This is a genomic window from Bradyrhizobium sp. CCBAU 21365 (assembly GCF_015291305.1).
Classification (GTDB): Bacteria; Pseudomonadota; Alphaproteobacteria; order Rhizobiales; family Xanthobacteraceae; genus Bradyrhizobium; species Bradyrhizobium elkanii.
This window is the reverse complement of the sequence record NZ_CP030036.1, coordinates 566,495-681,837: the sequence shown is the minus strand read 5'-3', so window position 1 is coordinate 681,837 and position 115,343 is coordinate 566,495. Positions and strand designations below refer to the sequence as shown.

The following is a 115,343-nucleotide window of genomic DNA, read 5'->3' as shown; positions in this document are numbered from 1 at the left end:
ATCGGCGACCGTCCGTGGAGCGTGACGCTGCCGCTCGCGAATGCCGCCGAGGGCAAGGGCCTGTCGAAACTGTGGGCGCGCCGCAAGATCGCCGATGCCGAGGTGGCGCGCACCACGCGACAAGAGAGTCCCGAGGACGCCGACAAGACCATCCTCGCGCTGGCGCTGGAGCATCAGCTCGTGACGCGGCTGACCAGCCTTGTCGCGGTCGACAAGACGCCGAGCCGTCCCGAAGGCGAGCCGCTGAAGTTGAGCGAACTCCCGCTCAACCTGCCCGCCGGCTGGGATTTTGCGAAGCTGTTCGGCGAGCGCCCGAGTCTGCCGGCCGTCCCGGGCGAGCGGCGCGCCGACGGTGGCGACGGCAAGGTGCAGCTCGCTGCGCTGAAGCGGTCACCGGTCGCCACGCAAGCTCCCGGCACGATCCAGCTGCCGAAGACCGCGACCGATGCGGAGCTGAAGATGATCGCGGGCGTGATCCTGCTCACGGTCAGCCTTCTTCTCCTGGTGTTCAACCGGCGTCAGACGTCGCCCCAATGACGTCGGATGAAAGGAGGAGGCGCCCCCCAACCTCCTCCTTCAAGAACGCGCGCGGCCTTCCACCCGTCCCCCAAGGGCCGCGCGCGCAGCTTCTCCCGCCCGAGGAAGGCATCGCGCGAATTTCCAACCCTCACCCTGAGGAGCACGCGAAGCGGGCGTCTCGAAGGGCGAGGCCACCGGACCGGCCTCATCCTTCGAGACGCGCTGCGCGCTGCTCGGGATGAGGGTCAGACAGTCGCTTCTCGCAATGGCCAGAGCAGAACAAAATGCCCCGCTTCATTCCACCCATCGCGTTCGCCCTCATCGGCCTGATCCTGTTCGGCCAGGGCGCCTATATCCACGCCAAGGCGCTGCTCGCGCAGGTGCTGCTGGAGCGCGCCTTCGCACAAAGCATCGCGACCGGCCAGCCGGTGAAGCCGTGGAGCTGGGCCGATACCTGGCCGGTGGCGCGGATCGAGGTGAAGCGCCTGCACGCGTCCGCGGTCGCGCTTGCCGGCAGCAGCGGCCAGGCGCTGGCGTTCGGCCCCGGCCATGTCGAACAGACCGTCGATGCCGGCGAGCGGGGCGTGGCGGTCTATTCCGCACACCGTGACACGCATTTTCGCTTTCTCAGGGATGTCACAATCGGTGACGAGATCGACGTCACACGAAGCGACGGCAAGATGTTTCGCTATCGGGCCGATCGCAGCTCGGTGGTCCGCTTCGATCAATCGGGGGTAGATCCGATTACTGACCGACATGAACTTGTGCTATCGACCTGCTGGCCGTTCGATGCGCTGACATCGGGGCCCGAGCGTTATCTGTTGCACGCGACCTTGATCGAAACGGATACGCGCCCGCGCGAATCGGGTTCCTGATACGCAATCAATTTTGCGCCTGCCGGGATATTGCGCGCGGTGGCCAGACCTGCGCCGGCATGAGTTGCTACCCCCTTTCCCTCGCCATAAAAACAATGAAAAATCGCGCGCCTCACGGTGATCCGCCGTGGCCACAGGAAACAACGACAACAAGGATAAGGGCAGGCTCCATGGAAGCTTTCGCAAGCACCGCGTCTCATGTGTCCCACAAATGGGCGCCGCCCGCGGACGCCAGCGATATCGTCAAGAGCATCCACGCGATGCTGCATCCGCGCAACATCGTGCTGGTCGGCGCCACCGACAAGCCCGGCAATTACGCCGAACGGATCTGGAACAATCTGGTCAAATACGGCTACGCCGGCGGCCTCTATCCGATCAACGCCAAGCGCGAAGCGATCTGGGGCGTCACCTGCTACAAGGACTTCGCCAGCCTTCCCGAAAAACCCGACCATGTGCTGGTTCTGGTGCCGGCCCGGTTTGCGGTACAGGTGATCCGCGATGCGGCCGCGGCCGGCGCGCGCTCGGCGACCATCGTCACCTCCGGCTTCAGCGAATTGCAGGATGAAGAGAGCCAGCGGCTCGCGGTCGAGCTGAAGCAGGCGATCAAGGAGACCGGGCTTGCGGTCACGGGCCCGAACTGCCTCGGCAATCTCAGCGCCGGCGAGAACCTGTTCACCAATATCGACGACCGCATCGTCACCATGGAGCAAGGCGCGGTGGCGATCGCCGGGCAGTCCGGCGCGATCGTGATGGCGATCCGGCAGGCGCTGGAGGATCGCGGCGTCGGCGTCGGCTACATGGTCACGACCGGCAACGAATCCGGGCTCGAGACCCCGGACCTGATGAGCTATTTCGCCGCCGATCCGAGCATCCGCGTCATCGTGGTCTATCTCGAAGGCGTCAGGAACACGAAAGTGTTCCGCGATGCCTGCAAGGCCGCGCGCGCCGCCGGCAAGCCGGTGATCGCGCTCAAGCTCGGCGCCTCCGAAGGCGGCCGTGCCGCGGCGATGGCCCATACCGGCGCGCTTGCCGGCTCGATCGAGACCTTCGATGCGATCTCGACCCGCGAAGGCGTGATCCGGGTGCGCGGGCTGGATGAACTGATCGAGACCACCGAGTGCTTCGTCCATGCCGATCCGCCGAAGGGCAATCGCCTCGCGGCGGTGTCGCTGTCGGGCGGCAAGCGCGGCCTTCTGATCGACGCGTTCTATTCCGCCGGGCTGAACTTCGCGCCGCTGAGCCCGAACGCCTCGGAGCAGCTGGCGAAGATGCTCGGCCCCGGCAGCATCGTCGGCAATCCGCTCGACGCGGGATTCGCCGCAGTGGTCGATCCCTCCGTCTACATGAAGTCGATCAAGATCATGATCGACGATCCCGACACCGATATCGTCATCATCGATGCCGAGCTGCCGAAGGCGCCGCACGAGCTGCGCGAGCGCAATTTGCGCATCGTCAACGAGATGGCGGGCCAGGCCAACAAGCCGGTGATCTATATCAGCGCGATGTCGATCGGCTTCACCGAATTCACCAAGGGGCTGCGCAAGTCGCTGCCCGATATCGCGGTCATGCAGGGCCTCGACCGCGCGGTCGGCGCGATCAAGTCGCTGATCGAATATGCCGGCCTGCGCAAGGAGGTGCCCGATATCGCGTCGAGCTCGAAGGCATCGGCGCGCGCGGTGCTGGAGAAGACGCTGAAGGCCGCCAACGGCGCCGCCGCGCTCGACGAGGTCGCCTCGAAGAAGCTGCTCAAGGCCTATGGCATCCCGATCTCAAGGGAAGAGGTTGCGCAGACCGCGGCCGAGGCCGTGAAGATCGCCAACCAGATCGGCTTCCCGGTGGTCGCCAAGGTGGTCAGCCCCGACATCCTGCACAAATCCGATGTTGGCGGCGTGGTGCTGAATCTCGCCAGTGCGGCCGAGGTGAAGAAGGCGTTCAACGACATCACCGCGCGGGTGAAGAAGTTGAAGGGCAAGCCGAAGCTCGAAGGCATCCTGATCGCGCAGCAGGTCAAGGCCGACCTCGAGCTCGTGGTTGGCGCCTCGCTCGACGCTGAGATGGGCCCCGTCGTGCTGTTCGGCACCGGCGGCGTCGATATCGAGCTGATGAAGGACGTTGCGCTCGCCGGCGCGCCGCTCGACGCCGCCGAAGCGAAGGAGCTGATCGCCAGGACCAAGGCCGGGGTCAAGATGAAGGGCTATCGCGGCAAGCCGGCGCTGCACGAGCCGTCGGCGGTGAAGGCGCTGGTCGGTCTTTCCAACCTGATGGCCGACGCCAATGGCCGCATTGCCTCGATCGACGTCAACCCGTTCCTGATCAACAGCAAGCTCGGCGTCGCCGTCGACGGCCTGATCGTGCTGAACAACGCCGCCGCGAACAAGGCCGCGGGGCATTAGGTTCGGCGCGAATTCATCACCGTCATCCTGAGGTGCGAGCGGAGCGAGCCTCGAAGGATGCACGGCCCGGCTGGTGGCCGTCGATCCTTCGAGACGCCGCTTCGCGGCTCCTCAGGATGACGGAACTTTGAGCACGTCAGCGCTTCGACCGCTACCGTGCGCTAAAAGCTCGCGCCCCACTGCCGCGCGGTCTGCATCACCCAGTCGCGATAAAGTGTCAGCGGCGTCACGCCGGTGATGCCGCCGCAGCCGGCGGCGCCGTTCGGCCCCGTCGACCAGCTCACCACGCCGACGATCGCAGGGCCGCCCTGCTTGTCCTCGAACACCGGCGCGCCGGAATCGCCGGTGCAGGCCCCGAGCCCTTCGCGCACGCCCTGCCCGACCGGATCGACGAGACGGATCTGCAACGTGCCCGGCTTGCCGCTCGCGATCAGGCCGGCGACGCGCGTGGCGCCACCGCTTTTGCCGTCACCGCGCACGGTGACGCCGACGCCCGCGATGGTGAAGCGGCCGCCGACCTGGATCGGAATGTTTGGCATGCCGAGCGCGGCCGGCGCCTTGCCTGCGGCCGGCGCCGCGAGCTGCAGCAGCGCGACATCGGCGGTCGCGACATGATTGGTCATCGCCTGCATCCGGAAGCCGGGATGGATCGCAACCGTCCTGACGTCCTGCAGCTTCGGCTGCGTGTCCGCGCCATATTCGACGATCTTGTAATCGGCGCCGGGCTGCACGCAATGCGCCGCGGTCAGCACGACCTTCGGCGCGATCAGCGCGCCGGTGCAGAAATTGCCGCGCGAGCCGACGATGGTGACGACGGAGCGCGCAACGCCATCCGTCGACGGCGCGCCGCCGCCGACGATGGCCAGCGCCGGCGTTGCCACCAACAGGCTAAGAAAAGCCGTCGCTCGAATTACGCTCGTCATGGAACCCCGTCGGTCTGCTTCTGAATCGAGCCCATTCGAGCCGCGGCATCGCGTCGCTCGCACCCGGCTCTGGAGAACACGCAATATTGTACAGAGCATCCAGGCCTGCATGCGTCAATTGTCTAAATATCTAGGCGTCGATCACTACGGCGTTGAAGTCGCCGCCGGAATCCAGCACCGCCATCGCGCGCCGGCGCCACACATCGACGTCTGTCGCGAGACGCACCATGTCGGATCGCGCGCCTCATGTGAACTGCGTCTCTTGATTGCCTGCATCGGGGTCGTAATTTCGGCGTGATACTAATACAACCTCCGGCAGCATATCGCATACTTACTTTCATGACTTTCTGGATGCCGGTGCCGTTGATCTCAACACGGCGTTTCCATCCGCCATTTCGTTGAGTTAGAGGATAATGATGAGGATAGCGGTCGTCACGCCGATCAGGCTGTTCAGCGAGGGGCTTACCTCGAGTTTCCAGAACCACGCCGAGTTTGCGATTGCGGCGGCGGTGTCCGATCTCGCCGGCCTGCGCGAGACCCTCGAGACCGGCAGTGTGAATGTCATTCTGATCGACGTCACACAGGGTATCGATCTCGATGAAGTGCGCGTGATTGCCAGCGATCATGCGGATGTCGCGCTGGTGGCGCTCGGTCTCAACGAAGATCGGCGCGACGTGGTCCGCTGCGGCCGGGCCGGTTTCAGCGGCTACATCTCCCGGAACGCCAGCTTCGATGAGCTATGCCGCGCGCTGTCGGACGTGGCATCGGGGCGGCTCGCCTGCAGCGCCGAGATTTCCGGCGGCCTGCTGCGCGCGCTGTTCTGCATGGAACGTCAGACGGATACGATCGACGCGGACCAGGGACTGACGCGCCGCGAAGGCGAGGTTCTCAAGCTGATCGGACAAGGCATGTCGAACAAGGAGATCGCGCGCGATCTCAATCTCAGCCTTGCGACGGTCAAGCACCACGTCCATCACGTGCTGCAGAAGCTCGGCCTGCCGCGCCGGGCACAGGCGATGCGACGGGTGCGCGAAGCACCGTGGATCGCATCATCGGCAGCGATCCCCGATCGGGCCCGCGAGCTCGACTGACACCAGCATCCCGAATTCCGTGTTCGGCCGACGCGCAGACGCGTTCGCGGACCGGCGCGCAGATGCACACGTGTTTGCCCGGACGCGCACAATGGTGCGGCGAGATCGGTCCCGACTAAACCCTTCGATCGATCGTCCGAGGCGCAGGATCGATCTCATGGACCGATCGATCCGTATCGTCGGCTCGATCCTTTCTGATCCACCGCGGCGAATAGGCCTTAGGCGTCACAGCTGCCACAACTGCACCAACGCAACGACCTGCCGCTCTGCTGGATCGCTGCGTGAAAGCAAATTGCCGCGGAAGATGGATTGGCTGCACGGATTTGCGGCAGGCCGGTCGGGATTGATTTCATGAATCCAGTTGCCGACATCGCTGGTCTGGCTGCCTTGTGGCAGAAAACGTCGGGCGGCGACCCCGCGGTGAAGATCGCGATCATCGACGGCCCCGTCGATCTCAATCATCCTTCGCTCCGGCAGGCCCGCGTCGCCAGCGGCGGCGAGTTCGTTGCACCGGCTTCGCCGATGATCCAGTCCGAGCACGGCACGCATGTGACGAGCGTGCTGATGGGCACGCCCGGCAGCCCGGTGCTCGGCGTCGCGCCGAATTGCAGCGCGACCGTGTTCTCGATCTATCGCGAGAATGCCTCCGGGCAGATCGAGCCGTCCTCGCAAAGCACCCTGGCGCTCGCGATCAACCAGGCGCTCGCCGCCGGTGCCGACGTCATCAATATCAGCAGCGGCCAGCAATCCGCGACCGGTCAGGCCGACCGCATTCTGGTCGACGCGGTCCGCGCCTGCGAGCGCGCCGGCAAGCTGATCGTCGCCGCTGCAGGCAATGACGGATGCCGCTGCGTCCAGGTGCCGGGCAGCCTCGCTTCGGTGCTTGCGGTCGGCGCGTGCGATCCGGCAGGCAATCCGCTGCCCTTCAGCAATTTCGGCGACGCCTATCTCGAGAACGGCATCCTCGCGCCGGGCGAGAACATCGCCGGCGCCTCGCCGGTCCGCAATATCAGCCTGCGCTCCGGAACGAGTTTCGCGGCGCCGATCGTCACCGGCGTCGTCGCCCTGCTGCTCTCATGCCTGCGCCGGACCGGACGCAAGGCCGATCCGCAAGCCGTCCGTGCCGCGCTGCTCGAAAGCGCGGTGCCCTGCCGCAGCGACGGCAGCGCCTCGCGCTGTCTCGCCGGGCGGCTCGATATTCCCGCGGCTGTCGCCGCCCTGCTTGGCGAGCAGGCGGACGCCGTCATGCCGTCGGGTGCCACGGCCGCGGCTCCCCATTTCCGGGGAGTGTCCGCGCGCCCTTTCGTCCAACCGTCATCCGCCGCTCAGCCAACTGCAACCAGAGAGGGTTCCATGGGAGATCTATCAGCAATGTCTGCACCATCGGCTCCGCGCATATTCGGGCCGGACGGCTCGGTTCTGCGCAGCAGCGCCGGGATCATGCCAAGCGAAGCGCAGCCTGCTGCGCCGGCAGCGCCTGCGGCCGTCGCCGCGCCCGTTGATCACGGCGTCGCCGCCGCGCCGATCGCAGCGCCGGCGCCCTATCCGTATCACGCCCCTCATGCGGGCGGCGACATGGTCTGGATGCCGACGCCGGCACCGCAGTTGATCATGCCGCCGATGATGATGCCGCAGATGGCGATGCCGGCGACCGGCATGATGCCGCAAGCCTGGCTGCAGCCGCAGCAGCTGCCTGCGCTGATGCCGAGCAACGCGCTTCCCGTCGCGATGCCGCAGGCGCTGCCGATGTACGAAGCCCCCGCGGTTCGCACCAGCGAGAAGAGCTGCGGCTGTGGCGGCGGCCTGCGTCCGCAGGGCGCCGCGGCGGAATCCACCGGACAGCTCGCGTTCCCGATCGGCCGGCTGTTCTACGACTTCGGCAAGGAGGCGCGCCTCGACTACTTCGTGCAGGCCATCGCCAATTGGCGCGACAGCCTGATCGGACGCGGCGATCCGGCGTTCGGGCCGGAGCGCGACCGCTCCGGCGATACCTCGGCGCCGTACAATCCGGCGATCATGGCGCGCTATCTGTTGAACCAGGCCGAAGGTGAGAGCGCGACACCGAGCGGCTCGGGCAACAACTTCCCGGATGCCGATGCCATCATCTGGACGATGACGATCGACTCGATCCCGATCTATGCGGTCAAGCCGCTCGATGTGTTCGGTCTCGGATTCTTCGCCGCGCTGATCCTGGCGCTCTGGCATCAGGAGGTCTCGCATGACGATCCATCGAACACCCGAACGGTGGTCCCGGCAGCGCGCGGCGGCGACGATACGCCACCGACCACGCCCCCGGCTTTCCCGCCGCGCGGCGGTGTTGCGCGGATTTCGATGGCCGGCTGGGTCGACAGCGCCAACACGACCAAGCTCCTGAACGGGACCGTCGTGCCGACGCTGGTGACCGACTGGCGCGGTTTCTATCAGTGGGATCTCTACACGCTGTTCGGACCCGATCCCGACACCTGGCCGGCCGGCGCGGAAGGCTTCCTCGAGCGGATCTACAACGAGTTCCGCAATGTCGGCCTCTCGCCGCAGGATCGCGCGCTGAACTATTCCGCGATGAATGCATACAACACGCGGAAGATCTTCACCGACGTCGCCAAGAAGGGCTTGCGGCTCGATACCGTCGAGGTCGACCAGAGCGTCATCTGCCGCCCGGACTCGGTTTGTCACGACGTGACTTACCGCTTCTTCAATCCGACCCAGGTCCTGACCCAGGCGCGCGAAGTCTATCAGTACACGATCGACGTGAGCGACGTGGTGCCGGTGGCGGTCGGACCGCTGCGGCAGTGGCAGGTCTATTGACGCGATTGCTCCTCTGCGTCCGGAGGAGATCAGAACGTGGCGCGAATGCGTCACGTGGTCCAGGGGATCGACGTGATGAGCGATCCCCTGGGCGACGTCCAGCGACGGCTGCCCCGGTCGGTGCCCACCTCCCGTAGTTGCCGTCAATTCAAACCGAAAGAAGGAGCTGAACATGTACGCAAGGAACGACTTTGAGACCTTCGGCAGCGTGCGTAGCCCGATCCAGTGTGAGGGCATCGAGCGCGGTCCGAAGCGGATTGCCGACGTGGCGACCAACGGGTCGGTCAACCCGCAGGGTTGGGGAGAAATCCTCGGCGGCGTCGCGCAGGCGCTGCCGGGTGTCCTCGGCGCCTTCGGCATCTGATCGCCAAACTCGGGGCCCGGCGCTGTCGGGCCCCACCCCGCCTCGAGGAGGCCGACATGATGCAGAGATCCACAGCCAGGAGCCCACAGCAACAGCAGCAGAACGGTCGCCGGATCGAGCCATCCGGCAAGATCGTCGTGTCGTCAGTCGTGAGCCACGCCTCGCTGATCGCCGCGATCAGCGACCGCAACCCGATCATCGCCAAACGCACCACATCCGACGAAGACAAGTCCTGACGTCGTCGTCATCACCGAACCTATGGAGCCGATGCCATGGCAAAACCGCCCCGCAAATCCGGATCCGACAGCGCCGCCTCGCCGCCGCCGGCGGAAGCACCTTCCGCAGCGTCACGCATGGCCCAGGCGCGGCGCCCGATGGAGGCCGCTGTTGTCGCCCGTCCGAAGATCGCCACCACTCCCACTCCGCCGACAACGCCGACCTATCTGGCGCCGCCGCAGGGCCCCGGGGCTCCGCAGCAGATGCGCCATGATGGCTCACCGCATTCGGAGGGGCGGCTCAACACCGCGATGAAGATCCTGCTCGATCCCGCGGCGCGCGCGCTGCCGAGCAAGGTCTATTCCGGACAGGCGCGAAACTGGACCCGCAGACCGTAATCGGCTTTGCGCGCCGAGCAGGCCGCGATCCGCAACCACGCACGCAACGGCCCGCCCGATCCGGCGGCGCGGCCGTTGCCGTTCGCCGGAGAGAAACATGAACGAGAACGGCAATCCCCCTCGCGTCAATCTGCGCCGCGCCGCCTTCACATCTGTTGGCCTCGGCACATTCCTGTTTCTCGCGGCCGGCACGCTGCGATGGGCCGGCGCCTGGACGTTCCTGCTCGAGATCACGATCGGCGGGCTGATCACCGAGGCCTGGCTCGCCCGGCATGATCCGGGGTTGCTGGCGGAGCGGCGCACCGCACGCGGCCAGGCCGGATGGGATCGCGTCATCACGACGATCATGCCGCTGCTGTGGCTGGCATGGCTGCCGCTGATGGCGCTCGACGCAGTCCGCTACCAGACATCCATCGTGCCCTTCTGGTTGCAATGCGCCGGCGCCGTGATGATCGCGGCATCGTTCTATATCGTCTACCGGACCTACCGCGAAAACAGCTACGCCGCGCCGGTCGTGAAGATCCAGCGCGAGCGCGGGCATGCGGCGGTGACTACCGGACCCTACGCCTATGTGCGGCATCCGATCTATGCCAGCGGCCTCCTGACCTATGTCGGCACGCCGCTGCTGCTGGGATCCTGGTATGGCCTTGCCATCGTGCCTGTGATGGCGGCGCTGCTCGGCTTGCGGTCGTTGATGGAGGAGCGGATGCTGACCGCCGAGCTCGACGGCTATGCCGAGTATCTCGCGCGGGTGCGCTATCGCCTGGTGCCGATGGTCTGGTGAGCTGGTTCCGCGTGGCGGATTTTTGCCGCGAACTGGCGGCTTGCCTGATCGGCGGCAATTCCAATAAAGAAGGCTGGACGCGCGTTTCCCTGTTGTCCTGCAATCGGCCGGACGATCCGAGGCGAAGCCGCCGCTTTGCAACGGGCAGGACTTTGATGATCGAAGCAGTGATCTGGGATTTCGGCGGCGTGTTGACCACCTCGCCGTTCGAGGCGTTCGCACGCTATGAGACCGAGCGCGGCCTGCCGATCGACATCATCCGCCGCACCAACGCTGCCAATCATCTCGAGAACGCCTGGGCCAAGTTCGAGCGCGCCGAGATCGATATCGACGCATTCGACGTGCTGTTCGCGACGGAATCGAAGGCGCTCGGCGCCGAGGTGCGCGGCAAGGACGTGCTGCCGCTGCTCTCCGGCGACCTCCGCCCCGAGATGGTCGAGGCGCTGAAGCGCATCAAGGCGAAATTCAAGACCGGCTGCATCACCAACAATCTGCCGGCGAATGCGATCGGCAGCCGCAGCGGACGTACGCTCTATGTCGCCGAGGTGATGGCGCTGTTCGACCACGTCATCGAGTCCGCGAAGATCGGCCTGCGCAAGCCCGACCCGCGCATCTACCAGATGATGGTGGAGACGCTGCAGGTGAACCCGAAGAACTGCGTCTATCTCGACGATCTCGGAGTCAATTTGAAGCCGGCGCGCGAGATGGGCATAACCACGATCAAGGTCGCGAATGCCGCGCAGGCGATCGGCGAGCTTGAAGCCGCGACCGGCCTCACGCTGAGGTGAAGCGGGTTACGCAGCCGGCACGACCAGATGCAGCTTTGCATGGCGCATGCGTATCTGGACTGCCTGAAGTAGGCGATCGACCAGAAGATCGTTGGCCCGCAGCGCAAGGAATTCGTCGAGAGCTGCGCGGGTTGACGGTAGCCGGGCTACGAGACTGTTCTCCTTCCCCCTGAAAGGGGGAAGGTCGGGATGGGGGTCAGCCGCAGACACCGGTGTTAATGGAGAGAGTAGATCCCCACCCGCTTTGCTCTGGCGAGCAAAGCGACCTCCCCTTTTCAAGGGGAGGTTCGAACCACACGCTAACAACTGTATTTGCGCTTGGCGGAAATACCCCGGAACCATTGCGCTAACGCCAGCCTTTAGCCCTCATGCCTTTGCGGGCCAAACGAGCCTTGTGCTTTGCCCGCAACGGGCGCAGAACAGGTCCGAGTTCAAGGTAAATTCGGAGCTGATCCTCGTGGCTGACACCAGGCCCACCGCCTCGATCGAGACCGTGGAAAGCGGCCTCGCCGCGCAAGGCTATATTGCGAGCCGGCAGATCGCGACCGCGGTCTATCTGTCGCAGCAGATCGAGAAGCCGATCCTGGTCGAGGGCCCTGCCGGCGTCGGCAAGACCGAGCTGGCGAAGGCGATCGCCGCCTGGCGCGGCATGAAGATGATCCGCCTGCAATGCTATGAGGGCCTCGACGAGGCCAAGGCGCTGTATGAGTGGAAATACGCCAAGCAGCTGCTCTACACCCAGATACTGAAGGACAAGCTCGGTGAGGTGCTCGGCGGCGCGCAGTCGCTGGCCGCGGCGCTCGATCAGCTCCACACCTTCGGCGACGTGTTCTTCTCCAAGGAATTCGTCGAGCCGCGGCCGCTGTTGCAGGCACTGGAGCAGCCCGCCGGCTGCGTGCTGCTGATCGACGAGATCGACAAGTCGGATGCCGAATTCGAATCGCTGCTGCTGGAAATCCTCTCGGACTTCCAGGTCACGATCCCCGAGCTCGGCACCGTCTCCGCAGTGGCGCCGCCGACCGTGATCCTGACCTCGAACAGCGAGCGCGATCTTGGCGACGCCTTGAAGCGGCGCTGCCTGCATCTGCACATCGGCTTCCCCGAGCAGAAGCTGGAAGAGCGTATCGTCGAGAGCCGGGTGCCCGGCATCTCGCAGACCCTGCGCAAGCAGATGGTCGGCTTCATCCACGAGATCCGCTCGCTGGACCTGAAGAAGCTGCCCTCGGTCAGCGAGGCGATCGACTGGGCGCGCGTGCTGGTGCTGCTGCAGGCCAGCGAGCTCGACCACGAGATCGTCAAGGACACGCTCAACGTGCTGCTGAAATACGAAGCCGATATCGAGGCCGCGACGCCGCAGATTTCGTCCTTCATCGCCAAGGCGTCGCGCCAGGGCGTGTTCAGCTAAAGCATGATGCGATTGGTTCGAACCATAGCCGAGAGCGAGCAGCGCCCCCTCTCCCGCTTGCGGGGGAGGGCTAGGGTGGGGGTTTCACCGCGAGTCATTTCGCGGAGAGAGCCCCCACCCGTATCGCATCTTTCGATGCGATACGACCTCCCCCGCAAGCGGGAGAGGTACAGCGAGCCTGCCGCCAGATCGACTGAACATCACTTTTTCTACCGATAGATCACCATGCGCGAGAACCTGCATCGCTTCTTTCGTGCGGCGCGGGGGGCCGGGGTCCGGGTCTCGCCCGCCGAAAGCATCGATGCGATGCGGGCGGTCGCCCAGGTCGGCTTTGCCGATCGCGACATCCTGCGCGACACCTTCCTGCTGACGCTTGCCAAGACGCAGGACGAGAAGCGCGCGCTCGGCGAATGCTTCGATCTGTTCTTCAGCCAGCCCGAGCCGAAGCAGGAGAACGCCGAGCAGAGCAAGACGGACGACGGCAGCGAATCCGACGCCAACCCATCGGCCGACGAGCATGGCGACGCGTCGGGCGGCGCCGCCAACGAGACTATCGGGCCGCTGGCGCAGATGCTGCTGTCGCAGGATCGCTCCGCGATATCGAGCGCGATCGCCAACGCCTCCGGCGCCGCCTCGCTGCCGGATATCCGCTACTTCACCCAGCGCGGCATCTTCCAGACCCGCATCCTCGATGCGATGGGCATCCAGCGCCTGCGCGACGACATCGACGACCTGACCGCGCGCAATCCCGCGCTCGCCGAACGGCTGCAGGAGGCGCTCAACGGCCTGCGCGGCACCGTTCGCGATGCGGTCTCGCAAGCCCTGCTGCTGTACGGGCGCGAGGAAGCGGAGAATTTGCGCAACGAGATCCTGCGCAACGCGCCGCTGGCACGGATCGAGCCGCGGCAGGTCGAGCAGATGCGCACGCTGATCCGCCAGATCGCGCGCCGGCTGCGCGAGCGCTATTCCAAGCCGCGCAAGCGCCAGCGCCGCGGCCATCTCGACGTCCGCCGCACGCTGCGCCGCAACGCGGCCTGGGGCGGCGTCCCCTTCCTCACCGCATGGAAGCGCAAGCATCGCGACCGGCCGAAGATCGTCGCGCTGTGCGACGTCTCCGGCTCGGTCGCCCGCGTCTCGGACTTCTTCCTGCTCCTGATCCACAGCCTGCACGAGGTGGTGGACGACGTCCGCTCGTTCGCCTTCTCGGGCCACCTGATCGAGGTCAGCGACATCCTGGAATCGAAATCGCCGGAAGAGGCGATGAAGGAGATCATGTCCAAGGTCGGCTTCGGTTCGTCCGACTACGGCAATTCCTTCGCCGATTTCGAGGACAACTGGATGAGCGCGATCACGCCGCAGACCACGGTGATCGTGCTCGGCGACGCCCGCAGCAACAATCTCGATCCGCGCGCCGACATCCTGCGCCGGATCGGCGAGCGCTCCAAGCGGCTGGTCTGGCTCAACCCCGAAGGCCGCATGGTCTGGGGTTTTGGCGATTCCGAGATGCCGCGCTACGCGACCTTCTGCAGCGTGGTGCGCCAATGCGCGACCGCGCAGCAGCTCGAGCGCGCCGTGTCGGATATCGTCGCGACGTATCAGTAGGCCGCCGGCCGCGCTTCAGATGGCAAGCGACTCGCCGTGGAACAGCCACCCGACGAACGCAGCCAATGTCAGCGCGATCGAGGCGAAGATGCCGACCAGCTTGATCGTCGTGATCGCCTTCAGGATCGAGACCGACCGCGCCGCCGCATGCGGGTCGCCGTGCAGCAGCAGCCATGCCAGGAGACAATCCTCGATCAGGTCGCTGAGCAGGTACACCGCCGGCACGACCAGGCCGAGCCACGCCGCGGACGGGTAGATCCGGCTGAGCAAGTGCGATGACGCCGCGCCCATCGCGCCGGCCAGCGCCAGCATGACGATCAGATCGAGCGGAAACAGGATCGGAAACACATACTTCATCCGCAGATCCGACTGCACCAGTTCGCCAAGCTGGTCGCCGGTGTAGCTCAGCGTCTTCTCCGGAAAGCGGGTGCGGAACCTGCTTGCGAACACGCGATCGGAATAGCTGCCGACCCACCAGAACAGCCCGAACGCCGCCACCACAAGTCCTGAGAGAATGGCCGTCACGAGAGCTTGCGGGCTCATGCCGACCTGTTCCTGCTGTTGTCGAGGAAGCTGCGGGAGGCAGCAGGAAAGATGATCGCGTGCACCGCGGAGTCCCTGAAAGGGAGAAAATGTCGACGCATATAGCAATGATCGACGAGCAGATTTCCATCTTTTCCGAAGTGTTGCAATTGAATTCTGGGAGCGCCATTGGCGGTCGACTCAAGACACCGCGAACGCGATTGGGTCTCTCACGGAAACTCCGTCATGGCCGGGCATCGGCGAGCTCAAGCGACGCCGTCCTTGGCGCAGCTTTTGGCCGGCCGTGGCGAGATTCAATTCGATCCAGAGGCAGACAACGCCGGCGCGCATCGCGCTTCGGCGTCCCGGCACCACCGGCGGTCACGCCGCCGCCACAGAACCGTCTTCAATTGGAGATTGAATTTTCACCGCATTCTGCCGTACATAGAGGCCGCGAATTTTCACGGCGGCCGCGAGGGCAACGGATGCCGAAGGACATTGTGATTTGTTGCGACGGCACCGGCAACGAGATCGGTGACAATATTTCCAACGTGCTGAAGCTGTTCCGCGTCGCCGACAAGAATGACCGGCAGCGGATCTACTATCATCCCGGCCTCGGCACCATCGGCCTGCAAAACGCCTGGGGCCGCTTCAAGCAGCAGATGCGCGGCTTGTTCGGGCTGGCCTTCGGCGCCGGTCTCGACCAGGACACGCTCGGCGCCTACCTGTTCCTGTGCCGAACCTGGGAGCCCGGTGACCGGGTCTGGATGTTCGGCTTCAGCCGCGGTGCCTACACGGTGCGCGTGCTCGCGGCCTTCGTCCACGCGATGGGCCTTCTGCCGGTCGACCAGCTCGACCTCGCGAGCTATGCCTTCGGCACCTACAAGAAAGCCAGCTCTGACGCCCAGAAGTCCGATGGCACGTTCGACTATGCTCCGTTGAAGGAAGCCTGGCATTTCAGCCAGATTGCCGGCGGCCGCAACATCGACATCGAGTTCGTCGGGGTCTGGGACACCGTGGCCTCGATCATCGTGCCGCGACAGGACAACTTCTTGTTCGACTTGCAGACGCTGCTGTTCACCCGCACCAATTCCAGTGTCAAACGGTTCCGCCAGGCGATCTCGATCGACGAGCGCAGGCGCATGTTCCGACTCAATCGCTGGATCGAGCCGCAGAAATTCCGCTCGGATCCATTCGATCCGGCGACGGAGGTGGAGCAGGACATCAGCCAGGTCTGGTTTGCCGGCGTGCACTCCGACGTCGGCGGCGGCTATCCGGAAGACCAAAGCGGACCGTCAAAGTTTCCGCTGATCTGGATGCTCGAGCAGGCCAAGGCGGCCGGGCTGCACATGGATCAGGCGCTGATCGATCATCTCGCCTGGGGGATGCCGTTGCCGCCGCACAAGCACGACTATGTGCCGCCGAGCGCGACCGCTCCGCTGCACAATTCGCTGACCGCCGCCTGGGAAATCCTGGAATGGATTCCGAAGAGCGACAAATGGAAGGAATGGCCGGAGCGGAAATCCTTCCTCGGCTTCTATCTGCCGCGCGGCGAGCCGCGGCCGATTGCGGACGGCGCGACCATCCATGCCTCGGTGCTGGAGCGCATAGAGAAGGATCCAGCCTACAAGCCGATCAATATGCCGAAGACCTACGAGGTCGAGCCGATGACGCCGCCGCCGGCTCCGCCTGCTGCAACGGCTTGACCGCATTACGCGTCGATCGCGTCCTTGATCCGTTTGCGGCTGAGCGGCAGGTCGCGCAGCCGCCTGCCGGTCGCATGCGCGATGGCATTGGCGAGCGAGGCGGCGGCCGGCCCCTGCCCGGTCTCGCCGCTGCCGAGGAACGGCTGGCCCGGACGGTTGATGATGTGGACGGCGATGCTGTCGGGCACCGCATTGAAGCGCAGGATCGGGTAGGTCTGCCAGTCGATGCTGGTGATCCTTGTGTCGTCGAAGGTGACGCTTTCATACAGCGTCCAGCTCGTCGACTGCACGATCGCGCCCTCGATCTGGTTGGTGATGCCGTCCGGATTGACGACCTGGCCGGCATCGACGGCGGCGACCGCGCGCACCAGCCGGGCCCGCCCGGTTTCGCGATCGACCTCGACCTCGGACGCGATGGCGCAATAGGCGGCGAGATTCTTGTAGCGCGCGAACGCAAAGCCGTAGCCGCCATTCCGCGGCGGCTGCCGCCCGCGCGTCCAGCCGAATTCCTCCGCGGCTTTCTCGACCACCGCGCGGCCGCGCTGGTCGTCGAGATGCCTGAGGCGAAACTCGACTGGATCGGCGCCGGCGAGAGCGGCCAGTTCATCCATGAAGCTCTCGGTCGAGAACACGTTGTGATAGGCACCGAGCGCGCGCATCGCGGAGATCCGCAGCGGCATCGCGGGGATGAAGTGATGCATCACATGCGCGTTCGGAAAATTGTAGATCGGGATCGCGTTGCGATCGCCGCCACCCTCCGGCAACGGCAACGGCTTTGGTGCGGGCACCGCGAATGATCGCGCCATGTGCTGGGCTGCAAGCAGCGCGCCGGCGCCGCCCGGCCGCATCGAATGAGTGTTGCTCCACACCGCGAAATTCCAGTCGGCAACTTTGCCGTCGGCCGTGAGCGACGCGCTCAATTTCGTCACCATCGCCGGACCATACGGCTCCCAGCCGTGCTCCTCCTCGCGCATCCACTGCACCCGAATTGGTCGCCCGGGCAGCGCCCGGGCGACCAGCGCGGCATCGGCCGCGGCGTCGTCGGCGCCATTGTGGCCGTAACAGCCGGAGCCTTCGACATGGATCAGGCGGACGCTGGCGGGCGTCATACCGAGCATCTCGGCGATCGCCTGCCGGTCGGGATAGACGCCCTGCGTGTGCGTCCACACCGTCATCGCGCCATCGACGAATTGCGCGACCGCGCAGGACGGCCCGATCGAGCCGTGCGACTGGTAAGGCCGCGTATAGGTCGCTTGGAGCGACCGCGCGCCGCTCACCGTGGGATCGCTACGCTGGAAGATCGCGAAATCCTTCGACGGCAGCGCAGTCAGCACGTTGGCCAGATCGTGCTGGTTCGGCAGCTTCACGCTCTCCCGCCACTTCGCGGCGGCGGCCAGCGCGTGCATGGCCTTGACCGCTGAAAATTCCTTCTCCGCCACCACGGCCAGGAAGTTGCCGTCGCACACGACTTGAATCACGCCGGGCATTTTCTCGATTGCGGGCGTGTCGCATTCCACCAGCTGCGCACCGTAGCTCGGCGGGCGCAGCACGCGCGCATGCACCATGCCGGGAAGCCGCATGTCCTGCACATAGGCGGCGCCGCCCGTGACCTTGGCCGGAATGTCGACGCGCGGCACCGGCTGGCCCATCACCTTGAAGCTCGCCGGATCCTTCAGGCTCGATGTCGGTTGCGCCTGGACGTGCAACATGTCCGCGGCGACAAGCTCGCCATAGCCCAGACGCCGGCCATCGGGAGCGACGACGGCGGCGTTCTCGGTTCGCAAGACATCGGGCGCCAAGTCGAAACGCTTTGCCGCCTCGGCCACCAGCAACATGCGCGCCTGCGCTGCGGCATGCAGGATCGCCGTGCCGCTGTCCTGCATCGAATGACTGCCGGACGTGTAGCCCTCGTTCGCCGTGAGTTTGGTGTCGGCGGTGATCACCTTCAGCGCATCGAAGGGAATGTCGAGCTGCTCGGCCGCGATCTGCTGGAACGCAGTGCGGAATCCCTGGCCGAGTTCGGCCTTGCCCGTAAAGGCCGTGACCTGGCCATTGGCATCGATGCGGATCCAGGAATCCAGATTGGGCGATTTCGCCAGGCTGCCCGGCAACTCCGGGCCCTGAGGCTTCTGCTCCTGTGCGATCGCGCCGCGCAGCGAGAAGCTGACGATCAGCGCGCCGCCGCCGGCCAGCACGCTGCGGCGATCGAGAACCACCGGCGCGGTCATCGGACGCTCCTGTCGCTTGCAGCGTTGGCCGTATCCATCAACCTGGCGGCGCGGTGCACCGCGCGCAGGATGCGCATATGGGTGCCGCAGCGGCAGAGATTCGGCTCCAGCTCGGCACGGATCTCCGCATCCGATGGCTTCGGGTTGCGCATCAGCAGCGCCTGCGCGCGCATCATCATCCCGGCGATGCAGTAGCCGCACTGCGCCGCCTGCTCCTCCATGAAGGCGCGTTGGATCGGCGCCGGCGCGGCCACGGTGCCGAGCCCCTCGAGCGTCGTCACCTGCTTGCCCTCGACCAGAACCAGCGGCGTGACGCAGGACAGCACCGCCTTGCCGTCGACGATCACCGTGCAGGAGCCGCATTGCCCGAGCCCGCAGCCGAACTTGGCGGCATTGAGCGCCAGATCATTGCGCAGCACATAGAGCAGCGGCGTATCCGCCTCCGCATCGACCTGATGATCCCTGCCATTGACCTTCAATGTCATCATGGCTTGCCTCGCTGTCTGGATTCCGCTGGCGTGTCGCGCGCCGCAAGCGACGTCGCCTGCACCGCGCGCGCATCGCGCACCGCTTTGTCGAGATTGGCCCACGCCGGCCGCTTGCCGAACCGCTCGCGCAGATAGGCCGTGAGCGCGACCATCTGCGCATCATCGATGCTGGCGGAGAAGCCCGGCATGATCGGGCTGCGCTCGCCTTCGACGGCGCCGACGCCCGACAGCACGATATTGAGGAGGTTGCGCGGGTCGGGGCTTGCGATCGCCGTGCTGAGCGCGAGATTGACGCCGCCATAGGGCAGCGCGCGGTTGCCCTCATGGCAGGAGGCGCACGCCGCGGCATAGATCGCTGCGCCGGCCGCATGGGTCTGCGCCGCATCATCGGAAGACGATTGCGCGATGACGTCGGCCGGCCGCTTGCGATCCGGCGCCCGCGCGCCCGAGATATCGGCCATGTACACGGCGATGGCCCGCACGTCGCTATCGGGCACCGTCGCCAGATTGCCGACCACTTCAGCCATCGGCCCGCGCGCGGTGCCATGATCGGCCTGCCAGCCGTGGCGCAAATAGGCATACAGCGTGTCGGCGGTCCACCGCACCGGGGCGTGCGAGGTGTCGTTCAGCGCGTAGGCGTGCCAATTGTCGACCTCGCCGCCGGAGAACTGCGCATTGACACGCTCGGCGCCGAGCGCGTTGCGCGGCGTGTGGCAGGCGCCGCAATGCGCGAGCCCCTCCACCAGATAGGCGCCGCGGTTCCATTCCGCACCCTTCGCCGCGTCCTGAGGGGCATCGCCGCTGCGCAGATACAGCAGCTTCCACCCTGCAATCAGCGGCCGATAGTTCAACGGAAACGAAAGCTGATTCGCCGGCGGTGACGCGTGGACCGGCTGCCGCGTCATCAGGAACGCATACAGTGCCCGGTCGTCCGCATCCGAGACGTTGGTGAAATGGTCATAGGGGAAGGTCGGATAGAGATGCTGGCCATCGCGCGCCACACCCGAGCGCATCGCGCGGACGAACGCCTCCTCCGGCCAACGCCCGATGCCGGTTTCGGCATCCGGCGTGATGTTGGATGAGAAGACGATGCCGAACGGCGTTGGAACCGGGAGCCCGCCGGCATAAGTCGCGCCACCCTGCACGGTGTGGCAGGTGTTGCAATTGCCGATCGCGGCGAGTTCGCGGCCGCGTTTGACCCCGTCAGGGTCGAAGGTATCGGCCCGCGGCGGCGCAATGGCGGCAATCTGCGGCCGCCAGGCGACGGCAAAGGCTGCCGCCGCGCCCGCGACCAGTACGATCGCGGCAATGCCTGTGATGATCCGCAGCTGACCGGTCATGCTGAATTGAGTTTGTTGTTGGGACGTGTATTAACACCTTTCATTCCGGTATCGTTCGGCCAGAAGACCTCGATCACCGCCTGTTGACCTCAAGGAATCCTGGAAAATCCCAAAGGGATCGCGCAAGGGATCATGACCGCCCAGCCCGCCCACGATCGCGCTTCCGCCCCGTCTCGCGATGCGCTGTCCGTGCTCAGTTCCGTGTTCGGCCTGTCGGGCTTCCGCGGCGCGCAGGAAAAGATCATCCGCCACGTCAGCGAAGGCGGCAATTGCCTGGTGCTGATGCCGACCGGCGGCGGCAAGTCGCTGTGCTACCAATTGCCGTCGCTGCTGCGCGACGGCTGCGGCATCGTGGTATCGCCTTTGATCGCGCTGATGCGCGACCAGGTCGCGGGCCTCACTGAAGCCGGCGTCAACGCCGCGGTGCTGAATTCGACGCTGTCCTATGAGGAAGCCTCCGAAGTCGAGCGGCGGCTGCTCGCCGGCGATCTCGACCTGCTCTATGTGGCGCCGGAGCGGCTGCTCACGCCGCGCTGCCTCAATCTGCTCGGCCAGGCGCAGATCGCGCTGTTTGCGATCGACGAGGCGCATTGCGTCTCGCAGTGGGGCCATGACTTCCGCCCGGAGTATATCGGCCTGTCCGCACTCGCCGAGCGCTTCCCCAAAGTGCCGCGCATCGCGCTGACCGCGACCGCGGACGCGCTGACCCGGAGGGAGATCGCCGAGCGACTGCAGCTGACCGACGCACCGCAATTCGTCGCGAGCTTCGACCGGCCCAATATCCGCTACGAGATCGTCGACAAGCAGAATGCGACCACGCAGCTGAAGACCTTCATCAAGGAGCGGCATGCCGGCGACGCCGGCGTGGTCTATTGCCTGTCCCGCGCCAAGGTCGAGGATGTCGCGGCGGCGCTCAGCGAGGCCGGCATTGCGGCGCTGCCCTATCATGCCGGGCTCGATGCCGGCGTGCGCGCCCGGCATCAGGACCGCTTCCTCAACGAGGACGGGCTCGTGATCGTCGCCACGATCGCCTTCGGCATGGGGATCGACAAGCCCGACGTGCGCTTCGTCGCGCATCTCGATCTGCCGAAGAGCATCGAAGCCTACTACCAGGAGACCGGGCGTGCCGGCCGCGACGGCAAGCCGTCGGCCGCGTGGATGGCCTACGGGCTCTCCGACATCGTGCAGCAGCGCCGCATGATCGATGAATCGACCGGCTCCGACGCCTTCAAGCGCGTCTCGGTCGGCAAGCTCGACGCGCTGGTTGCGCTGGCTGAAACGGTGCATTGCCGCCGGCAGCGCCTGCTCGGCTATTTCGGCGAGACCCGCACGGAGGAAAGCTGCGGCAATTGCGACAACTGCCTGACGCCGCCGCGCGTCCGCGACGGCAAGGTGCTTGCACAAAAGCTGCTGTCCTGCGTCTACCGCACCGGGCAACGTTTCGGCGCCATGCACCTGATCGACGTGCTGGTCGGGCGGCTGACCGAACGGGTCAAGCAGTTCAACCACGACCAGCTGTCGGTGTTCGGCATCGGCCGCGAGCTCAACGAGAAGCAATGGCGCGCGGTGCTGCGCCAGCTGGTGGCGATGGGCCATCTGCGTGCCGACAGCGACGCCTTCGGCGCGCTTGTTCTGACCGACAGCGCCCGCGGCGTGCTGAAGGGCGAGACCGCGGTGATGCTGCGCGAGCAGCCGGAAGGGGCGCGCAACCGCGCGGTCCGCGGCAAGTCGCGCCGCGGCGAGCTCGCGCCCGCGGCCGACAGCCCGGGCGGTGTCGCAAATCCCGCGCTGCATGCGGCGTTGCGCGCCTGGCGCTCGGACGTCGCGCGCCAGCGCGGCGTGCCGGCCTATGTCGTGCTGCACGATTCGACCATCGACGGCATCGCCGCGATGCGGCCGGACACGCTGGGCGAGCTGCGCAACATCGCCGGGATCGGCGACAAGAAGCTCGAGCATTACGGCGACGAGCTGATCCGGATCGTGAAGTCCAACGACGGCTGAACGGCACGCAGGATCTCAAACCGGTCCAAGCGCGCTTGTTTGACTGCGATCACACGCTGCCCGAGGAGCGGCGCATCTCTATGCAATCCCTGGCTGCGTCGACCGATCCTGCTCCGGATACCGCGGCCATCGTTCCCGCGGCATAGGAGCCATACCCGGCGCGGCCGCGCATGCGCTTGCGGGCTGCGCAACCCTCGCCCTAATCTTTTGCCCACCGCGTCCAACGAGGCGCAGACAGGGCATAACGAAGATAAGGGAAGAGACGGGCCATGGCTCAGGAGAGCACCGCGCGCAAAACTGCGCGCCCTGCCGAAACCGGAACGTTCGACGCCGTGGTGATCGGCGCCGGGTTCGCCGGCATGTACATGCTGCATCGGCTGCGCGGACTCGGCTTCACCGCGCGGGTCTATGAGGCCGGCGGCGGCGTCGGCGGCACCTGGTACTGGAATCGCTATCCCGGCGCGCGTTGCGACGTCGAGAGCCTGCAATATTCCTTCTCGTTCTCCGAGGAACTCGATCAGGACTGGAGCTGGTCGGAGAAGTATTCTCCGCAGCCCGAAATTCTCGCTTACGCCAATCACGTCGCCGACCGCTTCGACTTGCGCAGCCGGATCGTGTTCGACACCCGCGTCACCGCGGCGACCTTCGACGAGCTGGCAGGCACCTGGCTGATCGAGACCGACCGCGGCGACAGGGTCACCGCAAAGTTCTGCATCATGGCGGTCGGCTGCCTGTCGGCGCCGAACCGGCCGGCTTTCCCAGGCATGGCGGATTTCCGCGGGCCGATCTATCACACCGGCGAATGGCCGCATGAGGGCGTCGACTTCACCGGCCTGCGCGTCGGCGTGATCGGCACCGGCTCGTCGGCGATCCAGTCGATTCCGATCATCGCGCAGCAGGCCTCCTCGCTCACCGTGTTTCAGCGCACCGCGACCTGGTCGGTCCCGGCGTGGAACGAGCGGCTGTCGGCGGAATATCTCAAGGAAGCCAAGGCGCATTATCCGGAGCTGCGCGCCAAGGCCCGCGCGCGCCCGACCGGCTTCTATTTCCAGTTCAACGCCCAGCCCGCGTTGCAGGCGAGCGAGCAGGAGCGCGAGCAACTCTATGAGGAGGCCTGGCAGCGCGGCGGCCTGCCCTTCCTCGGCGCGTTCGGCGACCTCCTGTTCGAGAAGGCCGCCAACGACACCATCGCCGATTTCGCGCGCGAGAAGATCCGCGGCATCGTCAAGGATCCCGCGACGGCCGAGCTGCTGTGCCCGCGAAACGTGTTCGGCTGCAAGCGGCTCTGCGTCGACACCAATTATTTCGAGACCTACAATCTGCCGCATGTGAAGCTGGTCGACGTGTCGACGACGCCGATCGATCGCTTCACGACCGAAGGCGTCGTGGTCGACGGCACCGAATACAAGTTCGATGCGATCGTCTCCGCCACCGGCTTTGCCGCCATGACGGGCTCGTTCGACAAGATCGCGATCACCGGCCGCGGCGGCCAGACGCTGGCCGAGAAATGGCGTGCGGGCCCGCGCGCCTATCTCGGCCTTGCCTCCGAGGGCTTTCCGAACCTGTTCATGATCACCGGGCCCGGCAGCCCATCGGTGCTCGCCAGCATGATCCAGGCGATCGAGCAGCATGTCGACTGGCTGGCGGATTGCATCAGTCACATGCGCGACATCGGCGCCGGCACGATCGAGGCGGTCCGCGACGACGAGGACGCCTGGGTCGCCCACGTCAACGACGTCTCCACAGTCTCGCTGCGCTCGACCTGCAGCTCCTGGTATGTCGGCGCCAACATCCCGGGCCGCCCCCGCGTGTTCATGCCCTATATCGGCGGCTTCCCGATCTATGTGCAGAAGTGCAATGAGGTGATGAACTCGGGTTACGACGGCTTCGTGCTGCAGGGCGGGCGCAACGGCAATGCACCGCCGCAGGTGCGTTTCACCGAGCGCTGGCAGGTGCCGCTCGACATCGAGGTGATCTCGCCGGCCGCGGTCGCCGCGAAGCGGGTTCCCGTGGTCTGAGTGCCGGCGGTATCCCCACCGGGATCGCGCATGATAGTGTCGCGCCGGTCCGCGCTTCAAACCGCGGGCCGACGGGGAACATGGCCGACACGGCACTGCAGGGATTGATCGAGCGGATCGGCGCCGACCATGTGGTGCGCCGGCTTGGGATCGAGGCCGCGCACGAGAAGCAGCTGTTCGGCCAGGGCACGCTGGTGTTCAATGTCGAGAACTGGAAGCTGGCGCCGCGGATCATCGAGACCGCGCTCAAGGTGACCGGCCTCCATGGCCGCGCGCGGCGCAACGCCGACAGGGTCGAAGTGCGGCGCAACCTGGTGACGTCGGCACGGCTGCCGGCGGCCTTCGACGGCTTCACCATCCTGCAGCTCAGCGATCTTCACGCCGACATCAGCCAAGGCGCGATGCGGCATCTGGCTGACATCGTGCGCGATATCGCCTGTGATATCTGCGTTCTCACCGGCGACTACCGCGGCAAGACGTATGGGCCGTTTGAAACGAGCCTCGCGCTGATGCGGGATCTGTGCGCGCGGATCGAGCTGCCGCTCTACGGCGTCCTCGGCAATCACGACAGCATCCGCATGACGCCGGCACTGGAGGCGATGGGCATCAGGATGCTGTTCAATGAGCAGGAGCCGATCACGCGCGATGGCGCGACGATCCACCTCGCCGGGATCGACGACGCGCATTTCTATCGCACCGACGACATTGCAAAAGCCGCGGCGGCAATCCCGCGCGATGCATTCTCGATCCTGCTGGCGCATACGCCGGAATCCTATCGCGCGGCGGCGGCGGCCGGCTTCGACCTGATGCTGAGCGGCCATACCCATGGCGGCCAGCTCTGCCTGCCCGGCGGCATCGCGATCAAGCTGGAGGCACGGCTGCCGCGCCGGATGGGCAGCGGCGCCTGGCGGTTCGGCGCGCTTGCCGGCTACACATCGGCCGGCGCCGGCACCAGCCTTGCGCCGGTGCGGCTCAACTGTCCGGCCGAGATCACCGTGCACACGCTGCAGCGGCTCGGTTGAACTCACCCCGCCCGTACGTCGCAGGGGCGCATCGCCAAAATATCGAAAACAACCCCATGCAAAGTAGCCGGAGGCTGCCCGGACCTCGCAAAGGAAAAACGCGTAGCCGGTATCCAGATGCCGTCGCCCTGCCGTAAGGTCGGGAAGAAGGCGTAGCGGAGCTCTCAATTGCCCTTCTTCGCGCTCGCGCTCTGCTCGTTCACCGTGCAGGTGATCAGCAGCGTGTAGCCGCGCGCATTCTTGGCAATCTCGGCGGTTTCCTTCTTCATCTCCTCGCGCCACTCGGCGGTCCGGTACGCCACCGCGCTGTTGTCGAGGAAGTCGCGCAGCGCGCCGGTCTTGATCGCGAAGTTGATGTTCTCCGGGATGGTCCCCGTCGCCCGCGCCATCCTGACCGCGTCGAGCTTGGCTGCCACGACGCCGACCACCGCGCCGGTGAGATCGAACAGCGGACCGCCGCTGTTGCCGGGCTGCACGGCGGCGCTGATCTGCAGATGACGGGTATCGTTGAGGATGCCGCTCAGCGAAGAGACAATGCCCGTGGTGACCGTGAAATCGGATGTCAGCAATCCGTGATAGGGATAGCCGATCGCCACCACGCCGTTGCCGACCAGGATGGGGTTTTGCCTAAGGCTGACGACATCCTTGAACGGGGTCGGCGCCTGCAGCAACGCGAGATCATTGGTCTCGTCATCGGACACCAGGCGCAGCTTGACCGGCGCCTCGCCGCTCAGGTTGCCCGTGATCTCGCTGCAGCCGCCGACGACATGGTGATTGGTGACGACGTGGCCGCTGCTGCTGACCACAAAGCCGGTCCCCGTCCCCGATCTCGCCGGTTTCTGCGTGGGTCCCGGAGCCGCCTGCTGCGGCGGCGCAGCCGCGGGCTTTGTCGCGACGGCGAACTCGCCGGCATTGGCGACGCCGTTCTTCTTGACCGAGACGACGCAGTTGAGCAGTGCCGGCAGCAGCTGCGCGGTCTGATTGAGGTTGAATTGAAACAACTGGGCCTGGGCGAAGGCGGTCATCTGGCGCGCCTTGCGAAACTGGTTGATCAGCGCCGAGTTCACCGGCATCTCGACATTCACGAGCTGCGTGCCGAGCGGCATGCCGTAGACGTTGAAGGCCGGCTGGCCGTCGAAGGTCAGCGCGAGCGGAAAGGCCTCGCCCGCCGTCAGGCGCCAGCTCTCATGGGCAAAACCGAGGCGCCAGCTGCCATTCTCGGCGATCGACACCATGAAGAAGATGCCGCTTTGATACGTGGTGCCCGCCGAGCAATGGGTGAAGGCGCCATTCTTGTCGTTGGTGAAGGCGCCACCCTTCCAGTTGCCGACGCTGATCGAACCGTAGGGACCGCGGGCATTCGACGGAGTTGCGGACGCAAACAGCCACGCGGCCGCAACGACCGCCCAGATCGCAACTCTCATGACGCACACTCCCCAGCCACAACCCATCATAGGAGGCGGAGAAATTCATCCGCAAGTGGAGCGCGGCTTGGACTTTGGTCCTGCAGCCACGCAAGCCCGCCGCGGATGAGGCAACCGCCACACCCTCAGGTTACAGAACCTATGTTCTTATTTTGTTCCTAATGTCAATCGGGATGCTGTCCGTATTCAAGCCCCCGTGTCCTGAGTTGGATTTCGGAGAGGACTGAGCAAAATCCCCAAAGAAACGGCCCCAGCACCCTTGGAGGGTAATGCTGGGGCCGTTCTCATTCCTGTCCGAGCCGCCGCTGTCGGTAATCGGGCTAGCCCCTCTGGGCCTCAAAAAATTGTCCTTAATGAAATCTTCCCCGCCCAGTGCCCGAATGATCGAATCAAAGCGTGAGCCAGTCAATTAACTTGCGTAAATCAAAGGTAAAGAAATCGTCCGGATGCTTAACGGTCCGGTATTATGGCGCAAACGCCCCAAGGTGGTTTGAGTGCCCGTCAGCTCCATCCTCTCTTAGTCAGAAGCGGGCCAATCGCTCTCGGACAACCGAGACGGCCATCGGATGTTCTGGCCCCATCAATGTCCATGGGACACCTCGTTCTTGATTCAAGTCAATGAGCGGAACAGAGACGGCATCCGGGGTTCTCCGTGGGTGAACGGAGTTCCAGCCAGCCTGGGCGCTGCTTTCGTCCCCCGTAGCATTCCGCATGGAATAAGCCCGCCGTCGCAGGGGTTGGAAGCTGAGGGAGGTCAAGCAAGCCGTGGAAAGCGAAAGCACGCCTTCAAGGCCGGGTGAAGCCGCATGGGAAGCGTTGACATTCGATGAGCCGGTCAACGTCGCGCTGGCCATCTGGGCGGCGCTATTGGTGGCCCACGTCATCGCGGCGTCGGTGTATTATTGGCGGGAGCAGCGCCGTCCGGAATGGTTGGCCGCTCTTGCGATTTTGGCATACTTGCCGATCTTGGTGCCGATCATCTGTCTTGGCCTTGTTTTCAAATATCTGATCCGGCCGCTGATCGGACAAACAAGACTGTTTCGGTGAAGGTCCGATATCAAAGGCGTCGTTGAGTAAGGCCGCCTCAGTCATGGCGTCCTATCTCCAGACAAATCGCTACAAAGGCGCTCGGGCTCGCCACTTCCGTAGAAACACCGCCCCAGTGCCGGGGACACTGAGACGACGGCAAGGTCCCGCGTTCACGCGAACAGAAGCCACGCTATGCTGGCAAGAAGCCCGATGAACGACATTGCCAAAACGCTGGCGAAGGCAATCTCCACACCGTCTATCCGCTCAGAATGCAATCGCATCAAACCGCCCTCCGGCGAAAAGGGATCGAAATTCTTTAACCGATTGCAGGTGTCCTGGTTCCTTGCAGCGAGTGTCCTAGCCAGGACAGCACCTCAACCCGTACACTTCCCGTTCGCCGCCAAGGCAAAGAAGCTAGATCACCACGCCGCAGCCGTGAGCCCGAACGTGGCTCACTGCGCGCCGCTCCTCTCCTCCAGGTCGGCGGCCTAAAGAAACGGCCCAGCGAGGGAATGCCTACGGCGTCAGGCCGCGCTGAGCGCCCTCAGCCCATTTGGCCCTGTCGGCGATCACCGCGAGCCGGTTATTAACCCCGGCTTCGGTCCGGCGCATATGATCCGCTATCAGCCGATGATCCAACCCAGATTCATGCAACGCAACCAACAAGCGCTCTTCGATCTCAGTCCAACTCTTGAATCGGTTCGCACGCATTCGACATGCCCCGCCTTGGAGCTCAAACAGACGGCCCCAGCACTCGGGCAAGGAGGCTGAGGCCGAGGAGCGCCCGTGGGGTAGGGAAAGATTCTGGACACCCCCGCGTGAGCTAGAACCTCGATGGCAAGGAAGGGCATTTGCATATGTGAATGAGTGTCCTGATTTCCCCAGGCAAGTGTCCTAACCAGAACAGCACCTCAACCCGGACACTTCCCGTTCGCCGCAAGGCGGACGCTATTGCGGCTCCCCAACCGAGGAGCGCGCCGGCGGATTTGGTTCGCTGAACCAGTACCAGGATGCGAGGGCATGGACGCCGACGCCGATCAGGAAAATGCCGGCATAGAGCTCGACTGCGTGATTCATCGCCAGCAGGCGGGCATGCGGCGCGGCACCCTGGCCCTGGTAGACCCAGAACCAGTGCCCCACGGCGACGATGCCTGCGCCAAGCGCGGCAACGGCTCGGCCGAATGCATTCATCCTCACGCGATGGTCTCCCAACTCGCCCGGCCCGGCAAAAATACCGGGCGAAGCTGACGCGGGCCTGACATGGGACATAGAACGTAGCCCGGATGGAGCCAACGGGTCGCGCGAACGCGCGCCCGATGACAGGCTCCGCGAAATCCGGGACGGTCTTTTCCCCGGAAGGTGCCCTGTCTTCTCCTTCCCCCTGAAAGGGGGAAGGTTGGGATGGGGGTCGGCCAAAGGCGACGCTGCAAGCGGAGAGCGCAGATCCCCACCCGCTTTGCTCTGGCGAGCAAAGCGACCTCCCCTTTTCAAGGGGAGGTGAGAATGCGTAGCTCGGACGGAGCGCGGCGAAATCCGCGAATCTCGCGCCGCCGAGAAATCTACCCGGATTGCGCTGCGCTTCATCCGGGCTACGAAGCCACGAGATCAGAAGCCCCGTCCTACCTCAGCCGTTCCTGAACGCGTAGGCGTAGCCGTTGAGCGCCGGCGCGCCGCCGAGATGGGCGTAGAGCACCTTCGATCCGGCCGGGAAAAAGCCCTTCTGCACCAGATCGATCATGCCCTGCATCGACTTCCCCTCATAGACGGGGTCGGTGATCATGCCTTCGAGCCGCGCGCTGAGGCGGATCGCCTCCTTGGTCTCTTCCGACGGCACGCCGTAGGCGGGATAGGCATAGTCCTCGATCAGCACGACATCGTCCTCGACGATGTCGCGGCCGAGCTCGACGAGCTTTGCGGTGTTCTGCGCGATCGACAGCACCTGTGCCTTGGTCTGCGCGGGCGTGAACGAGCCGTCGATGCCGATCACGTTGCGCGCGCGCCCGTCGGCGGCGAAGCCGACCAGCATGCCGGCATGGGTCGAGCCGGTCACCGTGCAGACGACGATGTAGTCGAACTTGACGCCGAGCTGGCGCTCCTGCGCGCGCACCTCTTCGGCGAAGCCGACATAGCCGAGCCCGCCATATTTGTGCACGGAAGCGCCGGCCGGAATCGCGTAAGGCTTGCCGCCCGCCGCCTTCACTTCCTCGATCGCCTGCTCCCAGCTCTTGCGGATGCCGATGTCGAAGCCTTCGTCGACCAGCCGCACATCGGCGCCCATCACGCGCGAGAGCAGGATGTTGCCGACGCGATCATAGACCGCGTCCTCATGCGGCACCCAGCTTTCCTGCACCAGCCGGCACTTCATGCCGATCTTGGCCGCGACCGCCGCGACCATGCGGGTGTGGTTCGACTGCACGCCGCCGATCGAGACCAGCGTGTCGGCATTGGAGGCGATCGCGTCGGGGATGATGTATTCGAGCTTGCGCAGCTTGTTGCCGCCATAGGCGAGCCCGGAATTGCAATCCTCGCGCTTGGCATAGAGCTCGACCTTGCCGCCGAGGTGCTTTGACAGCCGATCGAGCTTCTCGATGGCGGTCGGCCCGAATGTGAGCGGATAGCGCGCGAACTTCTCCAGCATGCTGGCATCCTCTTTGGTGGTCTGGAACGGCGGCCACAGCTATCACCCCTGGCGCGAAAGGTGCTCTCTAACTCAGCTCGCGGATTTCTTAAAGATTGCTGGATTTGGCCCAGATGATATGTTTTCTTCCACGAAATTCACCAATGGTGAGAGATTCTTCCATGGCCGCGCGACTCGACCGCATCGACCTCAAGATGTTGAGATTGCTGCAGAAGAACGGCCGGCTCAGCAATGCCGAGCTGGCCGAACAGGTCGGCGTCAGCCCCGCCACCTGCCATCGCCGGACGCAGGCGCTGTTCGACGAGGGGTATCTCAGCGGCGTCCGCGCCATGGTGGCGCCGCGCAAGCTCGGCAAGGGCACGCTGGTCATGGTCGGCGTCGTGCTCGATCGCTCCACGCCGGAAAGCTTTGCGAGCTTCGAGCAGGCGGTGGCGAAGCTCAAATGCGTGCTCGACTGCCACCTCGTCGCCGGCGATTTCGACTACTTCCTCAAGATCCGCGCCGGCGACGTCGATGACTTCAAGCGCATCCATGGCGATCAGCTGATCGCGCTGCCCGGCGTACGGCAGACCCGCACCTTCTTCGTCATGAAGGAGGTGGTGGACAATGCAGCGCTGGAGTTTTGAAGCTGACGTGATCCCGGCACGGGCCCAGCGCCGTGAGCCACGAGGTCGGCCGGCCTGCCCGAGAGAAGTAATCCCTTCATCCGACTTGATGGCCGGCGCAAACCGGCGCAGTCTGTTGCGGAATCCCCGCGGGGTGCGGGATCGCGCGCGCGGACGCGCGGGGGCATTGATCCGCGGATGACAATCATGAACGCCACGGCGATTCGACTGGTCATTCCGTTGCTGGCACTTGCCGCCGGCGGCACGGCGGCGCTCGTCTTCGGCATCCGCCAAACCCAGCAAATCCTGGGCGGGAACACGCCTTTGACGGCGACGGCACCATCCGCGCCAAGCGCTCCCGCGCGAAACCAAGACGCGCGAAACCAGGACAAGACTGCGCTGGCAAAGGCGCAAACCGAGACCGCCGCCCTGGCTGACGTGCTGGCAGGGCCGGCGCCAGCACCAGGCGGCGACGCGGTGCCGGAATTCGACGTCGTCAACATCGAGCCGACCGGCGAGACCGTTGTCGCCGGCCGGGCGCTACCGGGCACCACGGTGGAACTGCTGCGCAATGGCGAGGTGCACGATCGCGCCGTGGCGGACAAGTCCGGCCAGTTCGTCATGGTCCCGCGCCCGCTCCCGCCGGGAAACTATGACCTGACCCTGCGCATGACGCGCGACGGCAAGCAGGTGACCTCCAAGCAAAGCGTGGCGGTGGCGCTCGAGGCTGCGACAAGGGAGCGGCCGATGGTGGCGCTGATGGCACCGGACAAGCCGGTCCGCGTGCTGTCGCAACCTGCCGCCACTGCGGCGGCCGGAAAAGTAGCCATCGAGGCCGTCGAGACCGAACCGGACGGCAAGCTCCATGTGAGCGGTCAGGCAGCTCCCGGCGCGACCGTCAGGCTCTATCTCAACGGCAGCTTGATCACGTCTGCCACAGCCGACGAGGCGGGGCACCTCTCGGTCACGATCAACAAGGGCGTGACCGCCGGCAACTATCAGGTGCGGCTTGACGACGTCGACCCCACCTCCGGCAAGGTTCGCGCGCGTGCCGAGGTGCCGTTCAACGTTCCGGACACGATGACGACCGCATCGATCCCGGTATCGCCAACCTCCTCCGGCCGTGCGGATGTGGCCAAACCGCAGCTCGCGGCAGCGGCAACCGCCACCGCATCTGATGTGAAGTCCCCCTCCGCTGTGATCGTGCCGAAGATCACGACCACCACCGTCGTCCGCGGCGACAGCCTGTGGCGGATCAGCCAGCGCGCATTCGGCGCCGGACAGCGCTACGCCGTGATCTATCGGGCCAACTCGCAGCAGATCCGCAATCCCAATTTGATCTATCCCGGCCAGGTCTTCGTCGTGCCGGCAAGGTGAGACCGGCCTTCCGCCAACGGTCACTTGCCGGGGGATTTCAGGAACGCCACGATCCTGGCGCGATCCTCCGCCGAGCGCACGCCGGTATACGGCTTCATGCCGTTACCCGACACCACGGCCTCGGGATCCTCGATGAAGCGCAGCAGCGCGCTCTCATCCCAGACGATGTCGGATGATTTCATCGCCTCCGAATAAGGAAAGTTCGCAACCGATCCGGCCTTGCGGCCGACGACATTGTGCAGGTTCGGGCCGACGCGGTTGTCGCCGTCCTTGACCGTGTGGCAGGTGCGGCAGGAATTGTTGAACGCCTGCTCGCCGGACGCGCCCGCATCCTGACCATGGGACGGCGACGACGCCAGCGACATCAGCCCGCAAACGACGACGATGAATCCCGGCCGCATCGATCACTCCGTCGGCAACTGCGCCCGGCAGGCGCGCGCAACACCACGTCTCGTGGTGCCATGTCGTCAACGCAGAGGCCGCGTGAAAGGTCCGCTCGTGGCAGGCCCCACATCTGGCGCAGACGTGCGCGCCGCACTAGATGTGCTGCCATGCAACACCCCGCCCTGCGTGATTTCATCGATCAGCACCAGCGCCTGTTTGTCCTGACCGGGGCCGGCTGCAGCACCAATTCCGGCATTCCCGATTACCGCGACAGCGACGGCAACTGGAAGCGGACGCGCCCGGTCACCATCCAGGCCTTCTTGGGCGAGGCGGCGACACGGCAGCGCTATTGGGCGCGCAGCATGGTGGGCTGGCGGCGGTTCGGCCGTGCCGCTCCGAACGGCGCGCATCGCGCACTCGCCAAGCTCGAACAGCAGGAGCGCTGCGAGCTGCTGCTGACCCAGAATGTCGACCGCCTGCACCAGGCCGCCGGCAGCCAGCGCGTGATCGACCTGCACGGCCGGCTCGACGTGGTGCGCTGCCTCGGCTGCGGCGCGACGATGCCGCGCGAACGATTTCAGGACGAGCTCGCGCGACTGAACCCAGCCTGGCTCACGCTCGATGCCGCCGACGCACCGGACGGCGACGCCGATCTCGAGCAGGATTTTTCGTCGTTCGTGGTGCCGGCCTGCGAGGCCTGCGACGGCGTGCTGAAGCCCGATGTGGTGTTCTTCGGCGAGAACGTGCCGCGCGACACGGTCGCGTCGGCGCAGGCGCATCTCGAGCAGGCCGACGCCGTGCTGGTGGTCGGCTCCTCGCTGATGGTCTATTCCGGCTTTCGCTTCGTCCGGATGGCAGAGCAGCGCGGCCTGCCGATCGCCGCCGTCAATCTCGGCCGCACCCGCGCCGACGAGCTGCTCACCCTCAAGATCGAGGATAGTTGCGAGACGGCGCTGTCCTTTTTGCTGTAGGTCAGCGCCTGCTCGCCTATGCCCTCATGCGCGGTGGCGCGGCGCCTTGGCCATCGGCATATTGGCGTTCCAGTGCGTCCAGCTGACGCTGGCAAGGCTGCCGAGGTCCGTCGCCAGCGGACGACGGGTGCGGCGCTCGTACTCGGCGATGCAGCGGCCCGACTCGCCGATCTTGCGCTGCAACTCGTCGATCGTCATCTGCGTCGCGCGCCCGCAATTGGCCTTGCCGAGCTGATCGGCCTCGATCGCCTTCAACGCCGCCCGCAGCTTCTTGAGTTGCGCGCGCTGCCAGGCAATGTGACTATCGCTGTCTGCCGTCATGTGGCCGCCACCATCTTCGATCGTTGCACGCCATTGGGAACCTCGATGTCGACCTCGAGCATCGAGACAAACTTGCCGCGGTCCATCCGGACCACGACCTTGTCGGGGTCGACGTCGATATGCTTGGAAACCACGCTCAGGATTTCCGAGCGAAGTGTCTCCAGGAGATCGGGCGCGCCAGTCCGGCCACGCTCATGCGAAAGCAGGATCTGCAACCGCTCCCGCGCGACGGGCGCCGATGCGGCGCGGCCGCCGAACAGCCGCAATACGTTCATCATGCCGCCCTCCGTCGCAGTAGCCGATCCATCAGCCCCTTGCGTTGAACCGGCACGGTCATCTCCACCGCCTCGCCCATCAGGCGGCGTACCGCGTCGGTATAGGCCCGCGCCGGCGCGCTGCTTGCTGCGTTCAGCGTGACCGGACAGCCGACATTGGAGGCGCGCAGCACGTCCTGGCTTTCCGGGACGATGCCGAGCAAGGGGGTCGCAAGGATTTCCAGGATATCGTCGATCGAGAGCATCTCGCCGCGCGCCGCGCGGCCGGCATCATAGCGGGTGACCAGAAGATGCTTCTCGACTCGCTCGCCGCGCTCGGCGCGGACCGTCTTGGAATCGAGCATGCCGATGATGCGATCGGAGTCGCGCACCGACGACACTTCCGGATTGGTGACGATGACGGCTTCGTCGGCGTAGCGCATCGCGAGCGTCGCGCCGCGCTCGATGCCGGCCGGGCTGTCGCACAGGATCCAGTCGAACTTGGTCTTGAGGTCGGCGATCACGCGCTTGACGCCCTCTTCGCTCAGCGCGTCCTTGTCGCGGGTCTGCGACGCCGGCAGCAGCCAGAGATTCTCCAGCCGCTTGTCGCGGATCAGCGCCTGCGGCAGCTTGGCGACGCCCTGCACCACGTTGATGAGGTCGAACACCACCCGACGCTCCGCGCCCATCACCAGATCGAGGTTGCGCAGGCCGACGTCGAAATCGATGACGACGACGTTCTGACCCATTTGCGCGAGCGCCGCGCCGAGCGCGGCGGTTGAGGTCGTTTTGCCGACCCCGCCCTTCCCAGACGTCACGACCAATACCTTGGCCATTCTCTCTCTCCTTGTGGTCGGTCAGTTCAATGGTGTGATGCGCAGCATTTCGCCCTCGAGCCACGCCTGGGCGGGCCGGTTGCGCAAACTGTCGGCGATTTCTTCCGCGGTCTGGTAGTAGCCGTCGATGGCGAGCAACTCGGCTTCGATCCTCTGGCAGAAGATGCGGGCCGCCGAATTGCCGTTGATGCCGGCCATCGCGCGGCCGCGCAGCGTGCCGTAGACATGGATCGAGCCGCCGGCGACGATCTCGGCGCCGGAGCCGACCGAGCCGAGCACGGTGACGTCGCCCTCGGCGAACACGATCGACTGGCCGGAACGGACCGGGCTCTCCAGCAGCAGCGACGCCAGCTTGGTCTTGTCCTTGTCCTTGGTTTTTTCCTGCACCTGCGGCTTCTGCGGCTCGACATGGGTGATCGCGCAGGCCCGGCCGCCGGTCAGTAGCGGCGGCATGTTGGCGCCGAGCTTCGATTCGTCGACGCCCTCGATGCCGAGAATGCGGATATTGCGCTCAGCGAGGCTACCGATCAGATGCGCGATCGCCGTCTGGCTGAGGTCGACCGCCGAAAGGTCGAGCACGATGGGCTTGCCGGTGAAGAAGCCCGGCGACTTCGCCAGCGTCGCGTCGATCTCGGCCAGCCAGGACACCACGGGCACGACCGGCGAGAAAACGAACGCAACGTAGGAACGGCCGCGCATGCGGACCTGCTGACGTGCGACCTGTTGAGTTGCGTCCATCGCCCCTGACTCGGTTGTCTTGTCGAATGGTTAACAATCGGACCGCATGGTTAATCAAAGGTTAACGCGGTCAGGGTTTTCACCGATTTGGACAGCGCTCGCCCGGGGGCCTCAAAACGCGCTTTGGCGTTTGAAAAGCTGTGGAATTGGAGGAGATGCGGCCGCGTTTTTGAGCTGGATCAATTTTCTTCGCGCCGATGGGATTATTTCACGAGCGTTTGCAGGCGACGTCATGACCCATTCCAGCTGGATTGAGATCCTGCGGTGCCCGAAATGCCGACGCACGGGCCACGCTGAGCTTTCGGAGGTCGCCCCGCTTCGCAACCGAATTGTTCGGGTCTCGGAGGAATTCGAAGTTCGCACAGACGAGCGCGGCGACGATTTCCAGTGCCGAGCTTGCAAGCTGCCAGCCCTGCCATGACAGAGGATGCCTTGGCTCGCAGCTGCCAATCACCCAATCACGAGGTCGACGCCGCAATCAAACTGCACCTGCGGGAGTTTGCGCCAGCGGCGTGAGGCGTGTCATCCGCCGCCAGGCACCACGTGGCGGCGGCGTTCCTCGTTGCACCGTCACGCGTATGGCAGGCCGCGAGCGCCGCTCCAATAATTATTGGCGGTGTAAGGTGCTTCACATGCAACTCGCAAGCGATGAGGTTGAATTGTGCGGACGACTTGTGCAGGAGGAGAACTCTATGTCCACGTATGTGACAGGCTTCACAAGAGACGCCAAATCCCAGAACGTTGTCGAGTTCGCGTCTGACCTGGCCCCGGACACCTGGATATCGATACCGCGGGGCCTGATCGAGAATATCAAGGAATTGCCCGGCAAGGCGGCACAAGGCGCTCACATCAGGGTGGGCATCAAGCTCGCGGAGCCGACCTCGCCTGAGGGAAAAGTCTTTGCAGCACTGACCGACGGGCTCAACACCGCGATCGTCTCGCTTTCGCGGAAGGTCGCCCCCGCCCTGGACAGCACCGGCAAGGCAACGCACGCGAGCGACTCATGCATCCGTTGTCTCGAGGCCTGCAAGCTGATCGTCCTTCCTCCGGACGACCCATTTGCTCAGATTGCTTGCATGTTGGGGTGCGCGGATTGCCCATGAGCTCCTGAAAGGGAGGCTGGGCTACCCGATCGGCATCTGCGCGGGTTCAACCAATCGACATGGCGCTTGCCGCCCGCCGCAAGGCACCACTTGGCGGCGGCGAGCGGCACGAGCTTGCGTCGGACGCAACGGGCATCGATGTATTTGCTCTACGCCCGAGGAAGACCCGCGACTTCGTCGCGGGCCTCCCGGGAAGGACTATGCCGATCAGTGGACCGAACGGTCGGTGCGGGCAGCGGCCCGCGCGGTCGTCATCTTGTTGCGGGGCGTCAAGACGCTGAGCTGATGCGGCGTCGCCGACGTGGTCGCAACGGGGGCCTGCTCGTGGGCGTTGGCGGCGCCAATCACGCCGGCCTGCACGGCCGAGATCGGCAGGCCCGCAGCCTCGTAGGTCGGAAGCTCCGCGGCGGACGCGGCGGTTGCGATCGCGAGAGCGGCGGCAAGGGTGGAGAGGGAAATCTTGATCACGGAAGGCTCCTCAAATGGCACGTGAGAAGCAGAGTTAGTCAGCTATTATTGCAATGCAATATCAATATTACCGCACTGCACAAATAATTGATCGCCGGCGCGCCAGGCGGGCACCAGCGGCCGTCGTGAGCCGCTGCTCGATAGCTCCAGGTGTCAGGGATTGCCGCACGCTTCCTTGACCGTCCGAGAGAGAGCTCGGCGCGTCCGGGCTTGTCCCGGGCATGACGGCGCGGAAGAATCGTTCATTCCAAATGCGATTGCCCTGCGATCGACCCGATGCGTCGCTCGACCTTCCGAACCGATGATGATGCAGGTCCACGTCGGGGTACTCAACAATGATGATCCGCCCTCCTAGAATAGCGGCTTGCTGTCCGCCTCACCGTGGTGCGATGACACCATCCTGACGCGTAGAGCTCGGCGCAGTCGTCGGAATGTTCGCCTCATCCGGAGACACCAATGCCGCGGTATTTTTTTCATATCCACGGCGGCCATTCAGTGCTCGATGATGTCGGCCTGGATCTTCCCGACATTCTCGCCGCACGGACGACGGCGATTGAACTGAGCGGCGAGATACTCAAGCACGACGTGACGGAGCCATTCTTGCGTCATCTTCGCTGGCACGTCGAAATCAGCGACAGCCCCGAACCGGGCGGCCAGTCGCTGTTCGTCCTTCAGTTTTCCATTGCGGTATGAAGGTCCCGCATGACAGCAAGACACATCTGGTACGTCTCCTTCGTTGATCAACGCGATGCGCCGCCCGACAGGCACGCACGAAGGACTGCGACATTCGTATCCGAACAGGATGCGAAGCAGTTCACGAGGAAACTGGCGGAGGACCGGCGCATCGAGAGACTTTCGGCTGGAACGATCAACCCGTACCGGCCAAAACGGGTCATCGGATCCAGGGACATCGACCAGTGGCTTGGCAAGACTTAGCCCACCATGGTGATCCGCAGACCCCATCGTGAAACGACGATCCATCTTTTAAAACGGCCGCGCCTGGAGAGTAGTTGCGAATGCGAATGATGAAACCAAGCTGCTCCGTTCTTGCCGACCCACAGGGGATGACGCAAACCGTATTCCGATGTTTGGCCTGGGGTTTAGTCCTGGGCCTCTTCATCGTCACCGATACACCGCTGGCATTGCGTCCGCACACGTTGGTATCGGCGAACATCGATCGTTTCGCAGCTCTGTTCGTTATCGGGGTCGCCTTTTCGCTCGCCTATCCGAAGCACGTGCTGCCGATACTGCTCCTCCTGCTAGCCATCGTCGTCGGCTTCGAGCTCATCCAAAGACTGCTCCCCGACAGACATGGATACGTGAAGGACATGCTCGTCAAAGGTGCCGGCTGCTGTGCAGGCGTTTTCATCGCAACTGCCTTGAGACGCTCGTTTTCGGCAATCTCCAGGCGTACAGGCAGCCCGTTGATCTAGCCAAAACGTTCATCTCGCGCGAAGCTCGATGAAAAAATGCCGGTCCGTCGCCGCTATTCGGCGGATGGAGAGCCGGCCGGCCCGGAATATGAGACGGCAAGCGTAGCAAGGACGGTCCTGTTGCTGATCTCGAGCTTGCGGAAGATGTGGTGCAGATGAACCTTGATGGTACCGTCGGCCACCTTCAGACGGCGGCCAATCTCCTTGTTCGACAAGCCCTCCGACACCAAACGCATGATCTGACGCTCGCGGTCCGTCAGCACCGCAAGATATTTCTCCGGGATCGTCGTTTGCGCATAAGGGATGGCTTCTTCGTACGAGGGCGAAGGCAACGTCTTCTGGCCGTCGGCGACTTGCCGCAACGTCTGCAAGAGCGTCTCAGGCTCCTCCTCGCTCAGAAGAACACCGCAAGCTCCCGCTGCTGCGAGCATGGCGAGATCGCGATCCTCAACCGAGGCGGCAAGAAACACGAGTCGCACACCAAGCGCCCCGGAATTTGCGACCTCGAGCATGGCCTGCCCAAAAATGTCGGGCATCGACATGTCCAAAATGGCGATGTCGGGCGCAAGGGTCTGCATTGCCTTGAAGCAGCTCGCAATATCATTGCAGCGCGCAACAACTTTGAAATCACGCTCTGCTTCGAGCAGGCAGTTCAGACCCAATAAAACGACTGGATATCTACTGGCAATTACAACACGACTGAAATGCATTTCCGATCAACCCTCAGTCCCCCTCCAGTTCAGATCGGCGCCCACGTCATCAATAAGCTACTCTAATATGAGACATTCCAGTAAGGTTTTGTTGTCGCTTGGTCCCGTGAATTTACTGCCTGGAGCGCCGCAACGAACATGGTTTCACAACGTGTAATCGCGGCAGCAACCGGACGCACCCCAAGCGAGCGTCCGGTTGCAAGGACCGAGAGATCGCCCTCGCCAAGTTGGCGGCCCCCAAATGCCTATAACCAACGGTATATAGGGATATTGGGGATTAGCATCTAACATTCGTAAATATTTTCTGAGTGGGTTAAGCGCTTTTCGTCCCAGGTTTGTTCAGGCGACCAAATCTGAGGAAGCTTGTTTTTACGTCGTTCTTTTTAGCTGGGCGGGCCACCAAAAATGAACCGGGTTCAACCCTTCAACCGCTTGTATCATTGTAGCGTCCGGGAGAGTTTCCATGAGACGGCGATATCCTTTTGCCATTGCGCTGGTTGGTGAAAATAGTCTTCGCAAAGAAGGCCTTGCAAGAATTCTAAATTCGGAGAATTTTGTCCTAGCCTCAATAGACGATGCCGACGATTGGCCGAGCGACGAGGCGCTTCAGAACGTCCCCGCCAGTCAGGCATTGTTCCTCATTGTTCATAGCGGCGATGATTTTCGCTCGACAGTCGGGCAGATCGACTCGTTCAAGCGCCGCTGCGCGGATGCACGTGTCGCGGTTGTCGCGGATCACTTTCATCTGAGTGATCTGGTTGCCGCATTCCGGGCCGGCGCCACCGGGTATTTCATCGACGTGATGAACTGCGACGCGTTCATCAAGTCCATCGAACTCGTCATGATGGGCGGGACGGTATTCCCGCCGGCATTCTTGACGTCCGCTCTCGATAGCGAGAAACGCGACGTGGACGATGCCCCTGTACCCAACGACGACGATCGCGCCGTCGCGACGGCAGATGACACGTTGGCTCAGCAACTTTCGCCGCGGGAAGTTTCAATCGTTCAGTGCTTGATTGAGGGCGATTCCAACAAGTGCATTGCGCGCAAGATCAAGATTGCCGAAGCCACGGTGAAGGTTCACATCAAGGCGATCCTTCGCAAGATCCGGGTTCAAAACAGAACGCAGGCAGCAATCTGGGGATTGAACCATCGATCTGCGGCCTGGTCGAGAAACAGCAGTTCGGCACATCAGGTCGTTGACGTAACCGAGCGGCTTCTCCCGCCTGGCCGGGAAATTTCCAAGATCGCGAGAGCGGGCCGGCCGGTGCCACTTGGCGCGATCGACCATGCGGAGAACTACTTTGAAGCCTCCCTCGCCAACGGCCATACCCGCAAGGACATGAGCTCAAAAGTCGACGGGGCGATCCGACTGCGAAAATAGCCGAGACTCGTCCGGTCTGGCGCATCGGCATCACCGCGCGGGATGATTTCCCGCGCGCGGCGAGCATTGACCACGCAGACGCGAAACGGAAGCGGAAATGATCTTGTTGACCGGCGGTGCCGGCTATATCGGATCCCATATCGCTGTCGCGCTACTCGACGCCGGGCTCGATGTCGTCGCGGTCGACAATCTTTCCAACAGCAACAGCACCTCCCTCGAACGGATACGGGCCATCTGCGGACGATCGGTCATTTTCCGGCATGCCGATATCCGCAATGAAGAGGCGATCTACCAGATCCTGCGCGCCCATGACGTGACCGCGGTCATTCATCTCGCCGGCCTCAAGGCGGTGGGCGAGTCCAGCGCTCAACCCATGACCTATTACGACAACAACGTCGTGGGAACGATGCGGCTCGTGTCGGCCATGACGCGAGCAGCCGTCAAGACGCTGGTCTTTAGTTCATCCGCAACCGTTTACGGGACACCCGCGCACCTGCCGCTGGACGAGAAGCATCCTGTCGCACCGATCAATCCGTACGGCCGCACAAAATACTTCATCGAAGAAATCCTGAAGGATCTTCATGGGTCCGACAAGGATTGGCGGATTGCCATCTTGCGCTACTTCAATCCGGTTGGCGCCCACGAAAGCGGACTGATCGGAGAAGACCCTCTGGATGTGCCGAACAATCTGCTGCCGATTGTCGCACAAGTGGCGATCGGACGGCGTCCGAAGGTGCATGTTTGGGGAAACGACTATGATACTCCGGACGGCACCGGGATCCGCGACTACATTCACGTTGTCGATCTTGCATCCGGACATCTGAGCGCCCTGAGCCAACTGAGGCAGCCCGGCCTTCTGACTGTCAATCTCGGAACAGGAAGCGGCAGTAGCGTCATGGACGTGATCCAGACATTCAAGGAAGTGAGTGGCCGGCCAGTTCCGTATGTGATCGACCAACGCAGGGTCGGTGACGTCGCAATCTGCTATGCCGATCCAACTCTCGCGAAGAACCTGTTGGGCTGGACATCAAAGCGATCCCTGACACAGATGTGTGCCGACCATTGGCATTTTCAGATGAAGAACCCGAATGGCTATCGCGGCGCGTAGGTGGCGAAAGCCGTCTGCGTCTTGCGCGAGCTAGACAACTGCTCTCATCGCCAAGCTCAAGTAGCGCCGCTGCCTGGTGACGTCACCACCCACCAATGCCCGCAATCGGCAGGATGGCAGCATGACGCACCGAATCTTGGCTAATCCCTAATTGCTGCCTTCACTTGCTGTACAGCAAGGCATCTTCGGGAGCGGCGCGCTATGGTTGTGCGAGCCGACTTACGTTGTTCAAGGTAGGACGGAATGCTTCTGGACAACGAAACGCCTGCCGCCACCACGTGTTCCGAGACCGTCTGCGCGCGCGACCGTGGGGAGTCGGAAGCCCGATTCACAATAGGCCAGGTCATCGGTCGAACTGCCAGTCGGTTTCCGAACCAGCCGGCGATCGTCTCGAGCGCTTTCGAGCCTCTGACATACAGCGGTCTTGAACGCCAGTTGAACGCATTCCGCCGGCGGCTGCGCTTGGCCGGTTTCGACTGCAATGCCCGGATCGGGGTCTTGATGCCGAACGGCCCGGAAGCGGCTCTCGCCATCGTGGCAGTCGCCTGCTGTACCACCGCGGTGCCCCTCGACCCACGCCTCTCCCAGCCTGAAATCGAGCAGCGTCTCGACATGCTGAACCTGAGCGCCCTCGTTGTGCTGCAGGGCAGTGCCCCTGAAGCTCGCCAGGCCGCAGCCCGCAGAACGCTTGCCATTATAGAAGCCGCCCCGGTCGGAAAGGGGCAGCTTGGGCTCGAGATCGCCGTGCAAGTTTCCGCCTCCCCTGCCATCGACGCCGAGCCGGAGCCGCACTCCCCCGCCTTCATCCTGCAGACGTCGGGCACGACCGCGCAGCCCAAGCTTATTCCGTTCAGTCATGACAATATGCTGGCGGCGGCCGAACGCCTTCAGGCCTGGTTCGGCCTCACGTCCCGGGACCGATGCCTGAGCGTGTCGCCCCCCTATTATTCTCATGGGCTGAAAGTGACGGTCTTCACGCCGTTGCTGACGGGAGGCAGCATTGCCATCCCGGCGAACAGTGCCATCGTCGCACTCGATGAGTGGTTCGATGTCCTGCGGCCGACCTGGTACTCGGCAGGCCCTACGCTTCACGCCACGGTGCTGGACAAGGCGCAGAGCCTCGAGAATGCACGGGCTGCGCATACCCTGCGGTTCGCGATGTCAGGCGGCGCGCCGCTGCCGAGGACCGTGCAGGACGGCCTGCAACACGCTCTGGGCGTGCCGGTGCTGGAGCATTACGGCTCCAGCGAGGCGGCGCAGATCGCCGCCAACCAGCTGCCGCCGGGTCCGAACAGGCAGGGCACCTGCGGGAGACCCTGGCCCGATACCGCGGTCGTCGTCGGTGAAGATGGACATCCCCTGGCAGCCGGCGAGCACGGAGAGATCTGGATTCGTGGACCGACCGTGACGTCGGGCTATCTCAATGCGCCGGAGCTCAACCAGGCCGCTTTCACGAAGGGTTGGTTTCGCACCGGCGATATCGGCAGCCTCGACGAAGACGGCTTCCTTTCGCTGCACGGCCGCCTGAGCGAATTGATCAATCGCGGCGGTGAGAAGATTTCTCCCGCCGAGATCGAAGCCGCGCTGTTGCGACATTCGGCGATCGCCGAAGCTGCGGCTTTCGCGATCTCACATCCGCGCCTGGGCGAGGACGTCGCAGTCGCCATCGTCCCTCATCGCGGCGCGCGGCCGACCGCTGCGGAGCTTCGCCTGTTCCTGCAACGCGAGCTGGCCTCGTTCAAGATTCCGAGACGCATTCTGACGCTCGACCATCTGCCCAAGGGGGTGACGGGAAAGGTACAGCGGCGACATCTGCGCGAGTTGGCCGACCGGCGACGGGGTCACCAGGCGCCGATGCCGGCGCCCGTCGCGAACGGGCCGTTGAATTTGGAAGCCGAGTTGCTGACCCTCTGGCGCAGGCTGCTGAAGAACGAGGTCGTGACTGTTGACGATGATTTTTTCGCCAGCGGCGGAGACTCGCTTCTCGCGATGGAGATGTTGATCGAGGTCGAGCGGCTCGTCGGCTATCCCGTGCCGGAAACCATCATGTTCGGGGCAGAAACCATCCGGCAATTTGCCGCAAGGGTTTCCGCACCAACGGACATTTGGGCGACGCCGTTCTTCCAGCCCCATGCGCCTGGCACGCGGTCTCCGCTGTACTTTTTCAACGGCGACCTTGTCAGCGGCCACGCGAGTGTGCGGCGGCTGGTAGAGCTTCTGGGGCCGGATTATCCGATCATCTCGATCAATCCCCACGGTCTTCATGGGGAGCCGATTCCGATCTCGATCGAGGCGATGGCCGCCGATCGCCTGCCGTTCATCCTGGCAAGGCAAGCGAGCGGTCCCTTTCTTCTGGGCGGCAAGTGCAATGGTGCCATGGTGGCGTTCGAAGTGGCCCGCCAACTGGTGGCAGCCGGCCACACGGTTGATTTGGTTACGATGGTGGACCCGCCGACTGTCAGTGCCCGTCCAATGCCACGGGCGATCCTGGGGCTGCTGAAGCCGCTGGTTTCGCCTTATCTCTTGCGTTGGACCTTCGAGCAAATGGTGAGACTGGAGCGATACCTGAAGCTCCCGGCGAACGGACAGACTGCGGTCGCCAAGGTCGAAATTCCCGCGCCGTTGTGGGACGCTCATTCAATCGCAATGGCGCGGTATTGTCCGGCACCGCTCGAGATCCCTGTGGCCTTTTACGCGGCCGACCACGATGGCCGAGCGTGGCGGCATCTCAGCTCTCAACTGGAATTGGTCCAGGTGCCTGGCGGACATCCCGGCTGCCTGTTGATCGGTGCGGAACTGCTCGTGGATCACTTGCGGCGGAGATTTGAAAAACTCGCCTCGGGAGCGAGCGCCACGTGAGAAACCGGACGTCAGCCATGGCGGGCCCTGAGCTTGCGGAGGATCAAGGCCGTCGGCCGCCGCAGGCTGGAGCGCGCTGCGCCAGCCTTGAGCCCGGTCGATCACAGCTCCACCTCGGCACAGTTGCTCCGCCGGCACAAGAGGCTAGCGTGGGTACTCAGGAAGCGTCCGCACCTCGATCGAATTCCGGATATAGTTCGCGTTATCGGCCTCCGCCGAGACAATGGTCGGAGACGCCCAACCACGACGTGTCCGTCAGAGGGATGCCTGTGTGTGACCAGCCACCCATCATCGGATCTTGCGCAAACGTTGCAGCTCGGTCCTCCGGTCTTCCCGCCGCGGCGCGCGTTCGGTCCTCTGGCGTTGGAACGGGAAAGCATGCCTGAGACGGTTACCGATGTCAGCCTGGATGCCCTGCAGAGCATTGCGTGGCTTGAAACCTCATGGAAGGAGCTCGAAGCGCGAGTGACTCACTCGTTCTTCTTGTCCTGGCTCTGGATCGGCACCTGGCTACGGCATATCCCGGATGGCGCGCGACCACACGTCCTCGTGGCCCGGTCATCAGGCAAGATCGTTGGCCTGGCGATTATTTGCCGGCGGAGAGCGTGGAGTCTCGGGCCGCATGCCCGGACGCGCTGGCTGCTCAATGAAACGGGAGATACTCGTTTCGACCGATTGTTCATCGAATACAACGGTATTCTTGCAGAGCAATCCGATGCCATCATGTCGGCAGGCCTCAATGCGTTGACGTCCCGCCTGCACCGCTCGGATCAGTTGGTGCTCTCCGGGATTGATCCGGACCTTGAGGCGACTGCCAGTCGCGCCGCCGGCCGGGCCGGGCTCGTGACCGAGGTGAAACAGGCTGATGCGGCATTGTGGGTTGATTTTGCCCCAGTCCGCCAGCGAGGGGGGGACTATCGCGCCACATTGGGCCGCAGTACGCGCCAGGCCGTGAGCCGTGCCATGCGGTTGTATGCCGAACGCGGCCCCCTTGAACTCCGGATCATGGAAACGACTGCGGAGGCCCTCGCCGCGTTCGATCTGCTGAGCGACTTTCATCGGTCGCGATGGGGACGCAGGGGAGCCTTCGCCAATCCCGGCTTCCGTCCGTTTCACGAGGAGCTCATTGCGCGCGGCGTCCCCACGGGGGCCGTTCGCATCTCGCGGACGATGGTTGGGAACGAGACAATCGGAGTCGTGTACAATTTCGTGCACGACGGCCGTGTCCTGAACTACCAGAGCGGCTTTCTCTATGAGAGCGACAGCCGGCTCAAGCCCGGGCTCGTCAGCCATGTGCTGGCGATTGAGGACAGCATTGCACGCGGGGAAAGCGGCTACGACTTCCTGGCCGGTGGCGGCGGGCACAAGTCCCATCTGGCCAATCGGGAGCAAGCCATGACGTGGATCGCTGTAGGCAAAGACAGTCCGGAGCGCCATATCGAGGCCAAGCTCCGCAGCGCCAAGCGGATGCTCCGAACCATTGCTACGAATGTTCCAAAAAAGACCGCGGCTCTGTATTCCGTACTCGGGGGGCTAGTTCCTGGTCGATCGGTTTGAGCTCTTTGGCGAGAACCGATGTCTGGGTTGGCGATGTGGCCATGTCGGTGCTGCGCCTTTTTGGCTGCCGGCCGGGGCAGGCGCTGACGCCTGGACTGCATCCATTGACCGTTTGGCGGTCCAATTCCCCTAGGAATATTCCCCCGCTTCCGCTGGATGGAAACTGGCAAAAAATGGGTAATTACGATGGTCCATTGAGCCATGGCGGTGCGCGATTAAAATTTCAAGCAGCAGTCCGCTCGAATGCCCATCGCAAGACCCGTTCGGAATCTACCGGCGGCAATCCGGATCGAGGCCAATAGAAAGCAAGTTGTGATGGCTTTTCGCATAGGTGCCTGTGAACAGAGCGCGTGGGAAAATAGTCGTTCCTTTGACGGGCCAGGCTATCGCAAGCTTGAACGCGGGGCTCGCGGAGCCGGCGCCACCCCTTTGAGCTTTTTGGACAAAGCAGTTGAGCTGAGGCCCGGGATCATCACGCCGGTCCTCGAGCATGATGGTTTGGAGGTCCTGGCATTCATGCTCCATGTGGAGCACGACGTCATCGGGGAGCTAAGCGTTTGCCTCAACGAAGCGGAACATCGGCGCGCCGAGGGATTGAGACTGGAGCGAGACCGCCGCCGCTTTGTCGTTAGCCGCGGGCAGCTGCGCCAGGTCCTCGCTTCCAGACTGGACATTGCGCCTTCGGAGATCGAGCTGGAATATGGACGGCTGGGCAAACCCCACCTCTCCCGCCGCATGCCCGTCCGCGACTTGCGCTTCAGCGTCTCACGATCCGGAGAAGTCGCGGTCATCGCCCTCTCGATCAGGCAAGAGGTCGGGGTGGACATCGAGGCAATTCTCCCGGTGCCCGAAGCGGACGAGATCGCAGCGTTCTGTCTTTCCACCTCCGAGTACGAGTCCTACGCCGCCCTCGATCCGGAAGACCGGCTGGAAGGCTTCCTCCAGCGCTGGACCCGGCTGGAGGCTGTCTCCAAGGCGCTGGGGTGCGGCCTGGGACAGCCCATGTCCTGGGATGAAAAGGATTGGGCTGTCAGAAGCTTCGTACCGCAACCTGGATATGTTGGGAGCGTGGTCGTCCGGAAATGAACTGTCATCCGGAGTCGAAGATACCGCGATGGCGCACGGAACAGGAAATGTCAGCTTCATCCATGAAAAGCCCGATGTCAGCGCAGGTGATGCAGTTTTCGGAGCTGCTCGCAGACCTCGCGGTCAAGGACATCAAGGTCTGGGTCGAGGGCGACCGGCTGCGCTGCAACGCCCCGGCCGGCGCGCTGACGGCGGAGCTTCGCGATCAGTTGCAGGGGCGGAGGGGCGAGATCATCGCGTTTCTGAACATGGCCACGGCCGCGACCACGCAACCGCCTGCAATCGTTCCGTTGCAGTCTCGCGGAACACGCACGCCCATTTACGCTGTGCCCGGTCATGTCGGGGCACCGTCCTCATTCCTGGACCTCTCGAAGAACCTGGGCGGCGATCAACCGTTCTACGCACTCCAACCGCCTGGCTTCGATGGGCAGAGCGAGCCGATGGACCGCGTCGAAGATATCGCCGAGTACTTCGCCCGCCAGATCGTCGAATATCAGCCGACCGGTCCGTACATCATCGCCGGCTATTGTTCCGGCGCTTCAACAGCTTTCGAACTGGCGCAAATCCTGGGACAGCGCAAATCGGAGGTCGCATGCGTTGCGCTGTTTGGTCCTCTTCACCCCACCACCTATGGGGAATGGCCGCGCCGGCTGTATTTCGTTGCCAGGGCTAAGGCGGAATCGTTCCTGCATGCGACGGCGAAGCTGCCGACATTCAGCGCCCGTTTCCGATATTTCGGCAGCCGCCTCCGCGAACATTTCCACGCCCTCGTTCGCGGGAGCAAAGAGCCTGTCGCGACAGATCCGGTGTTGGCGAGCAGGGCTCTGCTCAAATCCACGGCGATCGCGGCCTTTCAGCGGTACACTCCAACTCCGTATTCGGGTCGGGTCTGCATAATCCTTCCCAACAAAGCCTGGCTGCGATCGGGCGCCGCGCCACATCGATGGCTCCGAGTAGTGCCGCATGCCGAATTCTACTTCGGGCCCGATGACTGCAACGAAGCCTCGATGCTGATGGAACCTGACGCACCTGCCATCGCAGACCTCTATCGCCAGGCAACCCAAAAGCAGAACGATTGACGTGATTTGATTTTTTGGTTTTCCCGATGGGAGCGTATTTCATGAACGAAGTTCTGCCTATCGCGCCGGAGGGTGTAGCGCTTTCTCTGCTGAAGGCTTCCGATCATCAGGCGCTGGTTGTCGATTACAACGCCACGGCAGCACGCTATCCGTCGGACAGGACGATCATCGATCTCTTTCGCGACCAGGCGACGCGCAGTCCCGACGCCGAAGCGATCCGCTGTGGCAATGCCACGCTGACCTACCGGCAGCTCGACGAACGCTCCAACCAGATGGCCGCGCATTTGAGCTCGACCGGCGTGGGCCCGGGTCGGATTGCCGTTGTTTTCATGGAGCACTCCATTGAAGTCGTCGTTGCGATCCTGGGTGTCCTGAAGTCCGGCGCAGCCTATGTGCCGGTGGATGCGGCAACGCCGAAGGGGCGTATCGCAACGATCCTGCAGGACATTTCCAACGGGACCGACGGGCGGGCGCCCGTGGCGATCACTCAGTCGCGCCTGCGTTCCGGCATTCCCCCGAGCCTTGCTGACATTTTCGTGCTCGACGCCAATTTGGATTCGATCTTGAATCAGCCGGCCTCGGCCCGGCCGTCCGCAGCCACGCCGGACGGCGCCGCCTATATCATCTTCACCTCCGGCTCGACCGGCACGCCCAAGGGCGTCGAGATCGAGCACCGGAGCCTGGTGAACTACATCTGGTGGGCCGCCCGGGTGTACAGTTCAGGCGAAAGTCTCGCATGGCCGCTTTTCTCATCCCTCGCATTTGACCTGACCGTCACAACGCTCTTTACGCCCCTCATCACCGGCGGCCGCATCGTGGTCTATCTTGGTGATCCCGGAGTGCAGAGCATGGTCGTACTCAAGGTGATCGACGACAATGCAGTTGACATCATCAAGCTGACGCCGGCGCATCTCGCGATGATCCGCGACCGAGATCTCGAGACCACAAGACTGCGCAAGTTCATTGTGGGCGGTGAGGACTTCAAGGCCGCGCTGGCTCGCGATATCACCAACGCTATTCCCCATCCTATCGAGATCTACAACGAGTATGGACCAACCGAAGCCACGGTGGGCTGCATGATTCACCGGTTCGACACCGAGCGGGATCAATCCGCATCGGTGCCGATCGGCGTTCCGGCCGCGAATGCGGGAATTTACGTCCTCAGCAAGGAATATCAGCCCACCGGCCCCGGGATCATCGGTGAGATGTTCATTGCCGGCGACGGTCTCGCGAGAGGTTATTTCAATCGCCCTGATCTGACCGACGAACGCTTCCGCACGGTCGCCGATCCCCGAGATGGGCGCTCGAAGCTGCGGCTCTACAAGACGGGCGATCTCGCCCGCTGGAACTCGGAAGGACGCCTGGAATTTCTCGGTCGCGCCGATCATCAGGTGAAGGTCGGTGGCACCCGTATCGAGCTGGGTGAGATCGAAGCACGGCTGCTCAAGCACCCGGACGTTCAGGAATGCGCCGTCGTCGCCGTCACCACCTCGATGACGAAAGCAGCGACACGGAAAGCGGCCCAAAACGGCCATCTCGAACCGTCGACGACCGAAGACAGCATCGCACGGCTTGTGGCCTACTATGTCTCGTCGAAACCTCCGACCGTGGCGGACCTGCGCGCGCACCTCGCCGAAGAACTCCTGGAGTCCATGATTCCGACGCACTACGTTCACCTCGAGCGGATGCCGCTTACGTCCAACGGCAAGATCGACCGCTCGTCGCTTCCCGAGCCGACAGCGGAAAACATCCAGCCGGCGCAAGTCTTCGCCGCTCCCTCCACCGAGACCGAGAAGACGCTGGCCGCGCTATGGTGCCAACTCCTGAAACTCGAGTCGGTCGGACGCCACGACAACTTCTTCGACCTGGGCGGGGAGTCGCTCCTGGTGGTGCGGGCGGTGTCGCGCATGCGAAAGATCTTCGGCGTCGACGTGCAGCTTCGCAACCTCTTTGAGCGCCCGACACTGGCCGAACTGGCGGAAGTCATCGACGGAATGCGCTGGGTGGCCGATTCCAATACCCCTTCCCTCTCGGAGGGACCGAGAGAGGAGGTCGAACTCTAGCCGGAGGGTCTCCGCCCGGTCCTAGGCATCGGGACAGGAGCCTTTGAGTCAGCTCATAGCAGATCGGATGAAGACGATGGACAAAGCCTGGATGTCGGCGCGAGAGCCGGAGCTGCCCTGGATGGCGGCGGAGTATGAGCTGTTACGGGACCAGGTCCGCCGGTTCGTCAAGGAGGAAATCAAGCCCTGCGCGGATCAATGGGAAGAGAACGGGTTCATTCCCCGTTCGATCCTGCGCCGCATGGGCGAACTCGGTTTTTTCGGCATCCGCTACCCGGCCGAGTATGGTGGCGCCGAAATGGACTCCGTCGCGTCAACGGTCTTCGCCGAGGAGCTCGGGCGCTCGACCTATGGCGGCGTCGCCGACGCGATGCTCGTCCATGCCGACATGGCTTCCTTGTATGTCTTTCACGACGGGACCAAAGCCCAGCGGGCCCGCTGGATGCCGGGCATTGTCAGCGGCGAGGCGATCACCGCGGTCGCCATCACGGAGCCGGATGCGGGCTCGGACGTGAAAGCCATCCGCACGCGCGCGGTTCGAGACGGCGATTCCTACGTGCTCGACGGCACGAAGCTCTACATCACGAACGGCGTCCACGCGGATCTCTACTGCGTCGCGGCCAAGACGGATCCCGCGGCAGGAACCAACGGGATCACGATGTTCCTCGTCGAGAAGGGGACGCCAGGCTTCAGCGTCGCACGCGAGCTGGACAAGCTCGGCTGGCGCTCCTCCGACACGGCGGAACTTGTCTTCGACGGTTGCCGCGTCCCCGCCGAGAACGTGCTCGGTGCGGAGGGACAAGGCTTCTATTCAATCATGCGCAACTTGCAGAACGAGCGCCTTGTCCTCGCCGCCATGTCGATAGGGATGGCCGAGGCGGCGATCGATATGACCGTCACCTACGTGAAGACCCGCCGCGCATTTGGGGGCGTCCTTTGGGACATGCAGGCGATCCGTCAACGTCTCGCGATGCTCTCCGCGAGACTGGAGGCAAGCCGTCAGTTTCTCTATGCCACCGCTTGGCGCATGGCGGCCGACGACGATTGTCTGCGCGAGACCTCGATGTTGAAAGCCATCTGCGGCGAACTCGTCAACGAGGTCGCGTATGCGTGCGTGCAGTTCCACGGCGCCATGGGTGTCATGCGCGAGAGCGCGATCGAGCGCGTAGCGCGTGACGCGCGCGTCCTCTCCATCGCCGGCGGCGCGACGGAGGTGATGCTCGAGGTGGTCGCGTCGATGTCATGATCCTGATGCGACGTCGAGGACGTCGCTCTGGCATTGGTTGCAGGACGGCTGAGTGCCGCCTCTTCGGGCGGCCGGGGGGCGCGGCGACCGAGGCAGCCTACGGCGCGCCGGATTCACCCACAAAACCCGGTTGGCGTCATTGCCGCCGAACACCGGCCGACGCTGTGTGGCATCCGAGATCCGCTTGAGGGAGGATTTCACTCCGCCGCTGCGACCCGTTCGCTCGATGGGGCCTTCGAATTGCCGAGGTTTCCAACTGATTGAACATGATCAATGGCCTGAACGTGGATCCCTTTCACGGCCCTTCCGGACGGGTCATTCATGCTCGCAAATTGCTGAGACCAGAGAAACGCGGTCGGCGTGGAGCATGCGATCGAAGGACCGACGGGCACAGTTAGGCAGGCCGTCGGGTTGTTGAAGATGCTATCAAAGATGGTCCTGTAGAAATATCCTTCCTTGGACGTCGGCGTTTGCTGCGGAAAGCGCTTGCTCGCCGCGGCGAGCATCTGATCCGAGACTTTATTCTCGGCTTGATGTTTCAAGCTCTCAATCCAGCTATACCCTACCCCGTCGGAAAACTGCTCCTTCTGACGCCACAGGATCGCTTGCGGCAACAGATCGGTAAATGCTTCCCGCAATATGCCCTTCTCGATTTTCTCGCCAGGGCACATTTTCTCGGCGGGGTTTATCGACATTGCGTAGTCCAGGAATTCCTTGTCCAGGAAGGGCACGCGGGCTTCGACCCCCCAGGCCGCCATTGCCTTGTTCGCGCGGCAGCAATCATACTTGCTGAGCGCAAAGATCTTTCGAACAGTCTCCTGATGGAATTCTTCTGCTGATGGCGCCATGTGGAAGTAGAGATAGCCGCCAAAGACCTCGTCAGCGCCTTCTCCGGACAACACCATTTTGATGCCCATTGATTTGATCTTCCGCGCCATGAGATACATCGGCGTACCGGCACGAATGGTGGTGACGTCAAAGGTCTCCAGGTGCCGGATCACGTCCGGCAATGCGTCCAACCCTTCCTGCACGGTAAAGACAATCTCATGATGGACCGTGCCGATGTGCGCCGCCACGTCTCGCGCATGCTTCATGTCAGGTGAGTTTTCCAGGCCGACGGAGAACGAGTGCAGTCTCGGCCACCATGCTTCTTCGGTTTCTCCCGACTCGATCCGCTTGAAGCGGTGGCGCGCCGCGAGCGCGGCGATAAGCGAAGAGTCGAGCCCACCGGAAATAAGCACCCCGTAAGGCACATCGCACATCATTTGCTGCTTGACCGCAGCTTCGAGCGACGTTCGGAGCTCCTGCAGGGACACCTTCCTCGTTGGAAGAGTATGCGCCCACTGCGGATCATACCACTTGACGAACTTTCCGGTCTCGCCGCTGTAATGATGTCCCGGAGGAAACTCCCGGATCGTCTCGCATACGCCATCGAGAGCTTTCATTTCGCTCGCGACGTAAGTCGTGCCGTCGCTACGCCATCCGATGTAAAGCGGAACGATGCCGATGTGGTCTCGGGCGACGAAGAAATCGCCACTGCGCTCATCGGACAGGGCAAACGCAAAGATTCCACTCAGCATATTGCACACGGCGGGGCCGTACTCGTCGTAGAGATACAGGATAATTTCGCAATCGGACTTCGTTTTCCATGCGTGCGGCAGCTTCAGTGCCTCGCGCAAAGCGACATGATTGTAGATCTCCCCGTTCACGGCCAAAGCCCGACCCGCGGTCACGTCGAGAAGGGGTTGAGCGCCGTGCTCCACGTCGACAATGGAAAGGCGCTCGTGCGCGAGCACTGCGCCCTCGCCGCAGTAAATGCCGCTCCAGTCCGGCCCGCGGTGCCTGACCGTCTTGGCCATCTCCAGCGCCCGGCTGCGCACCGTCTCGATCGATTCCTTAAATCCAAAGATGCCAACGAAGCCGCACAAGGAGGTCAACCCTTCTGTGAGTTCTAGATCGCAGAGAAGCGGAAGAGCGGATCGAGAACGGTCAAGATCACAAAATATTCAAGGTTCAGATCAAGCAGAATTACCCTTGCCTAAGCGGCGCCACCGTCGGATAGGCCATAAAATATGCGGATGAGCGGCATCAAACTCCGTGGCTGCTCGTGTCTTCCAATTCCAGGTAGCCCCTGATGCGGGCTGACCGGCCCCTTCATCCGATCGAAAGGAGCGCAAATTTCCCGCCTCGCTTGCTGTGCCGACCGCTTCCGGTTTCGTCACCTGCTGTCGCGCCGCGAGTCTGCAGCAGTCACCTCAGTCCGGCCTATCACGACCGGGGCGTTTGCACTGCTCAGCTTTCGGGGTGACGCGTCGGGACCATCCTGGTATCGCAGCGAGACCTCGATGGTGTCGCCCGGCTGCAACTCGGCGTCCTCGTTCACGACAATCCGTTCCGGTCCTTTCTCGCTCTTTCTAATGATAGCAATATCCGGCTTGCTGCCGGCGCCTCGTGCGAGCTGCGATCGAACCATCGAAGTGTACTGAAGCTTCTCGCCGACGCTCTGCAGTTTCTCGCGAATCTGATTGAGCTTTAAGCTGGTCTCTTGCAGCTCACGGAACAGATCAAGCTTCCGCTGATCGTCGAGCTTTGCCAACCGTCTGGCGTACTCGTCCTGCAATTTCTTGACCTGGAGCAATTGCGCAGATGTCTGCAGCCTCCGGGTCGCCGACAGCAGAACCGCGCGACGCGCATCCGTCACGCGAGGACTGATCAACGATCCCTTGCCGAACAGGTCGGTCGCTTTCTGAAGGTCCTCGACGTCGGACTGAAGTCCCTCTTCATCTTTCTTCTGCTGCTCCGACAGCACGCGGACCTCGTCGTCTCCCTGCCGCACGCTGCGCTGCAAGTACGCCTTTTCCTGCTGATAGTCACTCTGCTTCGTCTTCAGATATTCGGCTTCCGCATTGACGATTTCCGAAACCGCCGACCGGGCTATCGGCACGTCGGCAAGAGAAGCGCTTGGATTGATCTGCGTCCCTTCCCCGAGTTCGCTCTTGATGCGCCACATACGCGCCTGTTCCTTGGCGAGCTCCGTCCAGAGCGATCCATACTCGCTTCTCAGGTCGGCCGACTCGAGGTACGGGTTATTCATCCTGATATGCATGATGTCGTAGCCACCCGCCATGGCGATGAGCTGGCGCGCGGTGCTCGCCGGACGATAAGGGTACTCGCCCGGCTTCGACACGTCCCCGTTGACGTAAACAGGCCTGTACTCGGCCACGATCGCCGTGACCTGATCTGCATCGATCACGACCACGACCTCGCGGCCGTCCACGGTCCGCTGTCGAAAGACCTTGCTCGTCAGTGCGGCTCCGACCTTGGCCCGAATCTCCTGCAACGGCAGGCCGGCGACCGGGACCATCCCGACCAGCGGCAACGAGATATTGCCATCGACCTGGACCGGAGCGCGCTGCCGCAGCTCCGGCACGCCGGCCACCGCGACCTCCAGAACATCTCCGACGCTCACGCGATATTCGGCTTTCGCCTGAGCGGAAATCGTCAGGCCAACAGCCACCAGACCCCATCTGACGCAACGGCCTGGTTGACCGTGACGGTTGTCAAGATGGAAGAAATTACGCAGCTTGGCATTCGGCATGGCGTGCTCGATGGCTCGGTCTCACTGATTGATCGACAATCTAAACCCGCAGCGCCTCGGCTCAACTGACCATCGTAGTTACTCCCGGCTACCCATTTATTGCCAATCCGCCTCCTGACCCGAATGCTATTGTTTTTGTCAGGGGGACGGATTGCTTGACGGACTGCTTGGGAGTAACCGGTGAGTTATGCGTTTTTCACCAATTCGCCGGCTCCTACCGAGCGTTCGGCGCATTCGGTCCCTGACCGCAAGGCAATTGCGGCTGACGTTGGCAAGAATCGATTGGCCGCCTTGCTGGTATTGGCGGCAGGCGCCGAGTTCCTCCTCGTAGCTGTTGGGGCTTTTGCCGCTGCCGTCCTCTATTATCGACTGGTCCTTCAGCTCGACTATCCGGACACTCCCAAATACATCCTGGAATCCCTTCTGATTGCCACGTTGCAGCTGCTCGTATCCGTTGGGCTGCGGCAGTATTCGCGGATCCAGACGCAGCCCCGGCACACCTTCCTGTGGAGTGGCGTCAGCGCCGTCTTCTTCGTATTCTCCTTCTTCATCTCAACGATATTTCTTCTCAAGATCTCGGACGGCTACTCGCGCGCGACCGTGATGGCCCAGGCAGCCAGCGTCATCGTCATGGTGCTCTTCGCGCGGGCGATATGCTTCTCGTTGCTGCAACCTGCCATCGCATCCGGACTGATCGACGCCAGGCGCGTCATCCTCATAGGTGAACCGAGCCACTGCTTGAATTTTTCCGGACGAGTAAGCGCCACCGGAATCCGGACCATTCGTTCGTTCGATTTGCCGACCTTTCGCACCGGCTCTTCAGCGCCAGGGCACTCCAAGGCGGTCGAAGTGCTCTCCCATGTCCGCGAACTGATCGCAGAGTGCCGGCCCCTGCGAGCGGATGACATCGTCATTCTGACTTCGGAGTCGGATGTTCCGGCTGCCCTCGCGCTCGCCGGCGCCCTGTCGGAGCTCCCGGTTGACGTTCACGTCGTCCCGGTCGGTGCAATCGACCTCATGGCCGTGTCGCGCATCACGCAGTTCGGCAACATGGTGACGATGCGCATCTTCCAATCTCCCCTGACGACGTTCCACCGGGCAGTCAAACGAGCCTTCGACATCGCGGCCGCGATTGTCGGACTTGTCATAATCAGTCCCCTCTTCGTCATCCTTCCACTCGCAATCAAGCTCGATTCCCCCGGGCCGGTGCTATTTCGTCAGACCCGGCACGGCTACAACAACGAGACTATTCGCGTGCTGAAATTCAGATCGATGACCGTGACGGAGGAGGGCGACAATTTCAAGCAGGTGACCAGGCACGATCCACGCGTGACCCGGTTGGGACGCTTCATGCGCCACACCAATATCGATGAGCTTCCACAGCTCTTCAACGTGCTGGTCGGCGATATGTCACTCGTCGGGCCTCGTCCGCACGCGACCTCGCAGAACGAGAGCTTCGCCCGGCTGATTTCGTCATTCTCCCGCCGCCACAACGTCAAGCCCGGCATTACCGGTTGGGCACAGGTCAACGGCTATCGCGGCGAAACCGACACCTTGGAGAAGATGCAACGGCGTGTCGAGCACGACCTTTATTACATCGACAATTGGTCGTTCCTTCTCGATCTCAAGATCATCGTCATGACCCTCTTCTCCAGAAAGGTCTATTGGAATGCCTTTTAACGCGATGTCGATTGCTGCGTGCACTCCGTGCAGCAAGACCGCAAGGGCATTGCAATCGATCCCGTTCCCGTTTGATCGGCGGAGGCTTCGGTAGGCCACCAGTAACTGCAGGTTCGAGACAATGCTGCAAACTCACAGAACTGACAATTCGGCACCTCAGGACACGATGCCGCCTGAATTCGGTTCGCCGGCCGAATTCGTGGCGGAGGGTCTCGCCTTCTTGCGCCGCCGCCTCTCGATCATCCTGCTGACGTGTCTTTTGATGTTTGGCGCCGGCTTGCTCTATCTCGTTGTCGCAGTTCCGACGTTTACGGCAACCGCGCAACTCATCGTCGACGCCAAGACGGCTTCTTCCAACGACACGGCGTCGGCAACGACCGCCGTCGACAGTCAGGTCGCAATCCTGAGGTCCGAGAGCGTCGCTCGCGCGGCGATCGCGAAGCTCGGCTTGGCGGGGGATCGGGAGTTCTCCGGCGGCGCCCTGCACCACCTCAGCAGGTCGACATCACGGCTGCTCGGCTGGAGCAGACAGGACACGGACGTCGTCACGCGTGATGCGATGGAAGCGTTCGCGCGCAAGCTCTCGGTAAAGCGCGCCGGTCTCACCTACATAGTCGATCTCGCCTTCAGCTCAGCCGACCCCGATCGGGCCGCGCAGGTCCTGGACACCATCGTAGAGACCTACATCACGACGCAAATGGACGCGAAATACAAATGGGGTCTGCAAAACGAGAAATGGGTTAAGGAACGTGTCAACGAATTGAGCAACCAGGCGTCGACTGCCAAAAAGGCCGTAGCGGATTACAACAGGGCCAGGAATGGCATCGCGGCTCCCGCGAACTCCGCCGAAGCAAATCCACCCTCGTCGCAATCGACCGGAACGGCGCAAGACGAACTCCGCGAACTGGAAGCCACGGCGGACGCCGCAACCAGAACGTATGACAATTTCCTCCGGATGTTGCGTTACATGGACGCCATGCAGCAGCAATCCGCGCCGGTGTTCGAGGCTCGTCTCCTCACCGGGGTATCTCACCCCTACACCGCCAGTTCGCCAAACGCCCGCTTGATACTCGGATCAGCGATTCTCGGCGGCCTGCTTCTGGGGATCGGAATAGGATTGCTGCGCGACAGGTCGGACCGGGAACGCGCGCCCGCGCGCAGATCTGCAGCCACCGCACCCGGAGGAACTGCAGTCGTCCAGGGGCTCAAGGCGAGCGGCGTCAAGCCCCATTTCGATGGTTCGTTCAAGGTCGAGAAGCAGCACACGTACAAGGAGGCCAATCCTGACTTATAGTCGCATGAATTGGTTCCCGATCGCGATATCGCGAGCCCGATTGAAGCGCCCCGTACATCACCGTCGAACAGTGCTCGTCGACGAACCACCTTCATCGCGATGAAGGCAGCATCTTCCTCGTGCGGCCGCCGGAGTGGGTAATCCAGAAGGGCCGAACGCTCTCCGCAGCCGTAGGGTTATATTCGCCCCTGCGACAATGTGCCGATTTGACAATGAGTAACCTTTGAACGCTCAGCCTCCGCGCAGTCCGCTCCTCCACCCACGAGGTGCGCCGAACCGGGAATTCCGGGCAAGAGCTCGATCACAATTACTGGGCGCGTCGTGGCGTCCACCAACGTTGGCTTGAGCAATGACGAGCTTTACCCGAGCGCCCGGCGGACCGGCGACCATGTTCAGCAATGTCTTCCGGCAGTCATGGCTGGCGTTGGCATACCGATGCTCGGGCGCCGTCGTCTCCTTTCTCTTCGGCGTAAGTTTTGCGCGGATGATGAACATCGAGGAATACGGTGCGCTCATGTCATTGATGACGTTCGTGCTCGTCGCCTCCACGGTCGGCCTCGTCGGTCAGCAATTTCGCGTGTTGCGGGAAATACCAAGCATCGCCGCCCGGAAGAACTACCCGGAGATCGGCGCGATCGTCGCGAAGCGGCTTCGTGTGGCATGTCTGGGCAGCGTTGCGGTGACCGTAATCGCCCTCCTTCCGTTCGTCGCCGCTCACGGCCGCAACGGAATATTCGGAAGCTGGCAATATGCTACGAGCGTGCTTCTGATATTGCCGTTGTCCTTGATCGAAATGCAGAGCTCGCTAGGGCGCACGCTCGGCTCCGTCAATCTCGCACTCGTGTCGAAGGATGTGTTGTGGCGGTTTCTCATCATATTGCTGGGCGCCGTTCTCTTCACGACGTATGGCCATCCGCTGCCGGCGCAAGACGTTCTGCTGATCGCGACTGCAATCCTGATCGTGCTGATCGCCGCTCAGAACATTTACCTACGGCATCTCGCGGAGGGATGTAAGGTTTTCACCATGGCGGTGAGGCGATCGAATGACCGGCTTGGCGAGGTCCTTTCCACTTCGGGACCGTTCTGGGTAACCAGCGTCACCAGTATCATGGGCGGCACGGTCGATCTCGTCGTCATCTCGGTCATGGTCGGCCCGGAAGCCGCCGGATATTACTACGCTGCCAGCCGGATCGCACTTCTTCTTGATTTCTTCCTGGCGACCTTCTGTATCCCCGCGGCGCCCCTCATCGCACGTCTGTTCGACGAGAATCGTCATGCGGAAATCACGCGCATCACGTCGGGAGCGTCATTGGGTGCGTTTGTCGCCGTCCTCGGCTGCGTTGCGACGTTGGCGCTTGGCGGCGACCTCGCGCTGATGGCGTTCGGAGAGACTTTCACCCGCGCCTACAGCGTCCTGATGGTCCTGGCAATCGGCATGCTGGTGTCGACATATTTCGGGATCGGCCCCATCGCCCTGAACATGACGGGCCATCAGCGGGCCGCGATGCACATCGTGGTGATCACCTGGGTGGCGGGGATCCTGGCCATGATCGGCGCGACCTGGACCTTCGGGACGATAGGAGCAGCGGTTGCCGGCTCCTGCGCGGGCATCGCAACCAGGGTATGGACTGCGGCCTACATTTATTCGGCGGAAGGGATCGATATCACCGCCACCACGGCACTCCGCGCGTTGGTCAGGCGCACAACGAGCCGAGGCACATCCGAACCGCATAGCGAGGCGATACGGCCAGAAGCCAGCGGCACCATTCTTGACCTGCAGCCTGTTCGCGGCAGTCGGGACACACGTACATGAATTGGGGAGATAGTTGAATGCGTTCGCTGTCATCCGAGGACGCGACTGCTGCAATCGGACTTACGCGCGGGAGGCGGTACCTGATGGGCCGGTCTACATTCGATTACGAGGTGTCAGGAAGCCGGCTTTCCATGGGGCTGGTGAGGCTTCTGCACACCGTTGTTGCGCGGAGTACCGGGCGCGGTATGGGACTTGCCATGCGGGCGGTCAAGCCGCTGCTGCATTCCCAGCTGTCATGCGTCCATTTCGCCGACGGTAGCCGCTTGTACTTCGAGCTGAACGACGTCTACTGGAATGCGTTCTTCATCGGCCAGCCCGGCATGACCTACGAGCCGGACATAGCGACGCTTCTGCTGCGGCTGAAGGATATCGACTATACGTTCTTCGATTGCGGTGCGAACATCGGATACTGGTCGGTTCTCGTCACGTCGGAAATGCTGGGTCGCAAGCGCGCGATTGCCGTCGAGGCTTCACGGGAGACGCTTGCAATTCTCGAGCAGAACCGCGACGCGAATGATCAGCGCTTCGAGATCTGCCGAAGGGCATTGTTCGAGTACGACGGGCGCAGCCTGTTCTTCTCCGACGACGGACCTCATTCGGCCCGGCACATCGTAACGTCGCAGAGCAGCCGTCCGTCGCACACCGAACCCGTCATGTCGATAACGATCGATGCGCTGGCGAGGGACCAGCAGCTGACCGACAGCGACCGGCTCGTCGTCAAGCTCGACGTCGAAGGTCAGGAGGTTGCGGCCCTGAAGGGTGCTCGGCAGGTTCTGAAGCGCGACACGCTGATCATCTACGAAGATCATGGCCAGGATCGCAGCCACGCGACCACGAGGTATGTGTTCGAGGCACTCGGACTTCCAGTGTTTGCTCTTGCTGCGGACGGGTCGGTCACGAAGGTCGATGACCTCGCCACACTGGATCGCCTGAAGGTGAACCCCAAAATCGGCTACAATTTCGCAACTTGCCCGCCCGGATCCGGCTTCCACCGCTGGATTTCAGGAATCGCCAGTCAGGCATGATCGGGTCGCGCTGTCGGAGGCCGATCCTGGCGCACGAGATCGCCGGTTGCTCAACCCGCTTCTCGTGCCGGAGCCAGAATTCGCGCGCACTCGGCTCTTCGACGCAATCAGAATGCACGATATCAATTGCCGCGACCGAACAGCATCTGGACCGCCGACTGGACGCCATTCATTCGCCCTTCGAACGGAATTCTCCCGTCGGATGGACCTCCGACCGCGATGCGGGGAAGCCCAAAAAGATGCGGCTTGCGATCCGATATGTGTCCATGCCGAGTTGTGACTGCAGTCGAAAAACCGACCTCCGCCGCGAGATGTTGTTCTCGAGAACCGCATGCCCTGGAGTTGCCGTAAGGAAAAGCAACGTGCCGAACCGGACGCTGAAGCAGTCCCTCCAGATAGGCGCGGTTATCCACCATTTCGGCGCGCGCTGAAGCTGCATTCAGGTACGCGAGTGCTGGATGTGATTCCGTGTGTCCGCCAATCGAAGCCAGGGGGTGTCGTGCCAGGACCTGAAGCTCGCGCTCATTGATGAAATAGGTGTCGTTCAAGGCCTCCAGCGACAGATCAGCCTTGCTGAACGTAGGGGCGAGCATTTCGACTCGTTGGTAGTCTTCGTGGACCCAGTTGCTCACCTTCTCCAGGGCCGATGCTTTCTCGTCAAAATCGCGACAGCTGAATCGCAGGTTCATTGCGTCGATCGCAAGACTGTCTCTCGAGCGGAACAGGTCGCGCAAGCCCAGCCACCACGGCTGCATCGTCCGCTTAACCGCACCCGTTGGAACATATACGGTAAAGGGCGCGCTATTTCGCTCAAGGATTGGCAATGCAGTCGTGACGTTATCCTTGTAGCCGTCGTCGAAGGTAAGCACCGCATAGCGGCGGGGCTCAGGATCCGCCGCCAGCCGCTCGAGACATGCATCGAGACTGACAATCTCCCATCCTTGCTGGCGCAGCCACTTCAGACAGTACTCAAGGAAGTCAGGCGGTGCGCCGGTCTTCAGCTCCGAGCGCCAGTCCTGCTGAATCTCATGGAACATCAGGATGGCGGCCCTGCCGGCAAATGCCCTGCGCAAGGCAGGCGCAAATCCCGCCCAGCTAGCCGCGTGGAATATGGTTCGGCTGAGAAGTCGCTTCACGCGAAGCCACCGCCGGACAGGCTGATTGCGCGCAAGCCGACCAGGCGGCTTCGGTGCTCATTTGATTGCGCGCGCGATCTGCAGATGCTCATCCTCAAATCACCGTCGTGAACGCAGCAATGTTTCCGATGGGAAACAGCCCTCCATTTATCGACAAACCGCGGCGCTCTGGCAACTACGGCGCCGGTACTCACTACTGGGTACCCCAGATTTCATCGCCGCCACTCTGAATGCGCCGCCTGCATCGAACCGCTTTCACGGTAGCTTTTCGTCGAACACAGAGTGCACCGGCCACTGGTGATGCCGGCCTTTGTGATGTGCGTGTCGAGGGCCTTAATGAAAGTACTGCTCGCCAACAAGTTTCTGTTCAACAACGGTGGCGCAGAGGCAGTGCTGCTTCAGGAAAGAATGTTCCTGACGAGCAGCGGGGCAGACGTCATTGACTTCGCGATGCAGCACGAGCGGAACATCGAATCCCGCTACGCAAATCACTTCGTGTCTCGCCAGGAATACCGGACCGGGGGCCATCTCGCCAAGATCAAGAGCGCGCTCGCACTGATTCACTCGCGCGAAGCCGTCAGCAAACTCGCATCCCTGATCGAGGAGACTCGACCGGACTTGATGCATTGCCACAACATCTATCACCAGCTGACCCCGTCGATTGTCGGCGTCGCCAAGTCGCGCGGGATTCCGGTCGTGCTGACACTGCACGATTCGAAACCGGTGTGCCCGGTGCACACCCGCATGCGAGAGGACCAATTGTGTTCATCGTGTCTCGCCGGCGATTTCCATCACGTGCTGATGCACCGCTGCGCTGACGGCTCGATCGCACAGAGCGCCACGCTTTACATGGAAGCGGTCATTCAGCGCTGGTTTGGCAGCTACGAGAAGGTCGATCGCTTCCTCGCGCCGAGCCAGTTCATGCGGGAGTCGGTGTTGCCTCGGTTCGCAGCGGACCGGGTACAGGTGCTCTACAATGGCGTGGATGTCACCGGCATTTCGGCGAGCGATCGGGACAAGGGATACGTGCTTTATTGCGGCCGGCTCGCGCCGGGAAAAGGTGCCGAGACGCTGTTGCGCGCCCACGAAGCGGCGGACTGCCGGTGGCCTCTCGTCATCGCAGGCTCCGGCCCGCTGGCAGATAATTTGAAGGCGCAGTTCACCCGGAACGTGCGTTTCGCGGGCCAGCTATCCGGCGAAACTTTAAACGAGACGATCGCCGAGGCTTCCGTGGTGGTTGTGCCTTCGGAGTGGTGCGAGAACTGCCCGATGTCGGTGCTGGAAGCGATGGCCTATGGCAAGGCGGTCATAGCGACCCGCGTCGGCGGCATTCCGGAGCTCGTGGACGATCGCGTGACGGGGCTTTTGTTTGAGCCCGGCAATACGGACGAGCTTCGACGTCACCTCGATTGCCTGATGAGCGACGCCGCACGCCGTGCAGGCATGGGAGCGGCAGGAAGAAGCCGCGTCGAAGCGGACTTCTCTCTCGAGAAGCATAACACCGAGCTGATGGCCGTCTACCGGTCACTGGTGAGCGAGCGGCATTCATCGCATTGAGGATTGCAAATGGACCTCACCATCATCTCCACGTTTCGTTGCAACTCGAGATGCCAGATGTGTTACATCTGGAAAAATCCGACTGATCCAAAGGAAGAGGTCACGCTCGAGACCCTGGCGAAGCTTCCTGCGGGGTTTGATAATCTCAATATCTCCGGCGGAGAACCGACTCTGCGGAAGGATCTCGCCGAGATGGTGGACCTGCTCCACCCCAAGGCCCGAATCATAGAGATCAGCTCGAACGGCCTGCATCCCGAACGTCTCCTCCCCATCATCAAGAAGCACCCGAAGATCAAGGTTCGTTTCAGCCTCGAGGGTGACGCGACCACCAGCGACTGCATCCGCGGCGAGAAGGACGGCTATGCCACGAAGGTAGCCGGGCTTCGCATGCTGCAGGAGGCCGGCGGGCAAGACCTGGGATTCGCCTTCGTCATCCAGGACGAGAATGTGGCTCAGCTCGTTCGAACCTATGAACTGGCGCGTTCGATGGGGTTCGAACTTGCGACCTCGACGCTGCACAACGCGTGGCAGTTCTACAAGAACGACAATTATTTCTACGAGCGCGTCGCGGTGGCCCGCCAAGTGGAAGGGCTTATCACTGCGATGCTCAAGAGCAACAAGCCGAAGAACTGGTTTCGCGCCTACCTGAATCTGGGCTTGATTGAAAAGATCCTCGGCCACCCGCGGTTGATACGCTGCAGCGCGGGCACCGATTTCGCATTCATCGACCCCTGGTCCGATGTGTGGGCCTGCAATGTGCGCTCAGACCTGCCGCTGGGCAATTTGGCGCGCCAGTCCTGGAGCGAGATCATGGCCAGCGACGCGGCCAAGAACTCCGTCGCCAAGGTTCACGCTTGCCAACAAAACTGCTGGATGGTGACGACCGCGCGCACGGCAATGCGTTCAACGCTGGTTCCGCAGGCACCGAAGATGGGACCGCTCATCTGGGTGCTGAAGAACAAGCTGAAGGTCGAGCTCGGTCGGGCGATCTGCTTCGATCAATACATTGATTATTCCAACGTCGCGCCTACTCCGCGTGTCCAACGAACGTCATTCCTCAACGAAAAGCAAAAGGCACGATTGGTGCGCGGGAGAGAAACGGTCGACGCGCGATATCCGCTCAAGGAATTCATGAACAACTAATTTGACGGGAGGGTGCAGTGAGTGCGGATCATCTGGTACTGCGGGTGATCATGCTTGGCTTGCGTGGATTTCCCAATGTACAGGGAGGAGTGGAAGTTCACGCAGAGCATCTGTGCCCTCATCTCAAGGAACTGGGCTGCGATGTCGAGGTGATCGTTCGCTCCTCGTATATGCCGCCTGATCGCGGCGACGAGTGGCACGGTGTACGTTACCATCGGGTATGGTGCCCGAAGACCTCGGGTCTCGAGACAATCGTCCATTCGTTCCTCGGAGTGCTTGTCGCTGCATGGCAGCGGCCGGACGTGTTGCACATCCAGGCCATCGGACCGGCCCTGATGGCGCCACTCGCGCGCTTGCTGGGACTGCATGTTGTCGTGACGCACCACGGCCCGGATTACGAACGGGAGAAGTGGGGCCGATTGGCCAGGATGGCCCTGCGCGCCGGCGAGGCCTGGGGAATGCGATTCTCCGACGGCCGCATCGTCATCTCCCAGACCATCCGAAAGCTGGTGCGGGATAAGTACGGCCTGAATTCGGACCTCATTCCAAACGGCGTCACCTTGCCTGACGTGCCGAAAAGCACTTCGGTGCTGGAGAAGCTTGGGCTGACGCCCGGACGATATGTGTTGATGGTAGGCCGGCTGGTGCCGGAGAAGCGGCACACCGACCTGATTCAGGCCTTTGCCGATGCCAGGCTCACCGGATGGAAGCTCGTGTTCGTGGGCGCCTCCGAGCATCCAGACGCCTATACCGAAATGCTTGCGGCGCGCGCCGGGGCGACCGCCGGGGTGATCATGGCGGGCTTCCAGTGCGGCCTCGCATTGCGGGAGCTATACGCCCACGCGGGCATTTTCGTTTTGCCATCCTCGCACGAAGGTTTGCCGATCGCGCTGCTGGAAGCCCTGAGCTTCGGTTTGCCGGTGGTGGCCAGTGACATTCCTGCTCACCTGGAGATCGGATTGAATGACGCGCACTATTTTCATGTGGGAGATGTATCAGCGCTCGCGGATCGCCTGGCATCGTTTGCACGCAGTCCGTGGCCGCTGGAACTCCGCGAGAAGACACGCAACTGGTTGGCTGAACGGGAAGACTGGCGCTCTATCGCAGAGCGCACTCTCGGATGCTATCGCAGGGCAATCGAGCCTCGTCGAGGCGGTCCCCATGCGCGGTCCCGGACCGCGCCGCCCAGCACCGCCTAGCGAGCTGCGCACGCGGCGTGCCGGCCAACGCGCCGTGCCCGTCCCGCAGTTGAGGTATTGCCTCAAGCCGATCGAATCAAAGCGACGCTCAAGATGAATACACTCCTGCTGTATTTTCTTATCTATACGTTCTTTCGATCGATCTCCAACGGGCTCGACCGTCTGTCCGGGACGAGTTTTTCCATGATCCTATCGATCACCGTCCTCGGGATCGGTGCTGTGGCGATCTGGCACATGCGGGACGTCAGGATACACAGACGAGTTTTCACACTGTTGATCTGCTTGTCCATCTTTATTGCCGCTTGCGGACTGTCACTTACCGTCAGCGCTGGAGCCGGCAAGATAATCGACCAATATTCCGCCTGGTACGAGATCTTCAGGTATCTGCAACTGATCATGTTCGTGGCATTGCTTTCGTCCCTTTATCGACATCCAAGTTTTTGCCTCAACGTCCATCGCGTTTATATGTCGCTGCTGTTCATCATTTCCGCCGTCGGACTAGGTCAATACCTGACCGGTCATGCAGAGCTTGTCACCCAATACGACAAGTTTAAGCGGGTGGCGGGTCTTTCTTCGCACCCCGTACCCTACAGCCTGGAGATCGTGCTGACCTTTTTCGTTTGCGAGCTGTCGCGCCGGAAAATGCGGCTTCCCATTCAGCACCTTCACCTCGCGGCGTACTCCCTGTTTGTTGTTGCCCTGGTCCTTTCCGCTTCAAGGACCGGTGTCGCGCTGCTCGGAGTGACCCTCAGCGTATACTTTTTTGTCCAGCGGCCTGCTCTCCTTCCGGTGTTCGCGGCAGCATTCGCGATCCTCATGTGGGCATCTCCATTTGGAGAGTTGTTCTCGGACCTGAGCACCGTTCCGGAATACATCATGAACGGCGAATATGCGGTGTGGGACTGGCGCACCGCGCCGACCTCGGTCCATTGGCGCATTCACCACTGGTACTATCTGTCCACACTTGGATTGGAACGAGCGTGGACCGGATATGGCCCCGGTCAAGTGGGGTTCTATAGCCCGTTTCTTCTTTTGGCGCATAGTCAGTTCGTGGAAATATTCTTCGAGTCGGGCGTGGTCGGCCTGATCACCTTTGCCGTGTTTTGGTTCAGCCTTCCGCTGGCCGCGATGTCGGACCGGCGGCGGCTCGTTTCTTTATATGGAAAGCGGTCAGCAGAAATTGGAATTCTGCACTTGTGGCTTGCGATGTTTGCCGGCGTGACGCTGGTCGCATCGTTCGATGCGAGCTTCGACAGGGAAACGGTGGCGTTTTCGCACTTGATCGTCAGCATGTTTGTGGTGCTGGCTCAACCTGAAGCCGTCACCGAACGTGAGCCAGGATCGCGCTACTCGCACATCTCGATGACTGCTGGTTCGCGGATTGAAGCATCGGCGAGCCGAGAAACTATCTGAACAGCAACATGGCCGCTGTTGGCATCATCGGCCGATATTGGTTATGAGCACCTCCCATGAACGAGCATCTTGCCATTCCGCTCACGGCTCTCATGTTACTCGGCGCCCTCGTCTCATTGGCGAGCGCCGCGACGATAGCCCCTCCATCCCAGTACGGACGATGCAGCGACAACCGCAATCTCCTGTTAGAGATCGAATCTGCATCGCACATGACGCAGCGGGAAATGTGTCATCGCAATCCAGTGCTGCAGGTGCAACTACGCAAGTCTCCGGCGCTCAAACCCATCTGCACGTCCTTGTCGATCGATTGTGTGGTTTCGCAAACTTCCGGATATGACAACGGAATATATCCATACGGAGTCAGGACCTATTTCTCGTGGTATGCAGGTGGCCGCGCCGCCACCGGGAACGTTGTTTCTCCTTCCGACTTCTCTTCACTGACGGGTTGGGGACAGATATATCCGCAAGTCGGCGTTTCGAACGTTGCCGCCAACGTCTATTTGAAGGACTATCGCGTCTATGTGCACTTGACGAGTGGCGGTTGGCAACTTGTACAAGATCAAGCCACGAATTCCATCGGTGGCCGGCGTTTCGTGGCAGACTTCTCCAACAACTCCTCTTCGGAAATGAGTCTCGTTGTAGAGTCTGACGGAAGCGTAAGAATGGACTCGCCAGCATCCGGCTATAATAATCATTTCTGGATTGAGCCGAGAGGATCGTATGCTCCCGGAACAGTCGACGGGGTGTTCTCGCTGGCACAGCTACGCACCGATGATGCAAGTGCAAATCTGATCGCAAACTTTGGAGCTGACTGGTGGAGAAACACCTCAGCTCCGTACCTCTACGTAGATGGAGTGTTTGTAAATAATCCCGGCATCGGCATGGGCACCTGGGTCAAGTTGACGACGACGTACCAGTACTTCTTCTTCACGACCATGACCAAATCGCAACTGCAAGCCGAGCCGCCGCCCTTGAGATAGCTGAACAGTGCTTCAGTGCTCGACAGATCCGCTCGGGCACCAGGCGCGCGGGGCGCTCGCCAGGGATCATCGCATGCGCGGCGTCAAGATCTGAGGGGGTGGTTCAGGAGCGGTCACGATGGCGATGAAAATCCAGAATATCCCGCCTGAGCCGCGCGATTTCCTCTGCTGCTCGGGCTTCATCTGGCCGTGACCCGGCAAAGGCCTGCACAGGATCGGAGCCGAACTCCTTCACTCACTTTCGCAAAACATTCTCATGAACCTCTCAGGTGTCGGGCGGCTTGCGCCGCCGATACCCCGCGTTCTAGCTGGCGAGAACCATCAGTGATGCCCCGCCGAGCAAGCGCACAGACAGGTCCTCTCCGGCAACAGTCCGGACAATGCGCCGCCCGGCGTTAACGAGGAGGGTTTTCGTGGTTCGCAATTCGGGATGGAGATGGAGGAAATCTTCAAGCCTGGTGTACTGACTATCAATGATCTCAAAGCCGGTGTCGCGCAGTGTCGCCAGAGCTGTTGCCTGATCAAAGTAATGCAGGTGACCAACCTCCTTACGTTTCTGAAGGGGCTGATCGCGCAGAACGCTGAGGACATTAAGGTCGAGGGGGATATGAAACACATAGTATTTCGAACGCCCTCTGAGCCTTCGCAGAAAGCCCATATAGTCATCGATGTGCTCGAAAACATCGATGCACAATAGAAGATCGTAGCTTCCGCTGGTTTGCGAGAAGTCTCCGCAGTGGAAGCGCAAATTGTCCCGTTCGCGCGGTTTGGCGGCAGTGATGGCATAGGGAGCGATATCGTAGCCAACGGCGGTTGAGTCACGGAAGACGTCGTGCTCAAGCAGGGCGTTCAGAACGCCTCCCACTCCGCAACCGACGTCAACGATCGTCCGGCAGGTGATGTTGTTGGCACGCACGATCCTGGCGATCTTCGCGGCCTTGGTTCCGGCATCCTCGTCATGCCAGCCCGGATGGGCTTCGGCATAACCTTCCCCAGTATAGAGATCGTCGGACGCGAGCCCTGCCCCTCTGACGACAGCCATCGTTCTCTCCCTCAATTGAATGGCGACCTGGACGACCGATCGGGACGCCAGAGTTGCAACCAGCTCTTGCGAACCGGCACCTGAAGTGCCGTGCGGTCACGTGATGGCGACGGGAGCGCTCGCCGCGGCCAGCGAACCGCAGCCGATCCGAGAGCCTGCGTTCGAATTCGTAGTGCGCGATCGGGTGAGCAGACGGCCGCGTGTCCTTCCGGCGCCGCTGGATGGCCAAATAGTCGGGCTTCAGATTCGTCAACCCACGAGCCGCCATTCAAGAGAACCGATCCGTCTCCACCGGCAAGTGTGTTCTTGATCTTGAGGTCGTCGCAATAATCCTTGCGGGTTACCCCGGAGCGCAGAACTTAATCCGCGCTTGAATCGGTAAGCATCCGGCGCTTGCAACATGGGCGCGCCGGAAACAAGGGATTGGGCCGATATACGTGTGTATAAATCACACTTTGAGAGTTTTTTTGCCATTTTTGATTATTAACCCACCGACCCAGCAGTCGGGGGGGCAACTTCCAAAAATCCCACTGCTTGAAATCTCCTCGCGGTTCGAGGCTGCAATTCTTTGGAATCGGAATCTGTTCGCGACTGACGTCGCGAGCATGCAATGTGTCGCACATCTCTGATGCGCGGCAGCGGAATTCCTCGTCCTTAAATTTGGTCTGCAATGGAGAACTAAAGTGGCGCTGACCGATGTCATCTATCAAAACACGCCTGGTAACAGCGAAGGGTTTCCGCTTGGCGTCCCCACAAGCTATTCCTGGTACGGCGGAAGCACCGGCCATACAGGCAGCACCCCGCCCTCTAATTTCACCTCCGTCACGGGATGGGGACAGGTTTACCCCGAATCCGGGGCAAGCAACGATTCCAATCCGGCCAACGTTCAGATCGCGAACTTCCAGACGTGGGTGCATCTGAAAACTGGCGGCTGGGTTCTCGTGCAAGATCAGGCGACGGACCCGATCGCCGGATCTCAGTTTCTCGCCGACTTTTCCGGAAACACGAACACTTCCTGGAGCGTGACAAGGCAGGCGGACGGCAGCGCGATGGGCGCTGCGCCCCTCAGTGGATACAACGACCATTTCTGGCCGGGCTCACGCGGCAGCTATTCCGCCGGATCGGTCGATGGCGTCTACGTCCAGGCCGATATGAGGACCACTGATCCGAACGAGCATCTCGTTGCCGATCTGGGAGCTGATTGGTGGTCGACCCCGACAGCCCCATACGTCGACGGTTTCTCCAACAATCCCGGTGCCGGGATGAGCGATTGGGTCGCACTGACGACGAACTACAAGACCCTTTACTTCACCTCGATGACGTCTGCGCAGTTGCAGGGCGATCTGCCGCCTCCGCTGAAGGGCACCTCTTCGCCGACGACGCCCACGACACCGACGACGCCGACCGATCCGACGGTACCGTCGCAGCCGACAACGCCGACCGACCCCACGACGCCGACAACCCCCACGACTCCAAGCGTGACCGCACCGGTGCTCGACGTCGCGGACAAGTCGCTCTGGGTGGCCGGCAGAGGCGGTCAGGTGGACCTGGGGACGACTGTTACAACGACCGACCCCAACGATAACCTCACCCTGAACATCATGGGACTGCCGCGATACGAGACGATCACGACCGGCGATGGCACGACGCTCAGGGGCAACAACATCACCCTGACTTCCGCGCAGGTCGACAGCGGATTGACGCTGACATCGTACTACAAGGGCAATGCTCATCCGGTCGCGAACCTCACGCTGACCGCGAGCGCTATGGATCCGACCACCGGCGCTGTGATGTCGTCGGACCCGCAGACGATCCGCGTGACGGATCCCCGGCCGTCCAGCTGGACTGGCGGAAACAGCGGGAGCTTGGCAAACCACGGTTTTGCGCAGTTGCAGCAGCAGATGGGCGCGGACACCAGCACCCTGGCGAACGCAGCATCGCAGACGACCGGTTGGGGCGATCAAGGCACGCGAGCGTCCCAGGCAAGCCAGGGCTTTGCGCTGCTGAACCAGTATCTGGCCGGTAGCTCCGGTCGGGTCGACGCTGGTCAGATCGTTGCGGCCATGTCGAATGGGACCGGCTGGACGCACAACTCGTTCTTGAGCAAACCTCAAGGTTGATCCGGCTGCTGCACCCGGGGGCTCTGCGCCCGGGTGCAGTACCATCGACGTGTTGGGAATTGGAAACGGGCGGTCGATCGCGGACGGTAACCGTGAAGGGACTGTCACGCGCGGGCCTTGATCTCGGTTGGCTTCATCGCTCGCATCTGTTTCCGAGCGATCAAAACGCGTGCTGGCGCAACGGGTTCGGGTATGCGGCAAATTTGCGCGCAATTTACCGGTGCAAAAATCAAGATTTGAAACTTTTTTCGCCATTTTTGCGCATTAACGAACCGGTTCAGCAGTCGGGGGGCAGGTCTAAAATCCCACTGCTTTGAAATCCCCTCGCGGTTCGAGGCCCTAGTGCTTTGATGTTGCTTGCGCCTTTTGGCTGCGAGCAAGCGGCATGTCGCATGCTCTGTCGATGCGCGGCATTGGAATTCCCAGTCCCTGGAAGTGCATGAGAAGGAACACAAACGCGGCCGGGTAGCCGCGAAGGGTTGAGTAAGAATGGCGATCCAGAACGGAAATGCCCCCGCCGCAGATCTAGGGCTTCGCGCGCTAGCTCTGTTCCTGCGCCTCCATGGCGTGAATACTGTGCCGGACCAGCTCCGCGATCGTTGCGGGAGCGACGAGATCGGCATTCGCGCGATGCTTCGCTGCGCGCGCGAATTCGGAGTCAAAGTCCGTTCGCGGACAATGGATTGGACCCGCCTTGCGGGTATCCAGCTGCCCGGAATCGCCTCGCTGCGTGACGGCGGATTTCTGCTGCTGGGCAAGATCGACGACCAGGTGGCGCTTGTGCTGCACCCGACCTCGCCGCATCCGAGCCGGATGACGCGCGCGGAATTCGAAGCGATCTGGGATGGCGGTTTGATCTGTGCTGGATCACAGAGCCTCGCGCAGCGCGCACGTCATGCATTTGCCGACATCCGCACGCGCTCGTTTGACCTGGGCGCCGGCCTGATGCACCGCGCCGGCGAGGGCCTGATGCGTGCCCGTGACGGCCTCACGAAGAGCTTCTTGGCGATGAGACCTGGCATCCTGATGCGCGGGCCTCGCGACGATGCCGCAGACCATCCGGCAAACACCGAATCCCCGGCCCCCGGCGCCGAATCCGAACATGACGATGAATCCGGGCTCATTGCGCTCGCGATCTTGCTGCGTTGCCATGGCATCGCTGCCGACCCCGGCCAAATTCGCCACCGGATCGGCGCAGCGCGCCTCGGCGTTACTGAAATCCTGCGCTGTGCCAAGGATTTCGGGCTCAAGGCAAAGGTGCAGAGGACGAGCTGGAACAGGCTTGCCGTCACCCCGCTGCCGGGAATTGCGCTGCTGCGCGACGGCAGCTTCCTGATCCTCGGCAAGGTTATCGACGACAAGCTTCTCGTTCAGCGCCCGCTGTCTCCGCGCCCCGAAACAATCACCCAGGCCCAACTCGAGGCCATCTGGGACGGCGGCATCATCCTGATGGCCCGGCGCGCCAGCCTGACCGATCTTGCGCGGCGCTTCGATATCTCCTGGTTCGTCGGCGCCATGCAAAAGTATCGTCGCCTGCTCGGCGAGGTGCTGGCGGCGTCGTTCTTCCTTCAGATCTTCGCCGTTGTCTCACCGCTGTTCTTCCAGGTGGTGATCGACAAGGTGCTCGTGCATCGAAGCATGAGCACGCTCGACGTGCTGGTCGTCGGGCTTGTCGTACTGACCGTGTTCGAGGCCGTTCTCGAGACGCTGCGCGTCTATCAGTTCGCGCATACGACAAACCGTATCGACGTCGAACTCGGCGCCAGGCTGTTCCGTCACCTGCTGGCGCTGCCGATCGCCTATTTCCAGACCCGCCGCGTCGGCGATTCGGTGGCGCGCGTCCGCGAGCTCGAGAACATCCGCCAGTTCCTGACCAGCTCGGCGCTCACGCTGGTGATCGATCTGCTGTTCACCGTCGTCTTCCTTGCGGTGATGTTCTATTACTCGACGACGTTGACGTGGATCGTGCTGGCGTCCTTCCCGCTCTACATCGGCATCTCCGCGGGAGCCGCGCCGCTGTTCCGTCGGCGCCTCGACGAGAAATTCAATCGCGGCTCCGAGAACCAGGCCTTCCTGGTCGAGAGCGTCACCGGCATCGAGACGCTGAAGGCCATGGCGGTCGAGCCGCAGATGCAACGCCGCTGGGAGGAGCAGCTCGCCGGCTATGTGTCCGCAAGCTTCCGCGTGCTCAGCCTGAACAACACGGCGAGCCAGGCGGTCCAGATGATCAACAAGCTGGTCATCGCCGCGACCCTTTACTTCGGCGCCCGCCTGGTGGTCAGCGGGGATCTCACTGTCGGCGAGCTCGTCGCGTTCAACATGCTGGCCGCGCGCGTCAGCGCGCCGGTTCTGCGGCTCGCACAGATCTGGCAGGACTTCCATCAAGCCCGCCTGTCGATTGATCGTCTCGGCGACATCCTCAACACCATTCCCGAGCCGAGCTTCACGCCGGCCCGCGCGGCGCTGCCGCCGATCCGCGGCCAGGTCACATTCGAGCACGCGACCTTCCGCTACCGCATCGACGGCCCCGAGGTGCTGCACGACGTGTCGTTCAGCGTCGAGCCAGGCCAGGTCATCGGCATCGTGGGTTCATCGGGCTCGGGCAAGAGCACCATCACCAAGCTGATCCAGCGTCTCTATGTCCCGGAGAGCGGCCGCGTGCTGGTCGACGGCGTCGATCTCGCGATGGTCGATCTGAGCTGGCTGCGGCGCCAGATCGGTGTCGTGCTGCAGGAAAACGTACTGTTCAACTGCACGGTCCGCGACAACATCGCGCTGGCCGATCCGGCGATGCCAATGGAGCGCGTCATCGAAGCGGCGGAGCTAGCCGGCGCCCACGACTTCATCCTCGAACTGCCGGAGGGTTACGACACCGTCGTGGGCGAGCGCGGCAGCAGCCTGTCCGGCGGGCAGCGCCAGCGAATCGCAATCGCGCGTGCACTCATCACCGATCCACGCATCCTGATCCTGGACGAGGCGACCAGCGCGCTGGACTACGAAAGCGAGCGCGCGATCCAACAGAACATGAGGCGGATTTCCGCCGGCCGGACCGTGTTCGTCATCGCCCACCGGCTGTCGACGGTGCGCAATGCAAGCCGGATCATCACCCTCGAGCATGGCCGCATCGTCGAGGACGGCAGCCATGACGAGCTGATCCGCACCAACGGCCGTTACGCCAACCTCCATTATCTGCAGGCCGGTATCCATGACGTCCGCTAGCCGCAATGTCGTCGCGTTCCCGAGACGCGAACCTCGCCGCCGCGAGCACGAAATCGCCTTTCTGCCGGCGGCGCTCGAGATCGCCGAATCGCCGCCATCGCCGATCGGGCGCGCGATCGGGGCCTGCATCATCGCCGCGTTCTGCATCGCGCTGTTGTGGGCGACGCTCGGCAGCGTCGATATCGTCGCCAGCGCGACCGGCAAGATCGTGCCGGGCGGGCGCACCAAGCTGATCCAGCCGTTCGAGACGGGTGTGGTCCGCGCCATCCGCGTCCGCGACGGCCAGAGCGTCAAGGCCGGCGACGTCCTGATCGAGCTGGACCCGACAATGACGGAGGCCGACCAGGAGCGCCAGAAGAGCGATCTGCTTGCAGCCGAGCTGGACGTCGCGCGGCTGCGCGCCGCGCTGGCCGCAGACCCGCTCGCGGCCTTCCGGCCGCCGCAAAACGCAAGTGCGAACGAAATCGAGATGCATCGCCAGTTCCTGATCAGCCAGCGCGCCGAACAGAGCGCAAAGCTTTCCGAAATCGAGCGCCAGCAGGGGCAGAAGGAGGCGGAACGGGCGACCACATCGGCGAGCGTCGACAAGCTGGAGGCGACGATCCCGGTCCTGAAGGAGCGCGTCGACATCCGCAAGGGTCTCGTCGAGAAGGCATTGGCGTCGAAGGTCGTCTATCTCTCCGAATATCAGGAGCTGGTCGCCATGCAGCAGGACCTCGTCCTGCAGCAGAGCCGGCTGCGCGAAGCCGATGCGGCGATCGCGCTGCTGAGGGAGACCAAGGACAAGACTGCCGCGGAGTATCGCCGCGCGACCTATGATGCTCTTGCGAAGGCCGAGCAGAAGGCTGCGAGCGCCGCCCAGGAGGTGGTCAAGGCGGATCGGCGAACGAAGCTGCAGAGCTTGACCGCACCGGTCGACGGCGTCGTGCAGCAGCTTGCGGTTCATACGGTGGGCGGCGTGGTGACGCCCGCTCAGGCGCTGGCCGTCGTGGTCCCGAGCGAGAGCCAGCTCGAGATCGAGGCCATGCTCTCGAACCGCGACATCGGCTTCGTGCATCCCGGCCAGAAGGCGGAGATCAAGGTCGATACGTTCAACTTCACCCGGTACGGGCTGCTGCATGGCGATGTGCTCAGCGTGTCGACGGATGCCATCACGCGCGAAAAGCAACAGGGCAACCCCAATGACCGGACACTGGGCGCGGCGCAGAGCAGCAGCGAGCCTAAAGGTCAGGAGCTGGAATATGCCGCGCGCGTTTCGCTCGACCGGACGCACATGCAAATCGAGGACAAGCTCGTCAAGCTCGGGCCGGGCATGGCGGTGACGGTCGAAATCAAGACCGGCACGCGCAGGATCATCAGCTACCTGCTTTCGCCGCTGGCACGGTACCGGCAGGAGGCCCTGCGCGAACGGTAAAGCGAAGCGCGTCGCCGGACATTGCAGCCGAGCGACGCGCCACTCGCTTCAGAACGAAGCTGATCGCGTTGGTGCCAGTCGTTCAGACGATCGCGGTGAAATTGCCGGTGGATTGGCACATGCGCTATCGGCGCAGCGCCTCCAGGCGCGATTTCGCCTCCTGGATTCCCGCGGCGTTGGCCTTGGCATAGAGGTCCTGTGCCCTGCGCTCGTCGCCGCGCGTGCCGTAAGTCCCCCATTTCGCAAGAATCAGGGGATCGTAGGTTTCTGCGAGCGCGAAGCTCGCCTGGGCGCTGCCCATTTCCACGGCGCGCTCGAGGACAAGCCGCGCCGCGCCTATGTCGCCCTGACGCAGCAAGGAGCTCGCCCGCGCAACCAACCCTCCCGCTTCCGCAGCCTGCTCGGGAGCAGGCTGGGCAACCGCGCGAGCGGGCGCCGCTCGTGTCTGTTCGGCGGTTGGATTGGTGGTCACTCCGATGGACTTGTCCCGCGCGGTCGCACCGGTCGTCAACGCCGCGCCGTGCGCCTTGCGATCCTCGGCCTCATACGCATGGATGGCGCTTCGCGACAACGGGAGGTGCGGTGCCTGCACGTCGATCCTGGCGCGCAATTGCCTCAATTCGGCAGCGCTGGCTTCGGCTGCCTGCTTCTGCAGCACCATTTCCTCGCTTGCCTTTGCCGCCCGCGCCGTCTGGGTCTCGCTGTCGCGATGCGCTGCCGCAAGATTCTGCTCCAGCCGCGCGGACCGCTCACGCTCCTTTTGCAGGTCCGCCGCACCGCTCTTTTCCACCGCCTTCAGCCGGGACGTTTCTTTGCCCGCTTCGGTCACGAGCACAGTCTTGCTCTCGATATCACGTCGCGCTGCCGCAAGATCCTGCTCCAGCCGGGCGGACCGCTCACGCTCCTTTTGCAGGTCGGCCGCACCGCTCTTCTCCACCGCCTTCAGTCGGGACGTTTCTTTGCCCGCTTCGGTCACGAGCACGGCCTTGCTCTCGATATCACGTCGCGCTGCCGCAAGATCCTGCTCCAGCCGGGCGGACCGCTCGCGCTCCTTTTGCAGATCGGCCGCACCGCTCTTTTCCGCCGCCTTCAGCCGGGACGCTTCCTCGTCTGCTTTCGTCACCAGGGCCGTCTTGGTCGCGACATCACGCCGCGCGGCCGCAAGATCCTGCTCGAGCCGATCAGCCCGCGCCGCTTGCAGTGAGTTCTGCAACTCCGCCGCACCGCTTTCCCTTTCCCGCTTCAGTCGGGCGGTTTCTTCGCCTGCTTTCGCCGCCAGCGCGGTCTGCGCCTCGACATCGCTGCGGGCAGCCGCAAGATCCTGCTCCAGCCGCACCAGTCGCTCGCGTTCGTCCGGCGTCGATTTGTGAACCGAAGCTGCGCCGCTCTCAGCCGCCCGCCTGAACTCCGCCGCTTCCTCACCGGCTTTGCGGGCCTGCGCCTCGAAGGCGTAGCTCGTGCTTCGCGTCTGGGAAAGCTCCTGTGCCAGCGCGTCGGCCTTCGCGCGCGATTCCCGCAACTCGGCGGCCCCGGCCTCCACCGTCCGCTTCTGCCGCAGGGCTTCCTCGGCCGCCTTTGCCGCCAGCGCGGTCTGGGCCTCGACATCACGCCGGGCGACCGCGAGATCCTGCTCCAGCCTTGCGGACCGTTCTCGCTCCTTTTGCAGCGAGCTCTGCGACTCGGCCGCGCCGCTTTCGCTTTGCTGTTTCAGTCGGGAAACCTCCTCGCCTGCTTTGGTCGCGAGCGCGGCCTGGGTCGCGACATTGCTGCGGGCAGCCGCAAGATCCCGCTCCAGCCGCGCGAACCGCTCACCTTCGTCGGGTGTGAACTTGCTGGCCGAAGCCGTGCAGCTTGCAACCGCCTGCCTGAGCTCCGTCGCTTCGTCTCCGGATTTGCGGGCTTGGGCTTCATATGCATAGATCGAGCTGCGCGACAGGGAGAGGTCTTGCGCCAGCGCCTCGGCTCGTTCGCGTGATTGCCTGAGCTCGGCAGCTCCGACGTCCGCTGCCTGCTTCTGCCGCAGAGCCTCTTGCTTTGTCGTTGTCGCCAACGCCATCTGGGTCTCGACATCGCGCCGCGCTGCCGCCAAATCCTGCTCCAGCTGCGCGCTCCGCTCGCGCTCCCTTTGCAGGGACGACTGCAGCTCCGTAGCGCCGCTTTCCTTCAGCCGGGAAACCTCCTCGCCTGCCTTTGCCGCCAGCGCAGTCTGAGTCTCGACGTTGCGGCGCGATGCCTCGAGATCCTGATCGAGCCGCGCGGACCGCTCGCGCTCCCGTTGCAGATCGGCCACGCCGCCTTCCGCCGCTGCTTTCAGCCGAGACGCTTCCTCACCCGCCTTTGTCGCCAGCACGGTCTGGGTTTCGACATCGCGCCGCGCGGCCGCCAGATCCCGCTCCAGGCGCTCCGCCCGCTCACGCGTCTCTTGCAGGGATGTCAGCAGCTCCGCGCCGCCCAGCGCGGCTTGCTTCTCCTCGGCCGCTTTGTCCGTCAACGCGGCCCGGGCCTCGATATCGCGGCGCGCCGCCGCGAGACTCTGCTCCAGCGACTCGGCCCGGTAGCGCTCCTGCTCGAGACGTTGCAGCAACTCGATGTCACGTCTGGCATTCGTCAGTTCGCAGGAGAGCGACTCCGCCCAGTTGTATTCCCGTTTCGAAGCCTCGCCCGGGTCGTTGACTGTCGCTTGGACAACCTGCACCGGTCTGCCGTTGCCGCCTCGACCCGGCGGCAAGGCTTCGGGAGCGCCGTTCTTGGCCACTTCGATGAAACCGAGACTGCGGGCAGCCGCCGAATGCTGCGGTTGCGTCGAAGGGCGGGCCGGATCCGGGGAAGCCCGTGTTTCCGGCGCGCACGCCATTGCGAGCATGGCGGCAGTCGTCCACGACAGCGCGGACCGTCCCGCCCTGGGCAGCAGCCGGCGCGACGAATCTGCGATGTCGCAGCCGGCAACTGCCTTGTCCTTGAGGATCACCGGGCCCATCCGCAATCACCCGTCGCACGGCGACACGATCTGTTGAGGTGCGGTATTATGCGCCGTACCGCAGCGCGAAGCCTACAGCCCGCATGGAGGACCCACCCACCCCTTTCGGGTTAGGCCACAGGTCACGGCTTCACATAGGACCAGCCCTTCTCCTGCAGTTCCATCACGCGCACGACGCCTGACTTCACCACCTCCGCCTGGCGAACGATCGGGATGTCCTTGTTCTCGGCCTTGTGCATTTTTTCCTGGGTATTGCCGCAGGCCTTGAACGAGACCTCCGGCGTGCTCAGCGCCATTTCCTCGAGACGGGCTTTCACCGGCGACGTGTCGTCGCGCAGCATGTGCAGGCCGGGCCCGAAGGTGACCACCTCGATCTTCACCTTCTCGCCGAGATCCTTGTAGTATTGCGCAACATTGACTGCGTTGTTGAGCGCGAGATTCATGGCTGCGGGATCGTTCGTGTTCACCTGCAGGATCAGGTTGTGCGACTTGGTGTTGGATGGAAGCCGGGCGTTGGCGTTGAGAGGAGATCGTTCCCTCTTGTGGGTGGTCGCCTTGCGCGAGACATGAACCCTTTGGACCTTTTCTGAAACGTGCCGATAGTCCGCAGTGGGATTCGTTGTTGTCGGCGTCCAATACCGTCCGCCGCCTTGCTCCGCCGCAGCGTATGAAGCGGACAGCAGCACCGTTGCGGCTCCGATGATGGTTACCTTCGCAATTTTCTGAAACACACGCATTGATGCCTCTCCTGTTAAAGACACGTCATTCAAATCTCTATCCGTTGGGTTTTGCCGTCGGTTGTGGCCACCTGCAGGCAGCGGTGATCTTCGCGCGCACCACATCCATCCCGCTCAACGGGAACACCGCATCCAGCGCCGGTCCGGTACGGGGTGCGAGGTGAATATTGAGACCTCCGCCGTCCGGAAGAGACTGCAGCAAGCGAATCACGTCGCCACCGAACGCAACGCCGGTCCCGGACACAGGCACGGCCGCCGCGACCTGTTGCGGCGGACCGTCGTTGATACGGTAGGACATCGCATATCCATCGCCGCGACCGGACACGCGGGATCCGGCGACGATCAGCTCGCTCCGCCCGCCATGGCAGCGAATCGAAAGCGTCATTCCGCTTTCGCCGGCACCGTCGCGCGATGACGTCGTGGCGGTAGCGACCGGTGAATAATCGAGGGGTGAAGTCGTCAGGCTGACGACCCAGCTGCTAGCCTGGTTCGCCTGGGGCAGCGCGGACGCCCGCGGCGTCTTGTCGAAGCACTCCGGTCGTTTGGAGTTCTCCTTGGCGGAGCAATCGCGGAGCTGAGCGATCTGACGAAGTCCTGCCGCCTGCGCCGAGGCAATGCCGCTTGCGAGCAAGACTCCAGCCACCGCGCAGGTCGCCGCGCGTCTCATTGCGATGGATTTGCGGCGGCGCGCGGCTCGCGATCGAGCCACGCCTGCGCTGCGGGGAAGCGCGTCAGGCCGGGAACGGTTGCGGCGAGATTGATCGTCTTCCACTTTTGGTCGAAGCCCGGCTGCTGCAGCTTGTCGATCCGCGAGAACAGATACTCCACGAAGCGCGCTAGGCGCTCATAGCGGTTCGACTTGGCCGGAAAGTTGAAGGCCACCAGAGCGGTCGGCACTGCAATTGTCGTGACGCGCTCGCCCTGCTTGATGAGATTGGGATATTCCGTGGCCTCGAGCGAGGCGGGAAGATAAAAGTCTTCGAACCTCTTGTCATAGGGAACAGGCAGGAACTTGAACCCGGGCTCCCAGCGGGCGCGCACGAAAGCATCCACCGGCTTGGAGGTGATGAAGACGACCGCGGCCATCTCGCCCTTGCGCATCTGCTCGAGCGCGACCTGATGAGGAATGAAGGTTTTTTCCACATCGACGCCAAGGCGGCTGAAAATCAGCGGCCCCGAATAGGCCGCCGCAGTACCCAGATTATTGAAGTTCACCTTCTTGCCGGCGAGATCGCTCAGGCTTTGGATCTCGGGACGAACGAAGATATGCAGTTCGGACGGAAACAGGTTCAGCACGAAAGCCAGCCGTTGCTGGATATCCGGCACCTGGCTCCTGTATTCCTCGAGCACGTCGGAATTGATGATGGCGGCATCGATGCCGCGCAGATACAGCAGTGAGTTCACATTCTCCGTCGGCCCGCGCGTCACGACCGGCAACACATGCAGCTTGTCGCCATCGTCTACGACGCGGGCGATTTCGGCCGCGAGACGAATGGGCGCGCCCTCGAGCAGGCCCCCGGCGAGGCCGACCGTCCAGGCATTCATCGTCACCTGCGGCTTTTGCGGCGGTGGCTCGCGTCGTAATTGACGCGATGCAGCAGGTTGCGCCTGTGCATCCACGTTGGACAGCGGAACGGTCGTGAGCAGCGGAATCAGCAGCGCCAGCATGCCCAATGGGCGCCAATCACTTTTTGCGGTCTGTCCCATGGGGTCTCCGCCCTCGCCGATCGGTCATTTTGTCGTAGTTTCATGCAGTTCGTCGGCGCGCGCCATTTCTCCGCATGGGGGAGCCCGCTACCCCTTCCGGATTATCCAGTGTGCCTGCCCCTACGCCGCAGCAGCGAGGGATCGACGTCTCGTACGGCTCTATCGCGGGCTGAAATTCGGCGGGCATCGGCAATGGCGTTCTGCCGCGTTGTTGCCGTTCTGCCGACGACCGGCGGTTTCGGTGCGGCAATTCCGCCCCGACCAGGTCTCATGAACGGCTTCTGTTGTTGCCCTGGCCATTGGCGTGCATTCAGCACAACTTGCCAACGCAAGCGGCGCAATCGTCGTTTGGCGTGCAGGGATCTTAAGAATGGCGGAGAGAGTGGGATTCGAACCCACGGTACGGTTTCCCGCACACACGCTTTCCAAGCGTGCGCCTTAAGCCACTCGGCCATCTCTCCGGGAGGCCCTCTCTTGAAGGGCTGAGGCGGATTTTGCAAGGGAGCGCGGGCCGGGAGCGTGAAATTTCCACAACATATTGAAAACATTGGGTAAATCTATAGATATGGCAACTGCGCCCCGTCGCCTTGCACGCGGCCCCGCGCGATTTTGGCCGGTGGTCGGTCAGGGACCGGCGCAAATCAATGGATGCATCCGGTCAGCCCGCCTCTTCGTCATTCCGGAGGCTCGCCGCAGGCGCGGGTTCGGAATCTATTGGGCCGCATCGCTCCTGGAAGAACGGATGCTGGATTCTCGCCTTCGCGAGCCCCGTCGCGAGAACGCGAGGTTATGACCACTGAGCGCGCAACACACTCAGTGTCGTCCCTGCTCCCGTGCGCAATTGCGCACTAGGCAGGCGCGACAGAACGGCGGATGGGCGAACTAACGCACCCATCCTGCATCGTCATGCTCGCTCAGTGATATCGCGCGGCAAAATCCGCCGTGCGGCGCGGCCACAGGGTTGGTGGCTCGGGCAGCGCCGCGTTTCCCGCACTGTGGTGCGTATCCTGCAGCGCCTCGATGAAATCGGCGAACCATTGCTGGATGGTGCCGCTGTTGAGCTTCTCCATCATCGCTTCCCAGCGCATCCGCCGCTCGGTCAGCGGCATCGCGAGCGCCGTCGCCAAAGTGCGCGCCATGCCGTCGATGTCGTGCGGATTGACCAGCAGCGCGGCGTCGAGCTCGTTCGCCGCACCGGCGAATTTCGACAGCACCAGCACGCCGGGGTCCGCCGGGTTTTGCGCGGCGACATATTCCTTGGCGACCAGGTTCATGCCGTCCTGCAGCGGCGTCACGACGCCGACCTGCGCGGTACGGTAAAGGCCTGCGAGCACGCCCTGGCCAAAGCCCTTGTTGAGGTAGCGGATCGGCGTCCAGTCGACCTCGCCATGCACGCCGTTGACGTCGGTGACGAGCTTCGCCACCTCGCTCTGCAGATTGCCGTAGGCTTCGATCGCGCCGCGCGAGGGCGTTGCGATCTGCAGCAGCGACACCGAACGCTTCAGGTTCGGATGCAGCGTCCACATCTTGTCGAACGCCTTGATGCGGTTGACGAGGCCCTTGGAATAGTCGAGCCGGTCGACGCCGATCGCGAGCTTCTCGCCATTGAGGCTGCGCCGCAGCCGCGTCACGTCGGGATGCGTCATCGCCTTGGTCGCCTGCTGCGCGAACTTGCCGGGATCGATGCCGATCGGAAACACCGCGGCGCGGGTGCGGCCGAACGACGAATTGATCACGCCGTCGCGCAGCTCGAAGTCGAGATCGTGCTGCACGTAGCTCAGGAAGTTCTCGCAGTCCTCATCGGTCTGGAAGCCGATCAGGTCATAGGACAGCATCGCCTCGATCAGCTCGCGATGATTGGGCACGCCCGCGATCACCGCGCGCGCCGGCCATGGCGTGTGCAGGAAGAAGCCGATCGGCTGCGTGACGCCGAGATCGCGCAGTTCGGCGCCGAGCGCGAGGAAATGATAGTCCTGGACCCAGAACACGGAATCCGGCTTGCGGAAGCGCAGCAACGCGCGCGCCATGAACGCGTTGACTTCGCGATAGCTCGCGTAGTCCTCGCGGGACGCGCGAATCAGATCGGCGCGCGAATGCATCGCGGGCCACAGCGCCGAATTGGCAAAGCCTTCGTAGTAGCCGCCATAGTGCGCGGCCGGCAGATCGAGCATCGCCAATGCGCCCGCCCCGAGCGCTTCGACCTCTGCGAAGGGTTCCTTCAGGTTCCCGTCGCGGACGCGTCCACTGGAACCAACCCATATTGCCCCTGTCTTTTCCACCACCGGCAATAATGCCGCTGCCAGCCCCCCCGTCATGGGTTCATTGGGTTTTCCGCGCGAGACGCGGTTCGATACGACGACGAGGTTCACCAGGTCCCCTCCTGTTGGTCAACTCGCGTATTAACAACCATTCATCAAGATGGTTCCTGATCAAGGAATCTCCCAATTGAAACCAAATTCTGGCGAACACGCACGGAACTCGCGGGAACTCGCGAAAAGAAAATTGCGCGCGAGGTTGACGCCACGACGCAAAAGCACCGTATTCGATTCGTCTGCGATGAATGCGCTGCTATTAGGACAGGCTGACGTCCCTATCAACGTCGAGCAGATGCGCGAGGAATTCGCGCACATCGCTCGGTCCGTCGAAATGTCCGGCAACGCCGGTTGCGCGACGGCCGACGGAGAACGCGAGACCGTCGAAATCAGGCATGATCGCGAACACGGTCTCGTCGGTGACGTCGTCGCCGATGAAGAACGGACGCCGTCCCTTGAACGGCTCATGCGTCATCAACTCGAGCACGCCCGTCGCCTTGGTGAAGCCGGAATGCTTGATCTCGCAGACGCTCTTGCCCGGCAGCACCTCGATCGGCGCATTCGGCAGCTCGGCGCGGATCAGCGACACCGCTTCATAGATCGCCCTCTCCGCCTGCGGCGCCAGCCGATAGTGCAGCGCCAGCGAATAGCCCTTGTCCTCGAGCAGAATGCCGGGGCTGAGCTTTGCGATCGCGGCAAGACGGCGCTTCAACTCCTTGTCGAGCGGCGGCGCGTGTGCGGCGACCGCCTCGCTGTCCGGCTGCAGCCGCATCTCGGCGCCATGGCCGCCGATCGCAGAAAACACTTCCGGCGCGAAGATCAGGTCGATGTCGTTGAGGGAGCGGCCGCTGACCAGCGCCAGCGCGCCGTGTGTGCGCTCATGCAGCTCTCTCAGGGTGGTCGACAGTTCCGGCGGCACCCAGACCTCGCGCGGCGTCGGCGCGAAATCGAGCAGGGTGCCGTCGATGTCAAGCAGCACCGCGGCCTGGCGGAGCGGCGGAATCAGCGACGCCGGCCTCGGCACGCTGTCCGTCTTGACGTCAGGGGCGATGTCATCATCCAGGGGCATTTCGGCCAATTCATGCTTCGTCATAGTCTACTCCACAAATGCCAGTGGCCGCGCGACAGATTCGAGCGATTTCCGCTCGGCCGCGACGGCATAGCGCCATGCGACCACCGCGGCGACCATCATGAGCGCCGACCCCAAGAGGTAGCCGGCGAAGACGCTGTTGCGCGATCCGGTGTCGATCAGCACGCCGAACAACGCCGGTCCGATCACGCCGCCGATGCCGGTGCCGATCGCATAGAAGGCGGCGATCGCGAGCGCGCGGACCTCCAGCGGAAACGTCTCGCTGACGGTGAGGTAGGCGGCGCTTGCGGCCGGCGAAGCGAAGAAGAAGATCACCATCCAGGCGATGGTCTGGGTCTGCGCGCTGAGCACGCCGATCGAGAACAGATAGCCGGACAGCGCCAGCAGCACCCCCGAGACGCCATAGGTCAGCGCGATCATGGTGCGGCGGCCGAGCGTATCGAACAGGCGGCCGAGCAGCAGCGGCCCGAGGAAGTTGCCGGCGGCGAAGGGAAGGATGTACCAGCCGACATTGCTGGCGGCGACGCCGAAGAAGTCGGTCAGGATCAATGCGAAGGTGAAGAAGATCGCATTGTAGAAGAACGCCTGCGCGGCCATCAGCGTGAGCCCGACCAGCGAGCGCTGCCGGTAGGTGGAGAACAGCGTCACCGCGACCTCGCGCAGCGGCGTGTGATCGCGCATCCGGAGCCTGATCTTCTCAAAGTCTGCGCTCGGCTGCTCATGACCAAGCACGGAGGTCTCGATGTCGGCCACGATCTTGTGGGCCTCCTCGGGACGCCCGTGAATCATCAGCCAGCGCGGGCTCTCCGGAATCCACATCCGCATCAGCAGCACGACGAGGCCGAGCACCGCGCCGGTGAAATAGGCGATCCGCCAGCCGTGATCGGGTGCAAGGAACGCGGGATCGAGCAGGATGATGGCGCTCAGCGCACCGATCGCCGCACCGATCCAGAAGCTGCCGTTGATGACGAGATCGGTCCAGCCGCGATAGCGCGCCGGCACCAGTTCCTGGATGGTCGAATTGATCGCGGTGTATTCGCCGCCGATGCCGGCACCGGTGAGAAAGCGAAACAGCGCGTAGCTAGCGACATTCCACGACAGCGCGGTCGCGGCAGTCGCCGACAGATAAAGCGCGAGCGTGATGAAGAACAGCTTCTTGCGCCCGATCCGGTCGGTAAGCCAGCCGAAGCCGAGCGCGCCGAGCACGGCGCCGGCGAGATAGGCGCTGCTGGCAAGACCGACATCGGCGTTGGAGAAGCTCATCGTCGGGCTGTCCTTCAGCGCGCCCGACAATGCACCCGCGAGCGTCACTTCCAGCCCGTCGAGGATCCAGGTGATGCCGAGCGCCAGCACGACGCGGGTGTGAAAGCGGCTCCAGCTGAGATTGTCGAGCCGGACCGGGATCGAGGTCTCGATGATGCGGTCATCGTCCGGCGTGACCGGAGCCACGGCCTGTTGCGTCGTCGCGGAACTCAATTGTGTCGGCTGCACTGTCATCAGAATCGACCAATGAGAAAAACCCCGGAACGATCTGTTCCAAGGTTCACTCACCCGGAATTGCGGCAAACGGAGTGCCCGCCACGCGGTGTCAACGCCGCAGGCCGGCAAGGGTTCCCGCAATGCGGCATAGGAACCGCGATCGCGGCGAGCTGTTCTCGGCTCAAAAGATACGGAGGCATCGATGGCCGCACACAAGAAAGCAACGCGCAAGACGGCAAGGAAATCACCGGCACGGTCCGCGAGCACGACGCGTCGCAGGCGTGGCGCAAGCAAGACGACGGCGAAGCGCTGGTCGCAGCGGGTGACGAAAGAAAGCAACGCGCTCGACCTCGAGCCCGGCGTGTTCAAGCAGACCAGCGCGAAGAAGATCGCATCATCGCTGAAGCAATCCGCCGAGCACAGCGCGCGCCGCAAGGGCGGCGCCTATCGTTCCGCGCTGTCGATGCTGACTTTCTATATCAACCGCGCCGGCAAGACGCTGCCGAAGACCGAGCGGTCGCGGCTGGAGCGCGCCAAGGTCGAGTTGAAGCACCAGTTCGGACGGGATTAGTCGCATCATCCCGCCAACCAACAGCGTCGTCCCGGCGCAGGCGATTAATTCGTCGTCCTGGCGAAAGCCAGGACCCATACGCCGCAGCCCACGAAAAGGGCGCGCGGCAAGTTGCACTTAAAACAATGGTGAGTGGTGGTTATGGGTCCTGGCTTTCGCCAGGACGACGATAATTGATGGACCCGCGCGCGCCTTACGCCGCGCGGATATTGGCCATGAAGCGGTCGAGCTCCTCGCGCAGCCGCGAGCTCTCGACCGACAGCGAACGGGCCGAATTCAGCACCTCTTCGGAAGCTGCGCCCGTCTCGGTGGCGCCGCGGTTCACCTGGGTGACGCTGGAGGCCGCTTCCTGCGTGCCCTGCGCGACGTTCTGCACGCTGCGCGCGATCTCCTGCGTTGCCGCGCTCTGCTGCTCGACCGAGCTTGCGATGTTGGTCGCGATCCCGGAGATCTGCCCGATGGTGCCGCCGATCTCCTTGATCGCGGCGACCGATTCCTGCGTCGCCGCCTGCATGCCCGAGATATGGGTGGAGATCTCGTCGGTGGCCCTGGCGGTCTGGCTCGCCAGCGACTTCACCTCGGCGGCAACCACCGCGAAGCCGCGGCCGGCGTCGCCGGCGCGCGCGGCTTCGATGGTGGCGTTCAGCGCCAGTAGATTGGTCTGCTCGGCGATCGCGGTGATCAGCTTGACGACGTCACCGATCTCCTGCGCGGCGCGCGAGAGCTTGCCGATCCGGGCATCAGTCTGCTCGGCCTGACGCACGGCGGAATCGGCGATCTGGCTCGACTCCTTGGCGCGACGACCGATCTCGTCGACCGACGCCGACAGTTCCTCGGTCGCGGAGGCGACCGATTGCATGTTGCTGGAGGCCTCCTCGGAGGCGCCGGCGACCTGGCTCGACAGGTTCTGCGTGGTCTCCGCCGTCCGGGTCAGCGTACCGGCCGCCGATTCGAGCTGCACGGCGGAGGCCGACACGTTGGAGACGATCGAGCCGACGGCGGATTCGAATTCGTCGGCAAAACGAATCAGCTCGTTGCGCCGCGCGGTCGCACTCGCCTTGTTCTGCGCTTCCTGGGTCGCGGCATCGCGTTCGGCCTTGGCGATCGCCTGGACCTTGAACTCCTCCACGGCGCCGGCCATCTCGCCGAGTTCGTCGCGGCGGCCGAGGCCCGGCAGCACGACGTCGAAATTGCCCGCCGCGAGCTCGCGCATCGCCGCACACATCGCCGCGATCGGTCGCGAAATGCCCTTGCCCAGCAGGAACGCCCAGACCAGCCCGAGCACGAAGCTGCCCGCGGCCAGCATCAGGATCAGCTGCTCGGTCTCGCCGATCATGGTGTGCGATTCGTTTTCAAGCCGCTTCTGGTCGCCGAGCAGATCGGACTTCATCGCCGCCGCGCCCTGGCTGATGGCGGCCGCAGACTCCGTCATCTCGACTGTCAGTTCGTCGATCGACTTCGCATTCGCGATCAGCTTGGCGAGCGCCTCGCGGTACTCTTCGAGCAGCGCGGTAATGTCCTTCACGCTCTGGGTGATCCGCTCGTTATTCGAGGTGATCGCCTTCACCAGATTGTCGGCGAATTTCAGCCGGGCGAGCGCGCTGGAGGCGACCGTCTTGTCACCGTTGACGACGAAGGTATTGACGGCCCCGGTGATCGACTGGAGCTGGTCGGCCACCTTCTTGGCGCCGAACTGGATCGACTGCAGCTCGGAATCATCGGCATTGCTCGGCAGATCGTCGAGCTTGTAGCGCATCGAGGTCGCGCTGCGGGTCAGCTTGTTCTGCGCGGTCTGTGCGCTGTCGTTCTTGATGCGGACGATCTCGGCGAAGATCTTGGTGAAGGCGCGGAATTCGCGCTCCAGCTTGGTGATCTGCTCGAGCCGGGCCGGATTGGTGGTGCCCTTCATCGACGCCATGATGGCGTCCTTCAGGCTACCCTCGGCGGCGAGCGCGGCCTTGGCGTCGTCCTCCTTGCCGGTCGCGACGAAGTAGCGCGCCAGCGAACGGTAGGAGATCAATTCGCGATCGATGTTGCGGGCGAGATCGGCTTCCGCGACGCTCTGGCGATAGGAGCCGACGCCGGCGGAGACCCGCTCGAAGCCCATATAGGCAAAGCCCATGGTGGCTGCCGACAGCGCCAGCGTGACGGCAAAGCCGAGCATGATCTTGGCGCGAAATCTGAGGGTTGGGATCCTGATCGACAACGATCGCTTCAGCCCCGGCATTCCAACCCCCGTCTTCATTCTGAAAACCACGCGAGGTCCGGCAGCAACCCGCCCCAGACCCCGGAGCGCAAAACTAAGGCAGAATCGATAAGGCCCGGTAAATGGGCAGCGGCCGCCTGGCCCGGCGCGATACTACCTTGGTCGGGCTAGGCGGGTGGGTAAGGTGATTGACGCGGGGGTCCGGCCCGATAGTTTAGAACCGATCAAACTTGGCCCTGCCCGGGCCAGGAGAACACATCGGGAGGTGTCCCATGTCATCGCGTCGACCGGCGCCATTGGCGCTTGCGGCGAGCGTAGCTGCCGGCGCAATAGCCCGGCCAATGGCATTCCCCTCACGACCTGAAAGCCACGGGCAAGCCGGAACGCGAGCCATCGCGCCATAGTCCGGATGCCCTCACGACCCGCGCGGGTTCAACCGGCCGCGCCAAGAAAAGCAAAAAATTCTGGTCAGGGAGAGCGCCTTTGGCGAAGCAGAACGGTAGCGCCGCCGACAGTATTGTCGTGGTGCAGGCAAAGACCGACGGGCCGCGGGAGGCGGCCGGCGAGATCGCGCGCCAATTGGCGGCGGCCGATCTCGCGATGCTCGTGGTGTTCGTGTCGCCGTTCTACGAGCCGCAGACATTCATTGCCGAACTGTCCAGCCGGATGCCCGCCGTTCCGATCTTCGGCTGCACCACGGCCGGCGAATTGTCGCCCAGCGGTTGGGACGAGGACAGCGTCGTCGCGATGGGCTTCAACGCGGCCGATTTCGTCATCGCGGCCCGTCCGCTGTTCGACCTTGCGACATTTCGGGTCGACCACGGCCGCGCGATCTGCACCGAACTGCAGAACGAATTCGCGCAGCGCACCGAGCATTGCGATCACACCCACGATTCCTTCGGGCTGCTCTTCATCGACGGCATGTGCCAGCGTGAGGAGACCATCATGTCGGCGATCTATGCATCGCTCGGCGACATCCCGGTGGTCGGCGGCTCCGCGGGCGACGGCCTGCGCTTCGAGAAATCGTGGGTCTTTCATGGCGGCGAGGCCTTTACCGATGCCGCCGTCCTGATCCTGATCCGGACCCGGCTGCCGTTCCGCCTGTTCAAGTGCGACCACTTCGAACCGACCTCGACCAAGATGGTGGTGACCGAGGCCGACATCGAGCACCGCATCGTCAAGGAATTGAATGCCGAGCCGGCCGCGCTGGAATATTCCCGTGCCGTCGGCCTCAGCGAAAGCAAGCTCGAATTGTTCTCCTTCGCCGCGCATCCCGTGCTGGTTCGCGTCGGCGGCGCCTATTACGCGCGGTCGATCCAGCGCACCAACCCGGACGGATCGCTGCAATTCTTCTGCGCCATCGACGAGGGCATGGTGCTGACGGTGGCGCGTGAGCGCGACCCGATCGACGTGACGAGCCGCCTGCTCAAGGAGCTGACCGAGGATCTCGGCGAGGTCTCGATGTTCATCGGCTTCGAATGCGTGCTGCGCCGGCTCGACGTCGAGCAGCGCCAGCTGTCGCGGGAGATGTCGGAGCTCTATCGCCGCAACAAAGTGATTGGCTTTCAGACCTATGGCGAGCAGTATCGCTCCATGCATGTCAACCAGACGCTGACCGGCATCGCCATCGGCAAGCGGGCACTCGCGCCGCAATGACGGATACCAGGACCACGCGAATTGCGGCGCTCGAACGCGAGGCAGAGAAGCTGCGCAAGATCAACGCGGCGCTGATGTCGCGCGTCGAACGCTCGACCGATCAGCAACTCAACGCCTTTTCTCTGTTTGAAACAGCCATTGCGCTGGACCAGCAGGTGCGCGACCGCACCCAGCAGCTCAAGCAGGCGCTGCAATCGCTGGAGAAAACCAATGGTCGCCTGCTGCAGGCCAAGCAGCAGGCTGAGGCGGCGAGCTCGCTGAAATCATCGGTGCTGGTCTCGGTCACGCACGATCTGTTGCAGCCGCTGAATGCGGCGCGGCTGACGCTGTCCGCGCTGACCGAGATGGCAACCGGGTCCAAGAACGTCGCGCTGACCGACCAGATCGACCGTTCGCTGGCGACGCTCGAGGACATGCTGCGGACGCTGCTCGACATCTCCAAGCTCGATGCGGGCGTGCTCAGGCCGGAATTCGGACCGGTCGCGATCGCCTCGCTGTTCGAGCCGCTGGAGCAGGAATTTGTCGCGACCGCCGCCAAGCGCAATCTCGGCTTCCGGATCATGCCGTCGTCCGCGGTGGTCCGTTCCGATCCGCTGATGCTGCGGCGGATCCTGCAAAACCTTGTCGCCAATGCGCTGCGCTACACCCAGCGCGGCAGCGTGCTGATGGGGTGCCGGCCCAGGGGCGATGACATCTGCATCGAGGTGCACGACACCGGGCCGGGCATTCCGGAGGCGCAGCGCGAAGCCATCTTCGTCGAGTTTCAGCGCGGCGAGACCAGCGCCGGCGACAAGGCCGGCATCGGGCTTGGTCTTTCGATCGTGCGCCGGTTTGCCGACCTGCTCGGCCATGACATCAGGCTGAGCTCGCGCGCCGGCAAGGGCTCAGTGTTCTCGGTCACCGTGCCCCGCACGCTTGATCCGGTTGCGATCCCGGTGCGCGAGCAGGCCAGCGTCGACTATCGCTATGGCGGCATGGAGGGCGCCAAGATCCTGCTGATCGAGAACGACCTCTCGAGCGCCGAAGGTCTCGCCCATCTGCTGGAAAAATGGGGCTGCGACGTCGCGGTGACGATCTCCAAGACCGAGGCGCTCGAGCGCATCCACGCGCTGGACGGCATTCCCGACGCCATCATCGCCGATCTGCACCTCGACAATGGCGAGACCGGAATTCAGGCCGTCGATGTCATCCGCGGCGCGATCAACGCCAAGGTGCCGGCGATCATCGTGACCGCCGACTACTCGGCCAAGGCCGCCTCCGACGTATCTGCCTTCGGCCATGAGCTGTTGAAGAAGCCGATCAAGCCCGCCGAGATGCGCTCGCTGCTGTCGTTCCTGCTGGCGGCGGAGCAGTCGGGCGCGCGGTTATGAACAAAGCGTTTTCGAGCGAAGTGGATACCGGTTCGCGTGAAGAAAACGCGTCAGACAAGAACCTAGAGCCCCGTTCCGATTCCATCGGAACGGATAAAGGCTCTAAAGCATGATCCGGAAAAGTGCGAAGCGGTTTTCCGAAAAGATCATGCTCAAACAAGGAGCTAAAGCGCGATGGTGATTCAACCTAAGCTCATCGCGCTTTAGTCGCCATGCGACGACGGCGAGGCCGTCACCGGCGCGTGGTCGTGCTTGCCGAAGTCGAGCTTCGACAGTGCGATGATGGCCTCGGTTCGGCTGCGCACGCCGAGCTTGCGCAGGATCTCCGAGACATGCACCTTCACGGTGGTGACCGAGATATCGAGCTCATAGGCGATGTGCTTGTTCTGCAGGCCGCGGCAGATCATGTCGAGCACGCGAAGCTGCTGCGCGGTGAACTGGCCGAGCTGCTGCACCAGCTCGCGCGTCTCGGCCTGGGCCTTCCGCGCGGTGGCGGTATCGCGGAAGCGCGTCGGCAGGCACACCGCGCCTTCGAGGATGCCGCGCAACAGCCGCGCCAGCTCGAGCTTCGGCGTCGACTTCGGGATGTAGCCGGAAATGCCGAGCGAGATCGCGCCGCCGACGATCCGGGGATCGTCATGCGCCGACACGATCACGAGCGCGCTGCGCGGCGCGGCGGCACGCACCCGGTAGGCGCCGAGCAGGCCCGTGGTCCCGGGCATCGACAGATCGAGCAGGATCAAATCAAGGCCGTCGCGCGCGGCGATCACGTCCAGCGCACCGTCGATCGACGTCGCCTGCAGTACCTCGGCGTCGGGAAACTCAGCCCCGATCACGCCGATCAGGGCGGCACGGAACAGCGGGTGATCCTCGACGATCAGCAGTCGAGGCGCACCCGCCCTGCCGGGCGGCGGCTCGTCCGCCAGGGGCGCGGTCGTGGTCAATGCTGCGCCGTCCTCCCTCGGATGCTCATGACAGCCAATGCGCACGACGTTATCTCAAAGCCGGGTGGCAGCCTATAGGCAGGATTTCCAATGCGCCCGCCTCGCAGTGCAGCACGGCTAGGGCGCCTTCTCCGCCTTTGCGCCCGAACAGGCCTCCGGGACCGGAAGCGGAATCTTGCCAAGCTCGATGATCGCCTTGTTGCGGCTGAACAGCTTCAGCTTGCGCAGGATCTCGGTCACATGTGCCTTCACGGTGGATTCCGCGAGCTTGAGCTCGGCGGCGATCTCGCGGTTCTGCAGGCCGCGGATAATCAGATGAAGTACGCGAATTTGCTGCGGCGTCAGCTTCTGAATCCGTTCGCGCAGCGTCCGCGCCGTCTCGGACTGTTCCAGCGCGCCGACCGCGACGAAATCCCGCGGCGCCGAGACCGACCCGCTCAGCACGCGCGCGATCGCCTTCGAGAGCTCGCCGAGCGAGGTCGACTTCGGCAGATAGCCGACCGCGCCCATCTCGAGCGCCTCGCGGATGGTGTGCTTGTCCTCCTCGCTCGAGACGATCGCGATCGGCAGCCGCGGATAGCGATCCCTGATCTTCTGGAAGCCGGAGAAGCCGACCACGTCGGGCAGCAGCAGGTCGAGCAGCGCCAGGTCGATATTCGGCTCGCTGGCGAGGATGCCAAGCGCCCCCTTGATCGAGGTGGCCTCATAGATCCGGGCATCGGGATGCGAGATGCGAATGGCGTTGCCAAGCGCCTCCCCGAACAAGGGGTGATCGTCGATGATCAGGAACCCCATCATGAGGACCCTCGCCCTGCTCGAGCCGTTTCCGTTCCGATGGAATCGGAACGGGGCTCTCGATTCTCGACTTGACGCGTTTGTTTCACGCGAACCGGTGGCCACTTCGCTCGAAAACGCTCCAATTGCGCATCGCAGCTTCTAGTTCGATTCGCCGGTATCCTGCACGCTCTGCAGATAGACATATACGTTTCTGAGCTCGTCGTCGTTGAAGACGTCCTTCCAGGCCGGCATGCCCTTGGCCGGCCGCCCGTCATGGACCGTCTTCCAGAATGTCGATTCCATGTCGTCAGCATAGCGCTTCTTGAGCAGCCTGAGATCGATCTTTCGCTCGGCCTGCACCGCGTCCGGGCCGTGGCAATGCGCGCAGGTTCCGTTGAAGACTTCCCGCCCGGCGGTGGCATCCCCCTTGGCGTCCCCTTTGGCATCGCCTGCGGTCGCGGCGGTCTGAATCGGCTTTTCGGCCGCGGCCGCCTGCCCGACCGTGACGGGCTCGCTGGCGCCAACGGACGACGTCGTCGCCCGGTCGGCCTCGCCGAACTTCACCGGCGCGCCGTTCGGCACGCCATATTTGGCAAACAGGGCGGAAATCTCCGCCTGCAGCCCCGGCAGCACGCCGTCGACTTCATCGCGCAGCGCACCGGACGCCTTGGCAAAACCGATCGCGGTCGCCCAGAGCAGGCCGTCGCCCTCGGTCGACACGATCTGATATTTGTCGCCGTAGCTGGTCTTGTTGAGCCAGCCCGCCACCGGCGCCCAGATGAAGGCGATCTCGACCTTGCCCTGCGCGAGCGCCGCCATGCCCTCCTCCGGGCTGAGCACGGTCACCTTCTGGACGTCGTCGCGCAGCGCGAGCAGGTTCTGCGGCGTCGATTGATACTGCACCGCAACCCGCAATCCCCTGAGGTCGTCGATGCCGGCAAGCTTGCGATCCTTGCCACCGACCAGTGCATAGCTTTCATGGGCGATCGGCTTCGAGAAGATCACCGCCGGGCCCATGAAATCGTCGATCAAAGGCAGGCCGACCATGGCGTCGCACTGCTTGCTGAGCAGCGTCTCCCGCACGGTGCGCTTGCCGAAATAGGACTTGTACCAATTGGTGCTCACCGTCCGGCCGAGCTTTTGCGCCACCGCCTGGCCGATCTCGAGATAGAGGCCGGGCTTGCCCGGGTCGTCACTCGAGAACGGCAGGTTGGTGGGGTCGGCGCAGAGCCGCAGCGGCGGTTTTGTCTCGTCGGCGCCGGCCGCCAGGGCCGGCACCAGAAGCAGCGCGGAGAGCAGCACGGTCCGGATTGCATGTTCCAACCGCGTGTTGCGCGAGGGGGTGCGCAGTTCGTTTCGGGCGATGCAAGACACGGACAATGCTGCCTCCTGGGCGATCGTTTACTGCAGGGCGAACACGAACAGCGAGCCGCCTTCGGGCGCCGCGGCGACCATCTTCTTGCCGATGTCACCGAGGAAGGCCGGCAGCGCCGCGGTGCGTCCGACCACGATCGCGACATACTGCTTGCCGTCGACCGAATAGGTCACGGGACCTGCACCGATGCCGCTGCCGAGGTTCTTGCTCCACAGCACCTTGCCGTTCTTGGCATCGATGGCGCGGAAGTCGCCGTGCAGATTGCCGGAGAACACCAGATTGCCGCCGGTCGTCAGCGTGCCGCCGTTGAAGGGCAGGTCTTCCTTGATGCTCCACACCTTCTTGTTGGCGATCGGATCCCAGGCCACGAGCTCGCCGAGGAAGCCGCCGGGACCCGGCTTGGTCGGGAACTCGGCGCCGAGATAGAACACGCCGCGCTTGTAGTTCACGTCGGAGACCGACCAGTCCATGCAGACATTGTTGCTCGGGATGTAGACGAGGCCGGTCTGCGGATTGAACGACATCGGCTGCCAGTTCTTGCCGCCGATCAGGTTCGGGCAGATGTCCTTGGCGGGATGGCCCGGGCCCGGACGCTTGTCCGGATCCTCTTCCGCCCGCATCGTGTTGATGTCCCACTTCTTGGCCCAGTTGGCGAAGACGTATTTCTCCGCGGAAATCATCTTGCCGGTCTCGCGGTTGGCCACGAAGAAGAAGCCGTTGCGGTCCGCCTTCATCAGCACGGGCGTCTCGGTGCCCTTGATCTTGAGGTCGGCGAGCAGCAGCTCGTTGACACCGTCATAATCCCAGGCGTCGGCCGGCGTGCCCTGGATGTGCCACTTGATCTTGCCGGTGTTGGGATCGATCGCCAGCGTCGAGGCCGTGTAGAGGTTGGTCAGCTTGCCGAAATTGCCGTCGCCGGTGGAGCGCACCGCGGTATTCCACGGCCCCGGATTGCTGGTACCCCAGTAGACGGTGTCGGACTTGGCATCGTAGGAGCCGACCAGCCAGGCGGCGCCGCCGCCATGCAGCCCGGTGTCGCCCTTCCAGGTGTCGCTGCCGGGCTCGCCGGGTGCCGGCACCGTGTAGGTCTGCCAGAGCAGCTTGCCATCCTTGAGCGAAAACGCCTGCAACGCGCCGCGGACGCCGTATTCGCCGCCGCCGAAGCCGGTGATGACCTTGTCGCGGACGATGAGCGGCGGCGAGGTGATGACCGAGCCCTGCTTGTAGTCGACCACCGTCGAGGTCCAGAGCTCCTTGCCGGTCTCGGCGTCGAGCGCGGTCAGCTTGCCGTCGAGCCGGCCGACGAAGATCTTGCCGTCGGCATAGGACACGCCGCGATTGTTGACGTCGCAGCAGGCGTATTGAAGCACGTCATCCGGAATATCGGGCTGCCAGGTCCATTTGCGGGCGCCGGTCGCGGCATCGATCGCATAGACGTATTTGGGGCCCCAAGAGGTCGACACATACAGGTTCTTGCCGATCACGACCGGCGACGACTCGTTGGAGCGGAGCGAAGCCAGCGACAGCGAGTAGACCAGCTGCAGCTTGCCGGCGTTCTCCGAGTTGATCTGCTTCAATGGACTGAAGCGCGTATTGCCGTAGTCGTGGCCGGCGATCGCCCATCCGTTGGGATCGGACGCCGCCTTCACGACGGAATCATTGGCTTTCGACGCACCAATGCCTGCCAGCACCATGGCGACCAGCGACACGCCGGCAAAGAAAATCCCGCTCCTCAGCTTCATTGGCTTCCTCCAATATGGTTTTGTTGCCGCGATGGATGCATCGCGCGCGCGGATCGCTACCGAATTTCATGAACCAGCGATCTTCTGCCGCTGCGTCGGCGATGAAAATGACAGCAACGCCTTTGCGTCGTTATAGGCGGAAGGTAGTAGCGATCGCGGCGACGATTTTTGCGCACCGCAGGCTGCAGCGGATTGCCGAAAACCGCTTGCGCCGCCGGGCATTTTCGTCGCGCCGGAGTGCGCCGCCGGCAGCTTGCAAATTGCCCATTCAACGGCTGCCTGCTAGGATCAGAGGCACTGCCCGGCGCCTTCATGACAGGGCCGCGACTACGACTTTGATCGCGGTTACGACCCACATGAAGCGTGGTCTACTGGGCCCATAACGAAGCTATTGGGAGAAACGCGTGTCTACAGTCAAACTGACGGTAAACGGCAAGGCGGTCTCGGTCGACGTTGAGGACCGAACCCTCCTCGTGCATCTCTTGCGCGAAAACCTTAACCTCACCGGCACCCATGTCGGCTGCGATACCAGCCAATGCGGCGCCTGCGTCGTCCATGTCGATGGACGGGCGGTCAAATCCTGCACCATGCTGGCCGGCCAGGCCGCGGGCTGCAACGTCACCACGATCGAAGGCCTCGCCAAGGGCGACGAGCTGCACCCGATGCAGGCGGCGTTCCGCGACAATCACGGCCTGCAGTGCGGCTATTGCACCCCCGGCATGATCATGTCCGCGGTCGACATCGTGCACCGCCATGGCGGCAAGCTCGACGAGGAAACGGTTCGCCACGAGCTCGAAGGCAACATCTGCCGCTGCACCGGGTACCACAACATCGTCAAGGCGGTGCTCGACGCTGCCGCGCGCATGAAGGTTGCGCAGGCCGCCGAATAGCGCGCCACGCACCGCATACGATCAAGCTCACCACCGCCGGTCTCGATGGAAACGGCGGCAAATCGAATCTCCGGTCGGGAGGACTAGACAATGGGTGTTGAAGGAATTGGCGCACGTGTCGTGCGCAAGGAAGATCGCCGGTTCATCACCGGACAAGGACGTTACGTCGACGACGTCAAAATGGTCGGCATGAGCTACGCCCACTTCATCCGCAGCCCACATGCCCATGCCAAGGTCAAGGGCATCGATTCCGCCGAGGCCATGAAGATGCCCGGCGTGATCGCGGTGCTGACGGGACAGCAGATCGTCGACGACAAGGTCGGCAATTTGATTTGCGGCTGGGCCATCACCTCGAAGGACGGCTCACCAATGAAAATGGGCGCGTGGCCGGCGATGGCGCCGGAGACCGTGCGCTTTGTCGGACAGGCGGTCGCGGTCGTGATCGCCGAGACCAAGAACCAGGCCAGGGACGCCGCCGAAGCCGTCGTCGTCGATTACGAAGAGCTTCCCGCAGCGGCCGACATCAAGGCCGCGATCAAGCCGGGCGCGCCGCAGCTTCATCCCGAAGCCCCCGGCAACATCGTGTATGACTGGCATCTCGGCGACGAGGCCGCGGTCAAGGATGCCTTCAGCAAGGCCGCCAATGTGGTCACGCTCGACCTCACCAATAACCGCCTGGTGCCGAACGCGATGGAGCCGCGCGCAGCGGTCGCGCATTACGACCAGGCCGAAGAGCACTACACGCTCTACACGACATCGCAGAACCCGCACGTCGCCCGCCTCGTGCTGTCGGCGTTCTACAACATCGCGCCCGAGCACAAGCTGCGCGTGATCGCGCCCGACGTCGGCGGCGGCTTCGGCTCCAAGATCTACATCTATCCCGAAGAGATGGTGGCGCTGTGGGCCTCGAAGAAGGTGGGTCGCCCGGTGAAGTGGACCGGTGACCGCTCCGAAGCCTTCCTCACCGACGCGCATGGCCGCGACCATGTCTCGAAGGCGGAGATGGCGTTCGACAAGGACAACAAGATCCTTGGCCTGCGGGTGAAGACCCACGCCAATTTCGGCGCCTATATGTCGTTGTTCTCCTCGGCGGTGCCGACCTATCTCTACGCGACGCTGCTGTCGGGCCAGTACGTGATCCCGGCGATCTATGCCGAGGTGATCGGCGTCTACACCAACACCACGCCGGTCGACGCCTATCGCGGTGCCGGCCGTCCGGAGGCGAGCTATCTGATCGAGCGCATGATGGAGACGGCAGCGCGGCAGCTGAAGGTCGATCCGACCGAGCTGCGCAAGAAGAACTTCATCACCCAGTTCCCGTATCAGACGCCTGTAATCATGGCGTATGACATCGGCGACTTCCACGCCTCGATCGATGCCGCGATGAAGGCGATCGACTATGCCGGCTTCCCGGCCCGCAAGGCCAAGGCCAAGGCCGACGGCAAGCTGCGCGGCATCGGCATCTCCTGCTACATCGAGGCCTGCGGCATCGCGCCGTCGAAGGCGGTCGGCAGTCTCGGCGCCGGCGTCGGCCTGTGGGAGTCGGCTGAGATCCGCGTCAACCCGGTCGGCACCATCGAGGTGCTCACCGGTTCGCACAGCCACGGCCAGGGCCATGAAACGACGTTCTGCCAGATCATCGCAGAGCGGCTCGGCGTGCCGATCAGCCAGGTCTCGATCGTCCATGGCGACACCGACAAGGTGCAGTTCGGCATGGGCACCTACGGCTCGCGCTCGCTCGCGGTCGGCGGTACGGCGATCGTGAAGGCGATGGAGAAGGTCGAGGCCAAGGCCAAGAAGATCGCGGCGCATGCGCTCGAGGCATCCGAGAGCGACATCGTGATCGAGAACGGCGAGTTCAAGGTCACCGGCACCGACAAGTCGATAGCGCTGCCGATGGTCGCGCTCGCGGCCTACACCGCGCATAACCTGCCTGATGGCATGGAGCCCGGCCTGAAGGAGACGGCGTTCTACGACCCGACCAACTTCACCTTCCCGGCCGGCGCCTATATCTGCGAGCTCGAGGTCGATCCCGGCACCGGCAAGACCTCCTTCGTCAACTTCGTGGCAGCCGACGATTTCGGCCGGCTGATCAACCCGATGATTGTCGAGGGCCAGGTCCATGGCGGCCTCGCGCAGGGCATCGGCCAGGCGCTGCTCGAGGGCGCAGTCTATGACGACACCGGTCAGCTCGTGACCGCGTCCTTCATGGACTACACCATGCCGCGCGCCGACGACCTGCCGTCGTTCCAGCTCTCCCACACCACGACGCTGTGTCCGGGCAACCCGCTCGGCGTCAAGGGCTGCGGCGAAGCCGGCGCGATCGGCGCCTCTGCTGCCGTGATCAACGCGATCACGGACGCCATCGGCAACAACAAGCTGGAAATGCCGGCGACGCCCGATCGCGTCTGGCACGCCATTCACGGTTGAGGGAGGAAGAGCCATGTACGAGACCAATTATCACCGCGCTTCCTCGGTCGCCGACGCCGCCGCAACCTTCGCCAAAGGCGCGGAATCAAAATTCCTCGCCGGCGGACAAACCCTGCTCCCGGTGATGAAGCAGCGTCTTGCTTCGCCTTCGGACGTGATCGACCTCTCCAAGGTGCAGGAGATGATCGGCATCGAGGTTTCGGGCGACACCGTCACCATCAAGGCCGCTACGCCGCATTACGATGTGGCGCAAAGCGATGCGGTCAAGAAGGCGATCCCCGCGCTCGCCAATCTGGCGTCGGAGATCGGCGATCCCGCCGTGCGCTATCGCGGCACGATCGGCGGTTCACTCGCCAACAACGACCCGGCGGCGGACTATCCGGCGGCGGTGCTGGCGCTTGGCGCGACGGTCAAGACCAACAAGCGGTCAATCGCGGCGGAGGACTTCTTCAAGGGCCTGTTCTCGACGGCACTCGAGGATGGCGAGATCATCACCGCGGTGTCGTTCCCCGTTCCGGCCAAGGCGGGCTATGCGAAGTTTCCGAACCCGGCTTCGCGCTTCGCGCTGACCGGCGTGTTCGTCGCCAAGACCAAGTCGGGTGACGTCCGCGTCGCCGCGACCGGCGCGTCGCAGAGCGGCGTCATGCGGGTCGCGCCGATCGAGCAGGCGCTGAAGGCGAACTGGGCTGCCTCGGCGCTCGACAGCGTGACGATCCCGGCGAGCGGCCTGCTCGCCGACATCCACGGCTCGGCGGATTACCGCGCCAATTTGGTGAAGGTGATGGGACAGCGGGCGGTGACTGCGGCCGGTTGATAGCGCCTAGACACAAGTCTGCAGCGGCGCGCAGCGATGCGCGCCGTTTGCGTTTTTACCAGCGTCACGGGACAAAAGGTGCTTGCCACATCCAGTATTAGGCGAGACAATTTAGCTAATCAGCTAATTAAAAATACCGTCCCACGGACGGCTGGGAGAACGCATGAAGTTCGGCGCCAAGCCAGCCGCAGCCGCTTAACGCCACGCAACCAACGGAATAACAACGTGCTCGATAAACCTGCCTCCCAGACCGCCGCTCGCACCTCGGGCCCGCTCGCCGGCTTCCGCATCGTCGAATTCGCCGGCATCGGCCCCGGCCCGTTCGCCTGCATGCTGCTCGCCGACATGGGCGCCGAGGTGATCACGCTGGACCGGATCGGTGCGGGCAAGAATTTGAAGGCGGTCGCAACCCGCGGCCGCAAGGTCATCGAGCTCGATCTCAAGAACAAGGCGGCGGTTGCCGAAGTGCTCGACCTGCTCGGCCATGCCGACGCGCTGATCGAAGGTTTTCGGCCCGGCGTGATGGAGCGCCTCGGGCTCGGTCCTGACGTCGTGCTCGCGCGCAATCCCAGGCTGGTCTATGGACGCATGACCGGCTGGGGCCAGGAAGGCCCGCTGGCGAACGCCGCCGGCCACGACATCAACTACATCTCGATCACAGGCGCGCTGGCTGCGATCGGCACCAAGGAGAAGCCGGTACCGCCGCTCAATCTGGTCGGCGATTTCGGCGGCGGCGCGCTCTACCTCGTGGTCGGCGTGCTCGCCGCGCTGCTGGAAGCGCAGAAGTCCGGCAAGGGCCAGGTGGTCGATACCGCGATGTGCGACGGCGCGGCCTCGCTGATGTCGATGTTCTACGACATGGCCGCGCAGGGCCGCTGGAGCGGCGGCCGCGATCAGAATTTCCTGGACGGCGGCGCGCATTTCTACGGCGTCTATGAATGCTCCTGCGGCAACTTCATCTCGATCGGCTCGATCGAGCCGCAGTTCTACGCGCTGCTGCGCAAGCATGCCGACCTGACCGACGCCGATTTCGACGCGCAGATGGACCGCAAGGCCTGGCCGGCGCTGAAGGAGAAGCTGACCCGGGTGTTCAAGAGCAAATCACGCGCGGACTGGTGCGCGATCATGGAAGGCACCGACATCTGCTTCGCGCCGATCCTGACCATGGAGGAAGCGCCCAAGCATCCGCACATGGCGGCGCGCCAGGTGTTCGTCGAACGCCACGGCGTCACCCAGCCCGCCCCCGCGCCGCGCTTCTCGCGTACGCCATCGGCAATCCGCGAACCGGAGCTGGCGAGCATCGGGGACGTGACGGCTGAGTGGAAAGCGACGAAATAAATCTCGGTGTCGTCCCGGCGAAAGCCGGGACCCATAACCCCGGAACGTCGTTGTAGCGCACGATCGTTCCGCGGGACTACGAACCAACACACTCGATAGATTCCGCGGTATGGGTCCCGGCTTTCGCCGGGACGACATCTGTTGGTTTTGCGCTAGTGCAGCGCTTTACGACGCGCTCACGCCGCGTGATCGACCTTCAGCACGCCGCGGCGGATCTGGTCTTCCTCGATCGATTCGAACAGCGCCTTGAAGTTGCCTTCGCCAAAGCCGTCGTCGCCCTTGCGCTGGATGAATTCGAAGAAGATCGGCCCGATCGCGTTCGCCGAGAAGATCTGCAGCAGCACCTTGGTCTGGCCGCCCTCGACCACGCCCTCGCCGTCGATCAGGATGCCGTTGGTCTTGAGCCGCGCGACGTCCTCGCCATGCTGCGGCAGGCGGGCGTCGATCCGCTCGAAATAGGTATCGGGCGGCGACGGCATGAACGGCAGGCCGTCGGCGCGCAACCTCTCGACCGTCGCGTGGATATCGCGCGCGCCGCAGGCGATGTGCTGGATGCCCTCGCCGCGATAGACGTTGAGATATTCCTCGATCTGACCGGAATCGCCGGCGTCCTCGTTGATCGGGATCCGGATCTTGCCGTCCGGGCTGGTCAGCGCGCGGGAGAACAGGCCGGACGCGCGGCCTTCGATGTCGAAGAAGCGGATCTGGCGGAAGTTGAACAGCTTGGCGTAGAAGCCGTTCCAGACATCCATCCGGCCGCGATGGACGTTGTGGGTGAGGTGATCGATGTAATACAGGCCCGAGCCCGCGGGGCGCGGGTTGGCCGCGCCGAGCCATTCGAACTCGGCATCATAGGCCGAACCCTTGGCGCCGTAGCGGTCGACGAAATAGAGCAGGCTGCCGCCGATGCCCTTGATCGCGGGCACATCGAGCGTCGTCGCCGCGGGCGAGACATCCGCCGGCTCCGCACCGAGCGTGATCGCACGCTCATAGGCGTGCCTGGCGTCGACCACGCGGAACGCCATCGACGGCGCGCAGGGGCCGTGCGCGGCGACGAAGTCGAAGCCGTGACTACCCGGCTCCTCATTGACGAGATAGTTGATGTCGCCCTGGCGATAGACCGTGATGGCCTTGGTGCGGTGGCGGGCGACTGCGACGAAGCCCATCAGCTTGAACAGGGCGTGCAGCTCGCCGGGATTCGGATGGGCATATTCGACGAATTCGAAGCCGTCGGTGCCCATCGGGTTCTCAGTGCTGATCTCGGCCGGCGGCGCATCGTGCGGAAACGGACCCATGGCGGTAACTCCCTGATTTGTCTGGGATCAGTTTCCGTCACCTGCTGCGCAACGTGCGTGCAAAATGGGTCCCTTTTTGCTATTCTCGCGCACGATCCGTGCATGAAATGGACATTCCGCGCATGCCTGACGTCGATGCCTTCGACCTGAAAATGCTCGCCGCGCTGCAGGACGATGGCCGGCTGACCAACCAGCAGCTGGCCGACTTCGTCGGGCTGTCGGCATCGCAATGCTCGCGGCGGCGGATGCGGCTGGAGGAGGAGAAGGTCATCGCCGGCTACCACGCCGAGCTCGCGGGCGAGGCGCTCGGCTTCGGCCTGATCGCCTTCATCCACATCACGCTTGCGACCCACTCGCCCGACAACGCCAAGCGGTTTCGCGAGCTGGTCAACCGCGTCGACGATATCCAGGAGGCCTACGCGCTGACCGGGGATGCCGACTATGTGCTCAAGGTGATGCTGCGCGACCTCAAGAGCCTGTCCGACGTCGTCAACAACGTGCTGATGCCGCACCAGAGCGTGGCCCACGTGCGCTCGTCGATCGTGCTCGACCGTCTGAAGGAGAGCACGAAGCTGCCGCTGAAGGCGTTGCAGAGCTGATGGCGTAAATCGAGGGAAATCCGCCATTCGCTTTTGTGGCTTGGCTTGCAATCATTCCGACAACGGCGAGAGAGACGAACCATGGCGCTGCAGCTGCGACCGAACTGCGAATATTGCGACAAGGACCTGCCACCCAGCGCAACCGACGCGCGGATCTGCTCCTATGAATGCACGTTCTGTGCGGACTGCGTCGAGACCAGGCTCGGCAATGTCTGCCCGAACTGCGGCGGCGGTTTTGCGCCGCGGCCGATCCGTCCCGCCAGGCCGTGGCGGCCGGGCGTCTGCACCGTGAACCAGCCGCCCTCGGACAAGCGGGTGCATCTGAAATACAGCCTCGAGGACGTCGCGGCGAATACGGCGCGGCTGAGGGATATCCGGCCGGAGGAGCGGTGAGGTTCGCAACGACGTCGGGCTCCTTCCCCCTGAAAGGGGGAAGGCGGGATGGGGGTCAGCCGCGGGCGCCGGCGCGCATGGTGAGAGCAGATCCCCACCCGGTTTGCTGCGCAAACCGACCTCCCCTTTTCAAGGGGAGGTGGAGCAGCGGAATGCGCGGAGACCTACTCCGCCGCGACGATCGTCCCTTCGACCTCGCCGAACCCGACGCGATAGCCGTCGCCCTGGCACCAGCCGCGCATGACGAGCGAATCGCCGTCCTCCAGGAACGAGCGCATGACGCCGCTGGCAAGCTCGACCGGCTCGGTGCCGTTCCAGCTGATTTCGAGCAGGCTGCCGCGCTGATGCTTTTCGGGGCCGGAGATCGTGCCGCTCCCTAACAGATCGCCGACATTCATCGCGCAGCCGCTGGAAGCGTGGTGCACGAGCTGCTGCACCGACGACCAGTACATGTATTTGAAGTTGGTGCTGCAGATCGTCTTCGCCTCGTTCATCGCGCCGGCGCGCAGCGCGACGTCGAGCTGCATGTCGTAGTTGTTCGGCTGGGTCTGCTTCAGGTACGCGAGCGGCTCGGGCTGCTGCGCCGGGCCTTGCATGCGGAACGGCTCCAGCGCCTCGCGAGTCACCACCCACGGGCTGATCGAGGTCGCGAACGCCTTGGCCTGGAACGGGCCAAGCGGCACGTATTCCCACTGCTGGATGTCGCGCGCGCTCCAGTCGTTGAGGATGACGAAGCCGAAGATCATCTCCTCGGCCTGCTTCTCGGTCAGCATCTCACCCATCGGCGAGGCCTGGCCAACCACCACACCCATCTCGAGCTCGAAGTCGAGCCGCTTGCAAGACCCGAAGCTCGGCACCTCCGCGGTCGGCGGCTTCAGCTGGCCGCGCGGACGCCGCACCTTGGTGCCCGACACCACGACAGTCGAGGCGCGACCATTGTAGCCGATCGGCATATGCAGCCAGTTCGGCTGCAGCGCATTGTCCTTGCCGCGGAACATGACGCCGACATTGGTGGCGTGCTCCTTCGACGAATAGAAATCGGTGTAGCCGGAGACGGCGAACGGTATGTGCAGCTTCACGTCGGCCATCGGGACCAGCGCCCGCGCCCGCAATTCCCTGTTGTCGCGCAGCTCCGGATGATCGGAGCGCAACAGCTCGCTGATCCGTGCCCGCGTCGCCGACCACACTTTCGGCCCGAGCGCCATGAAGGCGTTGAGCGACGGCTGCGAGAACACGCCGAGCGGCCCGACATCGAGCCGCGAGTCCTGCTCGAGCTCCCAGAGGTCGAGCACATAATCGCCGATCGCAACACCGACGCGCGGCGCAAGGCCATCCTTCGACGAGAACACGCCGTAAGGCAGGTTCTGGATCGGGAAGTCGGAGGTGGGTGCGACGTCGATGAAGGAGCGGAGGGATGGATCGTTGGGGTGGGGCATGGTGGTTCCGATGTGCAGTCTGGTGCAACAGCTGATCTTCTTCACCCTCCCCTGGAGGGGGAGGGTCGACGCGAATGAAATGAGCGGCGGGGTGGGGTGACGGTCTATCCGCGAACACACCGCCCGTATTGAGAGATCACCCCACCCCGTTTCGCATTCCGCTTCGCTGCATGCGAACTGACCCTCCCCCTCCAGGGGAGGGTGGAGTTGTATTACGGCTTGTTCGGGTCGAACTTCTTCTTGAGGCCCTTCCAGCAATCCGAGTAATCGTCCTGCAGCGTCGACGAGGTCGCGGCGTGCTGCGTCACGCGCTGCGGAAATCGGGTCTCGAACATGAAGGCCATCGTGCCGGTCAGCTTCACCGGCTTCAGCTCGCTGTTGCTGGCGTGCTCGAAGGCTTCGCGGTCGGGGCCGTGCGGCAGCATGCAATTGTGCAAGCTGATGCCGCCGGGCACAAAGCCCTGCGGCTTGGCGTCGTAGACACCGTAGATCAAGCCCATGAACTCCGACATGATGTTCATGTGGTACCACGGCGGACGGAAGGTGTTGTCGGCCACCATCCAGCGCTCCGGGAAGATCACGAAGTCGATGTTCGCGGTGCCTGCGGTCTCCGACGGCGAGGTCAGCACCGTGAAGATCGAGGGATCGGGATGATCGAAGGCGATCGCGCCGACCGGCGAGAAGGTACGCAAGTCGTATTTGTAGGGCGCGTAATTGCCGTGCCAGGCAACCACGTCGATCGGCGAATGCGGCAGCGAGGTCTTGAACAGCGAGCCGCCCCACTTGACGTAGAGCTCGGTCGGCGTGTCCTGGTCCTCGTAAGCAGCCACCGGCGTCAGGAAGTCGCGCGAATTGGCCAGGCAATTGGCGCCGATCGGGCCGCGCTCCGGCAACGTGAAGGCGCCGCCGTAATTCTCGCAGAGATAGCCGCGCGCCGGGCCGCCGGGAATTTCGACGCGGAATTTCACGCCGCGCGGGATCACGACGATCTCGCCCGGCTCGGCGTCGATGCGGCCGAACTCGGTGACGAAGCGCAGATTGCCCTGCTGCAGCACGAACATCATCTCGCCATCGGCATTGTAGAAATGCTGATCGACCATCGATTTGGTGATGAGATAGATGTGTGCCGCCATGCCGGCCTGGGTGTTGGCATCACCCGCCGTGGTCATGGTCTGCACGCCCTGCAGGAAGGTCATGTCCTGCTTCGGGATCGGCGCGGGGTCCCAGCGCAGCTGTGCGATCGGCATGTCGTATTCGTGGCACGGCGCGGTGCGCCACAGCCCGCTATCTGCCTTGGCGAAGCGGCCGGAATGCCGCACCGATGGGCGGATGCGGTACAGCCAGGAGCGCTCATTGGTGCCGCGCGGCGCCGTGAACGGCGAGCCGGACAATTGCTCGGCATAAAGCCCGTAGGCGCAGCGCTGCGGCGAATTGCGCCCCATCGGCAGCGCGCCGGGCAAGGCCTCGGTCTCGAAGCTGTTGCCGAAGCCGGACATGTAGCCCGGGGTGACTTGCCCCGAGCTGCGCACGATCTGATCAGGCGAGGTATTGATGTTCATCGCTATCCTCCTTGCAGGGCGGCCCACATTTCCTGGTCGCGCTTGTCGGTCCAGATCACGGGATCGTCGATCCCGGACGCCTCGTCATAGGCGCGCGAAACGTTGAACGGCAGGCAGTGTTCGTAAATCGCAAAGCTCGAGAACTTCGGATCCATCACCTCGCGCGTCGCCGCCATCGATTCCTTCAGGCTGCGGCCCTTGGCGACGGACGATTCGGCGGCGCCGTAGAGCGTGGTGACGAAATCGCGGGTCATCGCGATCGCATCGCGCCCGGTGGCGAGGCCCTTCAGCGCATCACCGCGGCCCGGCGCGATCGCCTTCGGATTGAAGGCGCGGATCTCGTTCAAGGTCGTCGGCCATTCGCGCAAATGCGCATCGCCGCAATAGCAGGCCGAGTGATATTCGATCAGATCGCCCGAGAACATCACCTCGGCATCCGGCACCCAGGCGACGATGTCGCCCGAGGTATGGCCGGCGCCGAGCTGCATCAGCCGCACCTCGCGCTTGCCGAGATAGATCGACATCTCGCCTTCGAAGGTCAGCGTCGGCCAGGTCAGGCCGGGGATGCTCGCCGCATCCTGGAACAGGCGCGGGAAGCGGCCATATTCGGAATCCCAATCCTGCTGGCCGCGCTCCTCGATCAGGCGATAGGTTTCCTGCGAGGCCACGATGCCCTGCGCGTGATAGGCGGAGGCGCCGAGCACACGCACTGCGTGATAATGCGACAGCACGACATATTTGATCGGCTTGTCGGTGACGGTCTTGACCCGCTCGATCACCTTGTTGGCCATCGCCGGCGTCGCCTGCGCGTCGAACACCAGGCAGCCGTCGTCGCCGACGATCACGGCGGTGTTGGGATCGCCCTCGGCGGTGAAGGCGTAGAGATCGGTGCCGATCTCCGAGAAGGTGACCTTCTTCTCCGCGAGATCCGTGGTCGATGCGAAACCTTTGGCCATCAGTTCAATCCTGTCCGTTTGCTCAGTGCTATTGTTGTTGCTGTTGCTGTTGCTGGCTGGGGTCCAGCATCCGCCGCTTCGCCAGCGCGATCGCCTCGCGCAGCACGTCGAGATCGCCGATATGATTGGCGAGCACCAGAACCAGCGCGGCATCGAGATCGGCGCTCTGCGCCTCGGTGAGGCCGCGATGGGCCTCGACGATGGCGCGGAAGGCATCGTCGGGCTTTGCGAAGTTCGAACTGGTCGACAGCGCCATGACTGCTCCTCAGTTCAGGCCGGCTGCGCGCGCCAGCGCCGCATCGAGCGCGGGCCGCGCCGCGTTGCGGAAGCGTGCCGCGACGTAACCGTCCGGCCGCAGCAGATAGGCGGTGCCGGGCTCGGCGTCGTAGCGCTTGCCGGCAAGGCCCTGTGCGTCGACCAGCCCACCCTCGCCGCCGACCCGGATGCTGCCGACGCCGTCCGGCACATCGGCAACCGCGCCATTGCCAAACTCCAGCAGCGTGAAACGCGTTCCCTGCTTGATGAAAACATCGGTCAGGTAGGTGGAACCGCCGCCCTGCTCCGTCACCGGCGCATCCGGCATCGAGGCGCCCGGCCGCGGGCCGCCGCGCCAATCGTCGCGATCTTCGCTCGACAGCGGCGTGTCGTAGACCGACGGCACCGAGAGCCGCCCGCCATTGACCATACGCTTGCCGAACTCGGTGTCCTTGGCGAGCGACAGCACGGCTTGGCGCAGCCGCGCTTCCTGTTTCGTCACCGGCGCCATGAAGTCGGTCGAACGGGTCGACTCGCGGATATTCTCATCCGCCGCCGCGCTGCGCTCGATGTGATAGCTCTCCAGCAAGCCCTCCGGCGACAGCCGGCGCAGCACACGGTCGAGCTTCCACGCCAGATTCTCGGCGTCCTCGAGCCCGGAATTGGCACCGCGCGCGCCGAACGGCGAGACCTGATGGGCGGAATCACCGGCAAAGATCACCCGGCCGTGGATGAATTTGGCCATCCGGCGGCACTGGAACTTATAGAGCGAGATCCATTCGAATTCGAACTTGTCGTGCCCGAGCATGCGCTCGATCCGCGGCCGGACGTTCTCCGGCTGCTTCTCGGCCACCGGATCGGCATCCGGGTTGAGCTGCAGGTCGATCCGCCAGATATCGTCCGGCTGCTTGTGCAGCAGCGCCGAGCGCCCTGCATGGAACGGCGGATCGAACCAGAACCAGCGCTCGGTCGGGAACGCCGCCGTCATCTTGACGTCGGCGATCAGGAACTGGTCCTCGAACACCTGGCCTGCGAACTCCGCACCGACCATCTGCCGCAGCGACGAGCGGGCGCCGTCGCAGGCGACGACAAAGGAGGCGCGCACCTGATAGGAGCCGTCCGGAGTTGCGATGGTCAGCGCAACGCCATCGTTGCGGCTCTCCAGCGCGATCACCTTGTTGCGCCAGCGCAGGTCGATTTCAGGCAGTTGCCCGACCCGGTCGACCAGGTACGCCTCGGCGTAGAACTGCTGCAGGTTGATGAAGGCAGGCCGCTTGTGGCCTTCCTCCGGAAGCAAATTGAACTGGTAGAGCTGCGAGGCGCCGTGGAAGATCTTGCCGACACTCCACACCACGCCTTTCTCGACCATGCGATCGCCGACGCCGAGGCGATCCCAGAACTCCAGCGAGCGCTTCGAGAAGCAGATCGCGCGCGAGCCTTCGCCGATCCGGTCGGCGTCGTCGAGCAACACCACGCGCTGGCCGCGCTGCGCGAGATCGATCGCGAGCGACAGTCCCACCGGCCCGGCGCCGACCACGACGACGGGATGCTCCGCGACATTGGCACCCGAGCGCTCCTGGTCGGGATGACGGCGATAGCCGAACTGGGTTTTGGCCTGTGCCGTATTGGCGTGTGCCATTGCGTGACCCTGGATGTTTCCCTTGCGCCGCAGCCTCTGGCTGCGGTTCTGTGTGACCGGCTTGCGACCGGGACCTTGCGAGCCGGCCGCGAGCTTGCTAAATTAGTCTCACCTGCAACTATCTTAAACCCCCAGTCGGGGCTGCCGTCAACTCAAATTGGAGGGATTTTTGGCACGGACCTCTGCAAGCCAGCCTCCAGTCCGGCCGCGCAGCGCCGTGGCAGCGGATGAGCGCGACAACGCCGCACCGACGAAGAAGCGCCTCGATCTCTTCCACTTCATGCCGTTCCGTCTGAACCGGGTGGCGGCCGAGGTGTCCTCGGCGCTGTCGAGCGAGTATCAAACGCGCTACGGCCTCGACATTCCGGAGTGGCGCGTGCTCGCAACGCTCGGCTTCCGCAGCGATCCCTGCAGCGCGCAGTATATCGCGCACTGCACACGCACCCATAAATCCACCATCAGCCGCGCGGTATCGGCGCTGATGGAGCGCGAGATCGTCGAGCGCGTCGAGAACGCCGACGACCGCCGCGAATTCCGCCTGCGACTGACCAAAGCGGGCCAGGCGCTCTACGAGGAGCTCATCCCGCGCCTGCTGCGCAAGGAACAGGACATCTTGTCCTGCCTCTCCGCGCAGGAACGTCGCGACCTCGGCCGCCTGCTCGGCAAGGTCGAGAGCAGCCTCGAACTGGTGCAGACCAGCGAAGAGGCCGACGCGAAGGACGCGTATTAGGCCACGGCCACACACTCCGCTGTCGTCCTGGCGAAAGCCAGGACCCATACGCCGCGGCCGGTGTTGTGAACGGGACTCGTCGTCGCAGCGAGCCCAACAAAAGACATTTGTGGTTATGGGTCCTGGCTTTCGCCAGGACGACGCCGGGGTTGGCATCGCGCCTCGCCCTACGCAGCTTGATCTCTCCGTCATTCCGGGGCGTGCGCTTCGCGAGCCCCGGAATGACGACGGGCGAGCTATGCCCGATCGATATGCTTGGCGATCACAGGGAAATAATTGTCCTTCGATCCCTCGTCGATCGCTTCCTGCAGCACCGTGCCGATCAGCTCCGCGCCGCGGATCTTGATGCCGGCATCGACGGCGAGTTCCAGCGCGTAGGACAGATCCTTCAGCGCATATTCGGTCGAGAATGCGCGCTCGGGAAACACGCCGGGCACGATCGCCTTCATGCCGTGGTTGCGCAGCGCGAAGCTGTCGGCCGAGCCCTTCGACAAGGTCTCCAGCAGCAGTTTTGGATCGACGCCATTGTGCTTCGCCACCGCGACGGCCTCGGCCAGCGCATTCACGGTCTCGAACAGCACCATGTTGTTGAGAATCTTGGTCACCTGCCCGGCGCCGACGTCGCCGCAATTGGTGACGTCGGTGGCAAAGCAGCGGATCAAGGGCTCGATCGCGGCATAGAGCGCGGGCACCGCGCCGACCATCACGCTGAGCGTGCCGTCCTGCGCCGCCTGCCGCGTGCGCGCGATCGGCGCGTCGACCCACGCCGCGCCCTTGGCCTGCAACTGCGCCGCGAAATCGCGGGTCTGGCTGACTGAAGACGTGCCGAGATCGACCACGATCTGGCCGCTTCTCGTGTTCTTCAAGATGCCGTCGCCTTCGAACACCGCGCGCACGTGCCTGGCGCTCGGCAAGCAGAGGAACAGCACGTCGCTCTGCTTGATGACGTCGGCGACCGACGCCGCAACCTCGGCACCGTCGGCGCGCAACCGCTGCAGCGGTTCGGCCGAGAGGTCGAACACGACAACGCGCTTGCCGCTCTTCTTGACCAGGTTGCGGCAAATCGGCTCACCCATCACGCCGAGGCCGATGAACCCGAGAGGTTTATTGTCAGTCATGTCGCTTCTTCTTTGACGTTTCTTGACGTGTTGCAGACGCGCCTCGCCGAATCGGCGAAGCTATTTCGCGAACGATCGCGACGGCGCCAGATGCAGCGCGAACGCATCGACCTTGTCGCTGGCGCGCGGATAGATCTCGCTGACGATCGGGTCGTGACCGGGAATGAAGCGATCGGGATGACCGGCCAGTCGCTCGACGGTCTCCCAGCCTTGCGCCATGTCGCCGACATTGTAGACGATCGGGAACGGGCTACGCTTGTGCAGGTTCGCATAATAATGCGCGGCGTCGGACGCCAGCACGACCGGGCCGCGCGCGGTCTCGATGCGCACCACCTGCAGGCCGTCGGAATGGCCGCCGACGCGATGCACGGTGACGCCGGGCGCGATCTCGCCGTCGCCGGAGTGGAAGGTGACGCGCTCGCCATAGACGTGGCGCACCATCTGCGTGACGTGTTCGATGGAGAACGGATGCCGCAGCATGCCGTTGCACATGCAGCGGCCGGTCGCGTAGCTCATCTCACGTTCCTGCAGATGGAATTTGGCGTTCGGGAAGCGATCCAGATTGCCGGCATGGTCGTAGTGCAGATGGGTGACGACGACGTCCTTGATGCTGTCGGCACTGACGCCGAAACCGGCCAGCGCATCGACCGGGTTGAGCGTCAGCTTGCGGGCGCGCGCCTTGGCCTCCTCGGCGTTGAAGCCGGTGTCGACCAGGATGTCGCGGCCATGGCCACGGATCAGCCAGACGAAATAATCCAGGTCCTGCGCGGTGGTGTCGTGCGGATCGGGCACCAGGAAGTTGAGGTGGGGCGTGCGCGGCGACATCGTCGCATAGCGCAGGGCGTAGATCTCGTAGGCGTTTCCCATCGGTTTCGCTCTTGTTTGCAAGGCCTGTCTTGAACGGCTTGTCTTTGCATGGCCTGCCGTCCCGAACACAAAGCCATCGCCTCGCGCAAAGGTCAAACCCGCGCGGCGCGTGATGAGCGCATGACAGGGTGGCGACAGCCGTTGTGAGTGCAAGCACATTATCGGCTCACAGGAGCCAGCACCATGCCGTGACGGCGATGGCCGCCATGACCGTATGCTGTTGCACTGCGGTCTCACCAGGATCACCGCGACAAACGATGCTGCCGCGAGCCGTTGACGGGGGTTTGGCCGTGGTTTGATAATGGATTTTCGCTAGAGTAAGGTTCCCGAGGCGCAGGCTGGAAGCGGCGCCGTTTCATTGGAATGCCGCGATCTGGATTTGCTGCGATTATGAAAATCCGCCTTGCCTTGCTCGCCACGCTGATTTTTTCAATCGCGGCGCCCACTTTGTCCTTCGCCGCCGGCGACCGTTTCGCGCTGGTTATCGGCAACGCCAAATATCCCGATGCCGATGCACCGCTGAAGGAGCCGGCCAACGACGCACGTGATGTCGCCGAAGAGCTCAAGCGCGATGGCTTCACCGTCGAGGTCGGGGAGAACCTGACCGGCGACGGCATGCGCCGCGCCTTCGAACGCCTCTACGGCAAGATCAAGCCGGGCTCGGTCGCCCTGATCTTCTTCTCCGGTTACGGCATCCAGTCGAACCGGCAGAGCTACATGATCCCGATCGATGCGCAGATCTGGGCCGAGGCCGACGTGCGCCGCGACGGCTTCAGCCTCGAGACCGTGCTCGGCGAAATCAACAGCCGTGGCGCCGGGGTGAAGATCGCCTTGATCGACGCCTCGCGGCGCAACCCGTTCGAGCGGCGCTTCCGCAGCTTTTCGGCAGGGCTCGCCCCGGTGATCGCGCCGAACGGCACATTGGTGATGTATTCGGCCGCGCTGTCGTCCGTTGTCTCCGACAATGGCAGCGATCACAGCCTGTTCGTGCGGGAACTCCTGAAGGAGATCCGCACCCCCGACCTGATGGCCGAGGAAACGCTGAACCGCACCCGCGTCGGCGTCACCCGGGCCTCGCGGCAGGAACAGGTGCCGTGGATCTCGTCATCACTGGCCGAGGATTTCTCGTTCATTCCGTCCGGCACGGCCGGGCCGTCGAACGCTGCGCCGGCACCCGCCGCGTCGCCGTCACCCGAGGTGGCAGCGGCACCGCCGGTCGCCCCTCCGCCGGCTCCGCCCGCAGCAACGCCGACACCGCCCGCGGCAACCCCGACGCCACCAGCGGCA

Annotated in this window: 94 protein-coding genes and 1 tRNA gene (2 of these 95 running past the window's edge); 54 read left to right on the top strand and 41 right to left on the bottom strand. The window is 63.4% G+C overall.

The window, feature by feature from the left end; translation table 11 throughout:
• From XI02_RS03085 to XI02_RS03075, 3 genes are all read left to right on the top strand, one after another.
• On the top strand, nucleotides 1-537 hold the 3' end of the coding sequence (locus tag XI02_RS03085; RefSeq protein ID WP_370143923.1) for a marine proteobacterial sortase target protein. Its footprint begins 1,677 nt before the window's first position; 537 of the gene's 2,214 nt are visible here — the last part of the coding sequence; its start codon lies off the left edge, out of view; the stop codon is at nucleotides 535-537.
• Nucleotides 538-803: 266 nt separating this feature from the next.
• The gene (locus tag XI02_RS03080) at nucleotides 804-1,394 is read left to right on the top strand and encodes a class GN sortase (RefSeq protein ID WP_172646002.1); all 591 of its coding nucleotides are present in this window, start codon (nucleotides 804-806) and stop codon (nucleotides 1,392-1,394) included.
• A gap of 170 nt (nucleotides 1,395-1,564) precedes the next feature.
• Nucleotides 1,565-3,787 carry an acetate--CoA ligase family protein gene (locus XI02_RS03075; RefSeq protein WP_194483367.1) on the top strand — a complete coding sequence of 741 codons (2,223 nt, stop codon included), beginning with the start codon at nucleotides 1,565-1,567 and terminating at the stop codon, nucleotides 3,785-3,787.
• Between the two features lie 161 nt (nucleotides 3,788-3,948).
• On the opposite strand, the gene XI02_RS03070 is transcribed toward XI02_RS03075, so the two are convergent.
• Nucleotides 3,949-4,710, bottom strand: coding sequence for a trypsin-like serine protease (locus XI02_RS03070; protein WP_172646004.1), 762 nt, complete (start codon nucleotides 4,708-4,710; stop codon nucleotides 3,949-3,951).
• 416 nt (nucleotides 4,711-5,126) lie between these two features.
• On the opposite strand from XI02_RS03070, the gene XI02_RS03065 reads away from it, so the two are divergent.
• Nucleotides 5,127-5,801: a response regulator transcription factor gene (locus tag XI02_RS03065; RefSeq protein ID WP_016842274.1), complete on the top strand. Its 675-nt coding sequence runs from the start codon at nucleotides 5,127-5,129 to the stop codon at nucleotides 5,799-5,801.
• A 225-nt stretch (nucleotides 5,802-6,026) separates the two neighbouring features.
• Here the strand turns inward: XI02_RS03065 and XI02_RS03060 are convergent, their stop codons facing one another.
• On the bottom strand, nucleotides 6,027-6,263 hold the full coding sequence (locus tag XI02_RS03060) for a hypothetical protein (protein WP_172645824.1): 237 nt from the start codon (nucleotides 6,261-6,263) through the stop codon (nucleotides 6,027-6,029).
• Here XI02_RS03060 and XI02_RS03055 point away from each other — a divergent pair.
• The 8 genes from XI02_RS03055 (at nucleotide 6,222) to XI02_RS03020 (ending at nucleotide 14,163) form a co-directional block, all read left to right on the top strand.
• Nucleotides 6,222-8,606 (top strand): S8 family serine peptidase, encoded by a 2,385-nt coding sequence (locus XI02_RS03055; RefSeq protein ID WP_246783607.1) that lies wholly within the window; start codon nucleotides 6,222-6,224, stop codon nucleotides 8,604-8,606. The two genes, XI02_RS03060 and XI02_RS03055, sit on opposite strands and share 42 nt — an antisense overlap.
• 172 nt (nucleotides 8,607-8,778) lie before the next feature.
• Nucleotides 8,779-8,970 carry a hypothetical protein gene (locus XI02_RS03050; protein WP_016842276.1) on the top strand — a complete coding sequence of 64 codons (192 nt, stop codon included), beginning with the start codon at nucleotides 8,779-8,781 and terminating at the stop codon, nucleotides 8,968-8,970.
• A gap of 56 nt (nucleotides 8,971-9,026) precedes the next feature.
• The gene (locus XI02_RS03045; protein ID WP_172646005.1) at nucleotides 9,027-9,206 is read left to right on the top strand and encodes a hypothetical protein; all 180 of its coding nucleotides are present in this window, start codon (nucleotides 9,027-9,029) and stop codon (nucleotides 9,204-9,206) included.
• A gap of 36 nt (nucleotides 9,207-9,242) precedes the next feature.
• Nucleotides 9,243-9,584, top strand: a complete 342-nt coding sequence (locus tag XI02_RS03040) for a hypothetical protein (protein ID WP_172646006.1) — start codon at nucleotides 9,243-9,245, stop codon at nucleotides 9,582-9,584.
• Nucleotides 9,585-9,681: 97 nt separating this feature from the next.
• Nucleotides 9,682-10,368, top strand: coding sequence for an isoprenylcysteine carboxylmethyltransferase family protein (locus XI02_RS03035; RefSeq protein WP_172646007.1), 687 nt, complete (start codon nucleotides 9,682-9,684; stop codon nucleotides 10,366-10,368).
• 155 nt (nucleotides 10,369-10,523) lie between these two features.
• Nucleotides 10,524-11,156 carry an HAD-IA family hydrolase gene (locus XI02_RS03030; RefSeq protein ID WP_172646008.1) on the top strand — a complete coding sequence of 211 codons (633 nt, stop codon included), beginning with the start codon at nucleotides 10,524-10,526 and terminating at the stop codon, nucleotides 11,154-11,156.
• 457 nt (nucleotides 11,157-11,613) lie between these two features.
• Nucleotides 11,614-12,561 (top strand): MoxR family ATPase, encoded by a 948-nt coding sequence (locus XI02_RS03025; RefSeq protein WP_026192123.1) that lies wholly within the window; start codon nucleotides 11,614-11,616, stop codon nucleotides 12,559-12,561.
• Nucleotides 12,562-12,786: 225 nt separating this feature from the next.
• The gene (locus XI02_RS03020) at nucleotides 12,787-14,163 is read left to right on the top strand and encodes a VWA domain-containing protein (RefSeq protein WP_172646009.1); all 1,377 of its coding nucleotides are present in this window, start codon (nucleotides 12,787-12,789) and stop codon (nucleotides 14,161-14,163) included.
• Nucleotides 14,164-14,178: 15 nt separating this feature from the next.
• On the opposite strand, the gene XI02_RS03015 is transcribed toward XI02_RS03020, so the two are convergent.
• A complete protein-coding gene (locus tag XI02_RS03015; RefSeq protein WP_244980852.1) occupies nucleotides 14,179-14,706 on the bottom strand; it encodes a hypothetical protein in 528 nt (175 codons plus the stop codon).
• A gap of 464 nt (nucleotides 14,707-15,170) precedes the next feature.
• On the opposite strand from XI02_RS03015, the gene XI02_RS03010 reads away from it, so the two are divergent.
• Entirely contained in the window at nucleotides 15,171-16,391 is a 1,221-nt protein-coding gene (locus XI02_RS03010) for a DUF2235 domain-containing protein (RefSeq protein ID WP_172646010.1), read from the top strand.
• Nucleotides 16,392-16,396: 5 nt separating this feature from the next.
• Here XI02_RS03010 and XI02_RS03005 read toward each other — a convergent pair whose 3' ends face one another.
• The 3 genes from XI02_RS03005 to XI02_RS02995 are packed head-to-tail and all read right to left on the bottom strand — an operon-like array spanning nucleotide 16,397 to nucleotide 20,447.
• Complete coding sequence (locus XI02_RS03005; RefSeq protein WP_172646011.1) at nucleotides 16,397-18,619, bottom strand: molybdopterin cofactor-binding domain-containing protein; 2,223 nt, start codon at nucleotides 18,617-18,619, stop codon at nucleotides 16,397-16,399.
• The gene (locus XI02_RS03000) at nucleotides 18,616-19,107 is read right to left on the bottom strand and encodes a (2Fe-2S)-binding protein (protein ID WP_172646012.1); all 492 of its coding nucleotides are present in this window, start codon (nucleotides 19,105-19,107) and stop codon (nucleotides 18,616-18,618) included. Before XI02_RS03000 ends, XI02_RS03005 begins: the two co-directional genes overlap by 4 nt.
• Nucleotides 19,104-20,447, bottom strand: coding sequence for a c-type cytochrome (locus tag XI02_RS02995; RefSeq protein ID WP_172646013.1), 1,344 nt, complete (start codon nucleotides 20,445-20,447; stop codon nucleotides 19,104-19,106). Before XI02_RS02995 ends, XI02_RS03000 begins: the two co-directional genes overlap by 4 nt.
• Before the next feature lie 132 nt (nucleotides 20,448-20,579).
• Here XI02_RS02995 and recQ point away from each other — a divergent pair, with 132 nt between their 5' ends.
• The 3 genes from recQ (at nucleotide 20,580) to XI02_RS02980 (ending at nucleotide 25,488) form a co-directional block, all read left to right on the top strand.
• The gene (gene recQ, locus XI02_RS02990) at nucleotides 20,580-22,448 is read left to right on the top strand and encodes a DNA helicase RecQ (RefSeq protein WP_194483365.1); all 1,869 of its coding nucleotides are present in this window, start codon (nucleotides 20,580-20,582) and stop codon (nucleotides 22,446-22,448) included.
• Between the two features lie 269 nt (nucleotides 22,449-22,717).
• Nucleotides 22,718-24,466: an NAD(P)/FAD-dependent oxidoreductase gene (locus XI02_RS02985; RefSeq protein ID WP_172646015.1), complete on the top strand. Its 1,749-nt coding sequence runs from the start codon at nucleotides 22,718-22,720 to the stop codon at nucleotides 24,464-24,466.
• An 80-nt stretch (nucleotides 24,467-24,546) separates the two neighbouring features.
• Nucleotides 24,547-25,488: a metallophosphoesterase gene (locus XI02_RS02980; RefSeq protein WP_172646016.1), complete on the top strand. Its 942-nt coding sequence runs from the start codon at nucleotides 24,547-24,549 to the stop codon at nucleotides 25,486-25,488.
• Nucleotides 25,489-25,652: 164 nt separating this feature from the next.
• Here XI02_RS02980 and XI02_RS02975 read toward each other — a convergent pair whose 3' ends face one another.
• Nucleotides 25,653-26,912 carry a S1C family serine protease gene (locus XI02_RS02975; RefSeq protein WP_172646017.1) on the bottom strand — a complete coding sequence of 420 codons (1,260 nt, stop codon included), beginning with the start codon at nucleotides 26,910-26,912 and terminating at the stop codon, nucleotides 25,653-25,655.
• Between the two features lie 765 nt (nucleotides 26,913-27,677).
• Here XI02_RS02975 and XI02_RS02970 point away from each other — a divergent pair.
• Nucleotides 27,678-27,959, top strand: a complete 282-nt coding sequence (locus tag XI02_RS02970) for a hypothetical protein (RefSeq protein ID WP_240536743.1) — start codon at nucleotides 27,678-27,680, stop codon at nucleotides 27,957-27,959.
• Nucleotides 27,960-28,889: 930 nt separating this feature from the next.
• Here XI02_RS02970 and XI02_RS02965 read toward each other — a convergent pair.
• Nucleotides 28,890-29,132: a hypothetical protein gene (locus tag XI02_RS02965; RefSeq protein ID WP_172648962.1), complete on the bottom strand. Its 243-nt coding sequence runs from the start codon at nucleotides 29,130-29,132 to the stop codon at nucleotides 28,890-28,892.
• 433 nt (nucleotides 29,133-29,565) lie between these two features.
• Nucleotides 29,566-30,579 carry a 1-aminocyclopropane-1-carboxylate deaminase gene (locus tag XI02_RS02960; RefSeq protein ID WP_016842298.1) on the bottom strand — a complete coding sequence of 338 codons (1,014 nt, stop codon included), beginning with the start codon at nucleotides 30,577-30,579 and terminating at the stop codon, nucleotides 29,566-29,568.
• Between the two features lie 161 nt (nucleotides 30,580-30,740).
• Between XI02_RS02960 and XI02_RS02955 the strand changes: the two genes are divergently transcribed.
• The gene (locus XI02_RS02955) at nucleotides 30,741-31,205 is read left to right on the top strand and encodes an Lrp/AsnC family transcriptional regulator (RefSeq protein ID WP_016842299.1); all 465 of its coding nucleotides are present in this window, start codon (nucleotides 30,741-30,743) and stop codon (nucleotides 31,203-31,205) included.
• 186 nt (nucleotides 31,206-31,391) lie between these two features.
• A complete protein-coding gene (locus XI02_RS02950; RefSeq protein WP_244980853.1) occupies nucleotides 31,392-32,561 on the top strand; it encodes an Ig-like domain-containing protein in 1,170 nt (389 codons plus the stop codon).
• A gap of 20 nt (nucleotides 32,562-32,581) precedes the next feature.
• On the opposite strand, the gene XI02_RS02945 is transcribed toward XI02_RS02950, so the two are convergent.
• Nucleotides 32,582-32,962, bottom strand: coding sequence for a cytochrome c family protein (locus XI02_RS02945; protein ID WP_100213783.1), 381 nt, complete (start codon nucleotides 32,960-32,962; stop codon nucleotides 32,582-32,584).
• Nucleotides 32,963-33,112: 150 nt separating this feature from the next.
• On the opposite strand from XI02_RS02945, the gene XI02_RS02940 reads away from it, so the two are divergent.
• The gene (locus XI02_RS02940) at nucleotides 33,113-33,916 is read left to right on the top strand and encodes an NAD-dependent protein deacetylase (RefSeq protein WP_069278712.1); all 804 of its coding nucleotides are present in this window, start codon (nucleotides 33,113-33,115) and stop codon (nucleotides 33,914-33,916) included.
• Between the two features lie 24 nt (nucleotides 33,917-33,940).
• On the opposite strand, the gene XI02_RS02935 is transcribed toward XI02_RS02940, so the two are convergent.
• Genes XI02_RS02935 through minC form a run of 4 tightly spaced genes read right to left on the bottom strand, consistent with a single transcriptional unit; the run spans nucleotide 33,941 to nucleotide 36,065 of the window.
• Nucleotides 33,941-34,237, bottom strand: a complete 297-nt coding sequence (locus XI02_RS02935) for a hypothetical protein (protein WP_016842303.1) — start codon at nucleotides 34,235-34,237, stop codon at nucleotides 33,941-33,943.
• Nucleotides 34,234-34,512 carry a cell division topological specificity factor MinE gene (minE, locus tag XI02_RS02930; protein ID WP_069278724.1) on the bottom strand — a complete coding sequence of 93 codons (279 nt, stop codon included), beginning with the start codon at nucleotides 34,510-34,512 and terminating at the stop codon, nucleotides 34,234-34,236. The genes XI02_RS02935 and minE overlap by 4 nt, the downstream gene beginning before the upstream one ends.
• Complete coding sequence (gene minD / locus XI02_RS02925) at nucleotides 34,512-35,327, bottom strand: septum site-determining protein MinD (protein ID WP_016842305.1); 816 nt, start codon at nucleotides 35,325-35,327, stop codon at nucleotides 34,512-34,514. The genes minE and minD overlap by 1 nt, the downstream gene beginning before the upstream one ends.
• A 21-nt stretch (nucleotides 35,328-35,348) precedes the next feature.
• Entirely contained in the window at nucleotides 35,349-36,065 is a 717-nt protein-coding gene (gene minC, locus XI02_RS02920; protein WP_172646019.1) for a septum site-determining protein MinC, read from the bottom strand.
• A gap of 692 nt (nucleotides 36,066-36,757) precedes the next feature.
• On the opposite strand from minC, the gene XI02_RS02915 reads away from it, so the two are divergent.
• Nucleotides 36,758-37,168, top strand: a complete 411-nt coding sequence (locus XI02_RS02915; RefSeq protein ID WP_172646020.1) for a hypothetical protein — start codon at nucleotides 36,758-36,760, stop codon at nucleotides 37,166-37,168.
• 207 nt (nucleotides 37,169-37,375) lie between these two features.
• Here the strand turns inward: XI02_RS02915 and XI02_RS02910 are convergent, their stop codons facing one another.
• Entirely contained in the window at nucleotides 37,376-37,636 is a 261-nt protein-coding gene (locus XI02_RS02910; protein WP_172646021.1) for a hypothetical protein, read from the bottom strand.
• 456 nt (nucleotides 37,637-38,092) lie between these two features.
• On the opposite strand from XI02_RS02910, the gene XI02_RS02905 reads away from it, so the two are divergent.
• The gene (locus tag XI02_RS02905) at nucleotides 38,093-38,329 is read left to right on the top strand and encodes a hypothetical protein (protein WP_016847160.1); all 237 of its coding nucleotides are present in this window, start codon (nucleotides 38,093-38,095) and stop codon (nucleotides 38,327-38,329) included.
• Nucleotides 38,330-38,652: 323 nt separating this feature from the next.
• The gene (locus XI02_RS02900) at nucleotides 38,653-39,069 is read left to right on the top strand and encodes a VanZ family protein (RefSeq protein WP_018269450.1); all 417 of its coding nucleotides are present in this window, start codon (nucleotides 38,653-38,655) and stop codon (nucleotides 39,067-39,069) included.
• A gap of 53 nt (nucleotides 39,070-39,122) precedes the next feature.
• Here the strand turns inward: XI02_RS02900 and XI02_RS02895 are convergent, their stop codons facing one another.
• Entirely contained in the window at nucleotides 39,123-39,779 is a 657-nt protein-coding gene (locus XI02_RS02895; RefSeq protein WP_240536745.1) for a response regulator transcription factor, read from the bottom strand.
• A gap of 463 nt (nucleotides 39,780-40,242) precedes the next feature.
• Between XI02_RS02895 and XI02_RS44980 the strand changes: the two genes are divergently transcribed.
• The 8 genes from XI02_RS44980 (at nucleotide 40,243) to XI02_RS02855 (ending at nucleotide 52,161) form a co-directional block, all read left to right on the top strand.
• On the top strand, nucleotides 40,243-41,163 hold the full coding sequence (locus XI02_RS44980; protein ID WP_018269449.1) for a response regulator transcription factor: 921 nt from the start codon (nucleotides 40,243-40,245) through the stop codon (nucleotides 41,161-41,163).
• 97 nt (nucleotides 41,164-41,260) lie between these two features.
• Nucleotides 41,261-42,271 carry a UDP-glucose 4-epimerase GalE gene (gene galE, locus XI02_RS02885; RefSeq protein ID WP_172646022.1) on the top strand — a complete coding sequence of 337 codons (1,011 nt, stop codon included), beginning with the start codon at nucleotides 41,261-41,263 and terminating at the stop codon, nucleotides 42,269-42,271.
• 243 nt (nucleotides 42,272-42,514) lie between these two features.
• Nucleotides 42,515-45,130: an AMP-binding protein gene (locus tag XI02_RS02880; RefSeq protein ID WP_244980854.1), complete on the top strand. Its 2,616-nt coding sequence runs from the start codon at nucleotides 42,515-42,517 to the stop codon at nucleotides 45,128-45,130.
• A gap of 378 nt (nucleotides 45,131-45,508) precedes the next feature.
• On the top strand, nucleotides 45,509-46,687 hold the full coding sequence (locus XI02_RS02875) for a GNAT family N-acetyltransferase (protein ID WP_244980855.1): 1,179 nt from the start codon (nucleotides 45,509-45,511) through the stop codon (nucleotides 46,685-46,687).
• Between the two features lie 315 nt (nucleotides 46,688-47,002).
• A complete protein-coding gene (locus XI02_RS02870) occupies nucleotides 47,003-47,773 on the top strand; it encodes a 4'-phosphopantetheinyl transferase superfamily protein (protein WP_244980856.1) in 771 nt (256 codons plus the stop codon).
• 74 nt (nucleotides 47,774-47,847) lie between these two features.
• On the top strand, nucleotides 47,848-48,852 hold the full coding sequence (locus XI02_RS02865) for an alpha/beta fold hydrolase (RefSeq protein WP_244980857.1): 1,005 nt from the start codon (nucleotides 47,848-47,850) through the stop codon (nucleotides 48,850-48,852).
• A 41-nt stretch (nucleotides 48,853-48,893) separates the two neighbouring features.
• Nucleotides 48,894-50,915, top strand: coding sequence for an amino acid adenylation domain-containing protein (locus XI02_RS02860; protein ID WP_244980858.1), 2,022 nt, complete (start codon nucleotides 48,894-48,896; stop codon nucleotides 50,913-50,915).
• Nucleotides 50,916-50,982: 67 nt separating this feature from the next.
• Nucleotides 50,983-52,161 carry an acyl-CoA dehydrogenase family protein gene (locus tag XI02_RS02855; RefSeq protein WP_197971343.1) on the top strand — a complete coding sequence of 393 codons (1,179 nt, stop codon included), beginning with the start codon at nucleotides 50,983-50,985 and terminating at the stop codon, nucleotides 52,159-52,161.
• Nucleotides 52,162-52,358: 197 nt separating this feature from the next.
• On the opposite strand, the gene asnB is transcribed toward XI02_RS02855, so the two are convergent.
• Together asnB and XI02_RS02845 are read right to left on the bottom strand one after the other, a co-directional pair.
• The gene (gene asnB / locus XI02_RS02850) at nucleotides 52,359-54,089 is read right to left on the bottom strand and encodes an asparagine synthase B (protein ID WP_244980859.1); all 1,731 of its coding nucleotides are present in this window, start codon (nucleotides 54,087-54,089) and stop codon (nucleotides 52,359-52,361) included.
• Between the two features lie 290 nt (nucleotides 54,090-54,379).
• Complete coding sequence (locus XI02_RS02845) at nucleotides 54,380-55,759, bottom strand: polysaccharide biosynthesis/export family protein (protein WP_016847146.1); 1,380 nt, start codon at nucleotides 55,757-55,759, stop codon at nucleotides 54,380-54,382.
• Nucleotides 55,760-55,939: 180 nt separating this feature from the next.
• Between XI02_RS02845 and XI02_RS02840 the strand changes: the two genes are divergently transcribed.
• From XI02_RS02840 to XI02_RS02825, 4 genes are all read left to right on the top strand, one after another.
• Nucleotides 55,940-57,439, top strand: coding sequence for an undecaprenyl-phosphate glucose phosphotransferase (locus tag XI02_RS02840; RefSeq protein WP_069278699.1), 1,500 nt, complete (start codon nucleotides 55,940-55,942; stop codon nucleotides 57,437-57,439).
• Between the two features lie 166 nt (nucleotides 57,440-57,605).
• The gene (locus tag XI02_RS02835) at nucleotides 57,606-58,733 is read left to right on the top strand and encodes a Wzz/FepE/Etk N-terminal domain-containing protein (RefSeq protein ID WP_172646026.1); all 1,128 of its coding nucleotides are present in this window, start codon (nucleotides 57,606-57,608) and stop codon (nucleotides 58,731-58,733) included.
• A gap of 388 nt (nucleotides 58,734-59,121) precedes the next feature.
• Nucleotides 59,122-60,546, top strand: coding sequence for an oligosaccharide flippase family protein (locus XI02_RS02830; protein ID WP_172646027.1), 1,425 nt, complete (start codon nucleotides 59,122-59,124; stop codon nucleotides 60,544-60,546).
• A gap of 17 nt (nucleotides 60,547-60,563) precedes the next feature.
• A complete protein-coding gene (locus tag XI02_RS02825; protein ID WP_244980860.1) occupies nucleotides 60,564-61,571 on the top strand; it encodes an FkbM family methyltransferase in 1,008 nt (335 codons plus the stop codon).
• A gap of 122 nt (nucleotides 61,572-61,693) precedes the next feature.
• Here the strand turns inward: XI02_RS02825 and XI02_RS02820 are convergent, their stop codons facing one another.
• Nucleotides 61,694-62,707 carry a polysaccharide deacetylase family protein gene (locus XI02_RS02820; RefSeq protein WP_244980861.1) on the bottom strand — a complete coding sequence of 338 codons (1,014 nt, stop codon included), beginning with the start codon at nucleotides 62,705-62,707 and terminating at the stop codon, nucleotides 61,694-61,696.
• A 336-nt stretch (nucleotides 62,708-63,043) separates the two neighbouring features.
• Between XI02_RS02820 and XI02_RS02815 the strand changes: the two genes are divergently transcribed.
• The 5 genes from XI02_RS02815 (at nucleotide 63,044) to XI02_RS02795 (ending at nucleotide 68,999) form a co-directional block, all read left to right on the top strand.
• Complete coding sequence (locus XI02_RS02815; RefSeq protein ID WP_016847139.1) at nucleotides 63,044-64,264, top strand: glycosyltransferase family 4 protein; 1,221 nt, start codon at nucleotides 63,044-63,046, stop codon at nucleotides 64,262-64,264.
• Between the two features lie 9 nt (nucleotides 64,265-64,273).
• Entirely contained in the window at nucleotides 64,274-65,407 is a 1,134-nt protein-coding gene (locus XI02_RS02810) for a radical SAM protein (protein WP_069278694.1), read from the top strand.
• A gap of 17 nt (nucleotides 65,408-65,424) precedes the next feature.
• Nucleotides 65,425-66,606 (top strand): glycosyltransferase family 4 protein, encoded by a 1,182-nt coding sequence (locus tag XI02_RS02805; RefSeq protein WP_240536754.1) that lies wholly within the window; start codon nucleotides 65,425-65,427, stop codon nucleotides 66,604-66,606.
• Between the two features lie 93 nt (nucleotides 66,607-66,699).
• The gene (locus tag XI02_RS02800) at nucleotides 66,700-68,019 is read left to right on the top strand and encodes an O-antigen ligase (RefSeq protein WP_172646028.1); all 1,320 of its coding nucleotides are present in this window, start codon (nucleotides 66,700-66,702) and stop codon (nucleotides 68,017-68,019) included.
• Between the two features lie 56 nt (nucleotides 68,020-68,075).
• A complete protein-coding gene (locus XI02_RS02795) occupies nucleotides 68,076-68,999 on the top strand; it encodes a hypothetical protein (RefSeq protein ID WP_172645825.1) in 924 nt (307 codons plus the stop codon).
• Nucleotides 69,000-69,303: 304 nt separating this feature from the next.
• On the opposite strand, the gene XI02_RS02790 is transcribed toward XI02_RS02795, so the two are convergent.
• Entirely contained in the window at nucleotides 69,304-70,041 is a 738-nt protein-coding gene (locus XI02_RS02790; RefSeq protein ID WP_016847132.1) for a bifunctional 2-polyprenyl-6-hydroxyphenol methylase/3-demethylubiquinol 3-O-methyltransferase UbiG, read from the bottom strand.
• A gap of 683 nt (nucleotides 70,042-70,724) precedes the next feature.
• On the opposite strand from XI02_RS02790, the gene XI02_RS02785 reads away from it, so the two are divergent.
• From XI02_RS02785 to XI02_RS02775, 3 genes are all read left to right on the top strand, one after another.
• Nucleotides 70,725-72,161, top strand: coding sequence for a hypothetical protein (locus XI02_RS02785; RefSeq protein ID WP_172646029.1), 1,437 nt, complete (start codon nucleotides 70,725-70,727; stop codon nucleotides 72,159-72,161).
• 576 nt (nucleotides 72,162-72,737) lie between these two features.
• Complete coding sequence (locus XI02_RS02780) at nucleotides 72,738-75,380, top strand: type I secretion system permease/ATPase (protein WP_244980862.1); 2,643 nt, start codon at nucleotides 72,738-72,740, stop codon at nucleotides 75,378-75,380.
• On the top strand, nucleotides 75,367-76,794 hold the full coding sequence (locus XI02_RS02775) for an HlyD family type I secretion periplasmic adaptor subunit (protein ID WP_172646031.1): 1,428 nt from the start codon (nucleotides 75,367-75,369) through the stop codon (nucleotides 76,792-76,794). Before XI02_RS02780 ends, XI02_RS02775 begins: the two co-directional genes overlap by 14 nt.
• A 124-nt stretch (nucleotides 76,795-76,918) precedes the next feature.
• On the opposite strand, the gene XI02_RS02770 is transcribed toward XI02_RS02775, so the two are convergent.
• The 8 genes from XI02_RS02770 to XI02_RS02735 all read right to left on the bottom strand — a co-directional run bounded on the left by XI02_RS02770 (nucleotide 76,919) and on the right by XI02_RS02735 (nucleotide 87,114).
• The gene (locus XI02_RS02770) at nucleotides 76,919-79,771 is read right to left on the bottom strand and encodes a hypothetical protein (RefSeq protein WP_172646032.1); all 2,853 of its coding nucleotides are present in this window, start codon (nucleotides 79,769-79,771) and stop codon (nucleotides 76,919-76,921) included.
• A 122-nt stretch (nucleotides 79,772-79,893) separates the two neighbouring features.
• A complete protein-coding gene (locus tag XI02_RS02765) occupies nucleotides 79,894-80,508 on the bottom strand; it encodes a DsrE family protein (RefSeq protein ID WP_172646033.1) in 615 nt (204 codons plus the stop codon).
• A gap of 37 nt (nucleotides 80,509-80,545) precedes the next feature.
• Nucleotides 80,546-81,139, bottom strand: a complete 594-nt coding sequence (locus XI02_RS02760; protein ID WP_244980863.1) for a hypothetical protein — start codon at nucleotides 81,137-81,139, stop codon at nucleotides 80,546-80,548.
• 32 nt (nucleotides 81,140-81,171) lie between these two features.
• Nucleotides 81,172-82,176 (bottom strand): TAXI family TRAP transporter solute-binding subunit, encoded by a 1,005-nt coding sequence (locus XI02_RS02755; RefSeq protein WP_172648966.1) that lies wholly within the window; start codon nucleotides 82,174-82,176, stop codon nucleotides 81,172-81,174.
• Nucleotides 82,177-82,586: 410 nt separating this feature from the next.
• Nucleotides 82,587-82,676, bottom strand: a tRNA-Ser gene (locus tag XI02_RS02750).
• Nucleotides 82,677-83,129: 453 nt separating this feature from the next.
• On the bottom strand, nucleotides 83,130-84,584 hold the full coding sequence (locus XI02_RS02745) for a trehalose-6-phosphate synthase (protein ID WP_026192116.1): 1,455 nt from the start codon (nucleotides 84,582-84,584) through the stop codon (nucleotides 83,130-83,132).
• Between the two features lie 202 nt (nucleotides 84,585-84,786).
• Complete coding sequence (gene otsB / locus XI02_RS02740; RefSeq protein ID WP_069278686.1) at nucleotides 84,787-85,620, bottom strand: trehalose-phosphatase; 834 nt, start codon at nucleotides 85,618-85,620, stop codon at nucleotides 84,787-84,789.
• 3 nt (nucleotides 85,621-85,623) lie between these two features.
• Nucleotides 85,624-87,114 carry an MFS transporter gene (locus XI02_RS02735; protein ID WP_026192115.1) on the bottom strand — a complete coding sequence of 497 codons (1,491 nt, stop codon included), beginning with the start codon at nucleotides 87,112-87,114 and terminating at the stop codon, nucleotides 85,624-85,626.
• A 184-nt stretch (nucleotides 87,115-87,298) separates the two neighbouring features.
• Between XI02_RS02735 and XI02_RS02730 the strand changes: the two genes are divergently transcribed.
• Nucleotides 87,299-87,667, top strand: coding sequence for a DUF3175 domain-containing protein (locus XI02_RS02730; RefSeq protein ID WP_016847122.1), 369 nt, complete (start codon nucleotides 87,299-87,301; stop codon nucleotides 87,665-87,667).
• 193 nt (nucleotides 87,668-87,860) lie between these two features.
• Here the strand turns inward: XI02_RS02730 and XI02_RS02725 are convergent, their stop codons facing one another.
• A complete protein-coding gene (locus XI02_RS02725; RefSeq protein ID WP_172646035.1) occupies nucleotides 87,861-89,894 on the bottom strand; it encodes a methyl-accepting chemotaxis protein in 2,034 nt (677 codons plus the stop codon).
• 462 nt (nucleotides 89,895-90,356) lie between these two features.
• Between XI02_RS02725 and XI02_RS02720 the strand changes: the two genes are divergently transcribed.
• Together XI02_RS02720 and XI02_RS02715 are read left to right on the top strand one after the other, a co-directional pair.
• The gene (locus tag XI02_RS02720; protein WP_172646036.1) at nucleotides 90,357-91,529 is read left to right on the top strand and encodes an FIST N-terminal domain-containing protein; all 1,173 of its coding nucleotides are present in this window, start codon (nucleotides 90,357-90,359) and stop codon (nucleotides 91,527-91,529) included.
• Nucleotides 91,526-92,899, top strand: coding sequence for a hybrid sensor histidine kinase/response regulator (locus tag XI02_RS02715; protein WP_172646037.1), 1,374 nt, complete (start codon nucleotides 91,526-91,528; stop codon nucleotides 92,897-92,899). The genes XI02_RS02720 and XI02_RS02715 overlap by 4 nt, the downstream gene beginning before the upstream one ends.
• A gap of 203 nt (nucleotides 92,900-93,102) precedes the next feature.
• Here the strand turns inward: XI02_RS02715 and XI02_RS02710 are convergent, their stop codons facing one another.
• From XI02_RS02710 to XI02_RS02695, 4 genes are all read right to left on the bottom strand, one after another.
• Nucleotides 93,103-93,843: a response regulator transcription factor gene (locus XI02_RS02710; protein WP_172646038.1), complete on the bottom strand. Its 741-nt coding sequence runs from the start codon at nucleotides 93,841-93,843 to the stop codon at nucleotides 93,103-93,105.
• 117 nt (nucleotides 93,844-93,960) lie between these two features.
• On the bottom strand, nucleotides 93,961-94,641 hold the full coding sequence (locus XI02_RS02705; protein ID WP_172646039.1) for a response regulator transcription factor: 681 nt from the start codon (nucleotides 94,639-94,641) through the stop codon (nucleotides 93,961-93,963).
• A gap of 138 nt (nucleotides 94,642-94,779) precedes the next feature.
• Nucleotides 94,780-95,994: a c-type cytochrome gene (locus XI02_RS02700; RefSeq protein WP_311990364.1), complete on the bottom strand. Its 1,215-nt coding sequence runs from the start codon at nucleotides 95,992-95,994 to the stop codon at nucleotides 94,780-94,782.
• Nucleotides 95,995-96,021: 27 nt separating this feature from the next.
• On the bottom strand, nucleotides 96,022-97,737 hold the full coding sequence (locus tag XI02_RS02695; RefSeq protein WP_069278682.1) for a PQQ-dependent methanol/ethanol family dehydrogenase: 1,716 nt from the start codon (nucleotides 97,735-97,737) through the stop codon (nucleotides 96,022-96,024).
• Nucleotides 97,738-98,141: 404 nt separating this feature from the next.
• Here XI02_RS02695 and XI02_RS02690 point away from each other — a divergent pair, with 404 nt between their 5' ends.
• From XI02_RS02690 to XI02_RS02675, 4 genes are all read left to right on the top strand, one after another.
• Nucleotides 98,142-98,627 carry a (2Fe-2S)-binding protein gene (locus tag XI02_RS02690; protein WP_069278681.1) on the top strand — a complete coding sequence of 162 codons (486 nt, stop codon included), beginning with the start codon at nucleotides 98,142-98,144 and terminating at the stop codon, nucleotides 98,625-98,627.
• A 90-nt stretch (nucleotides 98,628-98,717) separates the two neighbouring features.
• Nucleotides 98,718-101,057 carry a xanthine dehydrogenase family protein molybdopterin-binding subunit gene (locus XI02_RS02685; protein WP_172646041.1) on the top strand — a complete coding sequence of 780 codons (2,340 nt, stop codon included), beginning with the start codon at nucleotides 98,718-98,720 and terminating at the stop codon, nucleotides 101,055-101,057.
• 13 nt (nucleotides 101,058-101,070) lie between these two features.
• A complete protein-coding gene (locus tag XI02_RS02680) occupies nucleotides 101,071-101,871 on the top strand; it encodes a xanthine dehydrogenase family protein subunit M (protein ID WP_069278679.1) in 801 nt (266 codons plus the stop codon).
• A gap of 225 nt (nucleotides 101,872-102,096) precedes the next feature.
• Entirely contained in the window at nucleotides 102,097-103,209 is a 1,113-nt protein-coding gene (locus tag XI02_RS02675; protein WP_172646042.1) for a CaiB/BaiF CoA-transferase family protein, read from the top strand.
• A gap of 176 nt (nucleotides 103,210-103,385) precedes the next feature.
• Here XI02_RS02675 and hppD read toward each other — a convergent pair whose 3' ends face one another.
• A complete protein-coding gene (gene hppD, locus XI02_RS02670) occupies nucleotides 103,386-104,504 on the bottom strand; it encodes a 4-hydroxyphenylpyruvate dioxygenase (RefSeq protein ID WP_172646043.1) in 1,119 nt (372 codons plus the stop codon).
• Nucleotides 104,505-104,626: 122 nt separating this feature from the next.
• Between hppD and XI02_RS02665 the strand changes: the two genes are divergently transcribed.
• A complete protein-coding gene (locus XI02_RS02665; protein ID WP_069279727.1) occupies nucleotides 104,627-105,103 on the top strand; it encodes an Lrp/AsnC family transcriptional regulator in 477 nt (158 codons plus the stop codon).
• A gap of 81 nt (nucleotides 105,104-105,184) precedes the next feature.
• Entirely contained in the window at nucleotides 105,185-105,496 is a 312-nt protein-coding gene (locus tag XI02_RS02660) for a DUF1272 domain-containing protein (protein WP_172646044.1), read from the top strand.
• Between the two features lie 164 nt (nucleotides 105,497-105,660).
• Here the strand turns inward: XI02_RS02660 and fahA are convergent, their stop codons facing one another.
• From fahA to XI02_RS02635, 5 genes are all read right to left on the bottom strand, one after another.
• Nucleotides 105,661-106,932, bottom strand: a complete 1,272-nt coding sequence (fahA, locus tag XI02_RS02655; protein ID WP_172646045.1) for a fumarylacetoacetase — start codon at nucleotides 106,930-106,932, stop codon at nucleotides 105,661-105,663.
• Between the two features lie 212 nt (nucleotides 106,933-107,144).
• Complete coding sequence (hmgA, locus tag XI02_RS02650; RefSeq protein ID WP_172646046.1) at nucleotides 107,145-108,491, bottom strand: homogentisate 1,2-dioxygenase; 1,347 nt, start codon at nucleotides 108,489-108,491, stop codon at nucleotides 107,145-107,147.
• 2 nt (nucleotides 108,492-108,493) lie between these two features.
• Nucleotides 108,494-109,447, bottom strand: a complete 954-nt coding sequence (locus tag XI02_RS02645; RefSeq protein ID WP_016843247.1) for an MBL fold metallo-hydrolase — start codon at nucleotides 109,445-109,447, stop codon at nucleotides 108,494-108,496.
• A gap of 28 nt (nucleotides 109,448-109,475) precedes the next feature.
• Nucleotides 109,476-109,703, bottom strand: coding sequence for a DUF2783 domain-containing protein (locus XI02_RS02640; protein ID WP_172646047.1), 228 nt, complete (start codon nucleotides 109,701-109,703; stop codon nucleotides 109,476-109,478).
• 9 nt (nucleotides 109,704-109,712) lie between these two features.
• Nucleotides 109,713-111,341 carry an FAD-dependent oxidoreductase gene (locus XI02_RS02635; protein WP_172646048.1) on the bottom strand — a complete coding sequence of 543 codons (1,629 nt, stop codon included), beginning with the start codon at nucleotides 111,339-111,341 and terminating at the stop codon, nucleotides 109,713-109,715.
• Nucleotides 111,342-111,510: 169 nt separating this feature from the next.
• Here XI02_RS02635 and XI02_RS02630 point away from each other — a divergent pair, with 169 nt between their 5' ends.
• Entirely contained in the window at nucleotides 111,511-112,071 is a 561-nt protein-coding gene (locus tag XI02_RS02630) for a MarR family winged helix-turn-helix transcriptional regulator (RefSeq protein ID WP_370143865.1), read from the top strand.
• A gap of 236 nt (nucleotides 112,072-112,307) precedes the next feature.
• Here the strand turns inward: XI02_RS02630 and XI02_RS02625 are convergent, their stop codons facing one another.
• Together XI02_RS02625 and XI02_RS02620 are read right to left on the bottom strand one after the other, a co-directional pair.
• Nucleotides 112,308-113,189, bottom strand: a complete 882-nt coding sequence (locus XI02_RS02625) for an NAD(P)-dependent oxidoreductase (protein WP_172646049.1) — start codon at nucleotides 113,187-113,189, stop codon at nucleotides 112,308-112,310.
• A 60-nt stretch (nucleotides 113,190-113,249) separates the two neighbouring features.
• Nucleotides 113,250-114,056, bottom strand: coding sequence for an N-acyl homoserine lactonase family protein (locus tag XI02_RS02620; protein ID WP_016843242.1), 807 nt, complete (start codon nucleotides 114,054-114,056; stop codon nucleotides 113,250-113,252).
• Between the two features lie 390 nt (nucleotides 114,057-114,446).
• Here XI02_RS02620 and XI02_RS02615 point away from each other — a divergent pair, with 390 nt between their 5' ends.
• On the top strand, nucleotides 114,447-115,343 hold the 5' portion of the coding sequence (locus tag XI02_RS02615; protein ID WP_194483364.1) for a caspase family protein. It continues 663 nt past the right edge of the window; the window shows 897 of its 1,560 coding nt (coding positions 1-897); its start codon is at nucleotides 114,447-114,449; the stop codon falls past the right edge of the window.

Coding starts and splice junctions, on each gene's coding strand:
- XI02_RS02830 (WP_172646027.1), top strand. CDS start 59,122: ATGTTCAGCAATGTCTTCCGGCAGTCATGGCTGGCGTTGGCATACCGA.
- XI02_RS03005 (WP_172646011.1), bottom strand. CDS start 18,619: ATGACCGCGCCGGTGGTTCTCGATCGCCGCAGCGTGCTGGCCGGCGGC.
- XI02_RS02865 (WP_244980857.1), top strand. CDS start 47,848: ATGTCAGCGCAGGTGATGCAGTTTTCGGAGCTGCTCGCAGACCTCGCG.
- XI02_RS03075 (WP_194483367.1), top strand. CDS start 1,565: ATGGAAGCTTTCGCAAGCACCGCGTCTCATGTGTCCCACAAATGGGCG.
- XI02_RS02725 (WP_172646035.1), bottom strand. CDS start 89,894: ATGCCGGGGCTGAAGCGATCGTTGTCGATCAGGATCCCAACCCTCAGA.
- XI02_RS02790 (WP_016847132.1), bottom strand. CDS start 70,041: ATGGCTGTCGTCAGAGGGGCAGGGCTCGCGTCCGACGATCTCTATACT.
- XI02_RS02705 (WP_172646039.1), bottom strand. CDS start 94,641: ATGATGGGGTTCCTGATCATCGACGATCACCCCTTGTTCGGGGAGGCG.
- XI02_RS02815 (WP_016847139.1), top strand. CDS start 63,044: ATGAAAGTACTGCTCGCCAACAAGTTTCTGTTCAACAACGGTGGCGCA.
- XI02_RS02795 (WP_172645825.1), top strand. CDS start 68,076: ATGAACGAGCATCTTGCCATTCCGCTCACGGCTCTCATGTTACTCGGC.
- hppD (WP_172646043.1), bottom strand. CDS start 104,504: ATGGGTCCGTTTCCGCACGATGCGCCGCCGGCCGAGATCAGCACTGAG.
- XI02_RS02770 (WP_172646032.1), bottom strand. CDS start 79,771: ATGGGCCCGGTGATCCTCAAGGACAAGGCAGTTGCCGGCTGCGACATC.
- XI02_RS02645 (WP_016843247.1), bottom strand. CDS start 109,447: ATGGCCAAAGGTTTCGCATCGACCACGGATCTCGCGGAGAAGAAGGTC.
- XI02_RS03045 (WP_172646005.1), top strand. CDS start 9,027: ATGATGCAGAGATCCACAGCCAGGAGCCCACAGCAACAGCAGCAGAAC.
- XI02_RS02995 (WP_172646013.1), bottom strand. CDS start 20,447: ATGACCGGTCAGCTGCGGATCATCACAGGCATTGCCGCGATCGTACTG.
- XI02_RS03020 (WP_172646009.1), top strand. CDS start 12,787: ATGCGCGAGAACCTGCATCGCTTCTTTCGTGCGGCGCGGGGGGCCGGG.
- XI02_RS02660 (WP_172646044.1), top strand. CDS start 105,185: ATGGCGCTGCAGCTGCGACCGAACTGCGAATATTGCGACAAGGACCTG.
- XI02_RS03010 (WP_172646010.1), top strand. CDS start 15,171: ATGCCGAAGGACATTGTGATTTGTTGCGACGGCACCGGCAACGAGATC.
- XI02_RS02915 (WP_172646020.1), top strand. CDS start 36,758: ATGTCCACGTATGTGACAGGCTTCACAAGAGACGCCAAATCCCAGAAC.
- XI02_RS02635 (WP_172646048.1), bottom strand. CDS start 111,341: ATGGCACACGCCAATACGGCACAGGCCAAAACCCAGTTCGGCTATCGC.
- XI02_RS02875 (WP_244980855.1), top strand. CDS start 45,509: ATGCCTGAGACGGTTACCGATGTCAGCCTGGATGCCCTGCAGAGCATT.
- XI02_RS02880 (WP_244980854.1), top strand. CDS start 42,515: ATGCTTCTGGACAACGAAACGCCTGCCGCCACCACGTGTTCCGAGACC.
- fahA (WP_172646045.1), bottom strand. CDS start 106,932: ATGCCCCACCCCAACGATCCATCCCTCCGCTCCTTCATCGACGTCGCA.
- XI02_RS02735 (WP_026192115.1), bottom strand. CDS start 87,114: ATGACAGTGCAGCCGACACAATTGAGTTCCGCGACGACGCAACAGGCC.
- XI02_RS03050 (WP_016842276.1), top strand. CDS start 8,779: ATGTACGCAAGGAACGACTTTGAGACCTTCGGCAGCGTGCGTAGCCCG.
- XI02_RS02955 (WP_016842299.1), top strand. CDS start 30,741: ATGGCCGCGCGACTCGACCGCATCGACCTCAAGATGTTGAGATTGCTG.
- XI02_RS02835 (WP_172646026.1), top strand. CDS start 57,606: ATGCCGCCTGAATTCGGTTCGCCGGCCGAATTCGTGGCGGAGGGTCTC.
- XI02_RS02800 (WP_172646028.1), top strand. CDS start 66,700: ATGAATACACTCCTGCTGTATTTTCTTATCTATACGTTCTTTCGATCG.
- XI02_RS02980 (WP_172646016.1), top strand. CDS start 24,547: ATGGCCGACACGGCACTGCAGGGATTGATCGAGCGGATCGGCGCCGAC.
- XI02_RS02905 (WP_016847160.1), top strand. CDS start 38,093: ATGCCGCGGTATTTTTTTCATATCCACGGCGGCCATTCAGTGCTCGAT.
- XI02_RS02935 (WP_016842303.1), bottom strand. CDS start 34,237: ATGACGGCAGACAGCGATAGTCACATTGCCTGGCAGCGCGCGCAACTC.
- XI02_RS03065 (WP_016842274.1), top strand. CDS start 5,127: ATGAGGATAGCGGTCGTCACGCCGATCAGGCTGTTCAGCGAGGGGCTT.
- XI02_RS02775 (WP_172646031.1), top strand. CDS start 75,367: ATGACGTCCGCTAGCCGCAATGTCGTCGCGTTCCCGAGACGCGAACCT.
- galE (WP_172646022.1), top strand. CDS start 41,261: ATGATCTTGTTGACCGGCGGTGCCGGCTATATCGGATCCCATATCGCT.
- minC (WP_172646019.1), bottom strand. CDS start 36,065: ATGGACGCAACTCAACAGGTCGCACGTCAGCAGGTCCGCATGCGCGGC.
- XI02_RS02755 (WP_172648966.1), bottom strand. CDS start 82,176: ATGCTGGCGCTGCTGATTCCGCTGCTCACGACCGTTCCGCTGTCCAAC.
- XI02_RS44980 (WP_018269449.1), top strand. CDS start 40,243: ATGAGACGGCGATATCCTTTTGCCATTGCGCTGGTTGGTGAAAATAGT.
- XI02_RS02765 (WP_172646033.1), bottom strand. CDS start 80,508: ATGCGTGTGTTTCAGAAAATTGCGAAGGTAACCATCATCGGAGCCGCA.
- XI02_RS03000 (WP_172646012.1), bottom strand. CDS start 19,107: ATGATGACATTGAAGGTCAATGGCAGGGATCATCAGGTCGATGCGGAG.
- XI02_RS02945 (WP_100213783.1), bottom strand. CDS start 32,962: ATGCGGCCGGGATTCATCGTCGTCGTTTGCGGGCTGATGTCGCTGGCG.
- XI02_RS02680 (WP_069278679.1), top strand. CDS start 101,071: ATGTACGAGACCAATTATCACCGCGCTTCCTCGGTCGCCGACGCCGCC.
- XI02_RS02695 (WP_069278682.1), bottom strand. CDS start 97,737: ATGAAGCTGAGGAGCGGGATTTTCTTTGCCGGCGTGTCGCTGGTCGCC.
- recQ (WP_194483365.1), top strand. CDS start 20,580: ATGACCGCCCAGCCCGCCCACGATCGCGCTTCCGCCCCGTCTCGCGAT.
- XI02_RS02730 (WP_016847122.1), top strand. CDS start 87,299: ATGGCCGCACACAAGAAAGCAACGCGCAAGACGGCAAGGAAATCACCG.
- XI02_RS02845 (WP_016847146.1), bottom strand. CDS start 55,759: ATGCCGAATGCCAAGCTGCGTAATTTCTTCCATCTTGACAACCGTCAC.
- XI02_RS03070 (WP_172646004.1), bottom strand. CDS start 4,710: ATGACGAGCGTAATTCGAGCGACGGCTTTTCTTAGCCTGTTGGTGGCA.
- XI02_RS02960 (WP_016842298.1), bottom strand. CDS start 30,579: ATGCTGGAGAAGTTCGCGCGCTATCCGCTCACATTCGGGCCGACCGCC.
- XI02_RS02620 (WP_016843242.1), bottom strand. CDS start 114,056: ATGGGAAACGCCTACGAGATCTACGCCCTGCGCTATGCGACGATGTCG.
- XI02_RS02940 (WP_069278712.1), top strand. CDS start 33,113: ATGCAACACCCCGCCCTGCGTGATTTCATCGATCAGCACCAGCGCCTG.
- XI02_RS02825 (WP_244980860.1), top strand. CDS start 60,564: ATGCGTTCGCTGTCATCCGAGGACGCGACTGCTGCAATCGGACTTACG.
- XI02_RS02975 (WP_172646017.1), bottom strand. CDS start 26,912: ATGAGAGTTGCGATCTGGGCGGTCGTTGCGGCCGCGTGGCTGTTTGCG.
- XI02_RS02950 (WP_244980853.1), top strand. CDS start 31,392: ATGAACGCCACGGCGATTCGACTGGTCATTCCGTTGCTGGCACTTGCC.
- XI02_RS03035 (WP_172646007.1), top strand. CDS start 9,682: ATGAACGAGAACGGCAATCCCCCTCGCGTCAATCTGCGCCGCGCCGCC.
- XI02_RS03015 (WP_244980852.1), bottom strand. CDS start 14,706: ATGAGCCCGCAAGCTCTCGTGACGGCCATTCTCTCAGGACTTGTGGTG.
- minE (WP_069278724.1), bottom strand. CDS start 34,512: ATGAACGTATTGCGGCTGTTCGGCGGCCGCGCCGCATCGGCGCCCGTC.
- XI02_RS02665 (WP_069279727.1), top strand. CDS start 104,627: ATGCCTGACGTCGATGCCTTCGACCTGAAAATGCTCGCCGCGCTGCAG.
- hmgA (WP_172646046.1), bottom strand. CDS start 108,491: ATGAACATCAATACCTCGCCTGATCAGATCGTGCGCAGCTCGGGGCAA.
- XI02_RS03040 (WP_172646006.1), top strand. CDS start 9,243: ATGGCAAAACCGCCCCGCAAATCCGGATCCGACAGCGCCGCCTCGCCG.
- XI02_RS02900 (WP_018269450.1), top strand. CDS start 38,653: ATGCGAATGATGAAACCAAGCTGCTCCGTTCTTGCCGACCCACAGGGG.
- XI02_RS02870 (WP_244980856.1), top strand. CDS start 47,003: ATGGCTTTTCGCATAGGTGCCTGTGAACAGAGCGCGTGGGAAAATAGT.
- XI02_RS02985 (WP_172646015.1), top strand. CDS start 22,718: ATGGCTCAGGAGAGCACCGCGCGCAAAACTGCGCGCCCTGCCGAAACC.
- otsB (WP_069278686.1), bottom strand. CDS start 85,620: ATGACGAAGCATGAATTGGCCGAAATGCCCCTGGATGATGACATCGCC.
- XI02_RS03060 (WP_172645824.1), bottom strand. CDS start 6,263: ATGATTGAGATCGACGGGGCCGTCGATGATCGCGATCTTCACCGCGGG.
- XI02_RS03030 (WP_172646008.1), top strand. CDS start 10,524: ATGATCGAAGCAGTGATCTGGGATTTCGGCGGCGTGTTGACCACCTCG.
- XI02_RS02715 (WP_172646037.1), top strand. CDS start 91,526: ATGACGGATACCAGGACCACGCGAATTGCGGCGCTCGAACGCGAGGCA.
- XI02_RS02855 (WP_197971343.1), top strand. CDS start 50,983: ATGAAGACGATGGACAAAGCCTGGATGTCGGCGCGAGAGCCGGAGCTG.
- XI02_RS02625 (WP_172646049.1), bottom strand. CDS start 113,189: ATGACTGACAATAAACCTCTCGGGTTCATCGGCCTCGGCGTGATGGGT.
- minD (WP_016842305.1), bottom strand. CDS start 35,327: ATGGCCAAGGTATTGGTCGTGACGTCTGGGAAGGGCGGGGTCGGCAAA.
- XI02_RS02685 (WP_172646041.1), top strand. CDS start 98,718: ATGGGTGTTGAAGGAATTGGCGCACGTGTCGTGCGCAAGGAAGATCGC.
- XI02_RS02965 (WP_172648962.1), bottom strand. CDS start 29,132: ATGAATGCATTCGGCCGAGCCGTTGCCGCGCTTGGCGCAGGCATCGTC.
- XI02_RS02810 (WP_069278694.1), top strand. CDS start 64,274: ATGGACCTCACCATCATCTCCACGTTTCGTTGCAACTCGAGATGCCAG.
- XI02_RS02860 (WP_244980858.1), top strand. CDS start 48,894: ATGAACGAAGTTCTGCCTATCGCGCCGGAGGGTGTAGCGCTTTCTCTG.
- XI02_RS03080 (WP_172646002.1), top strand. CDS start 804: ATGCCCCGCTTCATTCCACCCATCGCGTTCGCCCTCATCGGCCTGATC.
- XI02_RS02640 (WP_172646047.1), bottom strand. CDS start 109,703: ATGGCGCTGTCGACCAGTTCGAACTTCGCAAAGCCCGACGATGCCTTC.
- XI02_RS02895 (WP_240536745.1), bottom strand. CDS start 39,779: ATGCATTTCAGTCGTGTTGTAATTGCCAGTAGATATCCAGTCGTTTTA.